Below are 115,343 nucleotides of genomic sequence, written 5' to 3' on the forward strand. Positions count from 1 at the left end.
GATTTTCTAACCCTGATCAACCGGGAGATGAACGGGGGAAAGCCTGAAAAAGAGGTGTTGCCGGAATCAAAAGAACGGATATCCCAATATCTTGCCTTTCTGGAAGATGACGATATCAGCCGGTATGTAAACCCGGATTTCAGCCAGGTCAATATCATGGTGAGGCACAATCTCAACTCTTCCCATGAACTGAAGATAGCCCTGAATGGACTGGAAACCCAAATCAGAAATATCCTCATCCTCAATCCCCATTTTTATTTTACAATTACCGGAGACAGCATCCTGACTCTCAAGGGGGCGGATGCCATAGCAGACGGCCAGGCCAAATCCATTTTCCTGCTTCTTTTTATCATTTTCATCATCATGTCCATTCTCTTCACCAATATCAAGGCAGGACTGCTTTCCCTGGTGCCCAATATTATCCCCGTGGTGATCAATTTCGGGATCATGGGCCTTTTTTCCATTCCCCTCAACGTGGGCACGGCCATGGTGGCCGTGATTGCCATTGGTATTGCCGTGGATGACACCCTTCATTTCATGACCCGGTATAATGATGAGATGCACCAGGTCAAAAACCAGGACCAGGCCATAAGGATCTGCCTGACTTCGGAATTCAGGGTTGTGGCCGCCACATCAGTATCCCTGAGCCTGGGCTTTGCCGTCCTTGGATTTTCCCAGTTCATTCCCATTGTTCAGTTCGGCATCTTATCTGCCGTAGTCATTTTAGTGGCCTTTCTCTGCGATATCCTGGTCACACCGGTTCTGCTGTCCACCACCCGGCTGCTGACCATGTGGGATATCCTCAGCTTGAAGCTGAAAAAAGAGGTGATTGAACAGAGTGAGTTTTTCAGGGATCTCAAACTCTGGCAGATCAAAAAGATCGTTCTGCTGGCCAGGATGAGCCAGCAAAAAGAGGGGGAAAACATTTATATCGAAAATGAACAGGCCAGTGAAACAAATCCGAGAAGCATGTACCTGCTGCTCGAAGGCAATGTAAGCCGGTATCATATTCAGTCGGATACAGGCAAAGAAGTGCCTGTGGGGTTTTATGCCCCCGGAGATATTTTCGGGTATATCTCACCCTTGAACAATACCCCGAGATCAGCCAATACAAAAGCACTCACCGATATTAAATATGTTGAAATCAACCAGGAAAGCTTAGACCGCCTGAGAACCATGTATCCCCACATCTGGGGCAAGGTCTACCGTAACCTTGCCCGGATCTTAGGCGATCAGCTCGTGGTATGGCAGGGCGTTTTTTCTGAAAGAGGAGGGTTATAATGAAATTCATCAATGGTTTAGCAATCTGTGCGCTCGTATTCATCGGCCTTTTAGCACCGGCCTGGGGGGCGGATGACCTGCTCAAGGAATTGGACAGCCTCATGGCTCCCGGGCCTGACAAAGCAGAACAAGTCCACCCCCCGCTTTTAGACCAGGTATTTGATCACATGGATCTTGGATTGTCATTCACATACAAAGGGTACCTGGATTCCAACCCCGGGTACGATGATCATGAGGGCGAGGCCATGCTCAAGTTCAACACATGGACCGGAAAAGAGGCGTTTTCATTCCATGTGGAGGGCTGGGCCGAGTACGGAACCTTAGATGACACCTGGGCCGGGGTGACCCCGGTTCTGCCGGACAACAACAGGGAGAGAAAAATTCTTGAAATCAGCCAGCTATACGGGCTGGTGGATATCAAAGATTTTGGACTGACCCTGGGAAAAAAAATCCTCCCGGAAAATACAAATGCCATTGTGCCGGTCTCCCAGGTCTACCACCCCCTGGATCTGAATGATCCGGCAGACTACAGGACCCTGGGCGTCTGGCAGGTTACCCTGGACAAAGCCCTGGGAGATCATACCGAAATCAGGGGAATGTTCAGAATTCTGTGTCACGGTTTCGGTTCCCGGATCTGCCTCAGCGCCAGCGGAAGTAAAAGTCAGGTCCGAGAATGGGCCTTCAATCAGCCACGTCGGAGGAGTTGACTTTTGCTGGAGTGGAGTTCCTGGAACCATCTTTTCCATCTGTAAATAAATCCCTATCAAATTCCCAGCTCTTTATCCAGCCGGCCTTCAAAGAAAATTGCCAACTGGGAAATTGTCAGTGACCAATTTTGAATCGGTATTGTCCATTTTTTACTGGCGTTCTGGATCCCCATGTAAAGCAGCTTTAACAGGCTGTCCTGGTTCGGGAATGATCCCTTTGTTTTGGTCAGTTTTCGAAACTGTCGATGCACAGCCTCAATGGTATTTGTGGTGTATATTATCCGTCGAATCTCTTCTGGATATTTAAAGAAATGACTGAGGCGTTCCCAGTTGTTCCGCCAGGATTTTATCACAATCGGGTATTTGTCATTCCATTTATTTTCCAAGATATCCAGTTCTTCTTCGGCCAGATCCTTATTGACCGCTTTATAAACACGTTTTAGATCTGCCATAAATTCCTTTTTATTTTTGGAACCAACGTATTTCAATGAATTTCGGATCTGGTGGACTACGCAGAGTTGAACTTCTGTGTCCGGGAATATGGTCTCAATGGCCTCGGGAAAACCTTTTAGACCATCAACACAGGCAATCAGGATATCTTTTACCCCTCGGTTTGAAAGGTCTGTTAACACCTGCAGCCAGAAGTTCGCACCCTCATTCTCGGATATGTACAGCCCAAGAACCTCTTTGCGGCCCTCGATATTCACCCCAAGAATTGTGTAAACGGCCTTGCTGCCGACCTTTCCGTTTTCTCGTACTTTATAATGTATGGCATCAAGCCATACGATTGGGTACACATTTTCCAACGGCCTGGCCTGCCATTCTTTGACGGTATGGATGATTTTATCGGTAATGGTGCTCAGAGTGGCATTTGAAATCTCAAGTCCATAGATTTCCTGTAAATGGGAAGCCATATCATTATAACTCATGCCCAGGCCGTAAAGGGCTATTATCTTTCTTTCAATTTCATCGCTGAGCGTTGTCTGATGTTTTTTGACGATCTGTGGAGAGAAGGTTCCGGCCCTGTCACGCGGGGTTTTTAGCTCAAATTTACCATCCAGGGATTTAATGGTCTTTTTGCTTTTTCCATTACGGCGGTTGGCAGAAACTTCCTGCCCGAGATGGGACTCCAACTCTCCTTCAAGAGCAGCTTCAGCAAGATTTTTGATTAATGATGTAAGGACGCCGCCCTTACCTGTGAAGGGTTTACCTTCCTGGATGCCTTTAAGGGCTTTTTGAAAATCAAATTCGGTGTTTTCTTCGGTCATGTCAGTTCTCCTTATTTAGCTGAGTATATCAGCTTTCATTCAACTGACACAGAATTTTGAACGCCCTCGAAATCAGGGCCTCTGTTTTCCCGGGATTCCAGGATCCCAAGATTCCCTCTGCCACCTCCAGGTGGATGGATAAAAACCTGGACGAAAACCGCTGGTATGCCGATGCCCTGGACGTGGACGACCTGGATGATATCACGGCTTTTATCCTCTACTATTTCGGAGACATCATCGAAAACAGCCCATGGCTGAAGGATCTTCTCACCGACCCTGCCGTGACCGCGGTCACGGAAAACGACCGGCCAAACAACGGATTGGATGAGATGGGATATTCCGGCCTGATTAAATCGGCCTGGGGAGATCTGGACCTGTTCAGCTCAATTTATTACGGTCCCAATCCCTATCCTTTGATTTATGTGGAAGACCGGGGGTCTGTGGTGGCTTTGATCAAAAGAAATCCCAATGTATCACGGTTTGCCGGAGGCGGAACCTATACCTGGCAAAACATGGAATTCCACGGTGAAATCCTGTACAACCTGGCCTCGGATCATACGGATGACGACTATATCTCCTATGTGGGCGGGGCAACCCTCACAGATGACTGGACCGCCCTGATGCTCAATATTGACCAGGTCCATTGGCGCCTGGACTGGGCAGGGGAAATCATTACCAGCCACCAGGACGCCCAGGGGTATTATTTCAGCTCGGATGGGATCCGTCCCTTTACCGGGGACCTGCTGCTCCAGCTTTTATTACAGATTAATCCGGACCTAAGCCTGTATTACCACATGGACCTCGACTTTAACCACAATGCCCAATACCACAGATTAGGAGGCACCAAACGCCTGATCCCCGGCATGACCCTGGATGTAAAGGCTGAATTTTTTGACGGTGACGACACAAGCTTCATTGGATTGTGGCGGGACAACGACCGGGTCTCCTGCAACCTGACCTACCACTTTTGATCAAAGCCCTTTTGTTTTGGCAAATCATTGGGAAGGGGCTTTGTTTGGGAAAGTTCAGATTATTCATGACTCTTGACAAGGCATTTCATACCTGGAATAGTCTGATTTTAAACGAGCCAAACAAATACATGCAATCCGATGAAACGCAGATGTGTCTGCTGCGGATCCACCAGCGGCAGGATCCCGGAATACAGGCGGGGCAGGGCCATGCGCGTCACCGGCAAAACCCTGTTCCCCTGATGGACCGCTTTAGAACTTACCAGGCCCCAGAGGTCAACAGATAAATTGACAAAAACAATATCTGAAAAGGGAGAGGGCAATGAGAGCTAAAAAATGGGCAATGGTTTTATGGATTCTTTTTTCAACCCTGGGTATTGTTTATGCCGGCTCCCCGGTATGGGAGGTTTCCAACGGCACCACCCGCCTTTTTATAGGCGGCACCATCCATGTGCTCGGTCAAAACGATTATCCCCTTCCCCCAGCCTTTGACAGGGCATATAAAAACTCCCAGACCCTGGTTTTTGAAACCGATATTGCCCAGACCCAAGACCCTGAATTTGCCAAGACTCTGATGGGCCAGATGGTCTATACGGACAATAAAAACCTAAAAACCCTGCTGACCCCCAAAACCTTTGACGACCTTGCCCGGTTTGCAGGAGAACGCGGCATCCCCATGGAGGTGCTCACCCCCTTTAAGCCCGGTATGGTCATGGTTTTTCTGACCCTGGCTGAAATAGAACGCTTAGGCGTGGCCGGCATTGGGGTGGATGAATTTTATTTTAAAAAGGCAACGGCAGATCAACGGCAGATGAAATTTCTTGAACCGCCCATGGATCAAATCCAGTTTTTAGCGAAAATCGGTGAAGGAAAAGAAAACCAGATGATTGCCTATATCCTTGAAGATATCGGCAAACTGCCCGACCTGCTGCCCATCATGAAAAAGGCCTGGAGATCAGGAAACAATGAGCTGATGTACCAACAGACCCTGGCCCCCCTGAAAAAGGAATACCCCGACCTCTACCAGACCATCATGGTCAAACGGAACCGGGCCTGGCTGCCTGTGATTCAAAAGATGATGACCACTCCCGAGGTGGAATTTATCCTGGTGGGGACTGCCCATTTGGCAGGAGACCAGGGACTAATATCCCTGCTGGAAAAAAAGGGATACAAGGCAATCAATCAATAGGCATAGAGGGTCCAGACCGCAGTGTACTACCCTTAGCATTTCCACGCCGTAAAAAAGCCCCAAGAGAATCTGACGCCACCCCGCATATTTCACGAAGGGTGACAATTTGTATTCTTGAAACTGGTTTGACAAGCAATCACAACCGGCCGTATTTAAAGGAATTAGCATCTTTGTTCCCTCAAATTATCATAAAATATTCGGGCTAAAACAAGATTCAAAAGCCAAGGCATTTTTTTATAAAAAATTTTTTTATAAAAAATTTAGATTATTTATGGTATTTAACCTGCCTTGGCAAAATAAATTGAATTGTTATGGAGCATATAAATGGACACATTAAAAAAAAAATATGGATTCTGGACAGCCACGGCCATGGTTGTGGGCATTGTCATCGGTTCAGGCGTCTTTTTCAAGGCAGATGACGTACTGACCGCTTCGGGCGGAAATCTCCCCATTGCCTTGCTGGCATGGCTCATTGGCGGTGCCATCATGATTATCACCTCTTATGTATTTGCAAAAATTGCCACCAAAATAGAACGGGTAAACGGGGTGGTCGATTATTTTGAAGAAGCCTACGGCAAAAACGGGGGGTACATGGTTGCCTGGTTCTTGACCTTTGTATACTATCCCACCCTATGTGCTGTGCTGGCATGGGTCTCAGCCAACTACACCCTGGCCTTAACAGGTGCACAATCGGGCATTTGGGTCATTGCCGTGATCTATCTGACCCTGTTTTTCCTGCTCAATATCCTCTCCCCTGTACTGGCCGGAAAATGGCAGGTATCAACCACACTTATAAAACTGATTCCCCTGGCCATGGTGGCGGTTGTCGGACTTTTTTCAGGGCTTTCCACAGGACTGACCATGGAAAATTTCACCACAGCCGCACGCCAAGTGGCAGATACGGGCGGAGGCCTTGCCGTGGCCACCTTGTCCACGGTATTTGCCTACGAAGGCTGGGTGATTGCCACCTCCATCAATGCAGAGCTTCGGGATGCAAAAAAGACCCTACCCAAGGCCCTTGTCATGGGGGCTTTTATTGTTGTTCTGGTCTATATGCTCTACTACCTCGGCATTTCAGGGGTGCTCACCAACGATCAGGTCCTGGCCGCCGGCGACAATGCCCCGGTTGAGGTATTGTCCATCATCTTTGGACGGCTGGGCAGTACGATTTTGACCCTCTTTGTTGTGATTTCCTGCCTGGGCACCTTGAACGGACTGACCATGGGCTCTGTCCGGGGCATGTATTCAATTGCCGCCCGAAAAATGGGACCGGCCTACGCCCTGTTTAATAAAACCAATGCCAAAACAAACAGCACTGTTAATTCCGCCCTTGTGGGATACGTTCTCTCACTGGGCTGGATGCTCGTATGGTACGGCAATTTCAACGACTGGTGGGGCGGATTCATGGACATCTCAGAACTGCCCATTGCATTTTTGTACATGATCTATCTTGCCTTGTACGTGTGGGTGATGAAATCCTTTAAGAATGAAGGGGTATTAGCCAGATTTATTGCCCCCGGCCTTGCCGCAACCGGCTCCTTGTACATCATCTGGGGGGCAATTCAAAAAGACATGATCATCCCCTTTGTGATTTTGGTATTCATCATTCTGGCCGCAGGGTTTATGTTGAAAAAAAACAAAAACACCATCTAAACATCCAACCCAATCAACCTTTAAAACAAGGGATTTCAGATTCAGACTTCTGAGATCCCTTGTTCTTCGAATCAAACAACCTTGTAAAATTACATTACCCCAGACATTTTCACAGAAAAATATCAGATCTAAGGATAAACAAAGGGAAGACAGGTTGGTATTTAATGTCACTCCTTGTTTTTGACAGACAGCAGGTGGACCACATTGCGGTTACACCCGATTTAAATAAACCCAGACGATGCATCACCTGAAGATCAGGCTTTGTAGCGGCGGGTTAAAAATTCAGCGTAAGTTATCTTATCATTGTCTGAAAAAATCCTGTTGATCATATCAAAATAGCGTCACGTCACCCACCCAAAGCACACAGCAGCTAATAGCGTTCTCCTAATTTTTTTGGCCAGAACCAAAAATCAAAAATTTATGTATATTGTTTTCTTTGCATTATTTTGGGAAACATTTAACAGGCAGGGTCATCGCATGTAACTTTTATTAAGATTCGTCCTTACCCGGCTGGAATAGGTGAGGGGGATTCCGTTAAATCTTAAGCGGTCGTCCTGACCGCTTAAGAAGCGGAAATGATCGGACCTATGCCGTCCTGGCGGGCCGCTCATTTACGCCACTCCACCCCCTTCACCCTATCCCAGCCTGGCTCTCCTGGCTTGCTATAGTATATGAGCATCGAACAAAATTTTCCTAGACATCGCTGCACAGATACGATATATATGGCAATAAACACAAGGAGTTGCCAATGAACGAAAAAAAATCTCTTGAAACTTTTTTTGACAATATTCAGGACCCCAGACACCACAATAAGCTTCATAATTTAATTGATGTCGTCATCATCGCAATTTGTGCGGTAGTTGCTGGCGCAGACACTTATGAGCAAATTGAAAACTTTGGCAAAAAGAGAAAAAGGTGGTTGTCAAAATTTCTAAGCCTTCCCCATGGGATACCCTCCCATGACACCTTTGGCAGAATTTTTGAAAGGATGAACCCGAATGAATTTCAGAGCAGTTTTATGCACTGGGTTCAGTCGGTTGCAAAGATGACCAAAGGTCAAGTCATTGCAATCGACGGCAAAACTCTAAGGCGTTCACACGATACCTCCAATGATAAGAAAGCCATTCATATGATCAGTGCGTGGGCTTCGTCTAATAAAATGGTTTTAGGGCAATTAAAAACCGAAGAAAAATCAAATGAAATTACAAGGGCGTTCAGATACGCAGATACTTTAATTTATGTCTTTTTCCGATGTGTTCTTAATGAAAATAGTTTTTTCCCGATTCTATAAATTTCGTATATGTGTTTATTATCATGGCCTAATGCGAAATGGTCTTTCTTAAAACCTTTTAAACCCAAGTAATTTTTGCTTATCCGAATTTCTTCAAAAGCTTCATGGGTTGAGATCTCTTTATCGTGTTTATGCCTTTCAACTTGCGGAAGATCGAATAACTTTTTTCGATAAATATCAAATTCGAAAAAATTCATATCAAAAAGGAGGTTATGGGCCGACTTAAAACCGAGAAAAGACAAATCAATTAATAAATTCATTATATCTGGAAGATTTTCCAAGAATAGTTTTGTTGTTCTCATAAAAAATGGAGATTGTAAAAATTACAGATCTCAGCAGAGTTTTAGTTTTAGGATCTAAGCTTTTTGTTTTAAGCTGCTGGCCAAGGTCGATTACATAAAATAGAGAATCGTTACCTTTTTTATATAATTCGATCGCTTTTTCTTCCGCTCTTATCCTATCCTCCCGAACATTCATTCCGTTGAGAATTTTTTTAAATTCGTTTTGCATTCTGACACCAAATCAGTAGTGTCCGGTTAGGTTGTTGCATATAAAAAGCATCTAAAATCATTGAAAAAACAGTCTGTTTTGTGTTGACAAATGTGCGTAAAAATTTTTGTGCGCCTTGAAAATTTAACTCAAGGAACTCAAATGACGCACATCTCAGTCCCTAAAAAACAACTACGGTCCCTGAACTTTGACAATTTCAGGTGCCCTCTGATAAAGTCACTTTCAAAAGCACCGGAATTACAATCTCGAGGAGACCGCCCTTTAAAAATGACATTCGAAGACCAGATAAATGCTTTGGTTTATTTCCATCTTCAGGAGCACAAGTCTGCCCGACATTTAATTCAGGATCTCAAGGAGAATGTTTTTGCTAAAGAAAATATTGCGCCAGACGGTGGTATCAGCCGTAGTAGTTTCTGTGAAGCCATCAATCACAGGGGACTCGAACAACTGCAATTTATCTTTGAGGATCTTTATAAACAGGCTCTTGAGTGTCATCCGGGTGAACACGCCGAGTTAGGAGAGTTGGTTTCCATTGACGGTAGTCTCATAAATGCAGTCCTTTCAATGCACTGGGCGAACTACAGAAAGGAAGTAAAAAAGCCAAAGTACATTGCGGATTTGACATTAATCACGGAATCCCAAACAAAATCTTTTTGACTGAAGGCAACGGCGCTGAACGCACTTTTGTTCCCAAAATACTTTCCAAGGGGCAAACAGGTGTTATGGATCGTGGATATCAATCCCATAAAGAATTTGACCTGCTTCAGGAGCAAGGCAAACATTTTGTCTGCCGTATAAAAACCAGGACAACAAGAACAATTATGGTTCTGTTGCAAAAAATATTTCCAGGACAAAGAGATCGTTCAGGCGTAAAATTTACGCAGCATAAGAAAACAGATTTTCGACGAATTCTTTCTGCTTTAAAATTTCTCCCTTCCTGATATTTTTAACTTGTCCTTTTCTGATCATGTTCATAATTTCATAGCCTTTTAGCGTCCGCCAGGCAGAATGAAATGTCTTGAACCCCATACCAGCTCTGACAAGCTTTTTGATAAACCGGTGGTCTTGCTCAATAATATTGTTCAGATATTTATTCTGTCTTAGGATACAGTCCTTATTCAGAAGCTTTTTTTCTTTCAAAGCCTTTACTGCCGGAGGATATGCAGGATTTCCGTCAACACTCAGAACCCGAGGTCTGGAGCTATTGGAAGCTCGCAGCATCTTTTTAAAAAATCGTTTGGCAGATTCCATATTACGTCTGCTGCGAAGAAGAAAATCGATGGTATTTCCACGGGAATCGACCGCTCGGTAAAGATACTTCATTTTCCCCCGCACCTTGATATATGTTTCATCAATACGGTAAGAATCATTTGATTGCCGCAGATACTTCCTGCTTCGCTTTTCCATTTCAGGAGCATAGCGCTGAACCCATCGGTAAATGGTACTGTGATCCACAGACAAGCCCCGTTCTTGCATCATCTCTTCCAGATTCCTGTAACTCAGTTGATATCTCAGATACCAGCGAACATTCAACAGGATGATTTCTTTTTCATAATGACGCCACTTGAAAGGGTTTTCATTTTTCATACTATCTCTCTGCAAATAAATTAGTGCCAAAATGGACTTGTATCAGACATTAATAATTTTTTGCAACAGAACCACAATTATTGATAACCACGAGACCCCTTCCGACAGCTACATTTTTTATGATGCACTGGTTAAACTTGGTACTCCGAATCAAAACCAGACGAAAAGGCCTGTTCGGGTTGTTGGCTATAAAATTGCTGGCGTCAAATACTATGTGGCAACTGACAGGCATGATTTAACAGCGGAACAAATAGCAACAATTTATAAACTCCGGTGGACCATTGAGGATTTTTTCAAATGGTGGAAAGAACATCTGAAGGTATATCATCTCATTGCCCGCAGTGAATACGGCCTTATGGTTCAGATTCTTGGCGGCCTTATCACTTACCTGTTACTGGCAATCCATTGCCAAAAACAGTTTAATGAAAAGGTCACGATCAAAAGAGTTCGGCAGCTGCGAACCGCCATTCTAAATGACCTGTTTGGCTGCGAGGAGCAGGGCTCTCATAGTTCAAACAGGGACAATATTGTCAAAGATCAAAAAATTATTGAGCAAGCAAAAACCTAACCGGACATCACTGACACCAAATAGATGTTGTTTACAATTAATGAATATTATATGCGTTTCTTGTAAAAAGTCATATAGTTATTTATTATGAGGGCCGAAGTTTTCAAGTAAGTAATAATTAATGCCCGTTTGCAGAATCTATCCATTGGAATTTTAATATGTTGCAAAAGCTAAAACGTTTACTTTCTATCTTTTTAATAATGTTTTTTACGTTTAATATTTTACCAGATGCCAATGCTCAAGTAAATGATGTCAATGGTCACGGAATTGTGAATGATTTGGGCATAACTTTAAAAGAGTCATTAAAAGCTGAAGAAAAAAATATCATCAGTTATAAGGATCGCATTGAAAGAGGGGAACGTGAAAAAATTTATCTTGCTGCTGCAATAAATGGTTATCAGCTCCAATTGTCAACCGGAGTGGACATTTCTACTCTTCAAAAAACTCGATCTGAAATTAAATCCTCTTTATTAGAAGTCCAAAAAATGATGGGTGAAGTTTCCCCTGCAAGTGAGACGTTAACGCTTGAAAAGAAAAATCTTGAGCAGCAAAAGCAACTTGTTGATAAACAAATTTCAGAACTATCGAAACTCATAGGACAAAACAAAGATACGACTGCTATTGAGTTTGAAAAAACAGCAAGACAGTTGGCAAAAGTTCTAAATCTAAAGGCAACTTATATTTCAAAGCTGGATGACATTTATCAGAAAAGGCTAAAAAATTTATCGGAGATACAGCAAGCATTCTCAACTTTAGAGGCCCAGTACACCTCAGCCATAGAACAGCGGAAGACAAAAAATCTATTTGAAAGAAAAAAGGAAGGTTTCCGATTTGACGTTTTTAAAGTTTTTCAAGAGGATATTATTAATTTAATCGGAAAAATTAAAATGGTCACGACTCCTGTATTCTGGACAAAATGGGGCCAAAAGTTGTGGCAAAGTGCTGGATTTATGTCGATCTCGTTTCTACTAATTTTGATAGGAGCCCTGTTTGCACTGCTAAGAACAAAGATATCCTTATCCAATGTTCAAAATCTTGATTATGTAAAACGGTTAGGAGATTGGCATAAATTAACTGCAAGTCTATTAACCCAATCCATTATACCTGGTGGTATTGCGCTGACTGTATTTATTTTCAGTCGATTGAACATCATGTATTTTGTGGCACCAACACTTCAGATGGTCACGCTTCTCATTATTACTTTTCTTGCCATCAGCTGGATAAAGCAGGCATTCGGTGGTTTTGTTGCCGATAGCATGGGAATAGAAAATGCTAATTCATATGTAAAGTTGAGTCGGATCTTATCAATCTTTATCCTTACTTATGCTCCTATACATTTCAGTCTCGGATCAGACTCCAACCTTCTTGTCATTTTTCGTATAGTAGGTGCTATATTTGTTTTGATTTGGACTATATTAAAGTGGAAGACTCTTAAACTTAAAGATTTCCCAAAAGAGAGAGAAACTGGGGATAAAAGCCATTTTTTAATTGGCTTAGGAAGTAAATACTTGCTGATAACAATAAGTGGTGCAGCCATTATCTTTGATATGATTGGATATGGATCTTTATCAGTGCATTGGCTTTCTTCTTGGGCGATAACTATATTGATCATTCTTTGGTGGGTTCTTTTTTTCAATCTTATTAAAGAATGGGATCAATACTATAAGACAAAAAGTGATATTGAAAGAAATGAATTCCTATATGACGATTATCCCGTTCAATGGTTAATGATTCGAGCAGGGCAATTTGTTTGGTTAATTTCTTTGATAGTGGTTATTTTGTTGCTCTGGGGAAATCAACAAAACGTATTAGGAAAATTTTATAATCTCTTGGCGCACCCATTTCAGATCGGTAATATGAATTTCAGTCTTTTGGGATTCATTTCTTCTGTTTTGGTTATTTTAATTACCTATGCAATAACCCGAATGTGGAAATGGGTTTTTCAAGCCAAATTCCTGAGCCGTAGTGGCATGACAATTGGACTACAGGATTCCATTACAACGATTACAATTTATGTTATCTGGTTATTTGGTATTCTGGTATCATTGCACGTGTTTGGTCTGAATACAGCCTCTCTTGCTGTCGCTTTTGGAGCCCTGGGCATAGGGCTTGGCTTTGGACTTGGGAATATTTTTAACAATTTTATTTCAGGGATCATCCTTCTTTTCGAAAGACCCATTCAAGTTGGCGACAGTATAGAGATGAATGGTATCTGGGCTGAGGTAAAAAAAATAAATGTTAGATCCACTGTTGTCCAGACATATGATAATGCGTCGTTGATTATTCCGAATGCAGATCTGATAAGTAATCAAGTGACAAATTGGAGTTTCAAGGATAAACGGATACGCCGTAATATAAGTGTAGGTGTTGCATATGGTTCTGACATAGAGCTTGTAAGGGAGACGCTTCTCGAAATTTCTAAAAATACAAAAAAAGTATTACGTAATCCAAAACCGGACGTGGTTTTCAGGGACTTTGGTGATAGTGCGTTAATCTTTCAGCTGCGTGTTTGGACAGATATAGACCATATGCTCATAGTGGAAACAGATATTAGATTTAAAATTGATAAACTGTTTAAAGAACGCAAAATTGAAATTTCTTTTCCACAAAGAGATATTCACATTCGTTCAATTGAAGGATTATCAAAAAAAGATGCCAGCGAAATTAGTAACTCTGAAGGCTCAATAGTAGAGAATGAAGAATGAAATCAATAAAATTTAAATAGATTTATTATAACAAAGTTAAAGTGGGAAGGAGCCCAAAATGGGTGAGTCAAATTCATACATAATTTTGATTGAAAAGTTTATCGAACACGATGCTGTATCTGCATCAAACATAATTGAAAGCCTTAAAGAAGATGAAGCTATCGAGGTGTTTGAAGAACTTAACCCGGCAACATCGGCAAAGATAATAAGGAATTTACAGGTCACCTATGCGGCCAGCTTGATTGAAAAGATGAGTGATGAAGTGCTCTCTAAAACGCTTTCCTTAATAGAACCGCAGCTATTGACATCAATTTTGATGTTTCTTGCTCCTGGCTCGAGGGCGTTCAAAATTCTGTGTCAGTTGAATGAAAGCTGATATACTCAGCTAAATAAGGAGAACTGACATGACCGAAGAAAACACCGAATTTGATTTTCAAAAAGCCCTTAAAGGCATCCAGGAAGGTAAACCCTTCACAGGTAAGGGCGGCGTCCTTACATCATTAATCAAAAATCTTGCTGAAGCTGCTCTTGAAGGAGAGTTGGAGTCCCATCTCGGGCAGGAAGTTTCTGCCAACCGCCGTAATGGAAAAAGCAAAAAGACCATTAAATCCCTGGATGGTAAATTTGAGCTGGAAACCCCGCGTGACAGGGCCGGAACCTTCTCTCCACAGATCGTCAAAAAACATCAGACAACGCTCAGCGATGAAATTGAAAGAAAGATAATAGCCCTTTACGGCCTGGGCATGAGTTATAATGATATGGCTTCCCATTTACAGGAAATCTATGGACTTGAGATTTCAAATGCCACTCTGAGCACCATTACCGATAAAATCATCCATACCGTCAAAGAATGGCAGGCCAGGCCGTTGGAAAATGTGTACCCAATCATATGGCTTGATGCCATACATTATAAAGTACGAGAAAACGGAAAGGTCGGCAGCAAAGCCGTTTACACAATTCTTGGGGTGAATATCGAGGGCCGCAAAGAGGTTCTTGGGCTGTACATATCCGAGAATGAGGGTGCGAACTTCTGGCTGCAGGTGTTAACAGACCTTTCAAACCGAGGGGTAAAAGATATCCTGATTGCCTGTGTTGATGGTCTAAAAGGTTTTCCCGAGGCCATTGAGACCATATTCCCGGACACAGAAGTTCAACTCTGCGTAGTCCACCAGATCCGAAATTCATTGAAATACGTTGGTTCCAAAAATAAAAAGGAATTTATGGCAGATCTAAAACGTGTTTATAAAGCGGTCAATAAGGATCTGGCCGAAGAAGAACTGGATATCTTGGAAAATAAATGGAATGACAAATACCCGATTGTGATAAAATCCTGGCGGAACAACTGGGAACGCCTCAGTCATTTCTTTAAATATCCAGAAGAGATTCGACGGATAATATACACCACAAATACCATTGAGGCTGTGCATCGACAGTTTCGAAAACTGACCAAAACAAAGGGATATTCCCGAACCAGGACAGCCTGTTAAAGCTGCTTTACATGGGGATCCAGAACGCCAGTAAAAAATGGACAATGCCGATTCAAAATTGGTCACTGACAATTTCCCAGTTGGCAATTTTCTTTGAAGGCCGGCTGGACAGGGTCATCGCATGTAACTTTTATTAAGATTCATCCTTACCCGGCTGGAATAGGTGAGGGGGATTCCGTTAAATCTTAAGCGGTCGTCCTGACCGCTTCTTTAAATATCCAGAAGAGATTCGACGGATAATATACACCACAAATACCATTGAGGCTGTGCATCGACAGTTTCGAAAACTGACCAAAACAAAGGGATCATTCCCGAACCAGGACAGCCTGTTAAAACTGCTTTACATGGGGATCCAGAACGCCAGTAAAAAATGGACAATGCCGATTCAAAATTGGTCACTGACAATTTCCCAGTTGGCAATTTTCTTTGAAGGCCGGCTGGATAAAGAGCTGGGAATTTGATAGGGATTTATTTACAGATGGAAAAGATGGTTCCAGGAACTCCGCTCCAGCAAAAGTCAACTCCTCCGACGTGGCTGATTGAAGGCCCATTCTCGGACCTGACTTTTACTTCCGCTGGCGCTGAGGCAGATCCGGGAACCGAAACCGTGACACAGAATTCTGAACATTCCCGTCCTAAGCGAAAACTTAAGCTTTAAAATAAAGGAGATGAAAAATGGATATCAAAAAATTGGCGCCATGGAACTGGTTTAAAAAAGAAAACGAGCAAAGTAGACATACCGTTCCAGTAAAATACAGCAACAAATCCAGTAACAGATATTCCCCTGAATCATTCGGAGGTCTGCACAATGAAATGGACCGGCTTTTTGATGATTTTTTCAACGGATTTGCTTTGTCACCTTTCAGATCCCGTTCATCCATGCGTGAAGGGATAAGCGGCGATTTGCTGAAACCCAGTCTTGATCTTGGTTCGACGGAAAAAGAATATATAGTTTCCATTGAAATTCCGGGTGTAAGCAAAAAAGATGTAAGCATCGAACTTGTTCATGATTCCTTGATTATCCGAGGAGAAAAGAAACAACAAAAAGAAGAAAAAAGCAAAAATTTTTACCGGCTTGAAAGGTCTTACGGGTCCTTTCAGCGTACCTTATCATTACCGGAAGATGTCAATAGAGAAAATATCAAAGCTGATTTTAAAAACGGCGTACTGAATATCACTATTCCAAGGGTGGCTATTCCGGAGAACAAGGTGAAACAGATCGAAATTAAACGTGTTTAACATGTTGATATTTAGCATAAAAAGTAGTTTTAGATGGTTGCGGCTATTACCGGAATAAAATTTTCATAAGAAAATAATAAGCCCCTATTGACATGAAAAAAATCGGAATTAAATTAGGCAAAAATACATGATTTTGTGGGAGCAAAGGTCTTGCAGATAGGATAGAAGACACCTTGAAACTTTCATGAGAATGTCGATTCTAATATCCCAAACGGTTCCCGCAACAACTTAAAACAACCCATTGTAAGGAGGAAGAATTATGTTTACAAGAATTAGTGATATCGACAGATTGTTCGGGACCATGAATCTTCTTCAAAGGAAGTTGGACAATCTTTACGGGGACTACGAAAGACCATCTGGTTATAGATGGGAATTAGAATCAGCCGCTCCCAGGACAAATCTGTATGAACACGGTGACAATTTTGAAATCAGAGCCGAAGTTCCCGGGCTTGAAAAGGATGACTTGAATGTAAAGATCCAGGGGAACTATCTTGAAATCAGCGGTGAAAGGGGATCAGATGCGCCTGAGGGGTATAAAACCCATAAAACTGAAAGAGGGACCGGATCTTTTTCCAGAAGTTTTACCCTGCCTGCAGATGTTGACTCAACAAAAGTTGAAGCCACGCTTAAAAACGGGGTGCTTTACCTTACACTTCCCAAGCATGAGGCAGCAAAACCCAAGAAAATAAGTATCAGTTAAACTTCAAGATAAATTCCTGAAAAGGAGGTTAACATGGATAAGAAACAAGAAATTGCAAAACAAGAAGAAAAAAATGTCGAGAAAACACGTGAAATGTATGAAGCAACCCCAGCGGTAGACATTTATGAAAATGAGGATGAAATCCTCCTCCACGCTGACATGCCTGGAGTGGTCAAAGAAGATATTTCAGTTGATATTGATAACGGCACATTATCAATATCAGGTGTCAGAACGCTTAAGACTGAAGGTTCTGCAACATATGAAGAGTTCTCAAATGTAGAATATGTCAGAAGCTTCTCAGTTCCCCAGACCATTGATGTTGAAAAAGTTGAGGCTGAGTTGAAAGATGGTGTGTTAAGACTGCACCTGCCTAAATCTGAAGCGGCCAAGCCCCGACAGATAGAGATTAAAACAGCATAAAATATATCAAACTTACCCGGAGAATCGTATCTCTCCTTAGAAACTGTAACATCAACCCGAGGATGGGAAGCTTTATCCGGGTGGCTTTCCATCCTTAAACATATAAATGAACAAAAGGTTGATAACAATGAAAATTTTAACACTGAGATCGCAAATGAATATCATGTTGAAATTGACGCTGTTGACGGGAATGTTCAGAATTCTGTGTCACGGTTTCGGTTCCCGGATCTGCCTCAGCGCCAGCGGAAGTAAAAGTCAAGTCCGAGAATGGGCCTTCAATCAGCCACGTCGGAGGAGTTGATTTTTGCTGGAGTGGAGTTCCTGGAACCATCTTTTCCATCTGTAAATAAATCCCTATCAAATTCCCAGCTCTTTATCCAGCCGGCCTTCAAAGAAAATTGCCAACTGGGAAATTGTCAGTGACCAATTTTGAATCGGCATTGTCCATTTTTTACTGGCGTTCTGGATCCCCGTGTAAAGCAGCTTTAACAGGCTGTCCTGGTTCGGGAATGATCCCTCTGTTTTGGTCAGTTTTCGAAACTGTCGATGCACAGCCTCAATGGTATTTGTGGTGTATATTATCCGTCGAATCTCTTCTGGATATTTAAAGAAATGACTGAGGCGTTCCCAGTTGTTCCGCCAGGATTTTATCACAATCGGGTATTTGTCATTCCATTTATTTTCCAAGATATCCAGTTCTTCTTCGGCCAGATCCTTATTGACCGCTTTATAAACACGTTTTAGATCTGCCATAAATTCCTTTTTATTTTTGGAACCAACGTATTTCAATGAATTTCGGATCTGGTGGACTACGCAGAGTTGAACTTCTGTGTCCGGGAATATGGTCTCAATGGCCTCGGGAAAACCTTTTAGACCATCAACACAGGCAATCAGGATATCTTTTACCCCTCGGTTTGAAAGGTCTGTTAACACCTGCAGCCAGAAGTTCGCACCCTCATTCTCGGATATGTACAGCCCAAGAACCTCTTTGCGGCCCTCGATATTCACCCCAAGAATTGTGTAAACGGCTTTGCTGCCGACCTTTCCGTTTTCTCGTACTTTATAATGTATGGCATCAAGCCATACGATTGGGTACACATTTTCCAACGGCCTGGCCTGCCATTCTTTGACGGTATGGATGATTTTATCGGTAATGGTGCTCAGAGTGGCATTTGAAATCTCAAGTCCATAGATTTCCTGTAAATGGGAAGCCATATCATTATAACTCATGCCCAGGCCGTAAAGGGCTATTATCTTTCTTTCAATTTCATCGCTGAGCGTTGTCTGATGTTTTTTGACGATCTGTGGAGAGAAGGTTCCGGCCCTGTCACGCGGGGTTTCCAGCTCAAATTTACCATCCAGGGATTTAATGGTCTTTTTGCTTTTTCCATTACGGCGGTTGGCAGAAACTTCCTGCCCGAGATGGGACTCCAACTCTCCTTCAAGAGCAGCTTCAGCAAGATTTTTGATTAATGATGTAAGGACGCCGCCCTTACCTGTGAAGGGTTTACCTTCCTGGATGCCTTTAAGGGCTTTTTGAAAATCAAATTCGGTGTTTTCTTCGGTCATGTCAGTTCTCCTTATTTAGCTGAGTATATCAGCTTTCATTCAACTGACACAGAATTTTGAACGCCCTCGTTTGTTGATCCAGGCTGCTTCTGGTAAAGCTGGTGGCCGAGGGATTTTCCCCTTAAAGCGTATTGGGTTTTTAATAAACGCCTCTTTCAAAGTTCTACAGCGAGACCCATAAATCTCTTTAGCAATGCCATAATGAAACTGTTCCGGGGTTACCAGGCCAATACCAGAATGGTAATGCTCTTTGTTGTAATATCTAAAAAAATCCTGGCAAAAGGTTCTTGCATCCTCAATCGAACCAAAATGATTTGGAAATTTTGGACAATATTTCAATGTTTTAAATTGAGCTTCAGAGTAAGGGTTATCATTGCTGACGTGCGGTCTGCTGTGGGTTTTGGTTACCCCTAAATCGACAAGAAGCTGGGCAACCCCTTTGGATTTCATACTGGCTCCCCGATCTGCATGAAGTCCAAGCTGACCGGGTAATATATTTTGGTTTTCACAGGACTTCTCAATAAGCCTTTTGGCCAATGCTGTTTGTTCCCTATGGGCGACCATCCAGCCGACAACATACCTGCTGAAAATATCCATGATTACATACAGATAGAAATAAGTCCATTTTGTGACGCTTTTCAACTTGGTAATATCCCAGGACCAGACCTGATTCGGTCCGGTTGCCAGCAATTCAGGTTTTTTATATTTCGGGCGATTTACCTGCCGTCTTCGTTCCGGCACAGAACCATGTTCTTTGTGAAGAAGCCGATACATCGTTCTGATGGAGCAATAGTATTTTCCTTTATCAAGAAGAGAGGCATAGACCTGGTATGGGGCCTGGTCTCGATACGTGTCCGAGTGAAGAATATCCAAAACCGTTTGTTGTTCATCAGGATTCAAAGAAAGAGGAGAGCTGCCCCGCTTTGATTTCACCTGTTTTTTCGGAGAATAAAACCTATAAAAAGATGAGCGAGGGACACCGAAAGCCTCACATGAAGGCTTTTTCCCAAGATCGTGACTTAACGTTAGGGCGGCATTCATCAGTCGTCTCCTTTGAGGTCGTCCAGATTTTGTTGGATTCCCAGGATCTGAGAAATTTTTTTTTGGGCTTCAATGATGAGTTCCGCCTGTTTTAACTTATGCTCTAATTTAGATTTTTCTTTTTGAAGTCTGGCGACCTCTGTTGCCAATGGGTTCTTCTCTTTGGATTTCCTCCCTCGCTTTCGAGGTGCCATGGCGTTGAGAAGTCCTTTATTCCGGGCTTTGCGCCAATCGGCTAAATTTGAAGAATAGAGGCCCTCTCTTCGAAGTATCCTACCTATTCCTCCGGATTCATTGCAGTTTTCAACCTCTTGGAGAATACGCAGTTTATAAGAAGCAGTGAAATTACGCCGGGGCTTTTTCTCAGGAACTTCAGGATCAGGGATTGAATCCTGTCCCCCCAAGGAGGCACCAATTCCAGTCGCCCTATGGGCTCCTTCCATTGGTGCCTCCTTGGGGGCTGCCTGTTTTTCGGACTCTGGTAGTGGGTTCATTTTTATCGGTTTCATATAAGTATTGCCTTACCCGCCCTACACTAATTTATCAAGGGGTAAGTGTCTCACTTATATTGTCACAGAGGGTATAGGGCTTCAATGTACGCCTTTTGTAGTTGGAAATGTCACAAAAATGGGTTGAAAATTAGTAAATTTTTGGAATCAAATCAGGTGACACATATGTCTATGATTGAGGGCTTTTTCTTAAACTTCCTCGACCACAATATATAGGGGCGGCTCCTTCCTGTTGAAAAGGAAAGAATATACCGGATAAAGTTGATACTCAGAATCAACAAAATTGCAGATTAACAACCGCCCCAAGAAACATGGGGGTCGGTTCACCTTCTGTCAGAACAGCTCTGTAAACAGAACCAAACCCCTTAAGCAAACCTGGGTATCCAGGCCGGTGAAGGGGCAAAAGGCCGGAGCGGTGTGAGGGGTGCTGACTGCCATGGACGGCAAAGGAAGCACCCCGCCCGCTTTCCATCCAATCACGACGATTGGATGGAATTTAGCAAACGGCCTTTGCCCCTTTGCCAGCCGGGTGATTGCACAGAACGCCTTGAAAAGGCATTAAAGGGCGCAGGTCTTTTCCCGAAGCCATTCATTGACCTCAGGCGTCAGTTGTGGAGAAAGTTTTTCATACACCCTCTGGTGGTAGGCATTAACCCAGCAAATTTCAGCATCGGTCAGCAGATCCTTGTCCATCAAATCCCGTTCAAAATGACAGAGGGTCAGATTTTCAAACCTTAAAAACCGGCCAAACTGATTTTTTTCATCCTCAGCCACCAGAACCATATTTTCAAGGCGGATACCATACTCCCCTTCCCTGTAAAGGCCGGGTTCATTGGTCAACAGCATGCCCGGCTTTAAGGCCTCATCCACGGGATGGGGGCTGATCCGGGCAGGGCCCTCATGGACACAGAGGAAAAAGCCGACCCCATGTCCTGTGCCATGGCCGAAATCCATGCCCTGCGCCCAGAGAAACTGCCGGGCCAGGGTATCAATCTGATACCCCCTGGTGCCCGAGGGAAACCGGCTGGTGGCCACGGCAATATGCCCCTTCAGGACCAGGGTATAATCCTGAATTTCCTGGGGTTTGGCCTGGCCCAGGTGCAGGGTTCTTGTGATGTCGGTGGTGCCGGTGAGATAATTGCCCCCGGAATCACTTAAAAACATGGCATCCTTGGTCAGCCGTGAATCTGTCTTGGGGGTGGCTGAATAATGACACATGGCTGAATGATCTTTAAACGCCATGATGGAATCAAAGGAGACATTGACAAAATCTTCCTGTTCTTTTCGAAACCCCAACAATTTTTGGGCCCCTGAAATTTCAGTGACCACCTCATCGGTATTCTCCAGCCAGTGCAGAAAATTAACCACAGCCCTGCCGTCCTTGACTGCCGTATCCCTGATATGACCGATTTCCACCCTGTTTTTGATGCATTTGAGCCCTGTGGCAGGATTGGGTTTTTCAATGATTTTGCACAGAGGGTTGATTGCGCTAAAAAGGGAGTCGTTCACCGTTTCCGGATTGAGCAGCACCCTGTCTGCCTTGTCCAGATCTGTAAGGCTCTGACCAATGGATTCATAGGGTGATACAAGGATGTTATCCGATTTAAGGGCGTTAAGGCTCTCTGAATCCAGCTTGGCCGGGTTGATAAAAAGCTGGACCCGGCCCTCTGCGATCAGGGCAAAGGCCAGGTTCACCGGATTGGTATGGACATCCGCCCCCCTCAGGTTAAAGGTCCAGGCAATATCATCTAAGGCCGTCATCAAATGAACATTGGCCCCGTGGTCTGTTATGTTTTCTATAATCAGCTCCAGTTTTTCTTTTCTGGATTGACCGGCATAGGCGGAATCAAGAACAAAGGCCCGGGTAGACGGCATGGGCGGACGGTCTGTCCACAGAGGAGAAATCATATCCAGAGTCGTATCCAGACCCATATCTTTTTCCTCAAACCTTGCCTTGAGCTTTCTGGCCTGGGCGGCTGAAACCATCTGCCCGTCCAGGGCAATGCAGTCACCGGGTGACAGGGTCTGGGCCAACCATTCGTCAAACTCAGGCACGCCCGGATCTCCTTGCTTAAACAGTTCAAACGCATCCATCTGGGCCCGGGCCTGGATCCAATAACGAAAATCCGTCCAAAGCAGGGCATGATCCCGGGTGACCACGGCCGTGCCTGCAGAGCCTGTAAATCCCGTGATCCAGTGCCTGGCCTGCCAATGACTTGCCATATATTCACTCTGGTGGGGATCAGCAGAGGGAATGATCACGGCGGCCATCCCCTCGGCCTCCATTTTTTTTCGCAGAGCAGCAAGGGTTAAACTTGTATTCAATTTTTATCCTTTCTTTATTTAATCACAAATCGGTTGATCATATTATCGAGTTTCCCAGTCTGTTCTTCCATGTCCCCGGTGTCAGAATTAATACGGGTACTGTTTTCAGACATCTTTGCGCTGGCCTGATTCACCGTATCCATATCTTTTGCAATCTCGGTGGTCATGCTGTCAAACTGGGAGATACTGGCGTTGACATCAGATATGCCGACCGCCACAGTGGCGGTATTGTCTGCAATCTCCTTGGTGGTGGCAGACTGTTCTTCTATGGCAGAAGCAATATCATTGACCACCTCATTCATACTGCCAAAGGTTTTTGAAATACTTTTCATCTCTTCCACAGTCATTGCAGAAGAACTCATTATATTTTCAATTTTCAGTTTAATATCCTGGGTGGCCTCTGCGGTCTGGGTGACAAGATCCTTGATCTCTCCGGCAACAACGGCAAATCCTTTTCCGGCTTCCCCTGCCCTTGCTGCCTCAATGGTGGCGTTGAGGGCCAATAGATTGGTCTGCTCGGAAATATCGGTGATGGATTCGGTAAAGGTATTGATTTCCCTGGCATTCAGTCCCAGCTGGGTGACTTTCTCCCCTGCCTAACCGATCTTTTCCCCGGTTTCAACGCTCATGACCCTTGCGGTTTCGGCATTCTTGGCAATTTCGTTTATGGTGGCGGTCATCTCTTCGGTGGATGATGCCACAATATCCAAATTATCAGAGGCCTGTCCCACAACCTGTGAAATGGATGAAATCTCAGAACTCATCTCGTTTGTGGACTGGGTAACCGAATGGGTAATCTCCGCCAGTTTGCCCGAGTTATCTGAAATATCGGCCGCCTCTTTCCTTGTCACCTGGACAGATTGGGACAGGGCCTGGGAACTTGAAGAAATATCACAAATCATTGTCTGCAATTTTTCAATAAAGAGGTTGAACCATTGGGAAAGCTCTCCGATTTCATCTTTTGACCTGATTTCAATCCGCTTGGTCAAATCCCCCTCTCCCTGGGCCACATCTTTGAGCGAGGCGGTTACATTGAGAAGGGATTTCACCATGGAGCCTGAAAAAAACAGGGCCACGGGAATGATCAGAACCATACAGCACAAGTAAACAACCACCAGGGTATAGACCACTTGAAAGGCATTGTCCATGGCTGTCTTGCTGGAGGTTAAAACGCTAAACGCCCCGGCCAGTTTTGTCTCTTCATATATCGGCAGCAGGCCCTGAAAATAGGTATTTTCCCCATTTTCAACGATTCCGGTCAGGACCGGCTGATCTTTTAAATTCCAGTCACGCCCCCCGGTCCGGGGCAGGTCTTGTTCTGAAATTTTGACATACCCGGGCAAATCCCCAAAGGAAAGGGTGTCTCCTGAAAAGATATTGACATGAAGCCCGGTAAGTTCGGCCATCTGAGAGACAAAACCGCTGTCCAGTTGTTTGGACAAAAGCACCGATCCCACCCGCTTGGGTTCCATTTTATCGGTTTGTTTATTGTAGTCATCCACCATCACCGGCACGTAAATGGACAAGGCCAGCCCTCCGTCCATCTGCCTTAGACTGGCCGAGGCAGACAGGGCTGTGGCCCCGGCCTGGTTGACGGGAGTCAACAGGCCCTCCAGGCTGGATTGGGTTTCCCACTGACTTTTTTTCAAATCTGCATCATCGGTTACCCGGGTATATTTAAACGCCTTTTGAGGGTTAACATAATAATATCCGGCCAACCTTTTTTTATCTGCCTGCTGCTCGGAAAAGACCAGAAGCTCTCCTGCGGCATCGTAAATGGCCATGGTGCTGATATTGTTCACCGTTGCCGTGGCAAACAAGGCATTGGCCAAATCCACAAACCCGGACTCTGTCATGCTCAAATCATAATCGGTTTTATACTCTCCAATAAATTTGACATTTTCACTCACCTTGAACAAAGAATCCATCTGCACGGTTTTCCGGATCAGGTCATCCTGGATCTCAAAAATTTTTGACTTTAAATTATTGGCACCGACCAAAAGGTTTGCATTTGTGGCATCCACATTCTGGTTATAGGATACATAGGCAATCACCAGAGAAGAAACAACCATGACCATACAAACCACCAGCAACATCACACTCAGAATTTTCTGCTTTAATTTCAAACCCAACATTTTCATGGCCCCCGTTTTTTAAGGTTTATGGCGCAATAAAAATCCGTACACTTTTTAATAAGGATTCTCAATCTTTTTCATCCCCCCTGATCCGCCTGCAAGAAACGGAACATTTCCATATTTAAACAAATATGGAATCAGCCTTGCCTGAAACAGCGGTTACAGGCAAAACCCCTTATTTTTAAGGCACAAAGCCTTTTTTTCCTTCAGGGCTCACGCATGTAAATATTGTAAAGTGCCTATAGTTTGGGAATGTTCAGAATTCTGTGTCACGGTTTCGGTTCCCGGATCTGCCTCAGCGCCAGCGGAAGTAAAAGTCAGGTCCGAGAATGGGCCTTCAATCAGCCACGTCGGAGGAGTTGACTTTTGCTGGAGTGGAGTTCCTGGAACCATCTTTTCCATCTGTAAATAAATCCCTATAAAATTCCCAGCTCTTTATCCAGCCGGCCTTCAAAGAAAATTGCCAACTGGGAAATTGTCAGTGACCAATTTTGAATCGGCATTGTCCATTTTTTACTGGCGTTCTGGATCCCCATGTAAAGCAGCTTTAACAGGCTGTCCTGGTTCGGGAATGATCCCTTTGTTTTGGTCAGTTTTCGAAACTGTCGATGCACAGCCTCAATGGTATTTGTGGTGTATATTATCCGTCGAATCTCTTCTGGATATTTAAAGAAATGACTGAGGCGTTCCCAGTTGTTCCGCCAGGATTTTATCACAATCGGGTATTTGTCATTCCATTTATTTTCCAAGATATCCAGTTCTTCTTCGGCCAGATCCTTATTGACCGCTTTATAAACACGTTTTAGATCTGCCATAAATTCCTTTTTATTTTTGGAACCAACGTATTTCAATGAATTTCGGATCTGGTGGACTACGCAGAGTTGAACTTCTGTGTCCGGGAATATGGTCTCAATGGCCTCGGGAAAACCTTTCAGACCATCAACACAGGCAATCAGGATATCTTTTACCCCTCGGTTTGAAAGGTCTGTTAACACCTGCAGCCAGAAGTTCGCACCCTCATTCTCGGATATGTACAGCCCAAGAACCTCTTTGCGGCCCTCGATATTCACCCCAAGAATTGTGTAAACGGCTTTGCTGCCGACCTTTCCGTTTTCTCGTACTTTATAATGTATGGCATCAAGCCATACGATTGGGTACACATTTTCCAACGGCCTGGCCTGCCATTCTTTGACGGTATGGATGATTTTATCGGTAATGGTGCTCAGAGTGGCATTTGAAATCTCAAGTCCATAGATTTCCTGTAAATGGGAAGCCATATCATTATAACTCATGCCCAGGCCGTAAAGGGCTATTATCTTTCTTTCAATTTCATCGCTGAGCGTTGTCTGATGTTTTTTGACGATCTGTGGAGAGAAGGTTCCGGCCCTGTCACGCGGGGTTTCCAGCTCAAATTTACCATCCAGGGATTTAATGGTCTTTTTGCTTTTTCCATTACGGCGGTTGGCAGAAACTTCCTGCCCGAGATGGGACTCCAACTCTCCTTCAAGAGCAGCTTCAGCAAGATTTTTGATTAATGATGTAAGGACGCCGCCCTTACCTGTGAAGGGTTTACCTTCCTGGATGCCTTTAAGGGCTTTTTGAAAATCAAATTCGATGTTTTCTTCGGTCATGTCAGTTCTCCTTATTTAGCTGAGTATATCAGCTTTCATTCAACTGACACAGAATTTTGAACGCCCTCGTCGATTTTCCTTGGCCCATTCCCTGGCAGCGTGCATGGCGCAGAAAATACTCTCTGTCCCGCCGACTGTCATATTTGCCCGTCCCTCATCTTTGCCGTTCAAAATTCCCACGGCCATCTCCAGCACCTCTTTTTACATCTGTGCCATGCCCTGTTCATGGGAACCTAAAAATGCATTGCCATGAAAATAGAGATTAAAAGCGTTCTTGCATACCTCGTGGATCTTTTCGTCTCCCTTATGAATACCATGTAATAATCGGTTCTTCATCTCCGGGTGGTCACTTTTTTTAAACGCTTTCAAACTTGTTTTGATTTCTTCCCATTCAATGCCTTTAACAGGTAATCTTTTCATCGGTTCCATAATGCTGCGTCTCCTTATTTGTTTTGTTTCAACCACTCTTGGGCCTGTTCCTTGCTCTCCCATGCATTGATCCAATTGAGGGCAAGCGCTTCTTCCTTGGGAGCAAAAATTTTGGTATCGGTGGGATCGTCTTTGGGAATTATTTTTTGCACAAGTATTTTTAACGCATTGCTTATAAGAACAATTGCATTGGCTGTGAGGTGACTTGTGTCCATCTTTTTGACTTCCCTGTCGAAAATGCCGAAGGCACCCAGCATTTGAAACCCTTGGCGCCCGATGAAGCAGCTTTTTTTAACTTCCGGCTTCTCCATGGCGGATTTGAATGTCTGTGCCGCTTCCAGGGCGGATTCTTTATTCAGTTTGCCGAACTCCATATACAGGATGTCATCTTCGATCCGGCTGGTGTACCCAATCAGCTTTTCTGTCTTTCCCATTTAATACCTCCTTATTTGTGTTTTTTTATGGTTTAAATGCACAAACTGTTTATCAGCTCACGATTAAGCTTTTTGTCTTTGCATTGAGGCTGGTGTAATGGGTCCACATACGGTCATGATGTTTTTACTCACCTTGCCTCCTTTTTTTTTATTCCTGATCAGACTCCTGTCAGCATTTATTGTGCCAATACAAAAAAGTCATTAAAAACAAACTATTACAAACTTTCAGTTCACTTAAAATATTTTTCTGTTGGATTTCAAAGAAAAACAATGATATTTAGAAGATCTGTAATTTTCTTTGAAATCCAACAGAAATAATACGACAGTGACATGTGATTGATATATAACAATCTGAATTATAAATAAATTTCCAAAAGAAACTGTGATGATAATAAATCCGAATAGTCAGTTCTATCAAAAAGCAATTGACAACATCTGCGGAGGCATCGGTCTGGATAAGGCGCTGCATCGGTCTCTTCTTTTTCTCAGAGACTATATGCCGGTGGATCAGATAAGCCTCCACCATCACGATCATGAATTGGGAATTATCGAAGATATTGCCATTGCCCGGTTGGACGAGGCCAAGTTATTGAATAGAACGACTGTTATGCCAAAGGCATTCAGGCAGTTTTTTTGGGACCTGACTGAATGGGTAAATGAGATGAAGGATGATTCTGTATTCACAATGCGGTTTGATAACACCAGGGAAGGAATTTTCGGTGTTGATATAGGGCCTTTTGGGCAGGGAATTGCTGATAAGGAGGATTCTGGTGCGATTATTGATCTGGTTTTAGAAGGAGAGGTATTGGGATTTCTGCTGGTTATCAATAAGTCCGGCAAAAAAATAACCGACGAACATCTCAATATTTTGAACTCGTTGAATGAATTGTTAGCTGTTACTTTCAGCAATAATTCACGACTCCGAGGGCTAAAAAAAAAACAAAAATCAAACCCATCGCAACTGGCGGAGCAGTCCTGCAAATGACATAAATTATGCCTTGCTTGGCATTATTGGTGCGGACAACGGATTAAAGCCGGTCATGGAAAAAGCAGCAATGGTGGCAGGATTATCATCAACGGTTCTGCTGTCAGGTGAAACCGGTACGGGCAAGGAAGTGATTGCCAATGCCATCATGGTCATGTCAAATAGAAAAAATGGGCCATTTATCAAGATTAACTGTGCAGCAATCCCACATTCACTAATGGAAGCAGAACTTTTTGGTCATGAAAGAGGTGCCTTTACTGGTGCCATTGCCTTGAAAAAAGGCTTCTTCAAGCGCGCTCAGGGAGGAACCGTTTTTTTGGATGAAATAGGTGAACTGACGACAAATGCACAAACCAGACTGCTCAGGGTGCTACAAGAAAAGGAGATTGAACGAATTGGCGGCAAAAGCACGATTCCGCTGGACATCAGAATCATTGCTGCCACGCACAGAGATATAGAACAAATGGTAAAAGAGGGCAGATTTCGACAAGACCTGTTTTTTCGTATCAAAGTATTTCCAATTGACATCCCCCCTTTAAGACACAGAAAAAACGATATCCTTCTTCTTATTAAACATTTTATCAAAAAAAAATCCATTGATATGAAACTGGAATTCACTCCCGATATTGCACCTGGTGCTGCTGAACGATTATTGGAGTATGATTGGCCCGGCAATGTCCGTGAATTGGAAAATCTAATTGAACGATCATTGATCCTGAGCCAGGGAGAACCATTAACATTCAATGAATTTCAGACAAACAATCGAAGAGAAGGCCAGCGCACCAAAAATTCTGACAAAATGGACGTGTATGATCTTAATGAAGTAATCTCCAGACATATTAAAAAAGTACTTGTAAAATGCAACGGCCGAATCGAAGGAACCCATGGCGCTGCTCGTTTGCTCAATGTCAAACCACCAACACTGCGTTCCCGGATGAAAAAACTGGGCATCCCGTTTGGTAAAAAGGCCGGGATGCATTCTCAATAATAATTTTCCTTCCCAAAAGTTAAAAAACTTGCAAAAACGCACTCTGCCATTGTGTCCAGGCTTCTGACGCAGCTCAAATCTTTCAGGATCTTGGAAGATGAAATCCAGGCCACCCGGATGCAGTTTGGTAAACGCAGCCTTCTCACTTAAATGCAAGGCACAGCCCTCGGGCCAGTAACCTGATCCCCTCATCACAGGGGAAGATAGACCCTGACACCCTTGGGCAGATCTGAAAAATCATTGATCATGTCCCCGGACAAAAGCCCTGGCCCTGGCAGATAATAGATAATGGTTTTCTGCTTATACTTTTGGCCTGCAATCTTGTAGGCGGTCTTTTCAGGCGTGATGGTAAAAGGCCCCTTATATCCGACCACCAGGCGGGTGCCGGCCGGCAGGTCATCCCAGTCTTTGATGCGGGATCCGGGCAGGATCCGCCCTGAGGGCAGAAAATATATGGTGGAATTTTTCCTGTAATCCTGTCCGGCATGGGACCAGGCCGTCATACTTCCTGAAATAGTTTTAATGGGGTGAACGGCCGCAACCTGTATTGTTTTTGTTTCCTGGTTGAGCAGCACCTTTGTCCCGGCCGGAAGATGGCTCCAGCCGATGACTGCCCCGACCCGGTCTCCGGGCAGGGTCCTGCCGCCAGGCAGGATATAGGCGGTATCCGTTGAATTATAATCCCCCCCGGCAATGGACCAGGCTGAATTCTCCTTTGAAATAACATTCATATCCAAAGATCTTTTGACCCGTGCAACCGCCCTTGGAACCGGCTGGGAAAGAGGATAAAATACCGATGCGAGCAGAGGATCCGGTTTCAGACGGCCCGCCCTGACATCCGGATCATAGGACCAGGTGGGGCCCAGACCTGAGCTGGCCCTGTCAAAGTTTTTAGCACACCGCTTTCGCCCCCTGTGATTTTTGCTGAACCAGGGATTGGGACGGCCGTAGGCGATCTGACTGTGGGTGAGTACCGCCCTGTCCCTCAGGGTGTATACCTGCTGTAAAATTTTTATCAACATCCCCACAGACCGGTACTGGGCTTTTGAAATGGGGGCAGAATGATACCCCACAAGTTCAATGCCGACGGCAACACTGCTGATATCGGTCACCCCGTTCCACATGGAAAGCCCTGCATGGTCTGCCCGGTAACGGTGGTCCAGAACCCTGTATGCGTTTCCGTTTCTGGCAATCACGTAATTGGCATGTCCCCCTGGGGTGGATCGCCCGCGTTTAAGGTATTTTCCTTTGGAGACCACTCTCAAGGTGGCTGAAAGGCCAAGTTCCGAAGTGTGGACAATGATCAGCCCGGTATGCCTGCGCACCTTTTTTTTAAACCTTGGATTAATCTGATGACGGTAATCAATGATTTTGGCCTGAAATTGTTTCAGGTCCGACCGGGTATAAGACCAGGAGAGGTCTGCAAAGAAAAGGACAAGTGCCAGTCCCAGAAAAGCCCATTTCACAGTAGGGTAAGCCCTCACCCCTGTTATACCCGGTTGATTATCCATGGAAGGGGAGTATACCAGCCCTCGATCCGTTATGGAAGAAAAAGAAACCGTAAAACGCCCCCCTCCAGGGGCAGTCCAAAAAGAGGATCTTTGAACTGCCCTTGGACACCGGGTCTAAATTTTAAACCGGTTGACCATTTCATCCAGCCGGGCAGCCAGTTTTGATAACTCTTCAGCAGAGATTTGAACCTGGCCGGACCGGTCAGCCATTTCCGTTGCCGCCTGGTTGACCTCGGTGATATCCTTGGTGATTTCATGGGCCACAACAGAACTTTCATTCACGTTCTGGTTCACCTCTTCAATGCCTGTGGAGGTCTGGGTAATATTCTCGGCGATCTCACCTGTGGCAGAGGACTGTTCTTCCACGGCCGTTGCAATGGCCCCCACAATATCGTTGACCTCCATGATCACACTGGAGATATCTCCCATACCGGCAAGGGAGACTTTGGAACTCTCCTGGATATGGTCGATTTTGGTTTTGATATCCATGGAGGCATCAGAAGTCTGGCCGGCCAGATCCTTAATTTCATTGGCCACAACCGCAAATCCCTTGCCTGCTTCCCCGGCCCGGGCCGCCTCAATGGTGGCATTGAGGGAAAGTAGATTCACCTGCTCTGAAATATCGGTAATGGTCTCCACCACCTGGCCGATGGACTGGGCAACAGATCCGAGCTCGTTCATCTTGCCGGTGGATTCCTCCACCTTGTCCACGGCATTGGTGGCAATGGCCCGGGCCTGTTCCGCACTCCTGGCAATCTCATCAATGGTGGCATTCATCTCTTCTGCAGCACTGGCCACGGTATTCACATTGGTGGAAGACTGCTCCATGGCGGCTGAGACAGAGTTCATATTAGTGGTCATCTCTTCGGCAGCCGCCGCCACGGTCCCGGCTTTATCAGAGGTCTGGGAGGCCCCAGTGGACATTTCGTCGGAAATGGCCGCAAGCTCGGTAGAGAATGACGAAAGGGTCTCCACACCCTGGGAAATATCTGAAATCATGGTCTGAAGTTTATCAATAAAGGTATTAAAGGCCTCTGACAAAATCCCGACTTCATCTTTGCCCCCCACCTCAAGGCGCTTGGTCAGATCTCCTTCGCCTTCTGAAATATCCTTTAAGCCCTCGACCGCCCGGTTAATGGGTCGGACAATGGCAAGGGAGGAGAGAAAAATCAATATCCCGACCACCACGAGCACAATGACCCCCACAATGATACAATAAATTTTAATCTTTTTAACCGGGGCCATGAATTCGTCCAGGTTCTGAGTAACGGCGATACTCCAGTCTGTCATGGGGACATTAGCGAACCCGGCAAGTTTCTCAGTGCCCTTGAACACGTATCGGGCATCCCCGGTTTCCCCGGCCAGCATCCGGCGGGTAATCTCTTCCATACCTTTAAGGGTTTTAAGCTCCAATTTAAAAATAAACTCTTTTTTTGGATGGGCAATAAAAACACCCTCCTTATTCACAATAAATGGATACCCGGTATTTCCGATCTTAATTGAAGTGAGTTTCTCTGACAGGGAGCTGAGTTTGAATACGGCGCCGAACACCCCTGCGAAATCACCTTTCGTCGTTTTCACAGGAATGGATAGTACAATTACGGGAAGACCGCTGGCTTTGGATTTAATGGGTTTTCCCACAATGGCCCTGCCTTCTCTACCAGCCTGAAAATAATCCCGGTCTGCAACATTCACCTTTTTCACCCGAAGAGTACCTCCGGTGCTGTCGCTGATTGTGTTTCCATTTTTGTCAGTCAGAATAAACAAATCATATTCCGATCCAATCTTGTTATGAACTTTCTTAAGAAAATTATCCAGGCGGTTTATGGACTCCATGGCGCCCTCTAAACCGTTTTGGGCCACCTGGTCAGCGGTCTCTGCCACAATGGGATTCAAAGCCATTTCATGGGCGAACTTCATCTCTTCGGATAAAAACAGCTCTGTTGTCATGGCAAGGTCCTGGGAAATCCTGGCCGCGGCATCACTTCCTGCCCTCACCAGGGCCTTGGATGCGGTATTCACTGAGATCACCCCCACGATGAGCATTGGAATAAAAACAGCAACAAGTCCGCCGACAATAAGTTTTACGCTGATCTTGATATCATTGATCTTTTTCACGTTCATCCCCCCCCAAAAAAGTTCTCTGTATTGACCCTGCTGGCAGCAGGCAGCTGCAACAGCACCCTAATGCCCATGGATATCCTGCCAAAGTCATCCTGGTTCCTTGAACCGGATCACCCCAAGCGGTATTTTCGCGCATACATATTTTTCTATACGTGGATTATTTATAATTGCTTAAATATATTAGATGAAAATCCAACATAAATCAACGGCGTAAGCAAAATCACGAATTAATTCATCCTTAAAGAAACAAAAACCGAGAACTATCAAACGCCAGACAGCATAATGTTCTCCATACACTGCAAGAAAAAAATATCAGAGACAAAAACCATATACCATTTATGCGGCGATAAAAAATCGTCCATCAGCTCTGCTATAAAAACATGGATCAAAGAATCATCCGGGCCAGGTCTCTGGCCTTTTCAAAGCCGGGCTCAATCAGTTCTTCCAAATCCTCTTTTTTCAACCCGTACTGGCTCTCCCCGGCTGCGATCATCTCATCCACACCGGAGTTGGATTCATCCTCCCTTAAAATCGCCACCAGCCGGACCGGTCCCAGAGCCTGGTAGGCGGAAACCTCTTCGCCATGATGTCCCCGGATGGCTGCGGCGATATTTTCAGGCAGTCCCCACTCCGAACAGATCCAGGCTGCCACCTCTGCATGGTCCCATGCCAGGTGTTCCCTTTCAATGGCGGCCAGATCTCCGCCTTCCATATGCCATTTTTCAAAAATCGGGGCATAATCCTCGCTTCTGTGGCAGGCCAAAAACGGCAATGCCATGTCCTGGAGAAAGGCGGCGGTAAAGCATTCAGACTCCTTTGCCGGACAGAGCAGCCGGGCCAGGTCACTTGCCAGGATCGCCCGCTTGGCAGAGGCGAGCCAAAATTCCGAAGGATCATGCCATTGACAGGATTTTTTGGGCATTCCTTTGACCACGCCCACCCCCAAGACTAAAGATTCCAGCTGGGAAATTCCCACAAGGGCAATGGCCTGGGTCAGGTTTTCAATTCTTTTGGTCGGAGAAAAGGCTGCTGAATTGGCAATTCTCAACAATTTAACCGAGATTCCAGGATCCAGGGCCAGGACTTCTGCAATTGAGGCGGCAGAGGAATAAGGACTCCGTATTTTTTGAAGAATCTGCATGACTACAGCAGGAAAGGACGGCAGTTCGTACCCTTTGAGAATTTTTTTTAATTTTGCCTTTGGATTTGTCTTTACTTTAAAAAACGAAAACATAAATCATACCCTTATTCGGCACGGCGTGCCATTTTATTTCCCAAAATACTCAACAACCCCCCAAGCCCCATATACCCGGTTACCGCCTGCAAAGAGACAACCACCTGGGCTGCCAAAGAGATGGGAACCGCATCCCCGTAGCCCAACGTGGTCAAGGTGACAAAACTAAAATAAATGGGCGAAAACCAGGTTTCATAAAGACCATAGTCTATGGCCAGCTGAGTATAGATGGTGCCATAGGCCAAAGTGGCAATAAACAGCCAGACAAACCAGCGCAGAAGGCTCCTGCCGCAGTCCGAGGTAAACCACCAGATCCAGTAAATCATTTTATAAAACCGACCCTGACTCTGGAACTCAAACAAATAATTCTCATCTGAAATATGACGCCGGACCAGATATGCCCCCCTTAGATCCATGTCCCGCACATCAGCCCCCACCCAGTCTGCTGTTTTAAAGTTTTTTATCCCTAAAAGCCGACACCGCTGAAGATCGGCCAGGCCGAACCGGGTATGGGCCACATTGGAGTGCTTTAAATCTGCATCGCAAAGCGCGGCCCTTGTGAATACGGCATGGGAAAGATCTGCCTCAGACAGCCTGGCCCCTGTCAGGTCTGCCGCTCTTAGATCAGCGCCCTGCAGGGAGGAGCGGCTTAAAACCGCTTCACTGAGATCTGAATTAATCAGACTGGCAAAGGAAAGGTTGGCCCCGCCAAAGCCGCAGTTTTTGGCATCACATTCGTTGAGCCGGGTTCGGCCCAGGTCTGCACCGATAAATTCGCACTCGTTGAGCACCGCCTTTTCAAGGCTGGCCTCCCGAAGAAGGGCATAGCTTAAATTCGCCCGGGTCAGATCCACCCGGTTCATGGAGGCAAAACAAAGATCATACCCGGAAAGATCAAGCCCGGAAAGGTCCTGGCTGTTAAGATTGATTCCCCTCAAGTCAAATCCTGCCGGCCGGGCTGGATTTCCGGGGGTGCAGCTTGTCTTCAGGGTGTGGAGGGCTTCTGCCTGACGGGTTCCCGGAAAGTCCAAAGCCTTTTCCAGCCACCTTTGTTCCAGTGCGTTTACATCGGTATCTGGCGTCTGGATCTCCTGTTTTTTCATCCTGATCCCTTTTGAGTTCAACATTTGATATGACTGGCTTGCCTTTAATTGCTTATACACCAAAGTACAGCATAAGTTAAGCCCTATGCAATATAAAGCAAAGAGTTTTTTCTTGACCCCGGCATCCAGGATATCTATCTTATCCATCACTTAATCAAATAATAAAAAGGAGGTTATCATGGGATTCACCATTGATCATTTTAATATCAACGTGCTGGATCTGGACAAAAGCCTGGCCTTTTACGAAACCGCCCTGGATCTGACCGAGCATGGCCGTAAACAAGCTGAAGACGGCAGTTTTATCATTGTTTACCTTAAAGATAAAAATTCTGAAACCCGACTGGAGCTGACCTGGCTCAAGGCCCAGAAAAAACCCTATGACCTTGGGGATGAAGAGTTTCATATTGCATTTAAAACAGATGATTTTAAAAAAGCCCATGCCCATCACAAAAAAATGGACTGTATCTGTTATGAAAACAAGAAAATGGGCATTTACTTTATCAACGACCCGGACGGATACTGGCTCGAGGTAATCCCGTCAAGATGAGGTCCAAACGGCCGTTTTCCGTGCTCTTTGAATTTTATCTGATGATCATGGGCGCCACCTTCATGGCCATGCTGGTCATCCTGGTCATGAAGGTGTCCATCCCGTTTGAATTTACCCAGGACAGAATCGGCGAACTGAGCAATCCCGGCTGGTGGGGCATCATCCTGGCAAGATTCCTGATTCTGAGCATGGCGACCGTTTTTTCAAGCCTTCCGGCCATTCTCCTTGTCGGCAAGCTCTTGAAGCCGGTAACCCAGGTCATGGCGATGGGTCCCCAGAACGCCCCGGACATTCTTAAAAAAAAGGCAAGGCAGCGCCTCATCAACATGCCGTTTATCTTTGTCCCGGTCAACATCGGCTTATGGGTCATTATTCCCATGTGCATTTTTATTGTTTTCTACAAAATGGATCTCATGGACTGGAGCACGGCCCTGACCTTTTCACTCAGGGCCACCATGGTAGGATTTATTTCCTCTGCCATAATATTTTTCAGCCTGGAAGCCTATCTGAGACGCACCCTGATCCCCTTGTTTTTCCCCCAAGGCAGGCTGGCCGATGTCAGTCACACCAGACGAATCTCCATTGACCGGAGAATTCGCGCCTTTTACCGGATGGGAAGCCTCATCCCCCTGACCCATATTGTTTTAACCCTTTTTGTCCTTTTTTTACAGGTGGACGACAACCCCATGTCCACCCGGGAGTATGCAAAATCCGTTTTTATATTTTCCCTGGTGGTCTTTGGTGTTTTCTGGGTTGGATCAGGTCTTCTGACCCGTCTTATCAGCCAATCCATTGCCGCCCCGGTCAATGAAATGGTCACGGCGGTCAAGGCCGTTAGAATTGGGGACTACAACACCCGGGTAGAGGTGGTTTCCAACGATGAAATCGGCATTCTTGGAGATGCGTTTAACCAGGCCATCCAGGGGCTTAAAGACAGAGAGCGGATCAGGGATGCCTTTGGACGATACGTGGACCCAAAGGTCAGGGACGAAATTTTATCGGGCAGCATCCCTTTGGACGGAGAGTATAAAGAGGTCACCATTTTATTTGCCGATCTCAGAGATTTCACTCCCTTTACCGCCACCCATGATCCCAAAAAGGTGGTCAAAATGCTCAACGCCTATTTCAAGGCCATGGGAGCAGCTGTAAAAGAAAACAAAGGACTGATTCTCCAATTTCTAGGGGATGAAATCTATGCGGTGTTCGGCGCCCCTGTCACCGATGAGAACCATCCGTCCAACGCCATTAAAGCCGCCTTTGACATGGAAAAAAGACTTGAGGACCTTAACCGTGACTTCACAGCCAACGGCCTGCCCAAACTCTCCCACGGCATCGGCATCCATACGGGAACGGTCCTGGCCGCAAACATCGGCAGTCCGGACCGTCTCTCATACCTTTTGGTGGGAGATGCAGTCAACCTGGCACCAAGGCTTCAGGCCATGACCCGGGATATTCATGCCCGGATCATTGTTTCAAAAGAGACCATGTCCTTTCTGCCCCGGGGCTTTGACATGGGCTTACTGGCCCCCTATCCCCACCCTGTTCATCTCAAAGGAGTTGACCAGGATCTCAACATCTACCATACCCGGGCCTAGTATGGCAGTTGGCAAACCTGATTCGCCAACCCGCCTTAAAATTTGCGGCTAAAACAGGGGGGTTCTGCGCTGGGCAAAATGATACAGCCTGGATCCGGCCTCGTAAAACAGCCCCCGAAGCGTCCTGAAATTCACCGCTTTCATGGGGGATACGGGCAAGGGAATGTCAGCGAGGATCCCGTCGGTCATATATTGGGCCAGAAGCTTGCCAAATACCGACCCCGGTCCGATGCCCCTGCCGTTATAGCAGGTGACCATGGCCATGTCTTTGTCCATGACGTGGAACCTGGGGATATGGTTGGAGGTCATGGCAATCCTGCCGTACCATCCAAATTCAAAATCAATCTGGCCCACCTGGGGAAAGACCTTGGCAATGGTCCGTTTGGCCCAGGCCTGGTTCAGGTCCCAGGCAAATCCCTCCACATTGCCCACACTGCCCACAACAAGGCGGCCGGATTCATCCAGGCGGAATGAAGAAAGAATCAAATTGGTGTCCCAGGCCCCGTTTTTTCCGGGCAGCACGGTTTTCAAGACAGATGGGTCAAGGGGGGGGGTAGCAAATTGAAAATAGTTAAACGGAACAATATTATCCACCTGATTCTGGAACACCTTTTCAGGGTAGCCCTGGACCGCGACAATGACTTTTTGGGCCCGCACCTGTCCCTGGGGGGTCACCAGGATATAGCCTTGTTCATTTTTATCAAGTTCAATGACGGGGGAATTTTCATATAGATCCGCCCCTTCCTTTTGGGCCGCAGAGGCAAGGCCGAATGCATAGGCCAGGGGCTGAACCGTGCCGGCCCGTTTGTCTAGAAGGGCGCCTCGAAAGGCTTTGCTTCCCAGTTTTTCAGCTGCTTCATCCTTTTCAAGAAGCCGGACATCTGCCCCCCGTTCCTGCCATTGTCTTTCCCGGCTCTGGAGGGCACGGTATCCGGCACCGGAGTCTGCACAATGCAAGGTGCCGTACCGCCAGGGTTCACAGGGGATATCATACTCTTCAATCAAACCATATACCAGATCAGGAGAATCCCCCAGCACCTGGATAAGGGTTTCGCCATGGGCTTTTCCCACAATGGAAATCACATCTTCAGGCATGAGCCAAAGCCCAGCATTGACAAGGCCCACATTTCTTCCCGCACCGCCGAATCCCACTGAATTGGCCTCGAGCAGTACACAGGAATGACCTTTTTTTGCCAGGTGAAGGGCGGCCGACAATCCAGTATACCCGCCTCCGATGATCGCAATTTCAGTGTTTTTTTCTCCAAAAAGCGCTTTCAATTGGGGATTTTTCTTGGCCGTGGCCGCCCACAATCCATGACTGATATCAGAATATGCCATCTTCTCCTCCCTTATCTTCTTTTAAAAAAAAGAGTTATATAGATGTTTTATTGGTATACCAAAAGAATCTCAGTGTCAACCCATCTATATTCACCCTGATCCACCATCAAAATACCATCTTCTTCGTTGCCTGGGTTTGCTCCTCCCTGCGGAGCATGACTTATACACCTCACTCGTCGCTCGCTTGGCGCCGCAATATGGTACCGCCTGGTGGCCAGGAAAGTTCAGAACATCCCCATATTTAGACAAATATGAAATTAGGCGGTGGATTTGGGATTCAACTTTAAAAAATCGGTTTGATCACCTATGAAGGGTTGAACAAGGTATGGATTTAAAAGGCAAAAAAAGGCTGATTTCAAAAATCATCTGTCAATTGGCCCATACTTTTCATTGACATTTTTCAACACTCGGGATAAAAGTCACTGACGGTGACAAAACATTTCACCCTTATATTTGGAAAATTACAGATGTCACAAAAAAAAGAAGAGACCAAGGCAAAACTTGTGAAGGCCGTTGGAAAGGTTCTGGCTTTAGACGGATTCAAGGGGCTGGGGATTAATAAAGTGGCCCGCAGGGCAGGCGTGGACAAAGTTTTGGTCTACCGTTATTTTAACGGACTTCCCGGCCTTGTGTCAGCCTATAGCCAAACCGTTGATTTCTGGCCGGATGTCGATGAACTCATGGGGCCTGACCCAGACAGAGTCAGGGCCATGCCCCCGGACCGTCAGGTGGCCCATTTTTTCAAAGCCTATGCCGCAGCCTTGAAAAAGCGACCACTGACTCAAGATATCCTTGCCTGGGAATTGCTTGGAAAAAATGAATTGTCCCGGCAATTGGAACAGATCCGCATCAAAACCAGCCTGGAATTTTTTGAACAACTGGAAACCCTGCCTGATGACGACCAATTGTCGGCCATTCTGGTCCTTATGAACGGGGCAATCAATCATTTGATCATCAAATCAAGAATCCACCCGGTTGTCGGGGGAATTGATCTGGATACCCGGCAAGGCCGGGCTGCCATAGACCAGGGGATTGACCTCCTGCTCAAAGGCATTTTTTCCAGGTAAATTTTTTTAACTATAAAGTCACCATCAGTGACAAAAAAAGGCAAGCCGTCCATTGAAAAAACAAAAAACAGCAGTTGACTTTCTCATGGCAGGTCATTCCTGCTCACAGGCCATGGTAATGGCCTATTTTGAAAACCATCAATTACCCCGGGACCTAGCATCCCGAATGGCCTCAGGATTTGCCGGCGGCATGGCCCAGGGAAAAACCTGCGGTGCGGTCATTGGGGCCATCATGGTTGCCGGGCTTAAGTTCGGCCCCAAATCCGCCAAAGACACCTATGAAAAAGACCATTGCTTCCAGATCACCCAGGAATTTTGTCTTCGGTTTAAACGATTGCGGACCACTGTTGAATGTCATGAAATTTTACGGATGAACCAGATTGACCCCCAGGATACTGAAAGCATGAAACAATTAAGGGAGAAAGGATTGTGCAGGGAGATTGTCCAAGATGCCCAGCAGATTCTGGACCAATTATTCAAAGAAGAGGAATGATCCTTAAAATTGAGATGGCCATTGGCGGGGGCACCGCCTTGCAATAAAATTTTCTTTGTATTATTTAAATATACCAGTAGCTATCCACAACAATGGGACATAATATGAACAAAGAAATTTACGACACCCTCAGAGACCGGATCATCCACCTAGACTATAAACCAGGCCAGATTTTAAAGGAACAGACCCTGGCCCAGGAATTCGGGGTCAGTCGTACCCCGTTGCGCACAGTGCTTTTCCACCTTGAATGGGAGCATCTGGTCAAAATCCTGCCCCGGACAGGGATTTTGATCATGGCTTTGGAACTTGGCACCATCACAGATGTATTCCAGGCCCGGCTGGAACTCGAAGCGGTCATCGGCACCATGGCCGCCCAGAACCTAACCCAAGAAGATATGGATAAATTCTGCAGCCTTGAATCCGGCTGCCATGCACTCAAAGACAATAAAGACCCAAAAGCCCTGGGAAAAATAGACTGGGAAAACAAAGAGATCTTCCACAGGGCTGCAGGCAACCCCTTTCTCATTGAGACCTCTGAAAGGCTCTACTCCTTAACCTTCCGGCTCTGGTATTTTAACATGCTTAAAATGGACCCCAAAGCATGGAACCGGGAAGTCACTGCGGTCCAGGAGGACCTGGTGATCCTCGGCAATCTGCTCAAGACCGGATCCCCCCAGGAGGCAGGCCAGGCCAGGAAAGATCAATTGCTCAAGCATCTTAAACGAATCAGGTCCTCATTTCTCGGGCTGTCAGGCCTTTGATGCCCCTATTTTTTCTGCTCCATGGCCGCCTGAACAAAGGCAAGGGTCGCCTTTACATCCTTGTTTAAAAGGGTGCTGGCCATGATTTCCTGCCAGTTTTCCCTTTCCAGGGTCTGGGCGATCCTGGCTGCGGTCTGGGATTTAAGTTGTTTTTTAATCTGGATAAAGGGCTGATTCGGGGTATCAATCCACAGGGAAATCACCTCTTTTGCCCTGGCAATGAGCTGATCTTCTTCCACAATCTCGTCCACCATCTTCATTTCAAGGGCCTGGTCCACCCCGATCATTTCCCCATTGTACATGACATCCCGGTATCGCCTGTCCGAATCCAGGCCGAACCTGACCACGGCAGACTGGGCAATGGAAAGGGACAGCCCGATTTTGATCTCGCTCATGCCCAGTCTTATCTTGGGATGATTTTTCACAATCCTGTAATCCGAAGCCATGGCAAGGATCAGTCCCATGGCAGCCGAATGCCCGTTCATGGCACAGACCACAGGCTTTTTACAGGTAAAATAATCCACTAAGATTTTTTCTTCTTCTTCAAAAAAGGAGATAACCTGTTCATCTGTCTCAAATCCCACAAACATGGGCAGACTGAAACCGCTTGAAAAAAAACGGCCTTGACCGATAAGGATAATGCCCTTGAGTTCATCTTGTTCATTGACCTCATCCACGATCTCTTTAAGCGCCCTCAAGGTTTCTATATCTACGGCGTTGGATACCTTGTCTGACAGCTGGGCAATGACAATATTATCCTGAATTTCTTTTTTCAACATGGATCTTCCTTTCTGTTCATTTTAAAAGGTTTCATCGTCATATGGTTTTTACCCTAGATAAAAGGCCTGGGCAAGAAAGATTTGGATTTAAAAAGCAAATACAAATAAACAAGGACTTGCCCCTTTCCCGCCATGGGGCCCGCTCCCCTTTTTTTGAGTATAACCCGTTAATATACTCTCAAAAAAACGCCTTGACAAAAAAGAAAGGCTTGTCCTATAGTGTTGTCGGGCGCCTGGCCGACTAAACGCTTTTTTCATTCATATTGTTTTAATATAAGGGAGGATCATGGACGCAATTACAGAAATCAAACCCGGGAAAAAATATTTCCAGCGAATTTACCTGGGAATCATGCTCTGGTTCGTGGGCCGGGCCGTACAGGCAGCCGGCCGGGTGGACTCGGCCGTAAAAGATGAATTTACGGCCATGCCCGAAGGGTATACCTTCTGTTTGGGCGCATTTCCCAACGGTCCTTATATGATTGTGGGAAAAGATAAAACCCACAGGGCCAAATACCTGGGTTCAAACAAGGATAAACACAATATTCATTTGGAAATGGGGCTTAAAAGCATGGGGAACTTGTTTACCCTGTTCACCTTTCAGGAGAGTACGCCCACAGCCAATGCCAGGGACAGGCTCTTTGTATCGGGAGATGTGCCCCAGGCCTGCGCTGCGGTTCGAATCCTGGATATTGTCCAGGTCTATCTTCTGCCCAAACCCATTGCCAAACTGGCCATCAAGCGCTACCCCAGATGGTCGTTGAAGCGCCACACCATTGACAGGGCCCTTGTTTTGATCAGAACCGTCACAGGACTCTAAACCATAAAGGATATCTTTTATGAGCCATTTTTCTTTTTTGTGCCGGACCAAAACGAGTTTCGGCAAAAATGCCCTGGAGCACCTGCCCTTTGACCTGGCTGCCATGGGAAGCTCAAAACCCATGGTGATTCAAGACAAAGCCAGCCATTTGGCAGGATTAACCAAGCCTGTGATCCGGGCCTTCAAAGAATCAGGCATGACCATTGGTATCAGTCCTCCCATACCTGAAACCCGAGAGGGGGATGCCAATTTTATAAAATCCATGTACACCCATTATACTGAAAAAGGGTATGATGCCCTCATTGCCCTTGGCAGGCAAACGGCTGGGGATGCGGCAAAGGCATTGAACATTGCCGTATCTTTAGGACCGGAGAGCCTCAAGAAAAAAAATATCTCTCAGCGCCTCAATCCCCTGATATATCTTCCAATCGGCGCGGCATCAGGCGCGGCAACCGCCGGAATGGCCCGGTTCAACAACCAGACCTTTATGTCTGATTTTCTGGCCCCGGACCAGGCGGTGATTGATCCCTCACTTTTCATACCCGATGAGGTGGACACTCTGATTGATGTCTCTCTGACCTGCCTGGCGACGGGCGCAGAAGTGCTCGGGCTTTCCCGAAGCCTGCCGGCCAGGGCCTATGCATCGGCCATCATCCGACTTGGGATTGCCCCTTTGGAGTCCATCATCCAATCCAACAAGGATCACCAGAGCCAGCCCCAAAAGATAAAACTTGCCTGGCAAAAAGACCTGGTCCAGGCCGGGGTTATGGCCGGATATCTCATGTCCGAACCGCTGATCAGCAATATCCTGGGCCAAACCATTTCCGACCAGACCCGGATCAGCCAGGGCCAGGCCATGTGCATTGTCCTGCCCCCGCTTCTGGAAGCCCTGGGAACTGAGGATATGGAAGGACTTTTATTGGCCCTCAAGGGCCAGGAGAGTTTCAGTACCGTACCGTTGCCTCTGTATGCCCAAACCAGCGTTCAAGCCATCCGTTCCCTGGTCAACTCCCTGTACGGGGTATCCCGGGGCAGACGGCCTCGAACCCTGGAAGAGGCGGGCTGGAATAAGACTGCCATAGTTTCTTTGGGAGAAAAACTGGTGGATTCAGGAACCCTCAAAGGGATTGACCCCAACACCCTTGAGACGATTTTAACCTGCGCCTGTGACGGCCGGCCTGTGATCCAAGGGTAAAGGAGATATTATGTATACACCTGACTATTATGAATTCTGCTGCCGGGTTAATATGGTTGCAGGCACAAAGGCCTTGGAAAAAATCCCCGGCCTGCTTTCAGATATGGGAGCCCAATCCCCCATGATCATCACGGACAAAGGGGTGATGGCAGCAGGGCTTGTGGATGTGGTTCTCTCGTCCATAAACGGCCAATTAGATATTAAGGCAATTGAAGATGACGTCCCGCCTGATTCAGACTTACACCTGGTGGGCCACCTGGCCGGGGTCTACCGGGAAAAAGGCTGCGATGCCATCATTGCCGTGGGCGGCGGATCGGTCATGGATACGGCCAAGGGCGTTAATATCCTGATCTCCGAAAACAGCGACAACCTCATGGAATTTACCGGGGCCGGGGCTTTAAAACGGCCCTTAAAGCCCTTGATTGCCGTTCCCACCACAGCCGGGACAGGATCTGAAGTCACCCTGGTGGCCGTGATTGCCGATCCTGATGAAAACAGAAAAATGCTATTTACCTCCTATTTTCTGCTGCCCGATGCAGCGGTCATCGATCCGAGGATGACCCTGACCCTCCCCGCCCATATTACTGCGGCAACGGCCATGGATGCCATGGCCCACGCAGTTGAATCCAGGGTAATGCTCTCCAAAAACCCTCTTTCAGATGCCCATGCCCATGAAGCCATCTGCCTGATCAGCCGCCATTTGCCAAAGGTTCTTGAGAATCCTTCGGATCTGGAGGGCCGCCTGGCCCTTGCCACGGCTGCCACCATGGCAGGGATTGCCTTTTCCAATTCAATGGTGGGCATGGTCCATGCCATTGGCCACTCCGTGGGATCTGTCTGCCATGTACCCCACGGCACCTGCATGGCCATCCTTTTGCCCTACGGACTGGAGTACAACCTTCACCGGGTAGGTGACAGGATCGCAGATCTGCTCTTGCCCCTGGCAGGGCCAACGATCTATGTGGCCACCCCTGAAGCACAGCGGGCGCAGGCCGTGATCGACTGGATCCGTCAATTTAATTTAAACTTGCACAACACCACCCAAAACCGCCATGCCATCTGTTTTAAAGACATTCTCAACCCGGATGGAATTCCCATGGTGCCCAGGGACAAACTGCCCGAAATCGCCAGAACCGCTTTGGGCGACGGGGCGGGTTTTTACAATCCTGAAGAGATGGACTTTCAAGATTGCCTCATGGTGACCCAGGCGGCCTGGGAAGGAATTCCACTGGATAAAACCCAGATTAAAAAAGGGTAAAAATACGGATATAAACTTCAAACCAAGGAGAATCCAAAATGAGCGCTAAAGGATATATGGGAAAAATCATGATGGTGGATTTGACCCAGGGAATCGTTGAGATTGAAACAATTTCACCCAAGGTATATGAATCCTTTTTATCGGGAATGGGGCTTGCCGCCCATATCCTCTTTCACAGGATACCGGCCGGGGCAGATCCCATGGGGCCGGAGAATATCATTGGATTTGTCTCAGGACTGCTCACCGGGACAGGATCCCTTTTTACGGGACGGTGGATGGTCACGGCCCTCTCTCCTTTAACCCAGGGATGGGGAGAGGCCAACTGCGGGGGATCTTTTTCACCGGCCATCAAACGCTGCGGCGTGGACGGCATCTTTTTCAAGGGCACAAGCCCAACCCCTGTCTACCTTTATGTGGACGACAAAGGCGCCCGGCTTAAACCGGCCCAGGAGGTATGGGGAAAAGACGCCGTTGAGACCGAAGAACTGCTCAAAGCGGCCCACAAAAATGCAAAGGTGGCCTGTATCGGCCAGGCCGGAGAAAAATTATCTCTGATCTCAGGGGTCTCCACGGACAAGGGACGGATGGCGGCCCGCTCAGGCCTGGGCGCTGTCATGGGGGCCAAAAATCTCAAGGCCCTTGTCCTTGCAGGAAAAAAACGAATTCCAGTTCACAACAGAGAAGAAATCAAACGCTTAAGCCAGATCTGCGGCAAATGGGTAAAATTCCAGCCCCCCTTTGTGCCGGGCTGGCTCACCGGGCCCATTGGGACCCTGCTCAGAATCCTTCCCTTTGTGGCCACCCAGGACGGGATGCTCTATAAAATTTTATTACGCAAATGGGGCACGGTCTCCATGAACCAGATGTCCGTTGAAATGGGAGATTCTCCCATTAAAAACTGGAAGGGCAGCAATTCAGACTGGGGATTTTTCAAATCTTTTTCTTCCAACCCGGATGCCTATGTCAAAGCGGAGACTGAAAAATTTCACTGTTACTCCTGCCCCCTGGGATGCGGAGGCATCTGTAAAACCAAGGGCAAATTTAGCGAAACCCATAAACCAGAATATGAAACCGTTCTCTCGTTTGGCGGGTTTGTCATGAACAAGGACACAGATGCCATTTTCTATATTAACGAACTGCTCAACCGGGCCGGCATGGACACCATATCCGCCGGCCATGCCGTGGCATTTGCCATGGAATGCTATGAAAAGGGGATCATCACCCTTGCTGACACCGGAGGCCAGGCATTGGATTGGGGAGACCCTGCTGCGGTTAAGTTTTTAACGGAAAAAATGGTAACAAGAGAAGGAATTGGAGACATCTTGGCTGACGGGGTAAAATTGGCAGCCAAACGCCTGGGCAAGGAGGCCCAAGAGATGGCCATTCATTGCGGAGGCCAGGAGCCGGCCATGCATGATTCAAGAAATGACCCGGGATTTGCCCTTCACTATAGTGTTGAACCGGCACCGGGCCGCCATACCAACGGGGCCGGCCTCTACTATGAAATGTACCAGCTGTGGAAAAAGGTAAAAGGGGTGCCCAAAATGGGGCCGGGATATTTAAAATCCAGTAAGTACAAGAAAAACCTCAATCATGCCCGGGTGGGCAAGGCAAACTCAGAGTATCTCAACGTGATGAACGGTGCAGGCGCCTGTTTGTTCGGCGGTTTTCTCGGGGCCAAACGGATCCGGATATTTGACTGGCTCAATGCCGCTGCCGGCTGGAATTTCACCCCGGAAGAGTATATGGAAAAAGGGGGCAATATCCAGGTGATCAAACAGGCATTCAACGTCAAGCACGGCATTGAGCCTAAGGCCAACAGGGCCCCGGACCGGATTCTGGGACTTCCGCCCCAGGTCAAAGGGGCCAACAAGGGCAGGACCGTGGATGTGGAGACCATGATGGCAGATTATTGGGAACTTTTCGGATGGGACCGGGAAACCGGGAAACCCGGCAAAGAGATCGTCGACAAAATATTATCCATTGCCTGAACACAAAAAAGGAGAATACCCCATGGCTTATACGATTTCAGATGCCTGCATCGGGTGCAGGGCCTGCGCTCTTATCTGTCCTGCAACTGCCATATCAGGAGAAAAAAAACAATTACATTTCATTGACGGCCAGGCCTGTATTGAATGCGGGGCCTGCGGCAGGGTCTGCCCGTCAGGCGCCGTAACCGACGAGTTCGGACTGGTCCTGGAACGCATCCCCAAAAAAGAGTGGGAACGGCCCTATTTTGACCTGTCCGCCTGCCTTTCCTGCACTGTCTGCCTGGACACCTGTCCCACCGGTGCATTGACCCAGGAAAGACAAAAGGTGGGCTCCACCCATCTGTTTCCCTGTCTTGAAAATGAAAAATTATGTATTGCCTGCGGGTTCTGCGTCCAGGACTGCCCAGTGGATGCGGTCACCATGGGCGCAAGGCAGTCTGCCCCTCCCAAAGAACCTGTAAAGGCAGGGTAAATGGCAAAAACAGCAAAAGGCACAGGCAAGAACAACCGCCAGAAAATCCTGGACACGGCCATGGCCATGATCGGGAAAAAAGGGATAGACAACACCAGTCTGGCCCAGATATCCAAGGCTTCAGGGCTGAGCAAGGGCACGCTTTACTATTATTATGCCAGCAAAAATGACCTCATATTCGACATTGCCGACATCCATATGGAGCGGATCACAGCCACCTTGTTCCATATGATTGATACAACATCCCAGGTGACCTGGGAAAAACTGCTCACCGCCTTTTTCACCACCCTTTTAACCTCTGAGACCAGAAGCAGGCTTCATCTCTATCTGGTCAGGGAGGCGGTGTCAGGCAATGAAGAGCTCAAACTCATATTTCAGTCCACCTATGCGCAATGGTTTTCCATGGTGGATGATGCCTACGATAAAATGGCCGGACCCAAAATAGATGTGGCGGCCAAGGCAAAACTCCTGGTGGCTGTGGTGGACGGATTTATTCTACAAACCCTTCTCGGGGCGGACAAGACCCAAATCAAGGATATTGTCCGCCTCATGCTCAAGGTGATCGTGGAATAGACGAATATATCAAAACCAGAAGGTCAGAAACTGACAATTTGAAAAAACCGGATCTTAATATTTTTAAACCGGACAAAAAAATTTTACAGCGGAGCAACAGGTGATGATAAAAAAGGAGGTTAGTCCGCTTTTTCAGGGGATGTCATCCCGTAAACCAGGATGTCCACCCTTTTTTTGATATAGTAAATCAGGGTAATACGGTCCAACACAATCTCCGGATTTGAAATGTCAACCGAGGGCGAGAACTCTCCTGGTTTGATATAGGCCTCAATGTCAAACTCATAGGGTATACCCAGTTCAGAATAGGCAATCATCCGTTTAATATGAATGGGGCCGTTTTGAACACCAAATTTTAAGGCTGAATAGGCGGTTGCGCTGCCGGCCAGGCCAATCTCTATCTGGTTGCCCTTTTCCCGCAATTTTTCCGCCCCGAGTCTCTCCCATTCCCGGGCCTGGCAAACGACTGACGACAATAAAACGATGACGGCAACGGCCATGAGTTTCAAGCCAACGCTCTTGATCATAATCCCCCCTTTTGAACGATTGATCCTTTATCTCAAATTTTGAGTGTCCGGCCTTTAAGTTATCCAAGGTTAAGGTTAAATCTGGCACACCCCCATACCTTTGTAAAGAAAAATCAAACCAATCTCTTTCCAGGGCTGTTAGTGGGTCAACAGGACTTCATCGGTCTGAAAATCCTGTTTTTTAATCTCGGTGAACATCTGGATTAATTTTTCCTTGGTCAGCGCTTTTTTCTCATCCCCTTTGACATCAATGATGATCTGACCGCTGTCCATCATGATCAACCGATTGCCGAATTCAATGGCATGGCCCATGTTATGGGTGATCATGAGGCTGGTCAGATTCCCCTCTTCAATGAACCGGGTGGTCTGGTCCATAACCATGGCCGCATTTCTCGGATCCAGGGCAGCGGTATGCTCGTCAAGAAGCAGAATATCAGGCCCGGACAGCACGGTCATCAAAAGGGTTAAGGCCTGACGCTGGCCCCCTGAAAGGGAAGAGACATTTTCCTTCATCCTGGCCTCAAGCCCCATGTTCAACACTTTTACCTTCGCCTGGAACCTGTTTCTCATGGCCCGGGTCAGGCTGATTCGCGGCCATTTAAACCCTTTTTTAGAGGTAATCATCATATTATCCTCCAGGGTCATGTTGGAGGCGGTTCCTGCCAGGGGGTCCTGAAAAATACGGCCGATGAGCCGCGCCCTTTTGTATTCAGGCAGGGATGTGACATCCCTGTCTTTGATCTTAATCTCTCCTGAGCTTGGGAGCATGGCACCTGAAATCAGGTTGAACAGGGTGGTTTTCCCGGCCCCGTTACTGCCGATGATGGTGAGAAAATCTCCGGGCTCAACCCTGAGGTTCAAATCCTGTATCACGGTTTTTTCGCCAGGAGCCCCCGGGTTAAAGGTCTTTGATATATTGGATAGACAGATCATGACCTCTCCTTTGCCTTTAGCCGTTTAAAATTTGCAAGGCCCAGAGAAACGAGAATCAAAAGGCCTGTGATAAGCTTGAGATCATTGGGGGTCATGTTGATATAATACCCGTAATACCGGCCCAAATACATAATGGCCTTGAACAGGATCGCCCCGAGGATCACCCTCAGGGTCAGAATACTGATGCGGTTGGACTTGAGCAAAAATTCTCCCAGCATCACAGAGGCAAGCCCTGACACCACAATGCCCTGGCCCAGGTTTACATCTGCAAATCCCTGGTATTGTGCGGCAAAGGCGCCGGACAGGGCCACCAGACCGTTGGAAATCCCCACCCCGACGAGCTTGAGGGTGGCTGGATTTACCCCCTGGACCCGGACCATCTGCTCGTTATCGCCCAAGGCCCCGAACACCAGTCCCATGTCTGTGGTAAAAAAGATATCCAAAATAAATTTCAAGGCAAAGACCACCAGGACAAAAAAGATCAGGGTGGCATATTCCGGTGCCATGATCCCAAAGCTCACCTTGTGAACCCAGGTCAGCAGGGTATCCACCCGGAGCAACGGCAAATTGGCCCGGTTGGACAAAATCCTGATATTCACCGAATAGAGCATGGTCATGGTTAAAATACCGGCCAAAAGATGGGGAACCTTGAACTTATTGTGGATGGCGGCCGTGACAAAACCGGCCAAAACCCCGCCGCCAAAAGCATAGACAAGACCTGCAACCGGGCTAATCCCCGAATGAAGGCAGGCGGCCATGATCACCGCGCCCATGGGAAAGGACCCGTCAACGGTCAGGTCAGGAAAATCAAGAACCCTGAACGTAAAAAACACGCCCAGGGCCATGATCGAATAGATCAGTCCTTCTACAAAAATACCTTCAATCATTTAATGCAACTTTTTTATATTGGAAAACCCCGGTGGTTCAGGGCAATTCCTTGATTTATTTTGATACCAATTTTCCGTTTTTGATCACTTTATTGGCCGTGGCAATAATATCTTCAGGAAAAACAAGCCCGAGCCTGGCAGCCACATCCAAGTTGATGAGCAGATCCACGTCAGAGGGCTCGGTCATGTATATCGTTGGGATATCAACCGGTTTGGCCCCGTTGAGAATATCTGCGGCAAGCCTGCCGGTGACCTTTCCCATCTTGTAGTAGTCAAATCCCCAGGCCGCAAGGACATCGTTGGTTTCAGCAGAAGAGGGATCCGCAGACATGACCGGAATTTTATGCTTCATGGCAACGGCAGTCACCGCTGCAAGGGCGGAGAAAATCGTATTATCATTGCTCAAATAGATCCCGTCTACCCTGGGGGCAATGGTCTGGACCGCCTGTTTGACTTCCGAAGAATTGGTCACCGTGGTTTCAATAAATTCAATACCCATCTCTTTGCAGACCCGTTTGGCAATCACAGCCAGGGCAACGGCATTGGCCTCACCGGAACAATAGACATGACCCAGGGTTTTTAAGGGTTTAATCGTGTTGAGCAGCTGAATCTGCTCTTTGACCGGGGTCATGTCTGAGGTGCCGGTCACCCCCTTTTCCCCTTTTTCAACCGATCCCACAAGGCCTGCCCCCTCAGGATCAGTCACCGCACAAAATAAAACGGGCCTGTCCTTGATGGTATTGACCAGGGCCTGGGCGGTGGGAGTGGCAATGCCCACGGCAATGTCTACTTTTTCTGCCTTGAATTTCTTGGCAATGGAAGCGGCAGTGGACATTTCCCCGTTGGCATTCTGAAGATCAAACCGGGCATTGGGAAAATCTTCTTTGATCCCGTCCTGCACCCCTTTTTCCAGGGCATCAAGGGCCGGATGGGCCACAATCTTGGAAATCCCGACAAAGACTTTTTTTTCAGCCTGAACTCCGGCCATAAACATCCAGGTCACCATAAGGGCTGCCATGGTAAAATAAGATATTTTTTTCATTTAAAAATGATCCTCCAAAGAGCACTAAACATTATTTTGGCCGACCTGGGTGGGGGTGTTTTTCCTGCCCTTTTCAGCCCCTTTTACTTTGGCTACCCATTGTATACCGCCCCTTAAAAATTGCAAGGCATAAATTCAATGGGCGGCCTTTCAAAAAGGGTTGAAAATTATTCGGTTTTTTGGGTATACAGATGAACATCCTGCTGGGGATAGGGAATGTTAATACCCTGTTGATCAAAGACCATTTTAATCTTTTCGGTCAGGTCAAAATAGACATTCCAATAGTCAGCGGTTTTAACCCAGGGCCTGACAACAAAATTCACGCTGGAATCGCCAAGCTCGGATACGGCAATATTGGTCTTTGGTTCTTTTAACACTCTTTCTTCTTCACAAACGATCTGGTGAAGAATCTCTTTGGCCTTTTTAATATCGTCATCATACCCGATCCCGATGACCAGATCCACCCGTCTTGTATCATTGGCCGTGACATTGGTGATCACATTGGTGGTGATACTTGCATTGGGGACAATCACCTGTTTATTGTCCACGGTATTCAAGGTGGTGGTAAAAAGAGCAATGGAGACCACATTACCTGACACGCCCGCGATATCCACAAAATCCCCCACCCGATAGGGACGAAATAAAATAAGCATGACCCCGGAGGCAAAATTGGAAAGGGAATCTTTTAAGGCCAGACCCACGGCAAGTCCTGCCGCACCCACAATGGTTAAAAAGGAGGTGGTGTTAATGCCCAGCTGTCCTGCTGCGGCAATGACCACAACCACCAAAAGGGTGTAATAGAGGATGCTTTCTAAAAATTTAACCAGGGTGATATCCACCCGGTTCTTTTCAAGCAGGGTGGTCGCAAGCCGGGTAATTTTCCTGGACAGCCATTTCCCGATAAAAAAGATGAGCAGGGCAGCCACAATTTTCACAGAATAGGTGGTGACCCAATAGCTAACCAGTTCAACCATCTGGTTTATGTCCAAATTCTTAAAAAAATCCATGTTCTCTCCTTGGTTTATTCAATGATATGTTATCCGGCCAACGCCCTTGAACGATTCTGAAAAAAAGGGGGTGGGCCATTGATCTGCTGTATATAAAGGGTTGTGTTCTGGGCACTCGTTTTTGATAATCAGCACAGTATTTAGGCATTCTGCCCTTGCATTCCCCTTTTATGGGTTGCTTTTTTCCCTGGTCAGCAGCCAGACAAAGGGCGCCGTTAGAATCCATCACATAAAAGGAGAAAAAATCCATGGGTCGGGCTGCCGGTTTAACCCAGACCATATTATTATCAAGAATCGGGGTGCAAACAATAAAAATGCATCCGGTCTTCCTTGGAATTACGATAATCAGGGATTTGGTAAAAATACGCGTTGGCACAGGAATTGTCAACAACAGGCTTTTCCCCTGCTCCACCATACAGCACCATCATATTGTTTGTCACCTTGATGGCGGACCGCTGGAGCAGGGCCAGGTTCAGGAAAAATATATTGCTATGACTCTTAGGTCTTTTAGAGACTAACTCATCCGATAGGTATAAGACATCATGATCTGGTTCCTATCTTCCATGTTCAAGGCAGCCTCAAGTCCGAGGCAGTCCAGGCTGACATTGATGGCCTCTTTGGTCATGCGGATGCCCATGGGGTTTTTTTGAGTCATAATTTTGGCCAGGTCAACAGCCTGGGACATCATATTTTCCTTTTCCACCACCAGGGATGCAAACCCCAGATCAAGGGCGGTATCGGCATCCATCCAATTGCCGGTGAGCAGGTATTCGTAGGCCCGTCCCGCCCCGATGAGCCGGGGCAGAAAATAGGATGAGGCCATGTCCGCCCCCCCCAGGCCGATATTGATATAGGCCGCAGAAAACCGGGCATCCTGGGCCAGTATCCGGATATCCGAGGCCATGGCCAGGGAAAATCCAATACCGGCGGCTGCCCCGTGGACACAGGCAATAATGGGCTGGGGTATCTGGCGCATGCCCAAAAACAGCCGGCTCATGCGGACCTGTGCATTATAGGCCTGGACAGGACTCATCTTAAAAATTTCAGGGGCATATGTTTTGGTATCCAGGCCTGCACAGAATCCTTTGGCATCTCCGCCGGAAAGGATAATCACCCGGGTATCCTCATCATAACGCCGTTCCTGAAGAAAGGTCTCAAAGGCCTTTACCATGGAATGATCAAAGGCATTATAGGTAGAGGCGCGGTTCAGGGTGAGCACACCAATATGGTCCTGGACAATGAATTCAAACGGCGGGGTATCAGAAGATTGGGTCATGATTTTATCCTTTATATTAATCTGTAAAACAATGGTCTTTCATCTCAAAGGTCATCTGGCAGCTCTTTTTCAAGGCGGCTTCCAGGCCCTTAATCTTGGGCAACTCATAGGTGAAAAAATACTGGGCCGTCACATATTTACCCTCAAGAAAGGTTTTTTCCTTTTTCTTGGGACTGCCCTGAAAAAACGCCTGGGATGCGGCTGTGGCCATGGTCAGCCACTGCCATCCAATGACCATGATCCCGAACATTTCCAGAAAAAGGCTGGCATCGGCCAAAAATGCATCAGCCATCTCCTGTTTGAGCAGCTCAAGGCAGCGGCCGTTTTCCATGACAAGTTTCCGGGGCGCATTCCCATTTTCCCGGTTTTAAAAAGGCCTGTCTTTTAGAGCAAAAAGAATGATATCCTCTGTTACGCTAAAATGAACATAAATGGATTGTGCTAATGAAGAAAGCTGAAGATTGTAATACTGTTGATGAAGTCCTTGCATGCCTCAAAGAACTGGAAGAAGATCCAAATCGCTTGGTTCGTAACGCTAACGAATTAGAACAAATGGAGCAGGAAATCCTTGAGTATACAAATCGGATAAGCGCCTTTTTTTTAAAAAAAAGATCCAGGCCTCAGTAGATTCCTCTGAACAGGTCGACCAAGAAAAAGAATTGATGTCCAATTGGCCGGGACGGATGAAAAGCGAAGGGCTTGAGACCGTTTGGATTCAGCTTTGTACAGATAGTTCGGTTGATATTCATGTTCGATACTATCGAAGGTCCTGTGACCGCCGAAAAGGAAAAAGATATAAAGGTGCATACGCTGGCTTAATCCTTCTTGGAATCCATGATCGCTGCTCGCCTGCTTTGGCTTCTATGGTGAGTTCTTGGTCAGCCTTATTAAGTTCTTTTGAAGAAGTCCGTCAAGTGCTTTGTGACCGTGGGATGACGTTGGGTATAAAGGTCATCCGTAAACTGACCTATCGGTACGCAGAGCGGGCTCGAGCCGAACAACAAGCGGGCCGAATCCCATTAAATGATAGAGATTTACTTGAAGGGCGGCGAGTCGTTATCAGCACTGATGGTGGCCGCACTCGGCTCAGAGAGAAGAAAAGGGGACCAAAAACCCAAAAGGATAGAACCCGATTTCGTGGGGCATGGCGAGAACCCAAGCTTTTGATCATTTATGTAGTGGACGCCCATGGAAAACAAGAAAAAAGCTTTTCACCATTTATTGATGGCTGTTTCAATGGACCGGATGGTGTATTCCACTTGTTAAAGGGTTATTTGAACTCCCTTCATATTCAGAACTCAGACAAAATACTGTTTGTTGCAGATGGGGCACATTGGATTTGGAATCGAATCCCCGGACTGCTAAAAGCATTGGGTTTGGCTCCTGAGCGTGTGTATGAACTTCTCGATTTCTACCATGCAGTTGAGCATCTGGGTACAGTAGCAGGCTTAAGGAAGACCTGGTCATCCAAGGAACGCAAACGCTGGGTATCGAAGCAGCGAGGTCTTCTGCTGAAGGGAAAGGCGATTGAGGTGGTACAGGCCGTCCAGAAGCTTTGTAGAGGCAGAAACAGTAAGGCTATCAAGACGGAACGGGATTATTTTGTGCGCAATGAACTGAGGCTTAATTTCTCAACTGTAAAAGCGTTGAACTTACCTATTGGCAGCGGTGCTATTGAAAGTTCGATTCGGAGAGTCGTGAATTTACGTCTTAAAGGTCCATGCATCTTTTGGTATCGGGAGAATGCAGAAAAAATGATTATGCTGCGATCATTTTATAAAGCAGGGCGTTGGAACTGCCTGAAGCAGATGGCAAACATGCACAATCCAGTGCCAGCGGTATAACCGGGAAAATGGGAATGCGCCCAGTTTCCGGCCCAGCAGATCCATGGCCTGGATGCCGGTGGTGCCTTCATGGATAGGGTGGATGCGCATATCCCGAAAATGCTGCTCCACGGGAAAATCATCGCAATACCCGTATCCCCCGAAACACTGGATGGCGGCAGAGGTGGAAAAGACACCCATTTCAGAAGGATAGGTTTTGGCCACCGGGGTGAGCAGCTCCAAGAGCAGGTGGCAGTCCTTTTGTTCAGGGTCTTTTGAATAAATATCCTCGTACATCCCGCAGTGGAGAATCAGGGCCAGGGATCCTTCGGTAACGGCCCGCTGGAAGAGCAGCATCCGCCTCACGTCCGAATGCTGGATAATGGGCACGGGATCCGAATCCTTAGCAGCTGTGACCGCTCTTCCCTGGCATCGGGTTCGGGCATATTCCAGGGCAGAATTATAGGCGGCCGTGGCAATGGCTGTGGCCCCCATTCCCACCTCAAGCCTTGCGTTGTTCATCATCTGGAACATATAGGAAAGCCCCTTGTGGGGGTCTCCCACCAGATACCCGAGGCAGTCGTCTTTTTCTCCAAATTTCAAACCCGTGATGGGGGCCCCTCGGTAGCCCAACTTATGAAAGACCTGGGTTACAATCACATCGTTGAACACAGTATCACCCGCTTCTTCCCGGAACTTGGGCACGGCAAAAAGAGAAATCCCCCGCACCCCTGGTTTGGCACCGTCAATCCGGGCCAGCATGAGATGAACCACATTGTCCGCCCCGTCATGATCCCCGGCTGAAATAAAGATTTTCTCCCCCACAATTTTATAGATCCCCTCTTTAAAAGGGGTAGCTGTGGCCGCCAGGTCCCCCAGGGACGTCCCGGCTTCAGGCTCGGTCAGGGCCATGGTGCCCTGGACTTGACCTGCCAGCATTTTGGGCAGAAATTTTTTCTTCAGCGCTTCATCTCCGAAACTTAAAATCAGCTTGGCCGCCCCAATGGTCAGTCCGGCATAGACCGAGGCTGAATAATTGGCCGTGGCAAAGATAAAATTGATACAATGAAGCAATGAGGCCGGCATATCCTCCCCGTCCCATTGTTCGGGAAAGGTGGCGGATATCCACCCGTCCTGACCTAAAAGTGCCAACATGGGCCGGACCCCGGCATGGACCTTTACCCGGCCATTTTCCAGACACGGGGGATTTTTATCCATCTCTTCAAACATGGGGTGCATGACCTTAACACCGATATCCAGGGCGGCCTTGAACACCATATCCATGGTTTTCGGGGTATGGCCGTTTAAAATATCTCCTTCTCTAAATCTGCTTTGGCGGGAACCCAAGGTAAACTTGAGGTTCTGCATGCTCATAAACTTATCAGTCATAGATTTTTCCCTGTATTAAGACTATTTAATTCCCTTTAAAAATTCAGGATCCATAAATTCCGGGTGGGGATAGGTATAAAATCCTTTTTTAGTTTTAATCCCAAGCTCCCCTCTGTCCACATAGGATTTAAGAAAGGCTGCATTGCGCTGCCCCTGGGGATCTTTTTTCTTTTTGGCCCAATAATCTGTCACCTGATAGACCGTGCCAAGGCCGATGGAGTCCATAATTCCAAAGGGACCCACCAGGGTTCTCATGATGCCCATCCAGGCCCGGTCAATATCCCTTACATCCGCCACCTGCCTTGCGGCCAGGGTCAGGGCAGATCCCATCCATTCGGAAAGCATGGTATTGAACACATACCCGTGCTGCTCTTTTTTCAATTCAATGGGGAATTGATCAATGGCCGTACAAAAATCTCTCACCGCCCCAAGGGTTTCAGAAGAGGTGCCCGGATGGGGCATGATATCCACCACATTGGTGGTCTGAAGGTCATGGAAATGCAGTGCGCAGAACCTATCCGGCCGTCCTGTGGCCTCAGAGATCATCGAGGGCACAAGGGTGGAGGTGTTGGTGGTGAAAATGGTGTGCTCAGGGCAGATGGGGTTAAATAAAGAAAAGACCTCCTGTTTGATCCTGGGGTCTTCGGGCACGGATTCATTGATGAAATCCGCATTTTTTCCTGCAGTTTCAGGATCAGATGTAAAATGAATCCGTGCCAGACCCTGCTTAGCCTGGTCCGGGGTGATCCTGTTTGCCCGGACAAGCCGTTGGGCAAGGTCGGGCATCCGTTTTTGAGCAGATTCAAGGGCAGATTCAAAGGGGTCAAAAATAGAGACATCAAATCCGGATGCCGCAGATTGAAGGCCGATCTGTACCCCCATGGTTCCCCCGCCCAGAATCACCACCTTTTGAAACTTTGGATTACGGCGTTGAGACATGAGATATTTCTCCTTTAAATTAGCATGCCCCCGTCAGAAATGATACATGCACCGGTGGTATAGGAAGCCGCATCAGAGACCAGGTAAAGAACGGTTCCGGCCATTTCCGAAGGCTGGGCATATCGGCCCATGGGAATCTGGGCCAGGGCATGCTGGCAGATTTCTTCAGACCCGATAATGGCCGAGGCAAATTTGGTATCTGTCAGTCCCGGCAATAGCGCATTCACCCGAATCCCCTTGGGGGCAAGTTCCCGGGCCAAGGTCTTGGTCATGTTGACAAGGGCAGCCTTGGTGGCGGAATACACCCCCTGGAAAAGACCGGGACGCACCGCATTGATTGAAGATACATTCACAATGGCGCCCCCGTTTTCCATGAGGGGAACCGCATACTTGACCATAAAAAAGGGGCCTTTGATATTCACGTCCAGGGTTTTGTCCCAAAAGCCCTCATCGGCCGTGATCATCTCTCCAAAATGGGGGTTGGTGGCAGCATTGTTCACCAGGATATCCAACCGGCCGTATTTTTCCATGATACTCTCGTAAAGTGCCTTGATCTGGTCTGGGTAGCCGGTATGACAGGCCATGGCCTCGGCCTTATGGCCGGCGTCCAGAATCTCCCGGGCTGCAGTCTCAAGATTTTCCGGCCGTCGGCTCACCAGGATGCAGCGGGCCCCGCACTCGGCCATTTTTTTGGCAACGGCCAGGCCGATACCCCGGCTAGCCCCTGTAATCACGGCAACTTTTGAACTTAAATCAAATTCTTTCATCCTGAATCTCCTTATTTTGTATGATTTTGTCTTAAATCCTTGAATTTTCAACAATGGACAGGGCTTTTTTTTCCAGGGCGTGAACCCCGAAAATAAGCATGGCAAACCGCTTGTTCCGGGTCAGACCGTTAAAATACCGATGGTAAATCTGCTGGGCAATCACTGCCAGGCGAAAAAGACCGAAACAATAATAATAGTCAAATTGGCTCACGTCCCGCCCGGTCTTTTGGCTGTAGCGCTCAATGATCTGCTGACGGGTCAGGGCGCCGGGGATGTGGGTGGGCATGGTCCGCATCATCTGCATCTCCTGGGGATCATCCTGCTCCACCCAATAGGCAAGACTATTGCCAAGATCCATGAGCGGATCCCCGTAAGTGGCCATTTCCCAGTCTAATATCCCCGTAATTTCCCGGGGCTGGTCCGGATCGAGCACCAGGTTATCCAATTTATAATCATTGTGAACCATGACAGGAGAGTCTGTATCTTCGGGCATATGCCGGGCCAGCCAGGCCATGAGAAATTCGCAGTCCGGGGCATCTTGGGTCACAGCTTTTTGGTACCGACGGCTCCACCCCTCAACCTGGCGTTTGACATAGCCGGCAGGTTTACCAATGGATAAAAGACCTGTGGCCGCCATGTCTATGGAATGAATTTCCACCAGAGTGTCGATAAAATTTTCGCAGAGGATTCCGGCCCCTTGGGGTGAAAAACAAAGGCCCGGGGGCAGGTCCTTTCTCAGGATAATACCTGATAATTTTTCCATGACAAAAAAAGGCGCGCCGATCAGGGAAACATCATCGCAATAGGCCAGGGGTCTGGGGCATCGGGGAAAGACCGGGAAAAGAGCTGAAAGCAGGTTGAATTCCCGGGCCATATCATGGCCCTTGTCCACCTTGGCCCCGATGGGAGGTCGTCGGAGCACCATTTCCCGATTCCCTGCCCGGATCATATAGGTGAGATTGGAAAACCCGCTGGGAAACTGGGAAATTTCCATTTTTCGGGAATGTTCAGAATTCTGTGTCACGGTTTCGGTTCCCGGATCTGCCTCAGCGCCAGCGGAAGTAAAAGTCAGGTCCGAGAATGGGCCTTCAATCAGCCACGTCGGAGGAGTTGATTTTTGCTGGAGTGGAGTTCCTGGAACCATCTTTTCCATCTGTAAATAAATCCCTATCAAATTCCCAGCTCTTTATCCAGCCGGCCTTCAAAGAAAATTGCCAACTGGGAAATTGTCAGTGACCAATTTTGAATCGGCATTGTCCATTTTTTACTGGCGTTCTGGATCCCCATGTAAAGCAGCTTTAACAGGCTGTCCTGGTTCGGGAATGATCCCTTTGTTTTGGTCAGTTTTCGAAACTGTCGATGCACAGCCTCAATGGTATTTGTGGTGTATATTATCCGTCGAATCTCTTCTGGATATTTAAAGAAATGACTGAGGCGTTCCCAGTTGTTCCGCCAGGATTTTATCACAATCGGGTATTTGTCATTCCATTTATTTTCCAAGATATCCAGTTCTTCTTCGGCCAGATCCTTATTGACCGCTTTATAAACACGTTTTAGATCTGCCATAAATTCCTTTTTATTTTTGGAACCAACGTATTTCAATGAATTTCGGATCTGGTGGACTACGCAGAGTTGAACTTCTGTGTCCGGGAATATGGTCTCAATGGCCTCGGGAAAACCTTTCAGACCATCAACACAGGCAATCAGGATATCTTTTACCCCTCGGTTTGAAAGGTCTGTTAACACCTGCAGCCAGAAGTTCGCACCCTCATTCTCGGATATGTACAGCCCAAGAACCTCTTTGCGGCCCTCGATATTCACCCCAAGAATTGTGTAAACGGCTTTGCTGCCGACCTTTCCGTTTTCTCGTACTTTATAATGTATGGCATCAAGCCATACGATTGGGTACACATTTTCCAACGGCCTGGCCTGCCATTCTTTGACGGTATGGATGATTTTATCGGTAATGGTGCTCAGAGTGGCATTTGAAATCTCAAGTCCATAGATTTCCTGTAAATGGGAAGCCATATCATTATAACTCATGCCCAGGCCGTAAAGGGCTATTATCTTTCTTTCAATTTCATCGCTGAGCGTTGTCTGATGTTTTTTGACGATCTGTGGAGAGAAGGTTCCGGCCCTGTCACGCGGGGTTTTTAGCTCAAATTTATCATCCAGGGATTTAATGGTCTTTTTGCTTTTTCCATTACGGCGGTTGGCAGAAACTTCCTGCCCGAGATGGGACTCCAACTCTCCTTCAAGAGCAGCTTCAGCAAGATTTTTGATTAATGATGTAAGGACGCCGCCCTTACCTGTGAAGGGTTTACCTTCCTGGATGCCTTTAAGGGCTTTTTGAAAATCAAATTCGGTGTTTTCTTCGGTCATGTCAGTTCTCCTTATTTAGCTGAGTATATCAGCTTTCATTCAACTGACACAGAATTTTGAACGCCCTCATTTTTTCCGGCAGATCCAGTATCTTTGACCTTAAAAATTCAGATACAACCTCAACCTCAATCTCCTCACCCGGCCTGACCCGGGCAGCCTTGTCAATTTCTGCCATTGATCTTGTCCTCTTTAGTGTTATGAAACAAACCCAATGCCCGAAAATACCGATCCTGTCTATTTTAGAACTTGTCCGGGCACCCGCCCAGGGATATCCGCTTGTACACGGCAAAACCCTTCCACCATTTATACACAGCAAAATCCTTCCACCATGGCCAGTACATGGTCGGCAAACTGGTCCACCGTAATCTTCTGGCGGGTATATTTCCACCGTTTTAAATACCATTCCTGCTGAAGGGCCTTGATCATGGAGGCGGTCAACTCATGGTTTCCCGGCTTGAATACCCCTTTGGCCTCACCAAGTTCCAGAATATCGGAAAGCATTTTCTGGGTATGCTCTTCCATGGCCTTGACTGCCTCAACCCCTGCCGGCTTAAGATTCCGGGCCTCCATAAAGGTGAAATAAAACCAGGGCCGAAACAATTCAGATAAAAAAATATGGGCTTTTACAGCGGCCCGCAGCTTTTCCAAAGGGTCATCCTCTTTCAGGGCAAAGGGTGCCAAAGCCTCTTTAACCATGGTCCGGCCCTGGTTCTGGATAATGGCCAGCAATTGGTCTTTTCCCGGGAAATAGGCATAAAGCGCCCCTAAACTCATCTTGGTTTTAAGGCTTAAATCCCTCATGCTCATGGCCTGGAACCCCTTGGTATAGGCGATGCTGAAAACGGCTGAAAATATTTTATCCAGGTTGGCCACGGCGGTTTTTTCCGTTTTAATGCGCATGGCATCCTGGTTGGCTAAAAAGACCTGCCTGGAAATATCCAGGCCCCGGGCCGCATATATTTTTTTAAATTCTGAATAATCCATTGGCAAAGTCTCAGGCATAGGATTTGAGTATTCGTTTGGCAAGGGAGGTTTTATGAACCTCGTCTGCCCCGTCATAAATTCTTGCCGCCCGCTCATGGCGATAGAACCAGGCCAGGATGGTATCATCTGTCATGCCTAAGCCCCCGTGAACCTGGAGGGCCCGGTCCACAATCCGGCCCATGGTGTTGGCCACAACAAATTTAATCATGGAAATAGAGTCCCGGGCCGCAGACGCCCCCACATGGTCAATCTGCCAGGCGGAATTAAGGGTCAAAAGCCTGGCCGCTTCCAGCTCTGCCGCAGATTCGGCAATCCAGTTCTGGATGGTCTGGCGGGTGGCCAGGGTCTTGCCCGAAGGGGAAATCACCCGGGTGTTGGCCCTTTGGCACATGAGATCAAAGGAGCGCTTACAGATCCCAAGCCACCGCATGCAATGGTGAATCCGTCCAGGTCCCAGCCGGTCCTGGGCCATGACAAAGCCCTGGCCTTCTTTGCCCAAAAGATGGGCCTGAGGCACCCTGCAGGATTCAAACAAAATTTCACCGTGGCTGAAATAATCATCTCCCTCATGGCCCATGACCAGAATATTTCTTACCAGGTTAAAGCCTTGGGTCTTGGCGGGCACAATAATCATGCTGGCCTTGAGATAGGTGTGGGCCTCGGGATTTGTGACGGCCATGACAATGGCAAAGTCGGCCCCGTCCGCTACCGTGGTATACCATTTATGACCATCGATAATATAGTCTGAGCCCTCTTTTCGGGCCGTGGTCTCAAGCATCACCGGGTTTGAACCCGGCATATCCACCTCGGTCATGGCAAAACAAGACCGGATGTCGCCCTGGACCAGGGGATTGAGCCAGCGTTTTTTTTGTTCATCATTGCCGTGGGCATGGAGGATTTCCACATTCCCGGCATCCGGGGCCTGGCACCAGAGCACATAATGCCCCAAAGGAGACCTGCCCAGGGCTTCTGATACCAGCCCGTGCTCCACAAGGGAAAGTCCCATGCCTCCGCATTCTAAAGGAAAATTCGGGGCCCAGAGCTCCATTTTCTTCACCATGGCCTGTTTTTCCCGAAGTTTGGGAAGCATCTCTTTGAAATCCTTGACCATGAACTCGGGCTCTAAGGGGATCAGCTCCTGGTCCACAAACTCATTGATCATGGCGACAATGGTCTGAATCCGGTCTGATATTTGAAAATCCATAGTAAATCTCCTTTCCTTAACGGGTGATGACTCATACTAATCCGGCCTTGCTAAAGAAGTCAAGAAAAATAACGAACGAATGTTCGTTATTTTTTATCTAAAAAACAGCGGATAAATTCAATAAGATCCGCCTGGATAAAAAGGTCGGAATGCCTGGATATGGGGGCGTCTGGATTCTTATTAATACTCACCACCCATTTGGACTGGGACATACCGGCCAAATGCTGGGAAGATCCTGAAATCCCGCAGGCAATATAAAGATCCGGTGCCACGCAGGTCCCGGTAATGCCCACCTGAAACGGATAATCCATCCATCCCTTGTCCACCAGAGGGCGGGAAGCCCCCACAGATGCGCCGGGCAACGCCTTTGCAAATTCAAAAATTTGGGCCAGATTCTCTTGTTCCCCAACACCCTGACCTGCCCCCAAAACGATCCGGGCCGATTTAAGGACCGGGCTTCCGGCTTTGGGCCGGGTCACGGATTTTCTTTTCACGGTTTGAGACAGGCAGGTCAGGGGCGACCACTGGACAAAAAAATTTATTTTTTCGGGACAGGGCTTCTTTTCCCGGTGTTTCCAATGGGCCCTCTCTTGCCAAAGCATCCTGGGGGTCTAAGTTGCCCTGTATGTTTAATGTACGCGATTTGGCTGCCATAGCACCGGGCACCAGAGTCAAAACACCCAAAGCGGCGTTGCAGGGACGAACCTTCTGGATCCTGCCGTTGTCCATGACCGGCCGGAAAAAAAAGAGCCCTGCCGGGTCCGCCCCCACCCCAGTTGCCCCTGAAATTGCGCTTGCATTCAGGCGGGCGGCAAGCCCCGGGGCCACCTCCCGTCCCATGGTGGTATGGGCAAAGAGTATCCAGCAAGGACGAATCTGGTCTGCAATATGGGCCAGTCCCTGTTTCAAAGACTCAGGCGTTACCCGGTCCGGAAAAGACAGGGCAATGGTCTTTATCCCGGTCTGTTCGGCCAGTTTCTCAGCCGCGGTCAAAGGCAAGTGAGCCGGAACCAGGATCTGAATTTCAGGCAGAACCTCCTTTGAATCCGCAGGCTCTTGCAGCAAGTCCTGGATCTGTTCTGCCCAGGCCAATACCTCCTGTATCACAGGCCGGATCTCTGCCTTTTGATCCCGGGATTCAACAAGATCTGCCACCACTAAAATGGGCTTCATAAAAGTGCCCTTTTCCTTAAAAAAGAATGAAAGGCCCTGACCTGGTCCTCAAGACTGCCCATGATCCTTTTCCCCTCCCGTGTGCTTTCAGGCAGGGCCAGGCCTGAAAACCGCTCTTTGGGAATGGGATCTTCAAAATCCTGCCCATTTAACCGGGTCACCTTTTTTTCCTTTGCCTTCAGCATTTGGGAAAGCTTTGGATACCCCGGGGTGTATCCCCCGGCCTGGATGGTCACAAGGGCGGGCAACCGGATTTCAAGGGTTTCTCTTACCCCGCCCTCCCATTCTTTCACCGCTGAAATGTTTTCTTCCATAAAAGAGAGCTTGACCACGGCAGTGGCCAGAGAAAAATTTAGATATTCTGCCAGCATGGGCCCGGTATGCCCGGCCATGAGATCCTGGGAGATCACCCCGGTGAGAACAAGATCGTATGACCGTTTTTTTCCCAGGCTTAAAACAGCAGAGGCGATCTGTTGAGCCCGGACAGATGCCGGGACACATCCCCCTGATCTTTCATCCTCCTGGGTCAAAAAATGAAATCCCTGGTCCGCGCCCAGGCCAAAGGCCCGTCTTACCCCCTCTTCCCAGGCAACGGGCCCTGCAGTGATCACATCCACCCAGGCGTCGGCATGGCCGGACTTGACAGCCTCTTGCCTGAGCATCAGTCCGGCCTCAAGGGCAAGGGCTTCAAAGGGGCCGATCATTTGTCCTGAGGCACCCGGTTTTATGCAGACCAATATTTTCATGGATTAACCATATCCTTGAAAACACAAAGAATCAAGAAAAATTACGAACGAACGTTCATTTTTATTTTATCTAAACAGGGTCGGTTATAAAAGAAGGGTTCCAGCACGTTCTTCCGGGGTCCAAAAGCCTGAGCCCCAGTTTTTCCCGCCTTATACCGGCCATGGACTTTCCCATCCGGCTTGCGGCGGCAAGGTCTAAAATTAAATATTTGCAAGGCAGATCAAGATCAATACCCGACCCGTTGAGGATCTGGTCCAGCACCTTGAGATACTCCCCGGTCATCTGCCTAAAGTATAGGACCAGACTTTCCAATTTTGCCTCATTCTTATCTGCGGCAAGGGCAATTTGGTCGGACAGACAAACCGCAGCCGCGACCATGGTTTCCAGCCGGCCTAAACCGTCCAGAAATTGAGGCGCAATTTTAGACACACCCTTCATCTTTTGAATGACCTGGGAGAGGACAAATCCCATGGCCCCGGTCACAGGTCCTGTCATGACCGCATCTTCAATTTTCCTAAACAACAGCACCATATCAGAAAACGCCCGGCCCTCTTTGCCCAAAAGGGTCTCTTGTTCCAGACCACAGTTGTTCATGAGAATTTTGCCATGGGGACTGGGGTTGAAAAAGTCGAGGGTCATGGCCGGACAAACCACCAGGCCCGGGGTCTCTTGGGGCGCCAAAAAAGCTGAGAACGCCTTTTTCCCCTGAAACCAGGTAATCCAGGTTTTGTTTGGCGGCCTTTGCCATCATGTACTTGGGATGGGCGCCTGCCGAAGGCTCGGACACGGCAAAGGCAAGGGTGGCCTTTCCTTTGCAGATCCTTTCCCAGAGAGCCCTTCTTTGGGCAGACAAAAGATATGGGGCCAGAAGATATTGGGCCGTGAGATGATGAATCATCCAGGAGAGGGCCATGCCAAAATTCCCGCCTGAAAAGACAAATGTTCTGCCGGCTTTTACAATGGCCTGGCAGGGGGAAATAGGGCCATGGAAAAGCGTTTCAGGGTTTAACAGCCCCTGGCGCCCCAACAAATCCCAAAGAAGAGAAGGAAAATTCTTGTCATTGCCGAGTTCAGGGGAGATCAAAATATGATTTTGACCGAACCCGGCTATTTTTTCAAAAAATTCTCCTTGATGACCAGAAAGATTTGCCTCCATTTTTCCTCCATGAATCAAAGCACCAGATCCTGAATAAACTCAATGAGCTGGTTTAAATTCCCGCAGGCCCGGGCTTCGTTGCAGTGAAGGGAGTACCGTTTCATCTCCGAATCTCCGGTTCCCCAGAACCGCTCCTGCTCGGGATTAAGCCAGACCACCCTGCGGCATCTCTCCCTCAGGGCTTCCAGCACAGGCTCCCTGGGATTAAAATAGTTGGACCGGCCGTCTCCCATGATGATCAAGGTGGTTTTCTTGTCCAGATCGCTGAGGTGCTCATCCCTAAATGTCTGGAAAACCAGGCCGTAATCCGTCTTGGCATTATAGTTGAGCCGGGTATCCTTTAAAATCTTTTCAACGGCCCGATTGGCGTCATGGGCCAGGAACAGCCCGGTCACATCAAGGGGCTGATCAATGAATATATATGATTTTACCCGGGCAAAACACTCTTGAAGGGAATAAAGGATGTTGAGCATGAACCTGGCCGTGGACCAGACCGATCCGGAGACATCGCAGAGGGTGACGATCTTCCCCTTTCTCAGGGGACGGTCCTTTCTCACAATTTCAACGGGCACGCCCAGATATTTGCTGGATTTCTGAATGGTTTTTTTGACATCCACCATCCCTTTTTTGGCCGCGGCAAACCTGAGGCTGGAAATCTCTTCAAGCTTTCTTACCCATTGGTCAATCACCTCCTGAACCCTTTCCCTTTCTTGATGGGTAAGATTTGAAAACGGGATTTGCCCAAGGCTTGGATACCGTTTATCCCCGGCGCCCGGCCTTTTGAACCCGGCATTGTCCGGGCTTGAATCTTGGTTTAAAAAAACCAGGGCCTTTTCCAGGTGCCGACCTGCCAGGGCTTCAAGGCCCTGGGTGTCCACATCGGCATCAAGGCTGCATAGAAACTGGACCATCCGCTGTTTCATCTGGTTGATGGAGAGCATGATTTCAAGCCTGCCGGTCAGCTGGCCCAGATTGAACTTTACAGCCTGGCTGGCTTTAATTTCCTGGTCATGGATCTTTCTTACGGCTTCTATAAAGGCCTGGGGACGGCCTCGCATAAAATCCATCAAGGCCTGTTCCAAATCGGTTTGTCCGGATTGCCCTGCCTCTTCCATCTTTTGAATATAATCTGCCAAATCAAAAGAAAGGTCCTTGGAAGATGCGGGATCCTCCTGGCCGGGGTCCCCGCCTGGACATTCCGGGGCAGGTCCTTGGGTTACCTGTCCCTTGTTCATCCCGTGGAAAAAAAGCTGGTACAATCGGTCAAACTCGGATTGTTCCCTCCGGCTTTTTGCAAAGTTGGCCTTGAGAATGGTGTGAAATATTCTTTCATCACATGACCCTGCAAGATCAAGCTGGTCAAGACAGTCCAGGACCTCGGCCGTGGAAATCCGCATGCCGTCGACCCTGCAGCAGGAGACAAATTCAAGGACAAGGGTGTCCAAACCTTAAGCCTTTACCAGATCCCGGATTTGTGACCTGACCACCGTGTAATCGCTCTTGTGTTTGCACAGGGTATTTAAGGTGAGATCCAGAATCTCAGGGGTCAGACTCTGTTTTTTGAGAATCATCAAGGATTTTGCCCAGTCAATGGTTTCTGAAATACAGGGTTTTTTCTTAAGATCCAGTTCCCGGATGGCGGCCACGGTTTCCACCACCTGGTTTAAAAGCCGCTCTCCGATTTTGGGCAGTTTTTTGGCCACAATCTCTTTTTCGGTTTCCATGTCTGGATAATCAATATAAATATGGATGCATCTTCTTTTCAGGGCATCGCTCATATCCCTGTAATTGTTGGAGGTCAGAAAAACAAAGGGCTGGGTCCTGGCCTGGATGGTGCCGATTTCAGGGATGGTGACCTGGAAATCTGAAAGCAATTCCAAAAGAAAGGCTTCAAACTCGGGATCGGATTTGTCAATTTCATCCACCAGCAACACCACCGGGGTTTTTGAAGAAATGGCTGCCAGCAGAGGCCGGGTCTGGATAAACCGGTCTGAAAAAAAGGCATCCTCGTGTCGGGCAATCTCGTCAACGGCCCGGGCCAGGCTTGAAGAGGCAGAAACCACCTCATTTATCTTTTCCTTGAGCATCTGGGTGTAGAGCAATTGCTTGGCATAGGCCCATTCATAGAGCGCCTTGGATTCATCCAGCCCTTCATAACATTGGAGCCGTATCATCTCCCGGTCCAGGCAAAGCCCAACGCTTTTGGCCAGCTCTGTTTTTCCCACGCCGGCAGGACCCTCCACCAGCACGGTTTTTTTTGCTTCCTGGGCCAGATAAATAATGGTGGCAATCTCCCTGGACGGAATATACCCCGAAGCCTCCAGCCGCCTATGAACATCCGACACACCCTTGAACATCATTTTTTATTCCCTTCGCCTGTTTACCATTCTAAAACGCATTAGATACCAATTATGGGAATAAAGGGCAAGAATATGATTTTTTGTATGGGGTTAAACAATAAATATGCCCAATCCCCATAATCTTCATTACAATTTTCAGGCCCGGCCGATGGTGGTCATTGTCTGGTAATCGGTCTGGCTCATGGACTGGAGCATATTGATCAAATTAGAGATCAGATCACCGACTTTTTGTCTCATTTTATCGGCCAGCTCCTTGTTGGCCTGGGCCACCTGGGACTCTCCGTCAAGCTCTGCAATGTGGGCATCGATATGTCCTGTGGCCAGACCGGCAACGGCGTTGACCCCGCCTGAAAAACCGCCTGCAATGGTGTTGTAGGCACCAGACTGACCGCCGTAAGCCTGGGCCAGGCTGCTGTTCCCCGCCTTTGCCGCATTAAGGCCCTTGGCCCCGGCACCCATGCCCTTGGCCCCGCCATAGATCTGTATACCGGCAGAAATAGCGCCTGCGGCAAAACTCACCCATGCCTTGGTGCGGAGATCGCCTGCCTTTTCCTTGGCAATCTCCATAATCTCATACCTTTGCTTGCACCCTTCCAAAAGCTGATTGGCCGACTCTTCCCCGGCCATCTCAATCATCAAGAGATATAGCATGGCAAGCATTTTTTTTACGGAGACCTCAGACGTATTTTCATCGGAAAGAACAAAACTGACCGGGTCCGTAAGAATCTCTTTGATATTCTCACCGGTCAGGCCGGTATCTGTTGTAAAATCATCCCAGGCGGCTTTCATCGCTGAAATCTCACTGGCGTCCGAGGTTACCCCGTGGTCGGTATTGATGGTATTGACCGCCGCTTCCATGATCTCTTTCATGGATGCGTCCGGATTTGCCTTTATTGCATCATCAATGGCTTTCCCCACCTCTTCCCGGCTGACACCTTCGGGCACGGCATCCATGATGGAATCCATAACCTTGTCCAATGCCTGATCATCACTGCGAGTTCCCGTGGTTTCTGTATAAAACTGGATATTGCCCAAATTAACGCCCATATCACTCATAATCTATATCTCCTGATTTATGCTTTATTCAAATTTAAAGAGGCATTTAACTCTAAAGACTCAAGGGTGAGGTCCATGGAATCGGCAACATTTCCCCTCATGGCATCAAATATGATGCTCAACACCCTGGCGGCCAGTTCTTCGACCATTTCCTGGGCATCCCCCATCTTATCGATCAGGGCCTGAAGTTCAAGCAGGGCGGCCTGGGCCAGGGCCAGGTCAAGGTTAATGCCGGCACTGGCACCGCTGATGATCCCGTTGGCAATCGAGCATCCCGAAGTCACCATGTTCATGCCGCTTGTGAGCGCGCCAGCCGTGCCTGTGAGCCCGGACAGAGCCGAAGTCGTGCCAAATGAACAGATGGCAGCGGTCGCGGCCAGGGCAAGGTTGATTCCAATACTTGTATACATGCCCACTTTTTCTTCATCCACATCACCGCCGTAGGCATTGATCAGCTTGGCAACGCCTTTTCCCACCTCGGCAAAAAGATCAAGTTCCTCCCCGCATTGCTTGGCAATGGATGAGACCACCATGTTGGCAGCCATGACCGTCAGGGCGGTTGCGGCCACACAAAGGGCAATGCCGGCCGCCGTGCCCACGCCGGATGCAATGGCGACCGCAGCAACGGTCCAGGCTACAGCCGCACCAACACAGGCGGCAATGGTGCCGGCCCAGTTTTTAATGGTGTCAAACATTTTTGCAAACCCGGATTTATTGAGCACCTTGACCCGCTCATCCACCCAGTTCTCATACTCGTCTGTTTGAAGGTCCTTGTTTATCTTTGTATTTTTACTGGTTTCTTCTGCCACGGCATCTTCCAGCTCTCCTTGAAGGGTATGCCACAAGAGCATGAGAAATTCGCGGCTGTCGCCTTCAGGCCCGTTAGGCCCGTATTCTGTGATCACTTTGGCAAGATCGGCAGGTGAAAGCTTGACCGTGTCGGAAAATTCTTCCCATTCAGTGATGATCTTATTGGTTTCTTCAGCCGTTATTTCAGCGCTGAACACCTGGGCAATATGGCTGACAAATTTGCGCGGATCAATTAAATCCATTTTTTTTTCCGGATTTTCCGCCAAAAATGCCGTAATGGCCTGCTCTATGTCCAGTTCAGTCTGATCCGGAAACATATGTTTTAACTCGTTAACAACATCTGAATATTCAGATTGAAACTGCATATATTGTTCTACACTACCTGTACTTCCGGCTCCGCCGACACCTTCAGCCATGGTTCTTTTCTCCTTTAATGATATGCGTTCAGGAATTCAACAGCTCAAGCATCTTTTTTGATCTTTCAACATAGGCCATCTGGTGGATATCCATTTCTTTTGTTCTTAAATTGAATTCAACCGCCATTTCAAACATAAAAATGGCCCGGCCCTTATCCCCCATACCGAAAAAACACTTGCCCATCCTGTAATAAAGCTGGGGCGAGGCCTTTTTTGCTGCGGCAAGTTTATAGATGGAAATGGCCTGGATAAATTTTTCCTGGGCTTCAAACGTTGCCCCAAGCCCTGTCTGAAAACACTCATCTTTGATATCAAAAATAAAAAGGGAGGTAAAAAGGTCCTCTGCCTCTTGATAATTTTCAAGGGAAAAGGCATCAAAGGCTTTTTTGTAAACAGGGCCAAGGGTATTTTTATCCATATTAAAAAGCTCAGGCAGCAAGGGCGCGGCATCCAAATATGCCCGTGCATCCTGTTTTACAAAATCCCACTCTTCTAAAAGTTCTTCTTTGCTGGTACCTTGGTCTTTCAATTGTATCTATCCTTATTTTGTATGTGAAAAAATCATACCTGCTGTTTCATTTTTTGTTGCGGACACCCCAAAAAAACCGGGCAGCCCGTGGCAGGCGACCAAAACACTCCGGTCCAAAAGACCTGGTAAAACAGGTCAGAGAGTTTCAGGACAAGGCTTTTAAAATATTTTTTGCCTTTTGAATATACTTTCTCTTTTCACTCGAACATCTCTTTTCATCACAATCTTGGGCCAGCTGAAACATTTTTACAGCCTCCTGCTTTTTTCCCATATTCATCAGACAATGGCCCGCCCGAAAAGGAGCAACAGGGTCCTGGAAATTGGCCATCATCACTGCCACATAGGCGGTGGCGGCCAGGGCAAAATCTTTTTTCCCTTCAAGGGCACCTGCCAGGCCCAAAAGGGCCCTCATGTCCTTATTGTTGACCACAAGAATCGCCTGGAACAGTAGGGCGGCCTTTTTATAATCCTCAAGGCTCAGGGCATTTTGAGCCTTTACAAATGTGTCCTCGATTTCTTCTTTGGAAATCTTTGTGACCTGGGCAATGGTTTTTCGCCCGTATAAAATGTCGTCCACATACTGGGCCGCATTTTTAAACTCTTTGAGCATCTCTTTTTCTGTAAATTCCGGCATTGATGTATTCATTTATCCTCCTGCTTGTTTTCCCAGGGTTCCTAACAGATCTGTCAAATTACTCACGGCATTGGCAGCCATGAACTCGGCTTCCCCGGAATCCTTGACCGCCATATCCATGTCTGTGGATATGGCCTGAAGTTCGGTTGAAAGTATGTCTTTTTTCTGGCTGATGGCATCGATACAGGTTTGGGCCTGGTCCTCCCCGACCTCGTACTTTTTGTCCTTTTTTTCTACAATATCGCTGAACCTTTTGCCCGTACCCGTTAAAACCTTATCCATCCCGTCCCTGAACGCTTTATCTGCTGTTGGCGGGCTGTCACCCTTACCGTCTGCTGCGGCAGCCTCTGATTTTAAAACATGGGCAGCTTCGGAAAGCTCGAGGGTATCTTTATATTCTTTGTGTTTATCCTTATACCTAACAAGGGTATCTGCCATTGTCTGGGACTGCTGGCCGGCAAAAAAGGATGCCACCACGGCAAAGGCTTCCAAAGGCGAATTTGTCGAGGGCGTTCAAAATTCTGTGTCAGTTAAATGAAAGCTGATATACTCAGCTAAATAAGGAGAACTGACATGACCGAAGAAAACACCGAATTTGATTTTCAAAAAGCCCTTAAAGGCATCCAGGAAGGTAAACCCTTCACAGGTAAGGGCGGCGTCCTTACATCATTAATCAAAAATCTTGCTGAAGCTGCTCTTGAAGGAGAGTTGGAGTCCCATCTCGGGCAGGAAGTTTCTGCCAACCGCCGTAATGGAAAAAGCAAAAAGACCATTAAATCCCTGGATAGTAAATTTGAGCTGGAAACCCCGCGTGACAGGGCCGGAACCTTCTCTCCACAGATCGTCAAAAAACATCAGACAACGCTCAGCGATGAAATTGAAAGAAAGATAATAGCCCTTTACGGCCTGGGCATGAGTTATAATGATATGGCTTCCCATTTACAGGAAATCTATGGACTTGAGATTTCAAATGCCACTCTGAGCACCATTACCGATAAAATCATCCATACCGTCAAAGAATGGCAGGCCAGGCCGTTGGAAAATGTGTACCCAATCGTATGGCTTGATGCCATACATTATAAAGTACGAGAAAACGGAAAGGTCGGCAGCAAAGCCGTTTACACAATTCTTGGGGTGAATATCGAGGGCCGCAAAGAGGTTCTTGGGCTGTACATATCCGAGAATGAGGGTGCGAACTTCTGGCTGCAGGTGTTAACAGACCTTTCAAACCGAGGGGTAAAAGATATCCTGATTGCCTGTGTTGATGGTCTAAAAGGTTTTCCCGAGGCCATTGAGACCATATTCCCGGACACAGAAGTTCAACTCTGCGTAGTCCACCAGATCCGAAATTCATTGAAATACGTTGGTTCCAAAAATAAAAAGGAATTTATGGCAGATCTAAAACGTGTTTATAAAGCGGTCAATAAGGATCTGGCCGAAGAAGAACTGGATATCTTGGAAAATAAATGGAATGACAAATACCCGATTGTGATAAAATCCTGGCGGAACAACTGGGAACGCCTCAGTCATTTCTTTAAATATCCAGAAGAGATTCGACGGATAATATACACCACAAATACCATTGAGGCTGTGCATCGACAGTTTCGAAAACTGACCAAAACAAAGGGATCATTCCCGAACCAGGACAGCCTGTTAAAGCTGCTTTACATGGGGATCCAGAACGCCAGTAAAAAATGGACAATGCCGATTCAAAATTGGTCACTGACAATTTCCCAGTTGGCAATTTTCTTTGAAGGCCGGCTGGATAAAGAGCTGGGAATTTGATAGGGATTTATTTACAGATGGAAAAGATGGTTCCAGGAACTCCACTCCAGCAAAAGTCAACTCCTCCGACGTGGCTGATTGAAGGCCCATTCTCGGACCTGACTTTTACTTCCGCTGGCGCTGAGGCAGATCCGAGAACCGAAACCGTGACACAGAATTCTGAACATTCCCAATTTGTCAGGTTACCCACTTTTTTTGCGGTCCAACTTTCTTCCCCGACATTTCCAAGCTTGCCCTCTTTATGGGCCGTAACCAATACGCCTGTCACTCCAATAGGGTCAGTCATGAGATAATTTCCTATAGGTCTATTCGTAAACGTTTCTTTTTGGCCAATGAAGGCTGCTCTTGTTTTTCAGGGGCCTGGTTTTGCTGCTTTGGCAAAAAAGGTTCAAGGAATTTTAAGGTCTTGGGCAGAGGGTTTGTCCCCTTCTTGCTCACCTGGGTTATGAACATTTCAACACCCTCTTTGTTCAAATCTCCTTTTTGAATCTGTTTTTCAAGGTCAGCAGGAGAGAGACCCAATTGATCAAGGTTGCGTTTATGCTGATCTTGTATTGCCTCAGCCCGTTTGGAAAATTGTTCCAGCCTTTTATCAAGCCCCAGTTGTTCTTTTTTTATTTTTTCAACTTCAACTCTGGCCTTGTTGATGATCTCCATCACCCTTACGGTCATTGCCATGGCATTATTTCCCTATGAATTTGTGTAAAACTCGGTGCAGACCTTGACATATTCCTATGACCGTAATCCATTAATCTGTCCGGTCACCTGTATCCTGTCAGACAACGAAAGGTCCTGTTTCTGCCCTGTTCAAAAAATCTACAACCGCTGTTACTATCTCATAAAATATGGGCGTCCGCAAACTGCGGCCGTCAAATTATTGCCTCTGCCTCTCTTTTTTAAACAAAGGCGGTTCATTCGTTTTAAAGATCTGCCCCGCCGCTGACCCGGTCCCGTCCCTTTGCCTTGGAAAGGTAAAGGGCCTGATCCGCCACTTTCATCACCCCTTCAAGTGAATCTGCGTGAACTGGAAACGCCACCACCCCTAAAGAGGCGGTCAAAGGACCGAGATTATAGCCTTTCCATACAAGCTCAAGGCCTTTAATTTTCTCTCTCAACTGCTCTGCCCGCGCAAGATAATTTGTGTATTCCCCAGTGCCCAGCAGAATAAAAAATTCCCCCCCCCAAAAACCTGCAGACAACATCCTCAGACCTGACCTCGGCCTTGAGCAGGGCCGCAACCCTTTTCAGGACTTCATCCCCGGCGTCATGGCCAAACCGGTCATTGATCCGTTTAAAATAATCAAGATCCACCATAATCATGCCCAGACTGGCTTTGGACCGTTTTGCCTTTTTAATTTCACGGGCCAGCACATCCCCCATATACCGCCGGTTGTACAGGCTGGTCAAAGGATCCATGATGGTCAACTCACGCAGTTTTCTTTTGAGCCGAATATTGGATATGGCCATGGAAAGATATTCGGTTGTGATAAAGGCAAGCCCCTTGCACCTTGACGACAAGGCGTCTTGTTGAGTTCCGTGCAGGCAAAACAGGCCGAAGGCGTCTTTGGCCTGGCGAAAAGGGGTACACAAGCCTCCGCAGCCGCAATCAATACAAGCCTTTTTTTGAGACTCAAACACATCCACAGCCGTTCCCTCCAAGAGCGCGGAACAATCTTTTACAGGAAAATCATTTCCAGCATCCTCTTTTTCGGGCCAGGCAAATACGGAAACAAGCTGGCCGGAGCGTTCATCGTTGAGAAACACCCGTCCTTGGGTACGGGGAAAGAGCCGGGGCAGGTACCAGTAAATCACCTCAATAATTTCACCTTCCCCTTCACAACTCTGGAGCAGCATGGCCAGTCCGGATAATAGTGTCAGCTTATCTGAATCTTGATTTAGGCTCACTTTAGTCCCTCGTATTTAAAGGTTATAAAACCAAACGCAGCACATTGTTGTTATCCTCTCTTAAATAGATCACATCTGCGGAAAGCTGTTTGACAAAAAAGATGCCCAGACCGCCGGGGTCCCGTTCATCCAAAGGTGCATCCACATCCGGGTCAGCCATCTCAAGGGGGTTAAATTTTTTTCCATTGTCACGGATTTCAATTTCAAAACCATTTTTTTTATCTTCAACGCCCACGCGTAATAAATCCGTTTTCCAGGTCTGAAAAGGCGTAATTAACTATATTGATAACCACCTCTTCTAAAATCAATTCAATTTGGCCCGACTTTTCCGGGGTTTGAAACGCCATGGGCAGGGCGCTTGAAACATAGGTCTGAATTTTTCGAATCGCCTCAAGCTCGGGCAAAAAAGTTTTTTGTTTCATTTGATTTTCATTCTTCGTAAAAATTTGCGGTTGCCCGTCCAAAGGCTTCATATATGGCGGGCAATTCCATGTTTCTGGCCTTTAAAAAGGCTTTGCGTATGGCAACAATGTACTGGCTGTTGCTCTGGATGGGTATGGTCCCGGCACGTATATCCTGTTCCAGGATTGTCTGGGCCATTTTGGCGGCAACCTCTCCCTGCTCAAAAGGTGAAACCCCAATGGAAATCATGGCACCATCTTCCACGTTAAATGCATTGATCCCGATGACCGGGGGCAGAGCATTTTTTTCAGTCCAGGCCATCACGGCTTTGGGATCTGCATAGTTGGGATTATCCTCTGAAACGGGAAGCCTTCGGTAATTGACCACAATAAAATAATCCACCCGGGAGCCGTTCCCCTTAACAATCTCTTTCCAGTCTTCAAAATGATCCGCCATCACCGATCCTTTATAATGGATCGGGTCCCAATCATATTGGTCAATAACCGACCGCCCTTTTTGAAGGGAAGAAGAGGTATCCAGGATATAAAGCAAAGAAGGGTCGGCCTTGGGATGAGTCTTTTTGCTTTCAAAGGCAAGAATGGTCTCTTTTACCGCATTGAGCTGCTTGCGTTCAAAAATCCCGGTTACATTTTCAGCCCCCTCATATCCGTAAGGCTCGATGGATCCGTTGACTCCGGCAAAAACAATATCCATCTCCGGATCATTTACAAAATATTTGCCGGCCAGGGATTGGGCAAAATCATCCACTGCAATCAGCACCCGGGGCCGGATCCTGCGAACGGCTTTTCTTGCGATGATGCCGGTCCGCTCCAGCCATTCTTTGCCCACATGCTTTTTGGTGGACATATAGTGCCAAGTCACAGAATATCCGTTCCATTTGTCTATGATCCTTTTCAGCCCCGCATCCACATCCCGGGTCCAGGCATAACCGGGTTCATAACTCTGGAGAACCAGCACCCGGGGTTTTGATAAATTATACACCACAGCGGTTGCCAGGATACCGGCCAAAAAGACAACACACAAAAGGGAAGATACTTTTTTTTTCATCACAGCACTCCTGTCTGACGCCAGAACGGTATGGACAAAAGAATGGCCCCGATTTTTACCAGAACCAGTATCCCGTGAAAAATCATCACCTTTGTTTCAGAATAGGGGACATGCTCCCGGGTCAGATTCCTAAAGTAAAGGATATAAGGAGACTGGTATCCGAAAAAAGCCGTTTCAGAGATCAGTAAAATAAGGTTCATCAGAAAATCGCGTACCTGGACTGAGAAACATCACTGGGAAGGCAATAACACAGTAAGGATTTTTATGCTTGAAATGATGGTGTGAACATGATCATGTTCTAATTTTTTTGTGTTATTCGCACAAAATCGGAGAATGAATTAATGTCCACAAGCTTCATATACCATGCCTTTGGCCTTCGTGACTACTTTTATAAAACAACACGTTTCATCGGTGGAATAATCACTTTTGAACTCATACCAAAACCAGAGGCGGTAAAATGCCCGGAATGTAATTCCAGGTCCGTCACCAGGAAAGGGATTGTGACAAGAGATCTCAGAACAATACCGGTAGGTTCAAAACCCGTGATTCTCAGGACGGCTATCCAGAGAATTTGGTGTTCGTTCTGTCAATTTGTCCGGCAAATCAAACTATCCTTTGCCCAGGAGGGGAAAAGCTATACCCGGGCTTTTGAACGGTATGTCTTGGAGTTGTCTCAGTTCATGACAATCAAAGATATTGCCATCCATTTAAGGATCAGCTGGGATACGATAAAGCAGATCCAGAAAGAAGACCTGCTGAGGCGTTATCGAAATATCCCCCTTGAGAAAGTCCGGCAGATTGCCATAGATGAAATTTCCATAGGGAAAGGGCATAAATACTTGACCATCGTGATGGATCTGGAATCCGGTAGAATTCTGCACGTGGGAGAAGGAAAAGGTGGTGAAGCTTTGAAATCTTTTTGGACAAAAGTGAAAATATCGAAAGCAAAAATCAAAGCCGTCAGCATCGATATGTCCCCGGCATACTTGAGTGCTGTTATTGAAAATCTTTCTGGTTCAGCAATTGTCTTTGACAGATTTCATGTTGTTAAATTGTTCAATGAGAAACTGTCGGATTTCAGGCGAAAGCTCTACAACCTTCTTGCCAATACCGGGCAACAAAAACTTCTGAAGGGAGTCCGGTGGCTTTTGTTAAAAAATCCCGAAAACCTCAGTGATGACAAGAAGGAGGCCCAACGGTTAGAAGAAGCATTGAAAATAAATCAGCCGCTATTGGTAGTCTACTACATGAAAGAGGAACTCAGGCAAATATGGAATCAAAAGAAAAAAGAAACAGCTGAAAAGATAGTCAGCAATTGGATCAATCTGGCCAATATTTCCAAAATTCCAATGTTGATGAAATTTGCCAAGACCTTGGCTGTGCACAGGCAAAGAATCCTTTCATACTATGATTACAGGATATCTACAGGTCCTTTAGAAGGGACAAATAACAAGATAAAAACCATGAAACGGAAAGCTTATGGATACAGGGATTCGGAGTTTTTCAGGTTGAAACTTTTGGACCTTCACAATAAAAGGTACGCATTAATCGGATGAACCTCAAATTCTTTATGGGATTGATATCCACGATCCATAACACCTGTTTGCCCCTTGGAAAGTATTTTGGGAACAAAAGTGCGTTCAGCGCCGTTGCCTTCAGTCAAAAAGATTTTGTTTGGGATTCCGTGATTAATGTCAAATCCGCAATGTACTTTGGCTTTTTTACTTCCTTTTCTGTAGTTCGCCCAGTGCATTGAAAGGACTGCATTTATGAGACTACCGTCAATGGAAACCAACTCTCCTAACTCGGCGTGTTCACCCGGATGACACTCAAGAGCCTGTTTATAAAGATCCTCAAAGATAAATTGCAGTTGTTCGAGTCCCCTGTGATTGATGGCTTCACAGAAACTACTACGGCTGATACCACCGTCTGGCGCAATATTTTCTTTAGCAAAAACATTCTCCTTGAGATCCTGAATTAAATGTCGGGCAGACTTGTGCTCCTGAAGATGGAAATAAACCAAAGCATTTATCTGGTCTTCGAATGTCATTTTTAAAGGGCGGTCTCCTCGAGATTGTAATTCCGGTGCTTTTGAAAGTGACTTTATCAGAGGGCACCTGAAATTGTCAAAGTTCAGGGACCGTAGTTGTTTTTTAGGGACTGAGATGTGCGTCATTTGAGCTCCTTGAGTTAAATTTTCAAGGCGCACAAAAATTTTTACGCACATTTGTCAACACAAAACCGACTGTTTTTTCAATGATTTTAGATGCTTTTTATATGCAACAACCTAACCGGACACTACTGAGTTTCTGTCCTTTTTTTCCTTTAAAAAGCGCTCCAGGGCCATCACCCTTTTTTCAGAGGTATCGCCTGCCCTGGCCTGTTTGACCAAATTCATATAATAGTTGGATTCTTCTATTATTCGGGGCAGGTCCACATCCTTGCGCCGGCCTGAAACTATAGTCTGGAGCTCATTTTCAGTTCCTGCGGTGGCATCATTGCCAAAAAAAGGAAGAGAACGGATAAAACGGTCCTGGGATTTAGTATCAATGCCCATCCGGGCCATGATCTGATCAAAGTCAAATTTAAAAAAGACCTGGTTCTTATCTTTTAACCTATCCTCTTTTAATGCGTGAATCATTACAAGCTCCCCTAGTTTGTTTGGCCATACACTTTGGATATAAATCCATATATGCCGAACAATTATTGGACTGGTGTTATGGAGATGCTAAATTTGGATGTGAAACAACCGGGGGAAACAACAAAATGGCGATAAAGACACACCCGGGGCAGGCCTGCCCCGGGTGAAAAAACACCCCAAAATTGGGGCCCCATTAGGGCAGAGGCGTTTCCGTATATGCGATACCGGCCGCATCAGAGCCATAAAGGGTTAACGGCTTGTCCGCCCGGACATCCTCAACCCAGTCAGGATTCAGGAGCATGGATTTGCCGGACAACACAAGGTCAGCATGGGCAAAGGCAGCCTCTGCACTTTTCCGGTCATAGACCTTTCCGCAGATGAGAATGGGAAGCGTTGTGGCCTCCCGGGTAAGCTGAGCCATGGTCTTATCTGTACCAAAGGCCTTGTCACGGAAGTCATAGCAGGACACGGAAATGGCATCCACGGGCTCGTTGGAAAACAAGGAGATCATCTCCTGCCACTCCTCCTTGTCCTGGAAGAGCGAAACATCCATATCTGCAATTCCCCAGTTGGAAACCCTGACAAAAAGCATCTTTTCCATTGGGATCTCAGGCCGGACCGCCTGAATCACCTCATGGATAAACCGGAATCTGTTTTCCATGGATCCGCCATAAGCATCCGTCCGCTGGTTGGTGTAGGCTGAGAGGAACTGGCTGAGCAGATATCCGTGGGCGCAGTGAATTTCAATCCCGTCAAACCCCGCCTCAACAACCCCCCTGGCCGTTTCCACAAACCCGGCAATAACATGGTCCATATCAAACCGGGTCATCTCTTGGGGAATATCATAGGGCTTTTGGGTCATGGGATTATCCTGGGAAGGCGTAACAGGGCTGGGTGCAACCACTCGGTTTGCCGGGTTAACCCCTTCATAGGCCATGCGGCCGCAATGAAAAACCTGACAGATGGAAATCGCCCCTTGGCTGCGGATCTCATCTGTCACCTTTTTCCAGGCATCCACCTGCTCCTGATTCAATATTCTGGCCTGGCCGGGATAGCCCTGGGCACTCTCATAATCCGTGACAATGGCCTCGGTATACACCAGGCCTGAATTATTTTTTGCCCGGGTCACAAGAAAATCTAAAACATCCTGGCGGGGGATGCTGTTCAGTGACGCAGACATCCGCGTCATGGGGGCCACCCCAAGACGATTTTTAAAGGTAAACTCGTTTATGGTAAAAGGGGTAAAAAGGGATGAGGTCATGGTATTCTCCTTTTTGAATTTGCTAGTAATCGATTTTTTTTCGCAACGCCTTTTGCTTGCTGTGCCTGGCCTTGGCGTCCAGCCGCTTTTGCTTTGAAGATCTTGTGGGGCGGGTGGGTTTTCTTTTCCTTGGCTCGCGCACAGCCTGCCTAATCATGGAAATCAGGCGCTCTAGGGCATCAATTTTATTTTTTTCCAGAGTCCTGAAGGTCTGGGCCTTGATAACAATCACCCCCTCCCTTGTGATGCGCTGGTCATTTAGGGCCAACAATTTATCCTTGTACACCTGGGGCAGGTCTGAACTCAGGATATCAAATCGTAAATGAACGGCAGAGGAGACCTTGTTTACATTCTGCCCCCCGGGCCCCTGGGCACGGATGGCTTGAATCTTGACATTGGACTCAGAAATGGACACCTGATTGGAAATTTTGAGCACTGCACGACTCCTGTAAATGAATTTGAAATTTTGCTTAAAACAATTCAGACCTGCAACCTAAAGACTAAGTCCGGTTCAAGACCATGTCAATGTGGGGAATATTGTCTTCAAGATAAGGAGGGGACACGGCCTGGAATCCATGGGATTCATAAAAGTGAGTCAGGTAGACCTGGGCACTGATCTCAATTTTCTTTTCGGGCCAGATGCCTTTGGCAACGTCAATGGCCTTGTCCACAATCGAGTGGGCAAGGCCATGGTTTCGAAATTCTTTATGAACGGCCACCCGGCCGAGACTGGCCCCGGCATAGGAGACCCCGGGGGCCAGGATCCTCAGATAGGCGGACATGGTATGGTCCTGTGCATACTGCCAGAGATGAATGGTCTGTTCATGGTCATCTTTGCCGTCTAATTCCGGGTAGGGACATTTTTGTTCTACCACAAAAATATCGGTTCTCAGACGCAAAAGCGCGTATAGCTCGTTGATGCTCAACTGGTCAAACCGTTTAATCTGCCAGGTATCAGCCATGGTGTTTCCTTAATCTTGTCTCAATTTTTTTAAAAAAAGAGCCAGAGTTACAGAGCCCGGATCAAAAGGCACCGGGATCAATGTCACACACATGAAAATACATGAACCCCAAAAAGATTAAAAGCCTTGTTTTTATTCCTTTTCCATCCTGGGTGAATTTTGACCTACAAATTGATTTTAGAACAAAATTTTCAGGTCACCAATAAGGCTGTGGCTGCCGCTGTCTTCCAAAAATCGGCCCTGGTAGGTCAGGGAAAGGGCAAGGCTGGAAGTGGTGACAGAGGTGACAGAGGCGTCCACTACCAGGGCATCCCGGTCGGGTGCGTTCAAAAAACTTGTATAGACCAGTCCGGGCATGCCGGCAATGGTGGTGCTGACCTGGCGTGAGGGGGTGAGCAGTTCATGTTCCCAGCACAGGGATAGGCTTTGGATGATGCTGCCGAACCCGGTGGCCCAGGATCTGTCCACCTGGACCCCTAGACCGGTTTTCAAAGAATTATCATCCCAAGCTGCCACCCCGAGATTTGCCCCTGATGCCCCGGTTTCAGTATAGGCATCCTGATGCAGACGGTTATACTCAAGGCTGAGTATGGGGGTCAGGCCCAGCTTACCCAGATCAAAGGTATACCCCCCCCTGGTTTTGGCCGACAGGGTGTATCCCTTTGGGTTGGACTTTGCCCATCGGCTGAGAAAGGGGATTGATCGGTTCACCTCATATGCACTGGATGCGCCGGCCAAAATGGTATCCAGATACCAGTGTTTGTCAAAGAAACTGCCGTAAACCCCCAGGCTGTAAGTTGTGATATCAGCGTTGCTCTGGCCTCTATCCCTGTAGAGCACACTGGAATCAGCCACCCCGATGCTCAGGCCCCCGAGAAAATTATTGTCTAAAACAGCCTGGGGAAAAACACGGTCCATGACCATGGCAAGGGCAGCAGTGGTGGTGTCATATCCCATATGGCCCTCCTGGCTGTCCATATGACTTTTCTGCCCCAATGCCTGAAAATGCAACCCCTGATGACTGTCCTGGGACGGATCAAAGAGGATGCCGGCCAACTCCCCGGCAGACGCCATCAGGGGCCAGGTTTCAGGATCGTTCGGGTCCATTCTTTTTTTCCGGGCCAGAACCCGAACCCCCTGTCTGAGCCGAGCCATCCGTGCGGTGACGGTTGAAAAGAAAAGCCTGGACATGTCCATGGTCACGGCTGACATGCCTGAGAGGGCCTGGGGGCCCATCTGATTCAGACCGTCCTCAAAGGTGGCCAAGGAGGTTGAGGAATCCAGCATGGCCACGACATGGGCCATATCACTGTCGCTGCTGAGTGTCCGGGTGTCAAGCGTTTTGGCCAGAAGCCTGGCATTGGCGGTCTTCAAGGGAATGTCTCTGTAGTTTTTTTTGGTGGCTGTAATATTGTTTCCCTGGGCGGCAATGTCCAAAACCAGGGCATCTGTCGTCAGAACCCCGAGATTGTTCAGCTCTTGACTTGTCACCACGGTAACGGTTTTGCCGGGGGGAATATATGTTTTGGGCGTGATGTTGATTGTTCCCCGGTTAACCAGTGTATTGCTGACAACCATATTCGGCTGATCAATTTCATGGATGCCAAGACTCAGAGAGGCGCCGGGGCTGATGGAAAGATTTGTCCCGACCGGATTAATGCCGATGAAATGGCGGGTGCCTGAACTCAAATCAAGGTGCCCGGCATTGACAGACAAAAGATTTTTCACAGCGACATTGCCCGATTCCCATGTACCGGAACCGGTCTTGGTCATGGATGTGACATTGTTCACATGGCCGTAATGCCGGCCGCTTCCTTCCAGGGTAAGGCGATTAACACCGTCACCAAGGTCAATATGCCCTGTGATTGATGCCCCGTCCCCCAGGACCACCTTGTCATCAGCCCCTCCCTGGGTATCCCAATAGGGGTGATTGCCCATGAGCCAGGAGATCATGTCCGCCTCGCCAGAGGCAATGGCATAGGCCTGGTCATTTCCGGAGGTATCTTGGGCAACAAGGGTGCCAATGACCTTTATATCCATCCCGTTTTTGGCTCCAACCGCCACGGCCGGACCGTGGGCACTGGCCGTGACCACACCTGAAATTTGCCCGAAAGGGCTTAAATTCCCCACAAGCTGGCCTGAAGAATAGATTCCCACGGCAAAGGGGCCTTTGGCCTCAGCTGAAAACCGGCCGGAAAGGGAGTCAAATCTCATATCGTTGTTTGAATGCAGGGCATAAGCAAAGTAATCTCCGGTTTTGGCCTGAATACTGCCCGAAATCCTATTGAGCGACAGATCATTGCCTGAATATATGCCAAAGGCAAAACTGTCACGGGCATTCACCACCATTGAGCCGCTGTAATCATCAAGGAGAAGATCCCCGCTTGTACATTGAATGCCATAGGCCCTTGCGCCTTCAGAAACCACATGGATATTTGAAAAAAGCCTGCCTAAATTTAAATAGGCCTCTGATTTGATGGCAGATACATTGCCACTGCCTGAAATTTCAAGGGATTGGGCAGAACTTGCGGGCATCCACCCGGGCCCGGAAAAATTGATGAGATGGATGTTGGTCCCCCCCGTGTATGACAGGGTAATCCCTTCATAATTTTCAAATTCGGACCTCCTGTTGACATCGGGCAGATTTGACTGAAGGAGAATGGTGCCTGAAAGGTCTGAATCATAAACAATGTTGCCGCCAAAGGCGGCATCGAAAATCGCAGATCTTAAGGAGCCAGGGCCTGTGTCGTTTAAATTATACACCCTTTTTGCAGGATCCCTGGCATCCACGGTAGAAACCCAAAGGGCCTGTATGAGTAGACCCAGCAAGAGAACAGCCATGCCACGGGTCAAGGGGACAAAAAACCGGAAAGTTTGATATAAATGCAAGGGGGCTGTGGCGTTAGACCGCCCGCCTTGGTTCTGAATTGTGGGTTTCAAAAATTACCCCCTTACAATTAAAGGTATTGGGATCATCAAATTCAGCCGCCGTAAAAAACGGACGAACAAGCCAAAAGGGTAATTCCGTGCACGAAACGGTGAAAAAAATAGGATAAAAAAAAAGGAAATTCAATCAGATAATTGTTCTGATTTCAGGACTTTTGTTCAAAAAATACGGATACAAAAAGACTAAATGCCGCTATGAATCCAGATTCATGTCAGAAAAATCATGGGCAAACAGGATTGGGCTGAATCAGGACGAGATGCCATTGGAAATATTTACTGGGGTTGGCCCTGCCCGGACGGATTTAACTTATTGAATATTGACAGCGTATTTGATATTAGAGTGGCAATTATTAGGATTAATTGAATGTAAAATTAAAAGGAGAACAAAATTCATGAACAAGCGCTTGAAACCTATTTTTCTTCTGGCAGTCCTGAGCCTTGGCCTCTGCCTTACAGCTTCGGCTGCCTGGGCCCAGGGAAACACCCCTGAATCTGCGGTCAAAGGGTTTGCAAAAGCCTATTATATGCTGGACGCTTCAATGGCAGACTTCTTAAGTGTTGATGCCCGGGTCAATGAAAATGATGTAGACATGGTCGGGCTTTACCTGAGAGTAAAAGAGCAAAATGCAAAAAACCGGGGATATCAGATGAGTTATCTTAAAATGCATCCCATTCTCATGAAAACCCAGGTTTTGGAAATAACAGAGGACAAGGCTGTTGTCAAACTCCAGACCACGGCCCTTCGCAGTATCAATCCCCTTTACAGGATCGTTGGGTATATTTTCGGCCTGATCCAGGAACACGAATTTGAAACCACCTACACCCTTGTCAAAGAAGAAGGGGCTTGGAAACTCGGACCTGGCGCCTTCAATGTCATGATCTGATATAAAAGATTTTTGACCATAAAGCGAGGTTAATCCGCCTGGCATCCTCCCAGGCGGATTAATCAGCAACAACCCTTTGCATCCAGTTCCGGACATGGGTTTGAAATAGCTCAGGCGCCTCCATATGGAGCAGATGGCCGGCACGGTCCAATACCACAAATTCCCCATTGGAAAACCTGGGATAGATTTTCCAGACATCCTCATATCCCACAGTCACATCATACCGGCCCGTGAGGACCAGGACCGGTCCGTCATATACGGGCAGCCTTGGATCGTCCACGTTTCTGGAAAACCCCGAGTCCCTGATCCTTTTCATCAGACCCGGGTCAGCAAGGGACAAGGCAGGATGAATATGGCTCAGGTAATTATCCCACACATCAGGGGTCTGAATGGTGACAAATTGATCCATGAGGCTGAACTGCTCATCTGTAAGCCCGTCCACGAATTCTTGATCCCTTTCACAGCATTTAAACCGTGGCAAATGCCGGGCATGCCGTGATAAATTGATCACAGGACACAAAAGCATCATGCCCTTTACCCGCCGGGGCATTTCAGCCACCACTCCCCTGGCCAGATACCCCCCATAGGAATATCCTGCCAGGACAAAGGGCTGATCAGGCCCGATCATCTCGTCAATAAATTGAAGCACGATTTCCAGCATATCATCCGAGCTGAGTATTTGAGGATGGGTCTGGGATTGCCCCATGCCGGGCAGGTCAAAATAAATCCGTTGAATCCCGGACAGACCATTTAAAACAGACTCCATCCCCGACTTGATGGATCGATGATCCACCCCGGACCCGTGGAGGCAGAACAAGGGCAGGCCCCGGCCCAAGGATTCATGAAAAATGGAAATCCCGCAGATCTGGGCAAACATTGGAAATCAAATCTCTTGTATGGCGCAGCAAAGGGGTCCCATGTTCCCTTTTCCCGGGTGGCTCGCCAGGGCCTTTTTCTTTTTAAACCAATGATAAGGGATCTGGCATGGGAGAGGAAAAAGAGCGGGGGCCTGGGTTAAAATAAAATCGAGCATGGGATCCTCCTTTAAATCTTCAATTGCATCCCATTTCTTATATATGCTAATCCCCTTCAAGACAAGCCCTATACCGGTTTGCCTGATCCACCATACTAAACCATCTTTTGGGTTGCCTTGGTTTGCTCCTCACTGCGGAGTATGACTTATACACCTCATTTGTCGCTCGCTTGCCGCCGTAAGAAGGTACCCTGCTGAAGGCCAGAAAAGCATGGAACATTCCCATATTTAAACAAATAAAAATTAGACGGTGAATTGGGGCGGTTTGTACAGGCGCTGAAAGCCGGTATTTATATTCAGCATAAATCAAGGACTTGGAAAAGAACGACACACATTGGGTCAAATGCCTTTTTTTTGCCTTGGCCTGCCCTGTTTTAACATGCGCTGGGTCCCGTAAAAAATCAGGGCCAGACCCACACTGCAATTTAAAATCTGCACCGCCACATGGGGTATTTCTGATTTTAAAAAAGACAAAATCATCATGGTCAAAGAGAGAAAGATAAAAGTGGATGCCCCGGTACCCAGGCCGAATATCACCAATTGCTTTTGTTTATATCTTTTTTCAATGGCCTTTGCCGAAAAAATGCTGCCCCAGAAAACAATGGTTAAAGGACTTGATATGGTCAAGGCAAAACAGCTGGTAAAGCTATTGACCAGGGTCCACTCCATGAGCGGTTTCGGCCCGCTGAAAACCATAAATCCCTTGTAAAAAATCAAAATCCCAAATAAAATTAAAACAATGGCGCCGGTCATGCCAACCCATATTTTCACCTTTTCCGACTGAAAAAACGGGCCAATCCCGATCAATGACAACACAATAAAAATATAATCAGCCAGAGTAACAGCGAAAATGGCAGACAGACTATTCATATAGTTGCTGTCCATTGTGATTCCAAGAATATAAAAAAATACCGGCCCCAGGGCCAGCTGAAGTAAAAGTCCTGTCAGCATTCCGTCTATCAGCGGTTTCATTTCACACCTCATGATCAATCTGTTTAACCTAAGTTCTTTGCACGGGAGCTCAGGGGAAACGCCCATGATCAGATTACATAAACATCAGACCCAGGTGAATACGATTCACCTTTTATTTGAATCAAATCCCATTAAAAAAACAAAGAAATTTTAAAAGAGACTTTAAATTTTAAGGGACCATGCCCAAATCAGACGAGCAGCCACCTGATTTTTCGAACCGCTAAAAAAAGACCGCCCAACCAGACCCGTCCTCTTTTCGAAGAGTATAGTTGGACTTAGTTGGTATTGGTTATTTTTGATCTGAATTTTTTACAATTACAAATTAATATTGACAAATAATTACCCTGTAGATAGAAAACTACCAGTGTTTCTTGGATAATGAAGGATGTTGTTTCTCAATAACAAACCCCATCTCCTTGGCAAACATTATCCAGCCGCCTGCCCGTTCCGACCCTGACGGGCAGGCGGCAACCTTTTTTTAAATCAGCCGTCCTTTTTTCACCCTGACAATCCCGTCCACAATGACCCATGAAACATCCGAGGATTTGGCTGCATAGACAAGCGTTGAATACGGATCATGCATGGGCACCATATGGGGCTTTGACCTGTCCACAATAATGATATCTGCCAGTTTTCCCGGCCGGATAGAGCCGGTCCTATCCCCCAGACCAATAGCGTCTGCCCCCTTTATGGTGGCCATTGCAAGGCAGGTCCGGGCATCCATGACACAAGGATCCATGCAGGCCACTTTGTGGAGCTTGGCAGCCGTATCCATCTCGGAAAACAAATCATGGTCATTATTGGATGCACACCCGTCGGTTCCCAGCCCGACCACAATGCCGGCATCCAGCATTTTGGGCACCGGTGCAATGCCCGATGCCAGCTTCATATTAGACTCCGGACAATGGATGACCTTGGATTTTCTTTTTTGGATAATCTTTAAATCTGCCTCATCTACCCAGACCGAATGGACCAGCAGGGTTTTTTCATCCAGGATACCGATATTGTCCAAATAGGAAATAACAGAATGCCCATGGCCTTGGGGTATGGATTCATTTTGAGTTTCAGCCGCATGAATCTGAAACAGTACATCGGCCTCTTGTGCTGCACTCTTGGCCGCCTGGAGTGTGGCTTTGGAACAGGTGTAGGGAGAATGGCAAAAAATAGACGGCAGGATGCAGGGATACCGTCCTTTGACCTCTTCCACATACGCCTTTGCATGGGCAATATTCTTTTTGGGATCCTTGATGCCCGGGGCAGGAAAATCAATCACTCCCTGGCCGGCCACCGCCCGGATGCCGATCTTTGCCATGGCCTTTGCCACATGGGTTTCAAAAAAGTACCCGTCGCAACAGGTGGTAATGCCGGCCAACAGCATCTCCTGACAGGAATGAGCCGTCCACTTTGCCGCAGACTCAGGGTTGACCTGCCTGGCCTCGGCCGGAAAGATATGCTCGTTAAGCCATTCATCCAGGGGCAGATCATCTGCCAGCCCCCTGAACATGGACATGGGTGCGTGGGTGTGCCCGTTCACCAGTCCCGGCATAATGATCCCGCCCCGGGCATCAATCCGAAGGCTCGCACTGGCGTCATCCACAGATTGCAGGTCACCGCAGGCGGCAATCGTATTGCCCTGGATACGCACGGCCCCGTTTTTGACCACAGGCAGACCCTCTTCCATGGTCAGCATCATCCCGTTAAAAATCAATATATCATCATCCATAACTGCCTTCCGTAATTAAGAGATAAAAGTCCTTAATCTTTCTGTCATAATTTTAAACCATTGGAAACTGCTTTTTCCCCTGGCAGGTCAAATTTGCATGGACACCGTATAAATCACTGTGATAAATTGACTCCCATTTAAAATTTAAAACCCATTCAGGAGACCCCTCATATGACAAAAAAACTGGACATCCTCATTATCGGTGCCGGCTCCGGCGGCATGGCAGCGGGAATTCTGGCCAAAAAAGCAGGCCTGTCCTGCCTGATTTTGGAAAAAGGCTCTACCCCCATGCAGGGGATCATTGATACCTATCCCAAGGGGAAAAAAGTCTATCCCACCATCCCGAAACGGTACACAGCACCCTTTGCCGTGGATGAAATCAACCCCCCGGACGCCAGGGTTCCGGTGGAAGCCTATATTGACCAGGCCAGGGATGCGGCAAAAGACTCAGGCCTTGACATCCGGTATAATGAAGAATTTAAAACCATTGAAGGCGATTATCCTGAGTACCAGGTCAAAACCGGTTCGGCCACCTATCTCACCTCAAATATTATCCTGGGATTCGGGAGCAATATCCCCAATGACTTAGGGATTTACGGGGAGGCCAAAACCGTGGCCCGGAATATTGAAAACGGGGAAGATTATATCGGCATCAATGTATTGGTCATTGGCGGGGGAAATGCCGCGGCCGACGTGGTGGCATCCCTGTCCAAAATCAAGCGGGAGGCTGACGACCACACATCAGTCTATTGGGCCCATATCAAGGAAACCTTTGAAATCAACAAGGATACGACCCGGGACCTGGGTGAAGAGATGCTCTTGGGAGGGCATATCAAGATTCTCCAGCGGGCAGTGCCCAAGATCGGGGAGGTGGATGCCGACGGCATTGACCGGCTCTATATTCACCAGACGTCCGGGGCGGCCATGGACCGGGATCTCTATCTATACCAGGGCATGAATTTTCCCATGAAAAATGTCATTGCCTGTATCGGCCACCACGGCCCGTCCGCAATTTTTGACCATTTAAATCTTCAGCAGATCACCTGCACAGGCGCCATCTGCAAAATCGCCAAACAAGGAGAGCGTCTGCTCATGCTCTCCCACACCCTGGAGACCAGCCGCAAAGGTATCTTTGCCATTGGCGGGGCCATCAACCCTTCCTATATGGAAATCGACCCCCAGGGCCTCATCAAGGAAAAACGCCATTCCAACCTGATTTATACGGCAGTTCTGGATGCAAAAACAGCCTTGGACCATTTATCCGCCCTTTGACCCTTTTTTAAAAACGCCCTTGACAATCAAAGACGGCTACCTTAACATATGAACAACTGTTCAAATGAAGAGGTGACATATGGATCTGTGCACAATTAAATGCATCAATGAAAAAGAGGTCAACAAGACGGCTGAAAATCTGCCCTGTAAAGAGGACATTATTGATATGGCAGCCATTTTCAAGGCACTGGGAGATCCGTCCCGGTTGAAAATTCTTCTTTGCCTCAGGCACCAGGAACATTGTGTCTGCGATATTTCAGCAATCTGCGGTCAGACAGAATCCGCCGTATCCCACCAGCTGAGAATTTTAAGATCTTTAAAAATTGTTAAAAACAGAAGAGAGGGAAAAATTGTATACTACTCGCTTGATGACGACCATGTCAGTTCATTGTTAGAGACCAGCCTGGCACACGTGAGGCATTAGATACCATTTATAGAATTTAAGGATAATCATGACCATTATACATGAAATATTAAAAGAATCCTGGTTTCTTTACCTGGATGTTGCCGTTTACATGCTGTTTGGTTTTTTGGTGGCCGGCATTCTCTATGTCTTTTTCAAGGCTGATAAAATCAAACATTACCTGGGCACGGGGAAAATCAAACCGGTATTTTTATCTGCCATTTTCGGCATCCCCATTCCCCTGTGCTCCTGCGGGGTCGTGCCGGTTGCCATGGGCCTGAAAAAACAGGGCGCCAATTCCGGGGCAGCCCTCTCGTTTATGATTGCCACCCCTGAATCCGGGGTGGACTCCATTGCCGTCTCCTATGCCATGCTTGATCCGATCATGACCGTCGTCCGGCCGGTGGCAGGGTTTATAACCGCCGTGAGTACGGGTATTGTCCAAAATTTTTTAGGCAAAGAAACCGTGAAACCCTCGATTTCGCCCCAGCCTGGCAGCACCTGAGGCTGCCACACCACCTGCGGTGCAGGTGACAAGGAAGACAGATTTAACGCGCCCTTGGGCCGACGGCTGATCATCGGCCTGAAATATGCCTATGGTGAATTGCTCACAGACATTGCAAAACCCTTTATGATCGGCATCCTTATCGCCGGAGCCATCACCTTTTTCTTTCCCGAAGACTTGACCCTCTGGGCCAATGACCATCCATTTGTTTCCATGCTGATGATGCTGGCAGCAGGTATCCCCATGTATGTCTGCGCCACCTCCTCCACCCCCATTGCAGCCGCACTGATTCTCAAGGGACTCAATCCCGGTGCTGCCCTGGTTTTTCTCCTGGCAGGCCCGGCCACCAATGCCGCGACAATGAACATTATTAAAAACCTGTTTAACACCCGGGCACTTATTATCTATCTATCAATGATTGCGGTCTGCTCTTTGGCCATGGGAATGATGATCGACTGGATATACACCCTCATGAACATAAATCCCCAGGCAATTGTGGGACAGGCCTCAGAGCTTGTGCCCTATTCTGTCCAAATTTCCGCAGCCATGATCCTGGCAGGGCTCATTTTGTACAACCGCTTTGCAGGCAAGGGACAGGGCCATGAACACGAGCATGGACCAGGGCAATGCACGGGCTCCGGGCATGCCCATTAGAGACAAGACCCTTCAGCCCGTATGTTCCACGAATCGATTTTGCTTTAGCTGCAAGGTGCCAGACCGTGAAGCCCTAGTGAGTCTACTGCGAGCGGTCTGCAACAACCCAGATGAGGTAAAATCGGTTCGCCCGAAGGGTGACTACCCTTGGAATTGACTGGACAAGCAATTATAACTTGCTGTATTTAAACAAATTAATATCCGGCTGCCTCAAATTATCAATTTCTGACCCTCAGGTTAGGAAATATTCGGGTTAGGATTCCACAAGCCTGTGACTGTCCTGAAAGGTCAAATCCAAACCGTAAATTTTTTTCAAATCGCTTATCCGGGCCAGATTTTCTTGGTTAAACGGGGCCCTGCCCTCAAATGCGTGGAGAACAATGCCTTCCAAAAGATCTCCCAGGGTCATATCATGGTATTCTGCCAGCCCCTTGAGGACCTTGATCAGCCGTTTTTCCATTCTCACTCCGGTCTGGACCCGCTGGATCTTCCTTGGCCCTGGGGTTACGCTCCTTCTTGTCATTTGTTTTCCTTTTTAAATAAAATTAAAAATGTCAGGCCCAGTCCTGCCAAAATCAAGCCGGACAGGGAAAAAAGCTTTTGAAAATCGCTTTTGTCCAGCAACAGGCCAAAAAATATCATGGCCGCCGGAATAGAGCCGTTTCCGATGGTGGCGGCCAGGGCAAACACCCGGCCTGCATATTCATTTTTTGTCAGGGCCTGGATCAATGTTTTAAAAGAGACTGCCGCCCGGATCATGGCGCAGCCCCAGAAAAAAAAACAAAGGATAAATCCAATTTTTTGAACGCTGCCAGACCCGGGCAAAAAAAACGTAACCGCCTGAAGACACCCCATGGCCATGACCGAAGAAAACAGAGCGGTCTTTTTTGTTCCCCCAAGAGAACTCCGGCTTAACAAAAGAGACATGACCAGGGCTGCCTGGAAAAAGCCAAGGGTTTTTGGGCCATTGTCTAAAAAATGATCTGCAATCACCGGCATGAACACCTCAATGGCCCCCACAAAAAAATGGATCACCATGACCATAAATAAAATCACCACCAAGGATGGGCTGCCCAGTAAATAGAGATACCCGGCTTTGATATCGGACCCCAGGCTGTTTTTTGTCCCCGGGTTCCGGCCCGGGTAAATTTTAATAAAGGATTCAAACCCGGCGGAAATCAAAAAAGACATCCCGTTGAGAAAAAATATCCACTCATACCCGAGACCGGCCACGGCCATTCCACCCAAAGCAGCCCCTCCGATCAGGGCCGCACTGTTGGCGGCCTGGTGCATGGCATTGGCCCGGGCGAGACTATCCTTCCCCACAATCTGGGGAATCATGGCAGGGATACTGGGATCAAAAAAAGCCGCAGATGCGGATAAAATCACCTGAAGCCCTATGATCAGGCCCAAATTCATCTCATTGGCCATGAAGAGCCAGACAAATCCCATGAGTACGAGTCCCCGGACCAAATCCGTTCCCACGATAATTTTTTTTCTTGAATATCGGTCAACAAACGATCCTGAAAAAAAACCAAGCACAAGAGACGGGACCAGGGATGCAGCCAGGACCATCCCCATTTTTCCCGATGATCCCGTGGTTTCAAGCACCCAGAATGCCAGGGCGATCATATGGAATTTATCCCCCACCTGGGATGCCATCTGCCCGGCCAGCAATAATTTAAAATTCTTATTCATAGGTATTCTCATTTTCATGTAAAGGCTGAATGCGCAACCTTGACACCACGGTACCAAAACACCTTCAATCTGTAAACAAACAAACGCCCCCAAAGCCCATCCCCTCATTTTATATTTACCTTAATATGGTTGTGTTCCGTGATTTTATCGCCGGCAGCAAGGGACCATGTTGCCGCGCCAAGCAAGCGACAAATGAGGTGGAGAAGTCATACTCCCCAGTGAGGAGCAAACCGAGGCAGCCAAAAAGATGGTTCTGTATGGTGGATGAGGATCAGCAGGGTCATCGCATGTAACTTTTATTAAGATTCGTCCTTACCCGGCTGGAATAGGTGAGGGGGATTCCGTTAAATCTTAAGCGGTCGTCCTGACCGCTTAAGAAGCGGAAATGATCGGACCTATGCCGTCCTGGCGGGCCGCTCATTTACGCCACTCCACCCCCTTCACCCTATCCCAGTCTGGCTCTCCTGGCTTGCTATAGTATATGAGCATCGAACAAAATTTTCCTAGACATCGCTGCACAGATACGATATATATGGCAATAAACACAAGGAGTTGCCAATGAACGAAAAAAAATCTCTTGAAACTTTTTTTGACAATATTCAGGACCCCAGACACCACAATAAGCTTCATAATTTAATTAATGTCGTCATCATCGCAATTTGTGCGGTAGTTGCTGGCGCAGACACTTATGAGCAAATTGAAAACTTTGGCAAAAAGAGAAAAAGGTGGTTGTCAAAATTTCTAAGCCTTCCCCATGGGATACCCTCCCATGACACACTTTGGCAGAATTTTTGAAAGGATGAACCCGAATGAATTTCAGAGCAGTTTTATGCACTGGGTTCAGTCGGTTGCAAAGATGACCAAAGGTCAAGTCATTGCAATCGACGGCAAAACTCTAAGGCGTTCACACGATACCTCCAATGATAAGAAAGCCATTCATATGATCAGTGCGTGGGCTTCGTCTAATAAAGTGGTTTTAGGGCAATTAAAAACCGAAGAAAAATCAAATGAAATTACGGCCATTCCAAATCTTTTAAAACTTTTAGATATCTCGGGCTGCATTATAACCATTGATGCCATGGGCACTCAAAAGAAAATCGCTGAAACCAGAATAAACAAAGGGTGTGACTATGTCCTTGCCCTGAAAGAAAATCATGGTTCATCAGAAAATCGCGTACCTGGACTGAGAAACATCACTGGGAAGGCAATAACACAGTAAGGATTTTTATGCTTGAAATGATGGTGTGAACATGATCATGTTCTAATTTTTTTGTGTTATTCGCACAAAATCGGAGAATGAATTAATGTCCACAAGCTTCATATACCATGCCTTTGGCCTTCGTGACTACTTTTATAAAACAACGCGTTTCATCGGTGGAATAATCACTTTTGAACTCATACCAAAACCGGAGGCGGTAAAATGCCCGGAATGTAATTCCAGGTCCGTCACCAGGAAAGGGATTGTGACAAGAGATCTCAGAACAATACCGGTAGGTTCAAAACCCGTGATTCTCAGGACGGCTATCCAGAGAATTTGGTGTTCGTTCTGTCAATTTGTCCGGCAAATCAAACTATCCTTTGCCCAGGAGGGGAAAAGCTATACCCGGGCTTTTGAACGGTATGTCTTGAGTTGTCTCAGTTCATGACAATCAAAGATATTGCCATCCATTTAAGGATCAGCTGGGATACGATAAAGCAGATCCAGAAAGAAGACCTGCTGAGGCGTTATCGAAATATCCCCCTTGAGAAAGTCCGGCAGATTGCCATAGATGAAATTTCCATAGGGAAAGGGCATAAATACTTGACCATCGTGATGGATCTGGAATCCGGTAGAATTCTGCACGTGGGAGAAGGAAAAGGTGGTGAAGCTTTGAAACCTTTTTGGACAAAAGTGAAAATATCGAAAGCAAAAATCAAAGCCGTCAGCATCGATATGTCCCCGGCATACTTGAGTGCTGTTATTGAAAATCTTTCTGGTTCAGCAATTGTCTTTGACAGATTTCATGTTGTTAAATTGTTCAATGAGAAACTGTCGGATTTCAGGCGAAAGCTCTACAACCTTCTTGCCAATACCGGGCAACAAAAACTTCTGAAGGGAGTCCGGTGGCTTTTGTTAAAAAATCCCGAAAACCTCAGTGATGACAAGAAGGAGGCCCAACGGTTAGAAGAAGCATTGAAAATAAATCAGCCGCTATTGGTAGTCTACTACATGAAAGAGGAACTCAGGCAAATATGGAATCAAAAGAAAAAAGAAACAGCTGAAAAGATAGTCAGCAATTGGATCAATCTGGCCAATATTTCCAAAATTCCAATGTTGATGAAATTTGCCAAGACCTTGGCTGTGCACAGGCAAAGAATCCTTTCATACTATGATTACAGGATATCTACAGGTCCTTTAGAAGGGACAAATAACAAGATAAAAACCATGAAACGGAAAGCTTATGGATACAGGGATTCGGAGTTTTTCAGGTTGAAACTTTTGGACCTTCACAATAAAAGGTACGCATTAATCGGATGAACCAAAATCATAAAACCTTGCATGATGAAGCGGTACTTTTTTTCAATAAAATGGAAGAAATGAAAAATCAGGGGTACCAGTTTAATGAACAGACCAGTGTTGACGGAGGGCACGGTCGAGTCGAAACGCGCAGGGCTGTGATAACCTCTGATATTGATTGGTTTGAAGATAAAAAAAGTTGGAAAGGTTTGAAAAATATTGGAATGATTGAATCCACCCGGGAAATGGACGGCCAGATCAGTCATGAAAAGCGATATTATATATCGAGCCTGGATAGCGACCCCAATATTTTTGGTAATGCTGTCAGGAGGCATTGGGGAATTGAAAATTCAGTGCATTGGGTATTGGATATTGCGTTCCGTGAAGACGAAAGCAGAGTCAGAAAGGGGAACTCTCCTGAGAATTTTGCAGCGATTCGGCACATTGCATTAAATTTATTACGGAACAATAAGACATTTAAAGGGAGTGTAAAAACCAAAAGGTTGAATGCTGCTATGGATATCAAATATCTGGAGGAAGTTATGTTTGGATGATACTTGAACCAATCAAAACTATAGGCACTTTACAATATTTACATGCGTGAGCCCTGTGAGGATCAGGCTTGTGCTTTACCCGGATTATAGTTTCATGTATAGTAAAATTAAGCCTTGGATCAGAATCCATTGAAAGAGGAGAACGACAATGATAAAGGCATCAGATATCATGGAAACCAATATTATCTGCATCAACCCGGAAACAGAAATTTCCCGGGCCGTGGAGGTGCTTCTCAACAACCATATTAACGGTGCACCCGTGGTGGACGCCCAGGAAGACCTTGTGGGCATCCTCTGCCAGAGCGATTTGATTTTCCAGCAAAAAGAACTGCCCATTCCTCCGATTTTTACCATCCTGGACGGGATTATCCCTTTGAGTTCCTCAAAAAAACTCCAAGAAAGTTTCCAAAAAATGTCTGCCGCCTACGTGGCAGATGCCATGGTGACCCAGGTGACCACAGTGGCGCCTGACACCCCGGTCTCAGAAATTGCCAGTCTCATGGTGGAAAAGCATTTTCACACCATCCCTGTGGTGGAAGAAAAAAAACTGGTGGGCATTATCGGCAAGGAAGATGTCCTGAAAACCCTGATCAGTGAGGCAGGCAAAGGGAATGCGCCCTAGCAAAGGTGCACAGGTATTTTCCATCCCCAATATTCAAAGGTATATTGCCTTTAAAGTATTGTTCAATTCAAGATTTTATTACCCGGTATTCACCATTTTATTCCTGGATTTCGGGCTCAGTGTGGCCCAGTTTTCCCTGCTCAATGCCGTATGGGCCGCCACCATTGTCCTGGCGGAGGTCCCGTCCGGCGCCCTGGCAGATACCATCGGCAGAAAACATCTCCTGATTTTCGCCACCATGACCATGGTGGTGGAAGTGGGTCTGATCGCCTTTCTGCCTTTGGGAAATTCAAGTCTTATCTTTTGGGTTTTCCTGGTCAACCGGGTCCTGTCCGACCTGGCAGAGGCGGCCGCCTCCGGGGCAGATGAGGCCCTGGCCTATGATGCTCTCATACAGCAGGGCAATCCAGATGACTGGGCCAAGGTACTGGAAGTGTTTGCCAGATTCCAGTCCATTGGATTTATCATTGCCATGACCTGCGGGGCAGCCATCTATGATCCCGAATTAATGACATCCATTGTCAATTTTTTGGGCGTTCCCATTTCCCTTACCCAGGAAACCACCATGCGCTTTCCCCTATACGCCACCCTGCTGCTGGCCTTGGGTGCCTGTGCCGCCACCAGCGGCATGGAAGAGCTGCACCCCCGCAAGGGATCCCAAAACCGCCCCACGCTTAAACGAGCCTTTGCCCTGACCTTCAAAGCAGGCGCCTGGATTCTCTCTTCTGGTTTTGTGTTCAAGGTGATCCTTTTCGGTATGTTGTTTGACAGCATCGTCCGTATGGTCGTCACCCTGTCCAGTCAATATTACAGAATGATCCTTTTGCCCGAATCCCTGTTCGGTATCATTGGATCCTTGGTGGCCATGCTCGGGTTCATCATCCCAAAACTGGCAGGGAAACTGGTTCGCACCCACCCCCCTGACAAAGGGTTGTGGCTCACAACAGGTCTGACCATCACCGGCTTAACCGCCATGACGTTTTTCTGGCCATGGGTGGGGATGATACCGGCCCTGGTCACCTACGGGGCCATGTATTTCAATGGATTTTTCGTCTGTTATTATATCAACCAGAACACCCCCCTCGGACCAGCGGGCCACGGTGCTCAACTTCAAGGGCCTGTCCTATAATCTGGCCTATGGATTACTGGGAACCTTTTATGCACTGGTGCTCAGACACCAGAAGCAGGGCTTGGAAACAGGGATCAATACCGCCCTGGACAACCAGATATTCAAAGAGACTTTCATACTTTTTCCCTCCCTGTTTCTGGCCGGATTTATCAGCCTCATGGTGATCTGCAAATTTTATGGTAAATCCTAGGACAAAAAAATCCAACGGCAACCCGCATATTTCACGAATCTATTTTGCTTTAGCTGCAAGACGCTAGGGCGTAAAGCCGTAGCGACTTTACTGCGAACGGTCTGCAACGCCGCAGATGAAGTAAAGTAGATTCGCCCGAAGGGTGACAATTTGTACCTTTGAAATTCGTTTGGCAAGCAATTATAACTTGCTGTATTTAAAATATTAAGATCCAGCTTCCTCAAATTGTCAGTTTCTGGCCCCCAGGTTATGAAATATTCGGGCTAAAATCTGTCAAACAGGGTTTCAATCCGGGGAATGGGCCCGGTTTTAATGAACAGTTCATGAAAAATACCGGCCAGGCAGACTTTATTGCCCACCCGGGCCCTGGAAACACTGAATTCAAATTCTTTGAGTTTGACATAAAAATCATTAAACACCCCGGAATCGGTCTCAAGCCAGACCGCACATCCATCCTCAAGGCCAAACTCATGGACCCCATGGCTGACCATGAGATAAAAGCAGGCGGCTGACAAATATTTTGACCCAGCCTCCAGGTATAGCTGGGGATAAAATTTTGACACGTAAACGCCCCGGGTTCGGGTATCCCAGGACAGGATCAGGTTAAGGGACACCTGCCGGGATGTTTCTTTGGCATCCAAAACATATTCAATACAGGAATCATCCCTTTGATAGGCCAGGGAAAACCGCTTTTCAAACAAAGGAATCTGGGTGGACAAAAATTCGGCATTAACCGTCAAACCATGGTCTCCTCTTGTAAGGGCCGGCAGTTGTCTGGAAAAAAATGCCAGAAAATTGTCTGAGCTTACACTCTGATCAGGTGCTCCTATGGCACCAATGGCTTCCCTATAACAAATGGGATACTAAATGGCAATGGAGAGCAAATCCGTTTTTCATTTTTTTTTAAAAGAGTTGAAAAACACCCAATGATATCATACCTATTGGATATCCTTGTCTTCCATATATGAATGTTCCTCTTCCAGCGATTTTGACTGTAAAATCCATCTGCTCTCCAGGTAGCAGAGCCCAAAGACCCAAAAAGTATTTTAGGCAAGGTAAAACAATTGCCGGACGACCGGTTGTCAGCCATTCACATCCAATTAAAAAGGAGGAGATATGAATTTTCAGACCAGAACCTACGGACAAAAAATTTTATGTATTTCAGCAGTCTTACTCTTATTTGCAGCCCCCTCCCATGCCTTGTTTGGGGGCAAGGTAAAAAGCTATTCTGCACAACAGGTTATGATTGAACCCGGCGGCAATATGGTCAGTTCAAGCCAATTTTACGTCACACCGAATGCCATCCGAATCGACGGTATGCCCGGAGGGGGGGGACTGGCCTCACGGGCAACGACATCACCATGCTCATACTGGTCAAACAACAAAAACAATATATTTATAATCATAAAACCCACCTGGTCTTTGTCTCTTCTGCAGAGGAAGAGAGCATGGCTCCCGGGTACAAGGCCTTGGATAATGTTAAATCAGAAAAGGTGATTGGCAAGGAAAAGGTATCCGGCTCCCCCTGCGTTAAAAAAGAAGTGGTCACAAGCTACAATATCATGGGACAGACCATAAAAAACAAAGTAATTGTCTGGGAGAACAGCCAGTTTGAATTTCCCTTGCGGACCATGGGCCAGGACGGGGAAATTCAGGAAATGAGACAGATTAAAGAGGGCAAGCCTGCGGCAAAATTGTTCAGGCCCATGCCGGGATATAAACGGGTCAATGACATGATGGCGGTCATGGGCATGGATATTCATGCCATGCAAAAAGAAGATCCAGACAGTGAAAAAAATCCGCCAGAAGATACAGGCCATAAAAAAGTGGACATCCAGGCCTATCAGGCCCAGTTAGAACAGCAGATCGCAATGATGGAACAGCAGACCGGTGAAAAGATGAATCCTGAAGACAAGGCGCATTTCATGGCCATGATGGGCCAGGTCATGACCCAGGCAGATCAGTCACAACCGGGTACGGGTGCGTCCCGGGACCTGTGGAAGATCATCCCCAGGCACGGCAGCGACCAGGTCGGGTATGAAATGAAAATCGGCACCACCCTTGACGTGATCCTCGGCACCCAGTCCACATTGAGGCAAATCTTTGATTTTTACGGAACCCATCTCCAGTCAAAAGGCTGGGAAGATGGGGGAACCTATATCCAAAACGGCCACGGCACCATAACCATGAGAAAGGGAAACCAGCATATCCGTTTTACCTGGGCAGACAGACCTGTTGACATTCAGGGGGATTACGCCCTCTACTATAATGTTCACTACATGGCTGAATAGGCAGGCTAAAAAAAAACCGGACCGTCAGGGGAGCTGATTAACCCCGTCACTCGGTCCGGTTTCCAGAAGTGATCCTGACGAATTCAACCTCAGGGTCTCAAAATTTTGATCATCCCCTGATGATTCTCGGGGTGATAAGATGATGCTGGGGGCAGATGGATTTGGGGTTTTGGTAGGCTGCCCCGGCAAAGGCCTTAAGATAATGACGCAGCCCGTCCATTTTCACAACCTCATCCACAAAGCCCTGTTTGGCGCAAAAGGTCGGTCTTGAATTATCTCTATACTCCTGGGCCATCTCGTTCATCTTTTCAATTATCGGTTCCAGGGGCCGGCCGGCATCTTTCTCCTTTACCAGACGACGGGAATAGGACGCTGCAGCAGCGGTTTCCCCGTGCATGACTGCGATTTCCGTTGTGGCAAGGCCCAGGGTAAATGCATTGTGGCGGTTGGCCGTGGGTCCGCCCATGACATAATGGGCGGCTGCGGTTCCCTTTCTCAAGGTCACCAGCATCATGGGGACATCGGTCTGCTGGATGGAGTAAATCAAAGACTGGCCAATACCGAGCAGTTCAGCCTTTTCAGCAATATCCCCCACATCGATACCCGAGGTATCCTGGAACCAGATCACAGGGATCCTGTCCCGTCCGCAAAGGGTAACAAATTCATTCATCTTGATCAGGCCCTGGCGATAAAGCTTTCCGCCGATCCCGGGGTAATCGGCATATTCAGGATAATTTTCTCCCAGCCACCCCTGGTTGTTACCGATACAGCCCACCAGAAACCCGTCCACTTTGCACAGCCCGGTATAGACTTCAGGGCCGTAGTCAGGCCTGAACTCCATGTGCTCGCTGTTGTCCACCAGCCGGGCCAAGACCTCTTTAAAATCGTAAATCTGCTTGAGATTGTGGGGAATCAGCCGGGTCAGTTCCTGGGTGGCAAACCGGGGTTCTTTGGCCTCGGCCACCCTGAAAAACTTGGGATGGTAGGCCGGCATATCCTTCATATACTCCTTAAGCCCGTCTAAAACGCCCTGCTCTTCTTCATAAACATAGCGGAAAAAACCCGTATGATCATAGTGAACATCAACCGATCCCGGGGGCTTGGCCTTGTATTCCTTGGCTGAGGAAATGAGTTGTTCCGCCCCTTCTAAGTCAAAGGCCCCCTTGGGTGACATACCGGAAAGAATGCCTCCGCCTCCCACAGCAATATTACAATTTTTATGGGCAAACAGAATGGTGGGGCTGATGCCCTGGTATCCGCCGCCGGCAGGATTTGTCCCGTAGATCCCCGCCAGAATGGGAATCCCCATCTGTTCAAGTTCTGCATGGCGGTAGAAGGCCGTGCCCGACCCCCTGCGGTTGGCATAAAATTTTTCCTGTTCAGGCAGTTTGACCCCTGAACAATTGACCAGCCAGACCAGAGGGATGTTCAGCCGCTTGGACAAATCGGTTGCCCGAAGAATATTTTCAGGCTGGCCCGGCAGCCAGGCGCCTGCCATGACCTTGTTGTCAAATCCGATCACCACCGCCCACCGGCCTGAAATTTTTGCCAGACCGTCAATGACGTTGGTGGTGCCCTCCACGTTGTCTTCCGGGTTAAACAGGGTATGCAGAGGATGCCAGGTGCCCGGATCAATCAGGTAGCCCAGGCGCTGCCATACGGTCATGACACCTCTGGCATTTATCTTTTCAGTAGGCATGCCGGCATTTTGAACCTTTTCCACCCTGGCGGCAATATCATCCTCAACCTCTTTAATCTGGACAATATTCTCCTCTGAACTGATGATCTGGCCCTGGTTCAAAGCCTTGCCAAAGGGGGCCATTTCTTCAAAATAATTTCGCATGGGAACTCCCGGTATTTATATCATTATTCTGCCATTTACCCTTGTCTTTCTTTTTTGAATCCCACTATGAAATAAGGGGTCTGGTTTGTCAAGATATTTTTAATCAAATATCTGATTAGATTTAGCTTGACTCCGGTCATAAATTACGTTAGCTCTAAGCCTATAATGAAACATTGTTTTAGACGATAAAACAAGCCAGGCCGACACCCAAGTACTAAATCAATTCGATTCAGCCTCGGGGACAGGGTGCCCCAATAATACCCAGGCTTAAAAAATGAGGGAGATTTCATTAAAACCACCTGCGGCAAAAGGGTTAAACAGTTCAGTACAGACTAAAAAAAACATTGGGGAGTAATTAAACCCATGACCGCCCCAAAAAAATTCAATGCCATTGAAAAGGCCCTGGAAATTCTGCTCAAATTTGAGGGAAACAAGCCCTGCTGGGGTACCAGGGAATTGTCAAAAGAGTCAGGCTTCAGCCCTGCCACGGTGCAGCGGATACTAAAGGTGCTCAAATCCTATGAGTTTATCCGCCAGGATCCCAAAACCCGGCAATACCGTATCGGGAATATCTTTTACCCATTTGTGGAAACCTTGAACGCGTCAAATAATCTGGCCTTTACCGGTCATGGTTTTATGGAGACCATGACCAGGCAGACAGGAGAGACCGCTCATCTTACCGTTATTGAAAAAAACCTGGGGGTCTGTATTGATGCCATTGAATCCCATAAAATGCCCATGGACAACCACTCCCCTCTCTATGCCGGCGCCTCTGGAAAATGTTTGCTGGCATTTTCCCCCAAACCCTTTCAAGAGGCGTATTTTAAAACCGTACAAATGACCCGTTTGACCCCAAACACCATTTTAGATCATGGCAGGCTCATCAAAGAAATTGAACAGATAAAATCCCGGGGGTATGCCCTGAGCCTTGGAGAACGGACCCTGGGCCTGGGGGCATTAAGCGCGCCGGTCTTTGGCTATAAGGGAGACCTTCTGGCCAGCCTCAGCCTGGCGATCCCTGAGCCACGATTTAGGTGCAAGTCACATTTGGCCGCCTGTATCAAATGCCTGATCCAGGAAGCAAGGGCATTCTCCAAGGCCATGGGTGAAAAATAAACATCCAACAAACCTGAAAATAAACAACGGAGGAACAATGGATTTTAAACTCAGCACCGAGCTTACAATGCTCCAAAAAGAAGTCAGAAAATTTGTAAAAAAACAGATCGAGCCCTATGCTGACGAATGGGATGAAAAACATTACCTGCCCATCAAGGAAGTCATGCGGCCCTTGGGGGAACTGGGGTATTTCGGGACGGTCATTCCGGAAGAGTACGGTGGGGAAGACATGGGATTTCTGGCAGCCATGATCGTCACAGAAGAACTGGCCAAGGCCTCTTCATCCCTGAGGGTTCAGGTCAATATGCAGGTACTGGGCTGTGCCTATACCATCTATAAATACGGCAATGAGGCCGTGAGGAAAAAATATGTGGAAAAACTGTGCACAGCAGAATATATCGGCGGGTTTGGCATCACCGAATCAGATGCCGGCTCCGATGTCATGGCCATGGCCTCCACGGCAGAAGATAAAGGGGACCACTGGCTGATCAACGGATCCAAAACCTGGATCTCCAATGCCAATGTTGCTGACGCCCTTCTCTTTTATGCCTATACCGATAAAGATGCCGGTTCAAAAGGGTTGTCTGCCTTTGTAATCGAACCTAAAAACTTTAAAGGGATCAAAACCTCGTCTCTGGATAAGCTGGGCTCCCATTCTTCTCCCACAGGCGAACTTTTCCTGGACAACGTCAAAGTGCCCAAGGAAAACCTCCTGGGCAACCCCGGGGACGGGGCTAAAATCGTATTTTCATCCCTGAACCAGACAAGGCTTTCCGCGGCTGCCGGCGGGGTCGGCTTGGCCCAGGCCTGCCTGGATGCAGCCGTCAAATACTGCAACGAGCGCAAGCAGTTCGGCAAAAAAATCGGCGAGTTTCAGATGAACCAGGACATGATTGCCCAGATGGCCACTGAAATTGAAGCGGCAAGACTGTTGGTGTACAAAGCAGCCTGGGCCAAGGATCAGGGCCAGCTCAACAACGGCCTGGACGTGGCCATGGCCAAATATTTTGTGGGTGAGGTCGCCACCAAGGCATCCAATTTTGCCATGAGAATACTGGGTGCCTACGGATATTCCACAGAATACCCCGTGGCCCGGTATTACAGAGATGCCCCCACCTATTCCATGGTGGAAGGATCTGCCAACATCTGTAAATGGATCATTGCCCTGGATCAGCTCGGGATCAGAAAGGCCAACCGATAATTTATTGTTTAAGCCGGTGCTTAAAAAACTTAGCCCTCATATGTCACGAATCGATTTTGCTTTAGCTGCAAGGCGTCAGGCCGTGAAGCCGTAGAGACTCTACTGCGAACGGTCTGCAACGACGCAGACAAGGTGAAATCGGTTCGCCTGAAGGGCGAGGTTTTGCATAATGGAAAACGACTTTAAAAAAACGACACAACCAATTGTAATAATATGACTTTTTGGCAAAATATTTAAAATATTTATGAAATATTCGGGTTAGGTGCCGGTTTTAACCTGCTATGAAAAGGAGAGACCATGGACCCCAAAGAGATTGCAAAAAAAACAGGCAAAACTGCAAAACTCTATTTTTCAACGGTAAAAGAAGAGGATAAACCCTATTATCTCTGGCAGGAATTTGACCCGGGCCTGGCAAAGGACATGTCCTTGTATATCACAGGCCAAATGTATGCCAGAGAAAAAATCCCGCACACCACAAGGCAGCTCATTACAGTTGCCGCGCTCACGGTTCTGTCAAAGCCCGAAGAACTCAAGCTTCACATCCATGCCGCATTGAACGTGGGCTGCTCCCAGGAGGAGATTGCCGAAGTTATTTTCCAGACCAGCATCTACGGCGGGGTGCCTGCGGCCAATACCGCCCTGTCGGCCCTGAAATCGGTATTGGCAGAGCGTAAACCCGAGGAATCAACTGCGGAGAAATAAAACCTCTGAATTATTGCTGCTTTCCTAAAATGGTATTCCATATCCCGTCAGGGCAGCGGCGTTCAACAATCTGAACCGGCAGGTCCTTTAAAACTGAAACGACCTTCCGGGTTTCAGAGTTCAACAGCCCGGACAGGATAAACCAAGGTTTTTCCAAAAATCCGGGATGGGCAATAATGTGCTGCATCACATCATAGTGAATATTGGCCACCAACAGGTCACAGGGGATGGAAATCATATCCTCTCCCCGGGCCTGAAATGCCAGAATCCGATCTTCAAACCGGTTCAATCCTATATTTTTTTTACAGGTTTCCACGGCCAGCCTGTTAAAATCACAGGCCAGGACCTGACCGCACCCTAAGGCGGCAGCCCCCAGCGCAAGAAGGCCCGTGCCCGTGCCGATATCCACCATCCGCCCTATGACCCCCTTTGAAAAAAACCTGTGGATCAGGGTCAGACAATCTTCTGTGGTCTGGTGCCGGCCGGTGCCAAAGACCACGCCCGGGTCCAGAAGAATTTCTGTTGACCCCGTGCCCATATCCGACCTGGCCATCCGTTCCCAAGGCGGGGCAATACACAGGGACTCGACCTGATAGGGTTCGATGCGGTCCCCATGCCATTGTTCACAACTCATCTCATAATGCTCCACCAGACAGGCCCCGGGATTACGGGCCTCAAGATCTACAATGACCTCATCTGCGGGTTGGGAAAAAAACAAAAAGGCCGTGCCGTCCTCTTCCCAGGTGCCAAGGTAGGCAGAATGGGCTTCCACCCGGGTTGTGAGTTCAGGAATGACATCAAAATTATAAATATGGAGGTGCTCGTATGGGTTTTTCATTTTTCTCCGCTGGAAATGGAACCTGCTTCAATGGCGGCAGGCAGATATACACTAAAAAGACTGCCTTTGCCCGGCTCACTTTCTGCCGTGGTAAAACCGCCATGATTCTCGACAATGCCGAACACCGAGGCCAGCCCCATGCCGGACCCTTTCCCAATCTCCTTGGTGGTATAAAAAGGATCAAAAATTCTGGGCAAATGCTCAGGATTAATTCCAGGACCAGTATCTTGAACCGAAAACATCACAAACTGCCCACTCACCTGTTCGTCCAAAGAGATCTGAAATCGCTCAAGTTTCAGGTTGCGGGTCTTCACCCGGATGGTTCCGGACCCGGGCATGGCATCTGCGGCATTCAGTAAAAGATTCATTGCCACCTGTTCCATCTGGGAGCGGTCTGCATGGATCGTCCACAGATCCCGGCAATAATCGGTTTTAAGGGTTAACTCTTTTCGGCTGCTGGATAACATACTCAGATTACCCATGACAATCTCATTGAGAGTCAATGGGCCGGGGGCATATTTTCCGCTCCGTGCAAACCCTAAAAGCTGCTGAACCGATTGGGAACCGATTTCCACCAATTGACGGATCTTTTCGGCTTTTTCAATAGTGGAATGACCGGGTTGGGCCTGTTTTTGAATCAATGCAGCATACCCTGAAATGGCCATAAATAAATTGTTAAACTCATGGGCCACGCCGCCGGCCAGGGTCCCGATGGCTTCAAGCTTCTGAACTGTCAGCATCCTTGACTCGATCTCTTTTCTCTCCTGGATTTGACGGCTGAGCTGGGCATTGGAGCTGTTGAGTTCAAGGGTGCGCTCTGCCACCATCTGCTCCAGGTTATTTCTATGACGATCCAATTGATCCCATGCCAGAGAAAACTGATCTCTGATATGTGCAAAGGCCTGCTTGAGCTGCCTGACATCACTGGTTTCACCGGGCTTGTCCTCCAAAGAGACAGCAAACAGGCTTTCCTTGAACCCAAGGCCTTCCCGGGTCAAATCCAGTCCGGACATATGCTGGAGAAAGGTTTCAACCGGGACCATATGCCTGCGGATCACCAGATAAATCATGCCAAGGATGGCAAAAAGGACCACCAGTCCCGTACCCAGCATTCCGCCCAAGAGAATTAAAAGATGCCGATTCATCTCGTTCCGGGAAAACCCGGCCCGGAACTGCCCCATGTGCTTTCCAAGATAAACAATATCATAAACCGCTTCAAAGATAAGGGCACCCGCATCTTGCCTTTTCTTCTCCTGCACCGGCTTGCCCCCGATCCCGGGGCTGTCTCTGGACAAAAAGATCCGGCATTTGCCCAGGGATTCTTTCCCCCGAATTGACAATTCTTTAAAATAAAGGGGATGGCCAGGATCAATGATCCGGGTCAGGTTCAATTCATCCTGACCCACAAGGGTGCTGTCATCAGAGGCCAGCACCTTGCCCCGGGTATTGGTGACGGCAAAATAAATCATGGCCGGATCTGCTTTTTGGGCATTGGAGAGGGTCATCATCAGATACCGCCAATTTTTGCCGTAGATGAGGTGGCCCAGCCGTTTTGTCATGGCATCTGCTTTAAAAAAAATCTGATCCAGTTCATTGGTTTGGTACCGCTTCTTTTCGCTGTAAATCACCAGGCCGGTAATTGAGGAGACCGTAAGGATAACAATAAGAAAGACAGAGACCAGCAATTTTGTTTGTAGGGTCTTGGGAGAAAACATATCTTAATTAACAACTATCTTTTCAAGAAAAAAAAGGGCGCCGGATTCAGGCACCAGCCCGTAGAGCGCCGGATAGGCTTCAACGGGGAAAACAACAGAAAAAGGGCCGCCCAGAGCAGGGTGAAGCCTTTGATTGTCACAGCTGACCAGAACAAACATAGGATAATCCAAGGCATCCGGCCCCAGGGTTACACTCGGCCCTGCAAAAGGCAACAATTGAACAGACTGAATTTTGTTGTTCAAACTATAGTCTGATAAAAAATAGGACAACGGGACGGCCTTGATAATTTCAGGCGAGGACAGGCCCTTAAATTCATTCCGGCATCCCTGGGCAATGGAAAGCATGGACCGATCCAATATGACCGCCTGTGACAAAAGCGCATCCCATTGAAATTTTTGTATTTCTTTGCCAAAAATCAGGGTAATCTCGGCCTGACGGACCGGGCCTGCAACCAGAGCCTTTACATACCAGGTATAACAGGAGGTGTGGATCCCGGCATCTTCTTTGAACATAATTTTCAGAGGCCCGCCGTTTAATTCTGAAATGGGCTTTCCTGCCATTTCCCAGACTAAAAACCCTTTGTCCAGAAATTCTCCGGGCAGATATCCCACATATTGGTCAGCGCCGATAATGGTCACGCCAAAATCCTTATCTTGCCCTGCCAATTTTATGATCTTGGAAATCCGGACACCGGTATACTCTGTGATACCCTCATCTGCAAAGTTAGGATCCCTTGTTCTAAACTTTTCTGCAAAGGGGGACAGATCCTCCAAACCCACCCATTCAAACCCGGGCCATGCCGATTCACTCCCCATCACCTTGACTCCGGGATCTGCCCAGGCACCCCCCAAAAGAGGAATATAGAGGGATAAAAACAGAAGAATACCCCGGACTGCATGTCTGATTTTTATCCTGGTCATACTCCTGCCTTAAAAAATTAAATTTGACATTCTAAAATTTATGCAAAATAATCTTTTTTTAAATAAAATTCAAGAAAGACTCAGTGATGTCCGGTTAGGTTTTTGCTTGCTCAATAATTTTTTGATCTTTGACAATATTGTCCCTGTTTGAACTATGAGAGCCCTGCTCCTCGCAGCCAAACAGGTCATTTAGAATGGCGGTTCGCAGCTGCCGAACTCTTTTGATCGTGACCTTTTCATTAAACTGTTTTTGGCAATGGATTGCCAGTAACAGGTAAGTGATAAGGCCGCCAAGAATCTGAACCATAAGGCCGTATTCACTGCGGGCAATGAGATGATATACCTTCAGATGTTCTTTCCACCATTTGAAAAAATCCTCAATGGTCCACCGGAGTTTATAAATTGTTGCTATTTGTTCCGCTGTTAAATCATGCCTGTCAGTTGCCACATAGTATTTGACGCCAGCAATTTTATAGCCAACAACCCGAACAGGCCTTTTCGTCTGGTTTTGATTCGGAGTACCAAGTTTAACCAGTGCATCATAAAAAATGTAGCTGTCGGAAGGGGTCTCGTGGTTATCAATAATTGTTCTTGTTGTCCTGGTTTTTATACGGCAGACAAAATGTTTGCCTTGCTCCTGAAGCAGGTCAAATTCTTTATGGGATTGATATCCACGATCCATAACACCTGTTTGCCCCTTGGAAAGTATTTTGGGAACAAAAGTGCGTTCAGCGCCGTTGCCTTCAGTCAAAAAGATTTTGTTTGGGATTCCGTGATTAATGTCAAATCCGCAATGTACTTTGGCTTTTTTACTTCCTTTTCTGTAGTTCGCCCAGTGCATTGAAAGGACTGCATTTATGAGACTACCGTCAATGGAAACCAACTCTCCTAACTCGGCGTGTTCACCCGGATGACACTCAAGAGCCTGTTTATAAAGATCCTCAAAGATAAATTGCAGTTGTTCGAGTCCCCTGTGATTGATGGCTTCACAGAAACTACTACGGCTGATACCACCGTCTGGCGCAATATTTTCTTTAGCAAAAACATTCTCCTTGAGATCCTGAATTAAATGTCGGGCAGACTTGTGCTCCTGAAGATGGAAATAAACCAAAGCATTTATCTGGTCTTCGAATGTCATTTTTAAAGGGCGGTCTCCTCGAGATTGTAATTCCGGTGCTTTTGAAAGTGACTTTATCAGAGGGCACCTGAAATTGTCAAAGTTCAGGGACCGTAGTTGTTTTTTAGGGACTGAGATGTGCGTCATTTGAGCTCCTTGAGTTAAATTTTCAAGGCGCACAAAAATTTTTACGCACATTTGTCAACACAAAACAGACTGTTTTTTCAATGATTTTAGATGCTTTTTATATGCAACAACCTAACCGGACACTACTGAGAAAGACTTAACCCCATGAAATTCAGAAAAATGACCGCCCAGTTTGATACGGACAACATCCCTTTGGCAGAAGAAATGATCTGCCATGTATTTTTTTTCTTTAATCTCAAAGGGGTGGTCTGCCATATTCCCATACCTGAACCGGATGAAGGATTCGGAACCCAAACCCTGGAATTGCCGAAAGAAAATGCCATCGTCGGTTATCTGCCGGACATGGATGCCTCGGACCTGATTATGGATAAAATTCAAAAAAAACTGGATGATCTTGCGAGCTTCGACATCCAGGTCAACACCCGCATTAAAATTGTTGATGAGCAGGACTGGGCCGATGCCTGGAAATCCTATTTCAACGTTACAAGGATCACGGATCGGATTGTGGTAAAACCCGAATGGAAAGACCATACCCCGGCCCCGGGAGAAGTTGTCATCCACATTGATCCTGGCATGGCATTTGGCACCGGCACCCACCCCACAACCGCCATGTGCCTTGAAATGCTGGACAATCACCTTGAACCGGGACAAAAGGTCCTGGACGTCGGTTGCGGGTCCGGCATTCTCATGATTGCCGCGGCAAAACTGGGGGCAGGAAGGTTAACAGGTATTGACACCGATCCTCTGGCCGTGGACATCACCCGGAAAAACCTTGAAAAAAATCAGATTGAACCTAGTGTTTTTACCCTGGCCGCCACCACCCTGGACCAGATCCTGGTCCAGGCCTACGACCTTGTCGTGGCAAATATTATTGCCCAGGTCATTGTAGACATCCTTGAAGAGATAGAAAAAAGAATGACCGTCAACGGCATTGCGGTTCTTTCGGGCATTATCCAGGAACGCCGGCCGGACATTCTTAGGGCATTAGAGGCCTGCAACCTGTGCATTGTCAGAGAGCAAAACCAGGAAGAATGGGTTGCCATGGTGGTCTGCCGGAAAAAAGATTAAAACATCCCCCTAAATTTAAAGAAACATATTATGGGATGGATTCTTGATTCATTCTACCATATATGATTAAATCAATATTTGTTTTATCAAATAATGAGTCGGAGGCATCGGCATGGCCAGTAACCAAAAAAAGATCAGCCTGAAAATAAAATTTTCTTCTGTGGTACTTATTTTTATCCTTATTTCATTGCTCATCAGTGCCGTTGGATTGTGGAAGCTGTCAGGCATAAGAGGACAAATCACCAAAATCGTTAACATTTCCGCTGAAAAAATCATTTTAGCCACCAGCATCGAAAAAGACCTGCTCCTCATCTCAGGATCTGAAAAAAACATGCTCATCTCAGAGGATGAAACTGAGATGAAAACCTATGCCGGCCTCATTGCAGCCGCTGAAAAACGGATCCAGGACAAAAGCAAAAAACTATCTGCCATTGCCCTTTCAGACGAAAAAGAAAAATTAAAACGATTTGAAACCGCCTTTTCCCAGTTCATGTTGGTTCACAGAACCATATACGGCCTGACCATGGCCAACACCAATTTTAAAGCCGCACAAATGGCTGCCAATGAGGCGGGTCCCTTGATCACCTCCCTGGGAGATCAGGTTGAAATCGTTTTAAAGGGGTATGAAGAAGAATTTTTGGAAGCCACCCAGCTGTTTGATTCCATGCTCTTGGCCGAGGTGGGTGAATTAATGAAACGGTCGGCTCGTCTTTTAACGGCCATCCGTGAACTTGAGAACACGGAACAGGCCATTATCCTGTCCAGAGACAATGCCAAAACCCAAACCCTGATACAAAAAATAAATAAACTAAAAGACCCTGTGTCCAAGGAATTTGAAACCCTGGGATCACAAATCAATGAGAAATACCAAAAAGAATTTCTGGCTGCCCAAGATCTGTTCAACCAATTTGCGGCAGTCAGTGAAAAAATAACGGCACTGGCCGCCCAGGACTCCAACTCAAAGGCATTTGAACTCTCCAGAACCCAGGGGAAAAACGCCCTGGATCAAACATCAGAGATCATGACGGACCTGGTCAATGCCAGCCAGACAGGCCTGGGCAAAGACCGGGACCTGGCAGATCACAGTTTCAACCAGGCCCGTATCCTTCTTATCGTGATTGCCGTGTGCGGTATACTTGCCGGTGCAATTCTGGCCTTTATCATCATTCGCCAAATTTTATCCGTACTCAATAAAAGTTTTGCCTTTGCCCAGAACCTGTCCCAGGGAGATTTTTCCTCAAGGCTTGACATTACCAGGGATGACGAACTCGGCGACCTGGTCAATTACCTTAACCAAATCGCCCAAAATGTGGGAGAGCTGATCAAAAACCTGAGCTCGGGTATCACCCTTCTTTCAGGGGCGTCATCCGACCTTGCCGAGGTGTCGGAAACCATGTCCCAGAACGCCCGTAATGCGTCGGACAAATCCACCCATGTGGCCGGTGCGGCCGGCGATATGAACAATGCCATGGCCTCCGTTGCCATGGGCATGGAAGAAACCTCCCAGAACATGAGCACGGTGGCGGCAGCCGCAGAAGAGATGACCGCCACCATCGAAGAGGTCTCGAAAAACACGGCAACCTCAAGGGAAACCACTGACAAGGCCGTGGCCCAGACACAGACGGCCAATGAAAAAGTCAATCACCTGGCCCAAGCCACAGAAGCCATCGGCAAGGTGACCCAGACCATCACTGAGATTTCAGAGCAAACCAACCTTCTGGCCCTGAACGCCACCATTGAAGCTGCCAGGGCAGGAGAGGCAGGCAAAGGCTTTGCCGTGGTGGCAACCGAAATCAAGGAACTGGCCACCCAGACCTCGGCCGCCACAGAAGAGATCAAGCAGGAAATCAAGCAAATCCAGACCGAAACCGCCCAGACCGTGGATATCATCACCCATGTGGCAGGAATCGTGGACAATGTCAATGATCTGTCCTCCACCATTGCTGCGGCCATTGAAGAGCAGTCCGCAACCACCCGGGAAATTTCAGTCAACATCAACACCGCGTCCCAGGCAGGCCAGGATATCACCTCAAGTATTAGTGAAACATCGGATGTGGCCAGCCAAGTGGCCAGTGATGTGTCAGGCATCAGTGATATGTCAGACCAAATCGTTATAAACAGTGAAAAAATAAACGAAAATGCCGGCAAACTTGCCGAAATTGCAACCAACCTCAAAGAGACAGCGGCCCGCTTTAAAATTTAAGGAAAGGATGTTTTGCCTCACCTCAACATTGAGACTGAAACAAATACACTGACCCTGTCCTTTTCAGGACACCTGGACGGCCCCGGGGTTGCATCCCTTTGGAAAAAGGCCTTAGATGTTTTAAAAAAAACAAATTCCCAGAAAATCAAATTCAACCTGGAAGCTGTTGACTATCTGGACATGGCCGGCGCCACTTTTATCTCCCATTTAAATCAATTGGGCGCCACCATGAACAAGGGCGTTTTAATCCTGGGTTTAAAAACAGAATTTTCCCCCCTGCTTAAAATGGCAGCCCAGTCATACAAGGTCCAAACACCTGAGAAAGGACCTGTTTCAAAGCTTTCCCGGACCGGGGAAAAATTAGCCGCTGTCCTGGCAGACGTTAAAATATTTATCACCTTTATCGGTGAAATCACCTGGGCCCTGGTTACAAGCCTTAAAAACCCTTCCAGCATCCGCTGGGCAGAGACCTGGATGGTGGCAGAACGTTCGGGCGTGGATGCACTGCCCATTGTGGCCCTGATTTCTTTTATCCTAGGACTTGTCATGGCCTTTCAGGC

General features: G+C 47.4%; 112 protein-coding genes and 7 pseudogenes (2 of these 119 only partly in view). 51 read left to right on the forward strand and 68 right to left on the reverse strand.

Features of this window, described 5'->3' with window-relative positions; translation table 11 throughout:
* On the forward strand, positions 1-1,281 hold the 3' end of the coding sequence (locus tag HUN05_23100; GenBank protein ID WDP87661.1) for an MMPL family transporter. 1,455 nt of this gene lie to the left of the window's left edge; 1,281 of the gene's 2,736 nt are visible here — the last part of the coding sequence; its start codon lies beyond the left edge, outside the window; its stop codon occupies positions 1,279-1,281.
* Positions 1,281-1,988, forward strand: a complete 708-nt coding sequence (locus HUN05_23105; GenBank protein ID WDP87662.1) for a hypothetical protein — start codon at positions 1,281-1,283, stop codon at positions 1,986-1,988. The genes HUN05_23100 and HUN05_23105 overlap by 1 nt, the downstream gene beginning before the upstream one ends.
* Before the next feature lie 56 nt (positions 1,989-2,044).
* Here HUN05_23105 and HUN05_23110 read toward each other — a convergent pair whose 3' ends face one another.
* Positions 2,045-3,256 (reverse strand): IS256 family transposase, encoded by a 1,212-nt coding sequence (locus HUN05_23110; GenBank protein WDP87663.1) that lies wholly within the window; start codon positions 3,254-3,256, stop codon positions 2,045-2,047.
* Positions 3,257-3,312: 56 nt separating this feature from the next.
* Between HUN05_23110 and HUN05_23115 the strand changes: the two genes are divergently transcribed.
* The 4 genes from HUN05_23115 (at position 3,313) to HUN05_23130 (ending at position 8,357) form a co-directional block, all read left to right on the forward strand.
* Positions 3,313-4,227, forward strand: a complete 915-nt coding sequence (locus tag HUN05_23115; protein WDP87664.1) for a hypothetical protein — start codon at positions 3,313-3,315, stop codon at positions 4,225-4,227.
* 319 nt (positions 4,228-4,546) lie between these two features.
* Entirely contained in the window at positions 4,547-5,413 is an 867-nt protein-coding gene (locus HUN05_23120; GenBank protein WDP87665.1) for a TraB/GumN family protein, read from the forward strand.
* A 324-nt stretch (positions 5,414-5,737) separates the two neighbouring features.
* Positions 5,738-7,066 carry an amino acid permease gene (locus HUN05_23125; protein ID WDP87666.1) on the forward strand — a complete coding sequence of 443 codons (1,329 nt, stop codon included), beginning with the start codon at positions 5,738-5,740 and terminating at the stop codon, positions 7,064-7,066.
* Between the two features lie 748 nt (positions 7,067-7,814).
* Positions 7,815-8,357, forward strand: coding sequence for an ISAs1 family transposase (locus tag HUN05_23130; GenBank protein WDP87667.1), 543 nt, complete (start codon positions 7,815-7,817; stop codon positions 8,355-8,357).
* A gap of 243 nt (positions 8,358-8,600) precedes the next feature.
* Here the strand turns inward: HUN05_23130 and HUN05_23135 are convergent, their stop codons facing one another.
* Positions 8,601-8,867 (reverse strand): hypothetical protein, encoded by a 267-nt coding sequence (locus HUN05_23135; protein WDP87668.1) that lies wholly within the window; start codon positions 8,865-8,867, stop codon positions 8,601-8,603.
* A gap of 141 nt (positions 8,868-9,008) precedes the next feature.
* Here HUN05_23135 and HUN05_23140 point away from each other — a divergent pair.
* Positions 9,009-9,691: pseudogene (locus HUN05_23140) on the forward strand (transposase).
* A 52-nt stretch (positions 9,692-9,743) separates the two neighbouring features.
* Here the strand turns inward: HUN05_23140 and HUN05_23145 are convergent.
* Positions 9,744-10,454, reverse strand: a complete 711-nt coding sequence (locus HUN05_23145) for an IS6 family transposase (GenBank protein ID WDP87669.1) — start codon at positions 10,452-10,454, stop codon at positions 9,744-9,746.
* 103 nt (positions 10,455-10,557) lie between these two features.
* On the opposite strand from HUN05_23145, the pseudogene HUN05_23150 reads away from it, so the two are divergent.
* The 8 genes and pseudogenes from HUN05_23150 to HUN05_23185 all read left to right on the forward strand — a co-directional run bounded on the left by HUN05_23150 (position 10,558) and on the right by HUN05_23185 (position 17,573).
* Positions 10,558-11,022: pseudogene (locus HUN05_23150) on the forward strand (transposase).
* A 1,970-nt stretch (positions 11,023-12,992) separates the two neighbouring features.
* The gene (locus HUN05_23155) at positions 12,993-13,727 is read left to right on the forward strand and encodes a mechanosensitive ion channel (protein ID WDP88203.1); all 735 of its coding nucleotides are present in this window, start codon (positions 12,993-12,995) and stop codon (positions 13,725-13,727) included.
* Positions 13,728-13,785: 58 nt separating this feature from the next.
* A complete protein-coding gene (locus HUN05_23160) occupies positions 13,786-14,103 on the forward strand; it encodes a hypothetical protein (protein ID WDP87670.1) in 318 nt (105 codons plus the stop codon).
* Between the two features lie 28 nt (positions 14,104-14,131).
* A pseudogene (locus tag HUN05_23165) lies at positions 14,132-15,351 on the forward strand (IS256 family transposase).
* 69 nt (positions 15,352-15,420) lie between these two features.
* A pseudogene (locus tag HUN05_23170) lies at positions 15,421-15,675 on the forward strand (transposase).
* Between the two features lie 214 nt (positions 15,676-15,889).
* Entirely contained in the window at positions 15,890-16,453 is a 564-nt protein-coding gene (locus tag HUN05_23175) for an Hsp20/alpha crystallin family protein (protein WDP87671.1), read from the forward strand.
* A gap of 259 nt (positions 16,454-16,712) precedes the next feature.
* Positions 16,713-17,153, forward strand: a complete 441-nt coding sequence (locus tag HUN05_23180; protein WDP87672.1) for an Hsp20/alpha crystallin family protein — start codon at positions 16,713-16,715, stop codon at positions 17,151-17,153.
* Positions 17,154-17,186: 33 nt separating this feature from the next.
* Positions 17,187-17,573 carry an Hsp20/alpha crystallin family protein gene (locus tag HUN05_23185; GenBank protein ID WDP87673.1) on the forward strand — a complete coding sequence of 129 codons (387 nt, stop codon included), beginning with the start codon at positions 17,187-17,189 and terminating at the stop codon, positions 17,571-17,573.
* 357 nt (positions 17,574-17,930) lie between these two features.
* On the opposite strand, the gene HUN05_23190 is transcribed toward HUN05_23185, so the two are convergent.
* The 9 genes from HUN05_23190 to HUN05_23230 form a co-directional block, all read right to left on the reverse strand.
* A complete protein-coding gene (locus tag HUN05_23190; GenBank protein WDP87674.1) occupies positions 17,931-19,142 on the reverse strand; it encodes an IS256 family transposase in 1,212 nt (403 codons plus the stop codon).
* A gap of 39 nt (positions 19,143-19,181) precedes the next feature.
* A protein-coding gene (locus HUN05_23195; protein ID WDP88204.1) for an IS3 family transposase occupies positions 19,182-20,626 on the reverse strand; the annotation gives its coding sequence in 2 pieces (ribosomal slippage) (positions 19,182-20,239 and positions 20,239-20,626; 1,446 coding nt in all).
* A gap of 624 nt (positions 20,627-21,250) precedes the next feature.
* Positions 21,251-23,017 (reverse strand): aminopeptidase P family protein, encoded by a 1,767-nt coding sequence (locus HUN05_23200; GenBank protein ID WDP87675.1) that lies wholly within the window; start codon positions 23,015-23,017, stop codon positions 21,251-21,253.
* A gap of 14 nt (positions 23,018-23,031) precedes the next feature.
* On the reverse strand, positions 23,032-23,592 hold the full coding sequence (locus HUN05_23205; GenBank protein ID WDP88205.1) for a hypothetical protein: 561 nt from the start codon (positions 23,590-23,592) through the stop codon (positions 23,032-23,034).
* Between the two features lie 21 nt (positions 23,593-23,613).
* Entirely contained in the window at positions 23,614-25,158 is a 1,545-nt protein-coding gene (locus HUN05_23210) for a methyl-accepting chemotaxis protein (protein ID WDP87676.1), read from the reverse strand.
* Positions 25,159-25,568: 410 nt separating this feature from the next.
* Positions 25,569-26,783 carry an IS256 family transposase gene (locus HUN05_23215; protein ID WDP87677.1) on the reverse strand — a complete coding sequence of 405 codons (1,215 nt, stop codon included), beginning with the start codon at positions 26,781-26,783 and terminating at the stop codon, positions 25,569-25,571.
* 39 nt (positions 26,784-26,822) lie between these two features.
* Complete coding sequence (locus tag HUN05_23220) at positions 26,823-26,963, reverse strand: hypothetical protein (protein WDP87678.1); 141 nt, start codon at positions 26,961-26,963, stop codon at positions 26,823-26,825.
* Between the two features lie 21 nt (positions 26,964-26,984).
* Complete coding sequence (locus HUN05_23225) at positions 26,985-27,212, reverse strand: hypothetical protein (GenBank protein WDP87679.1); 228 nt, start codon at positions 27,210-27,212, stop codon at positions 26,985-26,987.
* Positions 27,213-27,226: 14 nt separating this feature from the next.
* Positions 27,227-27,646, reverse strand: coding sequence for a hypothetical protein (locus HUN05_23230; GenBank protein WDP87680.1), 420 nt, complete (start codon positions 27,644-27,646; stop codon positions 27,227-27,229).
* Between the two features lie 385 nt (positions 27,647-28,031).
* Here HUN05_23230 and HUN05_23235 point away from each other — a divergent pair, with 385 nt between their 5' ends.
* Positions 28,032-28,631, forward strand: a complete 600-nt coding sequence (locus tag HUN05_23235; GenBank protein WDP87681.1) for a hypothetical protein — start codon at positions 28,032-28,034, stop codon at positions 28,629-28,631.
* 55 nt (positions 28,632-28,686) lie between these two features.
* Positions 28,687-29,619 carry a sigma 54-interacting transcriptional regulator gene (locus HUN05_23240; GenBank protein WDP87682.1) on the forward strand — a complete coding sequence of 311 codons (933 nt, stop codon included), beginning with the start codon at positions 28,687-28,689 and terminating at the stop codon, positions 29,617-29,619.
* Positions 29,620-29,810: 191 nt separating this feature from the next.
* Here the strand turns inward: HUN05_23240 and HUN05_23245 are convergent, their stop codons facing one another.
* The 4 genes from HUN05_23245 to HUN05_23260 all read right to left on the reverse strand — a co-directional run bounded on the left by HUN05_23245 (position 29,811) and on the right by HUN05_23260 (position 35,615).
* Positions 29,811-31,130, reverse strand: a complete 1,320-nt coding sequence (locus HUN05_23245) for an N-acetylmuramoyl-L-alanine amidase (GenBank protein ID WDP87683.1) — start codon at positions 31,128-31,130, stop codon at positions 29,811-29,813.
* Between the two features lie 114 nt (positions 31,131-31,244).
* The gene (locus HUN05_23250) at positions 31,245-33,254 is read right to left on the reverse strand and encodes a methyl-accepting chemotaxis protein (GenBank protein ID WDP87684.1); all 2,010 of its coding nucleotides are present in this window, start codon (positions 33,252-33,254) and stop codon (positions 31,245-31,247) included.
* 385 nt (positions 33,255-33,639) lie between these two features.
* Complete coding sequence (locus HUN05_23255; GenBank protein ID WDP87685.1) at positions 33,640-34,488, reverse strand: HDOD domain-containing protein; 849 nt, start codon at positions 34,486-34,488, stop codon at positions 33,640-33,642.
* Between the two features lie 11 nt (positions 34,489-34,499).
* On the reverse strand, positions 34,500-35,615 hold the full coding sequence (locus HUN05_23260) for a pentapeptide repeat-containing protein (protein ID WDP87686.1): 1,116 nt from the start codon (positions 35,613-35,615) through the stop codon (positions 34,500-34,502).
* A 154-nt stretch (positions 35,616-35,769) separates the two neighbouring features.
* On the opposite strand from HUN05_23260, the gene HUN05_23265 reads away from it, so the two are divergent.
* Positions 35,770-36,138, forward strand: coding sequence for a VOC family protein (locus tag HUN05_23265; GenBank protein ID WDP87687.1), 369 nt, complete (start codon positions 35,770-35,772; stop codon positions 36,136-36,138).
* Positions 36,135-37,733, forward strand: coding sequence for an adenylate/guanylate cyclase domain-containing protein (locus HUN05_23270; protein WDP87688.1), 1,599 nt, complete (start codon positions 36,135-36,137; stop codon positions 37,731-37,733). Before HUN05_23265 ends, HUN05_23270 begins: the two co-directional genes overlap by 4 nt.
* Positions 37,734-37,781: 48 nt before the next feature.
* Here the strand turns inward: HUN05_23270 and HUN05_23275 are convergent, their stop codons facing one another.
* Complete coding sequence (locus HUN05_23275) at positions 37,782-39,071, reverse strand: FAD-binding oxidoreductase (protein WDP87689.1); 1,290 nt, start codon at positions 39,069-39,071, stop codon at positions 37,782-37,784.
* A gap of 467 nt (positions 39,072-39,538) precedes the next feature.
* Between HUN05_23275 and HUN05_23280 the strand changes: the two genes are divergently transcribed.
* From HUN05_23280 to HUN05_23290, 3 genes are all read left to right on the forward strand, one after another.
* The gene (locus HUN05_23280) at positions 39,539-40,138 is read left to right on the forward strand and encodes a TetR/AcrR family transcriptional regulator (protein ID WDP87690.1); all 600 of its coding nucleotides are present in this window, start codon (positions 39,539-39,541) and stop codon (positions 40,136-40,138) included.
* 52 nt (positions 40,139-40,190) lie between these two features.
* Positions 40,191-40,631 (forward strand): C_GCAxxG_C_C family protein, encoded by a 441-nt coding sequence (locus HUN05_23285; protein WDP87691.1) that lies wholly within the window; start codon positions 40,191-40,193, stop codon positions 40,629-40,631.
* 104 nt (positions 40,632-40,735) lie between these two features.
* Positions 40,736-41,392 (forward strand): GntR family transcriptional regulator, encoded by a 657-nt coding sequence (locus HUN05_23290; protein ID WDP87692.1) that lies wholly within the window; start codon positions 40,736-40,738, stop codon positions 41,390-41,392.
* A 5-nt stretch (positions 41,393-41,397) separates the two neighbouring features.
* Here the strand turns inward: HUN05_23290 and HUN05_23295 are convergent, their stop codons facing one another.
* Complete coding sequence (locus tag HUN05_23295; protein ID WDP87693.1) at positions 41,398-42,171, reverse strand: enoyl-CoA hydratase/isomerase family protein; 774 nt, start codon at positions 42,169-42,171, stop codon at positions 41,398-41,400.
* A gap of 286 nt (positions 42,172-42,457) precedes the next feature.
* Between HUN05_23295 and HUN05_23300 the strand changes: the two genes are divergently transcribed.
* The 6 genes from HUN05_23300 to HUN05_23325 are packed head-to-tail and all read left to right on the forward strand — an operon-like array spanning position 42,458 to position 48,477.
* Positions 42,458-42,988: a hypothetical protein gene (locus tag HUN05_23300; protein WDP87694.1), complete on the forward strand. Its 531-nt coding sequence runs from the start codon at positions 42,458-42,460 to the stop codon at positions 42,986-42,988.
* Between the two features lie 19 nt (positions 42,989-43,007).
* Positions 43,008-44,183, forward strand: a complete 1,176-nt coding sequence (locus tag HUN05_23305) for an iron-containing alcohol dehydrogenase (protein ID WDP87695.1) — start codon at positions 43,008-43,010, stop codon at positions 44,181-44,183.
* A 10-nt stretch (positions 44,184-44,193) separates the two neighbouring features.
* Complete coding sequence (locus tag HUN05_23310; protein ID WDP87696.1) at positions 44,194-45,441, forward strand: iron-containing alcohol dehydrogenase; 1,248 nt, start codon at positions 44,194-44,196, stop codon at positions 45,439-45,441.
* A gap of 38 nt (positions 45,442-45,479) precedes the next feature.
* The gene (locus HUN05_23315) at positions 45,480-47,432 is read left to right on the forward strand and encodes an aldehyde ferredoxin oxidoreductase family protein (GenBank protein WDP87697.1); all 1,953 of its coding nucleotides are present in this window, start codon (positions 45,480-45,482) and stop codon (positions 47,430-47,432) included.
* A gap of 22 nt (positions 47,433-47,454) precedes the next feature.
* The gene (locus tag HUN05_23320) at positions 47,455-47,904 is read left to right on the forward strand and encodes a 4Fe-4S binding protein (protein ID WDP88206.1); all 450 of its coding nucleotides are present in this window, start codon (positions 47,455-47,457) and stop codon (positions 47,902-47,904) included.
* The gene (locus HUN05_23325) at positions 47,905-48,477 is read left to right on the forward strand and encodes a TetR/AcrR family transcriptional regulator (protein WDP87698.1); all 573 of its coding nucleotides are present in this window, start codon (positions 47,905-47,907) and stop codon (positions 48,475-48,477) included. It begins immediately after the preceding gene.
* Positions 48,478-48,596: 119 nt separating this feature from the next.
* Here HUN05_23325 and HUN05_23330 read toward each other — a convergent pair whose 3' ends face one another.
* From HUN05_23330 to HUN05_23350, 5 genes are all read right to left on the reverse strand, one after another.
* Complete coding sequence (locus tag HUN05_23330) at positions 48,597-49,001, reverse strand: hypothetical protein (GenBank protein ID WDP87699.1); 405 nt, start codon at positions 48,999-49,001, stop codon at positions 48,597-48,599.
* A 138-nt stretch (positions 49,002-49,139) separates the two neighbouring features.
* On the reverse strand, positions 49,140-49,934 hold the full coding sequence (locus tag HUN05_23335) for an ATP-binding cassette domain-containing protein (protein WDP87700.1): 795 nt from the start codon (positions 49,932-49,934) through the stop codon (positions 49,140-49,142).
* Positions 49,931-50,821, reverse strand: a complete 891-nt coding sequence (locus HUN05_23340) for an ABC transporter permease (GenBank protein ID WDP87701.1) — start codon at positions 50,819-50,821, stop codon at positions 49,931-49,933. Before HUN05_23340 ends, HUN05_23335 begins: the two co-directional genes overlap by 4 nt.
* 55 nt (positions 50,822-50,876) lie before the next feature.
* The gene (locus HUN05_23345; protein ID WDP87702.1) at positions 50,877-51,863 is read right to left on the reverse strand and encodes an ABC transporter substrate-binding protein; all 987 of its coding nucleotides are present in this window, start codon (positions 51,861-51,863) and stop codon (positions 50,877-50,879) included.
* 167 nt (positions 51,864-52,030) lie between these two features.
* Positions 52,031-52,870 (reverse strand): mechanosensitive ion channel, encoded by an 840-nt coding sequence (locus tag HUN05_23350; protein ID WDP87703.1) that lies wholly within the window; start codon positions 52,868-52,870, stop codon positions 52,031-52,033.
* Between the two features lie 248 nt (positions 52,871-53,118).
* Here HUN05_23350 and HUN05_23355 point away from each other — a divergent pair, with 248 nt between their 5' ends.
* Positions 53,119-53,388: a hypothetical protein gene (locus HUN05_23355; protein WDP87704.1), complete on the forward strand. Its 270-nt coding sequence runs from the start codon at positions 53,119-53,121 to the stop codon at positions 53,386-53,388.
* Here HUN05_23355 and HUN05_23360 read toward each other — a convergent pair.
* A complete protein-coding gene (locus tag HUN05_23360) occupies positions 53,385-54,146 on the reverse strand; it encodes an enoyl-CoA hydratase/isomerase family protein (GenBank protein ID WDP87705.1) in 762 nt (253 codons plus the stop codon). The genes HUN05_23355 and HUN05_23360 overlap by 4 nt on opposite strands.
* Before the next feature lie 16 nt (positions 54,147-54,162).
* A complete protein-coding gene (locus tag HUN05_23365) occupies positions 54,163-54,477 on the reverse strand; it encodes an acyl-CoA dehydrogenase C-terminal domain-containing protein (protein WDP87706.1) in 315 nt (104 codons plus the stop codon).
* 113 nt (positions 54,478-54,590) lie between these two features.
* Here HUN05_23365 and HUN05_23370 point away from each other — a divergent pair, with 113 nt between their 5' ends.
* Both HUN05_23370 and HUN05_23375 read left to right on the forward strand, forming a co-directional pair.
* Positions 54,591-54,773 (forward strand): hypothetical protein, encoded by a 183-nt coding sequence (locus HUN05_23370; protein ID WDP87707.1) that lies wholly within the window; start codon positions 54,591-54,593, stop codon positions 54,771-54,773.
* A gap of 56 nt (positions 54,774-54,829) precedes the next feature.
* Positions 54,830-55,990 carry a hypothetical protein gene (locus HUN05_23375; protein ID WDP87708.1) on the forward strand — a complete coding sequence of 387 codons (1,161 nt, stop codon included), beginning with the start codon at positions 54,830-54,832 and terminating at the stop codon, positions 55,988-55,990.
* Here the strand turns inward: HUN05_23375 and HUN05_23380 are convergent.
* The 19 genes from HUN05_23380 to HUN05_23470 all read right to left on the reverse strand — a co-directional run bounded on the left by HUN05_23380 (position 55,916) and on the right by HUN05_23470 (position 72,992).
* Positions 55,916-57,358 (reverse strand): acyl-CoA dehydrogenase family protein, encoded by a 1,443-nt coding sequence (locus tag HUN05_23380; protein WDP87709.1) that lies wholly within the window; start codon positions 57,356-57,358, stop codon positions 55,916-55,918. The two genes, HUN05_23375 and HUN05_23380, sit on opposite strands and share 75 nt — an antisense overlap.
* Positions 57,359-57,379: 21 nt before the next feature.
* The gene (locus tag HUN05_23385; GenBank protein ID WDP87710.1) at positions 57,380-58,297 is read right to left on the reverse strand and encodes a 3-hydroxyacyl-CoA dehydrogenase; all 918 of its coding nucleotides are present in this window, start codon (positions 58,295-58,297) and stop codon (positions 57,380-57,382) included.
* A 14-nt stretch (positions 58,298-58,311) separates the two neighbouring features.
* A complete protein-coding gene (locus HUN05_23390) occupies positions 58,312-59,064 on the reverse strand; it encodes an SDR family oxidoreductase (protein ID WDP87711.1) in 753 nt (250 codons plus the stop codon).
* A 31-nt stretch (positions 59,065-59,095) separates the two neighbouring features.
* Positions 59,096-60,088, reverse strand: a complete 993-nt coding sequence (locus tag HUN05_23395) for a phosphotransferase family protein (GenBank protein ID WDP87712.1) — start codon at positions 60,086-60,088, stop codon at positions 59,096-59,098.
* A 146-nt stretch (positions 60,089-60,234) separates the two neighbouring features.
* Positions 60,235-61,446: an IS256 family transposase gene (locus HUN05_23400; GenBank protein ID WDP87713.1), complete on the reverse strand. Its 1,212-nt coding sequence runs from the start codon at positions 61,444-61,446 to the stop codon at positions 60,235-60,237.
* 28 nt (positions 61,447-61,474) lie between these two features.
* Positions 61,475-61,621: a hypothetical protein gene (locus HUN05_23405; protein WDP87714.1), complete on the reverse strand. Its 147-nt coding sequence runs from the start codon at positions 61,619-61,621 to the stop codon at positions 61,475-61,477.
* Between the two features lie 128 nt (positions 61,622-61,749).
* Positions 61,750-62,430 (reverse strand): TetR/AcrR family transcriptional regulator, encoded by a 681-nt coding sequence (locus HUN05_23410; GenBank protein WDP87715.1) that lies wholly within the window; start codon positions 62,428-62,430, stop codon positions 61,750-61,752.
* Between the two features lie 10 nt (positions 62,431-62,440).
* Positions 62,441-63,634 (reverse strand): acyl-CoA dehydrogenase family protein, encoded by a 1,194-nt coding sequence (locus tag HUN05_23415; protein WDP87716.1) that lies wholly within the window; start codon positions 63,632-63,634, stop codon positions 62,441-62,443.
* An 86-nt stretch (positions 63,635-63,720) separates the two neighbouring features.
* Entirely contained in the window at positions 63,721-64,113 is a 393-nt protein-coding gene (locus HUN05_23420) for an electron transfer flavoprotein subunit alpha/FixB family protein (GenBank protein WDP87717.1), read from the reverse strand.
* Positions 64,079-64,807, reverse strand: coding sequence for a hypothetical protein (locus HUN05_23425; GenBank protein WDP87718.1), 729 nt, complete (start codon positions 64,805-64,807; stop codon positions 64,079-64,081). Before HUN05_23425 ends, HUN05_23420 begins: the two co-directional genes overlap by 35 nt.
* Positions 64,804-65,553, reverse strand: a complete 750-nt coding sequence (locus tag HUN05_23430; protein WDP87719.1) for a hypothetical protein — start codon at positions 65,551-65,553, stop codon at positions 64,804-64,806. The genes HUN05_23425 and HUN05_23430 overlap by 4 nt, the downstream gene beginning before the upstream one ends.
* A gap of 70 nt (positions 65,554-65,623) precedes the next feature.
* Positions 65,624-66,193 (reverse strand): hypothetical protein, encoded by a 570-nt coding sequence (locus HUN05_23435; protein WDP87720.1) that lies wholly within the window; start codon positions 66,191-66,193, stop codon positions 65,624-65,626.
* A gap of 531 nt (positions 66,194-66,724) precedes the next feature.
* Positions 66,725-68,155: a VWA domain-containing protein gene (locus tag HUN05_23440; protein WDP87721.1), complete on the reverse strand. Its 1,431-nt coding sequence runs from the start codon at positions 68,153-68,155 to the stop codon at positions 66,725-66,727.
* A gap of 3 nt (positions 68,156-68,158) precedes the next feature.
* Positions 68,159-69,070, reverse strand: coding sequence for a MoxR family ATPase (locus tag HUN05_23445; GenBank protein ID WDP87722.1), 912 nt, complete (start codon positions 69,068-69,070; stop codon positions 68,159-68,161).
* A 135-nt stretch (positions 69,071-69,205) separates the two neighbouring features.
* On the reverse strand, positions 69,206-70,126 hold the full coding sequence (locus tag HUN05_23450) for a hypothetical protein (GenBank protein ID WDP87723.1): 921 nt from the start codon (positions 70,124-70,126) through the stop codon (positions 69,206-69,208).
* Between the two features lie 17 nt (positions 70,127-70,143).
* On the reverse strand, positions 70,144-71,352 hold the full coding sequence (locus HUN05_23455; protein ID WDP87724.1) for a hypothetical protein: 1,209 nt from the start codon (positions 71,350-71,352) through the stop codon (positions 70,144-70,146).
* 28 nt (positions 71,353-71,380) lie between these two features.
* On the reverse strand, positions 71,381-71,881 hold the full coding sequence (locus tag HUN05_23460; GenBank protein ID WDP87725.1) for a hypothetical protein: 501 nt from the start codon (positions 71,879-71,881) through the stop codon (positions 71,381-71,383).
* 145 nt (positions 71,882-72,026) lie between these two features.
* Positions 72,027-72,527, reverse strand: coding sequence for a hypothetical protein (locus HUN05_23465; GenBank protein ID WDP87726.1), 501 nt, complete (start codon positions 72,525-72,527; stop codon positions 72,027-72,029).
* Entirely contained in the window at positions 72,528-72,992 is a 465-nt protein-coding gene (locus HUN05_23470) for a hypothetical protein (protein WDP87727.1), read from the reverse strand.
* Between the two features lie 96 nt (positions 72,993-73,088).
* Between HUN05_23470 and HUN05_23475 the strand changes: the two genes are divergently transcribed.
* The gene (locus HUN05_23475) at positions 73,089-74,300 is read left to right on the forward strand and encodes an IS256 family transposase (GenBank protein ID WDP87728.1); all 1,212 of its coding nucleotides are present in this window, start codon (positions 73,089-73,091) and stop codon (positions 74,298-74,300) included.
* 297 nt (positions 74,301-74,597) lie between these two features.
* Here HUN05_23475 and HUN05_23480 read toward each other — a convergent pair whose 3' ends face one another.
* The 7 genes from HUN05_23480 to HUN05_23510 form a co-directional block, all read right to left on the reverse strand.
* Positions 74,598-74,972, reverse strand: a complete 375-nt coding sequence (locus tag HUN05_23480; protein WDP87729.1) for a hypothetical protein — start codon at positions 74,970-74,972, stop codon at positions 74,598-74,600.
* A 248-nt stretch (positions 74,973-75,220) separates the two neighbouring features.
* The gene (locus tag HUN05_23485; GenBank protein ID WDP87730.1) at positions 75,221-75,502 is read right to left on the reverse strand and encodes a diguanylate cyclase; all 282 of its coding nucleotides are present in this window, start codon (positions 75,500-75,502) and stop codon (positions 75,221-75,223) included.
* Positions 75,399-76,154, reverse strand: coding sequence for a GGDEF domain-containing protein (locus HUN05_23490; GenBank protein WDP87731.1), 756 nt, complete (start codon positions 76,152-76,154; stop codon positions 75,399-75,401). The genes HUN05_23485 and HUN05_23490 overlap by 104 nt, the downstream gene beginning before the upstream one ends.
* Before the next feature lie 73 nt (positions 76,155-76,227).
* Entirely contained in the window at positions 76,228-76,440 is a 213-nt protein-coding gene (locus HUN05_23495; protein ID WDP87732.1) for an ATP-binding protein, read from the reverse strand.
* Complete coding sequence (locus HUN05_23500) at positions 76,430-76,627, reverse strand: hypothetical protein (protein WDP87733.1); 198 nt, start codon at positions 76,625-76,627, stop codon at positions 76,430-76,432. Before HUN05_23500 ends, HUN05_23495 begins: the two co-directional genes overlap by 11 nt.
* 7 nt (positions 76,628-76,634) lie before the next feature.
* On the reverse strand, positions 76,635-77,675 hold the full coding sequence (locus HUN05_23505; protein WDP87734.1) for a hypothetical protein: 1,041 nt from the start codon (positions 77,673-77,675) through the stop codon (positions 76,635-76,637).
* A complete protein-coding gene (locus HUN05_23510; GenBank protein WDP87735.1) occupies positions 77,675-77,875 on the reverse strand; it encodes a hypothetical protein in 201 nt (66 codons plus the stop codon). The genes HUN05_23505 and HUN05_23510 overlap by 1 nt, the downstream gene beginning before the upstream one ends.
* 141 nt (positions 77,876-78,016) lie before the next feature.
* Here HUN05_23510 and HUN05_23515 point away from each other — a divergent pair, with 141 nt between their 5' ends.
* On the forward strand, positions 78,017-79,231 hold the full coding sequence (locus HUN05_23515; protein WDP87736.1) for an ISL3 family transposase: 1,215 nt from the start codon (positions 78,017-78,019) through the stop codon (positions 79,229-79,231).
* On the opposite strand, the pseudogene HUN05_23520 reads toward HUN05_23515, so the two are convergent.
* The 6 genes and pseudogenes from HUN05_23520 to HUN05_23545 form a co-directional block, all read right to left on the reverse strand.
* Positions 79,231-79,851 (reverse strand): annotated as a pseudogene (locus HUN05_23520) (transposase). The gene HUN05_23515 and the pseudogene HUN05_23520 overlap by 1 nt on opposite strands.
* A 111-nt stretch (positions 79,852-79,962) precedes the next feature.
* Entirely contained in the window at positions 79,963-80,316 is a 354-nt protein-coding gene (locus tag HUN05_23525; protein ID WDP87737.1) for a hypothetical protein, read from the reverse strand.
* 193 nt (positions 80,317-80,509) lie between these two features.
* The gene (locus tag HUN05_23530) at positions 80,510-81,577 is read right to left on the reverse strand and encodes an NADH:flavin oxidoreductase (GenBank protein ID WDP87738.1); all 1,068 of its coding nucleotides are present in this window, start codon (positions 81,575-81,577) and stop codon (positions 80,510-80,512) included.
* Between the two features lie 22 nt (positions 81,578-81,599).
* A complete protein-coding gene (gene arfB / locus HUN05_23535; protein ID WDP87739.1) occupies positions 81,600-82,013 on the reverse strand; it encodes an aminoacyl-tRNA hydrolase in 414 nt (137 codons plus the stop codon).
* A 64-nt stretch (positions 82,014-82,077) separates the two neighbouring features.
* Positions 82,078-82,539: a GNAT family N-acetyltransferase gene (locus HUN05_23540; GenBank protein WDP87740.1), complete on the reverse strand. Its 462-nt coding sequence runs from the start codon at positions 82,537-82,539 to the stop codon at positions 82,078-82,080.
* Positions 82,540-82,716: 177 nt separating this feature from the next.
* The gene (locus HUN05_23545; GenBank protein ID WDP87741.1) at positions 82,717-85,380 is read right to left on the reverse strand and encodes an autotransporter domain-containing protein; all 2,664 of its coding nucleotides are present in this window, start codon (positions 85,378-85,380) and stop codon (positions 82,717-82,719) included.
* Positions 85,381-85,877: 497 nt separating this feature from the next.
* Here HUN05_23545 and HUN05_23550 point away from each other — a divergent pair, with 497 nt between their 5' ends.
* A complete protein-coding gene (locus tag HUN05_23550) occupies positions 85,878-86,369 on the forward strand; it encodes a hypothetical protein (protein WDP87742.1) in 492 nt (163 codons plus the stop codon).
* A gap of 58 nt (positions 86,370-86,427) precedes the next feature.
* Here HUN05_23550 and HUN05_23555 read toward each other — a convergent pair whose 3' ends face one another.
* The 3 genes from HUN05_23555 to HUN05_23565 form a co-directional block, all read right to left on the reverse strand.
* Positions 86,428-87,246 (reverse strand): alpha/beta hydrolase, encoded by an 819-nt coding sequence (locus tag HUN05_23555; protein WDP87743.1) that lies wholly within the window; start codon positions 87,244-87,246, stop codon positions 86,428-86,430.
* A 495-nt stretch (positions 87,247-87,741) separates the two neighbouring features.
* On the reverse strand, positions 87,742-88,374 hold the full coding sequence (locus HUN05_23560; GenBank protein WDP87744.1) for a LysE family transporter: 633 nt from the start codon (positions 88,372-88,374) through the stop codon (positions 87,742-87,744).
* A gap of 478 nt (positions 88,375-88,852) precedes the next feature.
* Complete coding sequence (locus tag HUN05_23565; protein ID WDP87745.1) at positions 88,853-90,097, reverse strand: amidohydrolase; 1,245 nt, start codon at positions 90,095-90,097, stop codon at positions 88,853-88,855.
* A 171-nt stretch (positions 90,098-90,268) separates the two neighbouring features.
* Between HUN05_23565 and HUN05_23570 the strand changes: the two genes are divergently transcribed.
* The 4 genes from HUN05_23570 (at position 90,269) to HUN05_23585 (ending at position 92,931) form a co-directional block, all read left to right on the forward strand.
* A complete protein-coding gene (locus HUN05_23570) occupies positions 90,269-91,369 on the forward strand; it encodes an NAD(P)-binding domain-containing protein (protein ID WDP87746.1) in 1,101 nt (366 codons plus the stop codon).
* Positions 91,370-91,448: 79 nt separating this feature from the next.
* The gene (locus HUN05_23575) at positions 91,449-91,793 is read left to right on the forward strand and encodes a helix-turn-helix transcriptional regulator (GenBank protein WDP87747.1); all 345 of its coding nucleotides are present in this window, start codon (positions 91,449-91,451) and stop codon (positions 91,791-91,793) included.
* A gap of 28 nt (positions 91,794-91,821) precedes the next feature.
* On the forward strand, positions 91,822-92,277 hold the full coding sequence (locus HUN05_23580; protein WDP87748.1) for a permease: 456 nt from the start codon (positions 91,822-91,824) through the stop codon (positions 92,275-92,277).
* A gap of 54 nt (positions 92,278-92,331) precedes the next feature.
* Positions 92,332-92,931 (forward strand): permease, encoded by a 600-nt coding sequence (locus tag HUN05_23585; GenBank protein WDP87749.1) that lies wholly within the window; start codon positions 92,332-92,334, stop codon positions 92,929-92,931.
* Positions 92,932-93,184: 253 nt separating this feature from the next.
* On the opposite strand, the gene HUN05_23590 is transcribed toward HUN05_23585, so the two are convergent.
* Positions 93,185-93,454 (reverse strand): hypothetical protein, encoded by a 270-nt coding sequence (locus HUN05_23590; protein WDP87750.1) that lies wholly within the window; start codon positions 93,452-93,454, stop codon positions 93,185-93,187.
* The gene (locus tag HUN05_23595; GenBank protein WDP87751.1) at positions 93,451-94,629 is read right to left on the reverse strand and encodes an MFS transporter; all 1,179 of its coding nucleotides are present in this window, start codon (positions 94,627-94,629) and stop codon (positions 93,451-93,453) included. The genes HUN05_23590 and HUN05_23595 overlap by 4 nt, the downstream gene beginning before the upstream one ends.
* Positions 94,630-95,187: 558 nt before the next feature.
* Here HUN05_23595 and HUN05_23600 point away from each other — a divergent pair.
* The 6 genes and pseudogenes from HUN05_23600 (at position 95,188) to HUN05_23625 (ending at position 99,621) form a co-directional block, all read left to right on the forward strand.
* Positions 95,188-95,424, forward strand: coding sequence for a transposase family protein (locus tag HUN05_23600; protein WDP87752.1), 237 nt, complete (start codon positions 95,188-95,190; stop codon positions 95,422-95,424).
* Positions 95,399-95,848: an ISAs1 family transposase gene (locus HUN05_23605; GenBank protein ID WDP87753.1), complete on the forward strand. Its 450-nt coding sequence runs from the start codon at positions 95,399-95,401 to the stop codon at positions 95,846-95,848. The genes HUN05_23600 and HUN05_23605 overlap by 26 nt, the downstream gene beginning before the upstream one ends.
* An 85-nt stretch (positions 95,849-95,933) precedes the next feature.
* Positions 95,934-97,147 (forward strand): annotated as a pseudogene (locus HUN05_23610) (ISL3 family transposase).
* On the forward strand, positions 97,144-97,680 hold the full coding sequence (locus HUN05_23615; protein WDP87754.1) for an ISAs1 family transposase: 537 nt from the start codon (positions 97,144-97,146) through the stop codon (positions 97,678-97,680). Before HUN05_23610 ends, HUN05_23615 begins: the two are co-directional and overlap by 4 nt.
* Positions 97,681-97,828: 148 nt before the next feature.
* On the forward strand, positions 97,829-98,302 hold the full coding sequence (locus tag HUN05_23620; protein ID WDP87755.1) for a CBS domain-containing protein: 474 nt from the start codon (positions 97,829-97,831) through the stop codon (positions 98,300-98,302).
* A pseudogene (locus HUN05_23625) lies at positions 98,292-99,621 on the forward strand (MFS transporter). Before HUN05_23620 ends, HUN05_23625 begins: the two are co-directional and overlap by 11 nt.
* A gap of 263 nt (positions 99,622-99,884) precedes the next feature.
* Here HUN05_23625 and HUN05_23630 read toward each other — a convergent pair.
* On the reverse strand, positions 99,885-100,361 hold the full coding sequence (locus HUN05_23630; GenBank protein ID WDP87756.1) for a hypothetical protein: 477 nt from the start codon (positions 100,359-100,361) through the stop codon (positions 99,885-99,887).
* A 621-nt stretch (positions 100,362-100,982) separates the two neighbouring features.
* On the opposite strand from HUN05_23630, the gene HUN05_23635 reads away from it, so the two are divergent.
* On the forward strand, positions 100,983-101,912 hold the full coding sequence (locus HUN05_23635) for a hypothetical protein (GenBank protein ID WDP87757.1): 930 nt from the start codon (positions 100,983-100,985) through the stop codon (positions 101,910-101,912).
* Positions 101,913-102,021: 109 nt separating this feature from the next.
* Here the strand turns inward: HUN05_23635 and HUN05_23640 are convergent, their stop codons facing one another.
* Positions 102,022-103,755, reverse strand: coding sequence for a glutaconyl-CoA decarboxylase subunit alpha (locus HUN05_23640; protein ID WDP87758.1), 1,734 nt, complete (start codon positions 103,753-103,755; stop codon positions 102,022-102,024).
* A gap of 363 nt (positions 103,756-104,118) precedes the next feature.
* On the opposite strand from HUN05_23640, the gene HUN05_23645 reads away from it, so the two are divergent.
* The 3 genes from HUN05_23645 to HUN05_23655 all read left to right on the forward strand — a co-directional run bounded on the left by HUN05_23645 (position 104,119) and on the right by HUN05_23655 (position 106,774).
* Positions 104,119-104,871 carry an IclR family transcriptional regulator gene (locus HUN05_23645; protein ID WDP87759.1) on the forward strand — a complete coding sequence of 251 codons (753 nt, stop codon included), beginning with the start codon at positions 104,119-104,121 and terminating at the stop codon, positions 104,869-104,871.
* A gap of 37 nt (positions 104,872-104,908) precedes the next feature.
* A complete protein-coding gene (locus HUN05_23650) occupies positions 104,909-106,072 on the forward strand; it encodes an acyl-CoA dehydrogenase family protein (GenBank protein WDP87760.1) in 1,164 nt (387 codons plus the stop codon).
* 297 nt (positions 106,073-106,369) lie between these two features.
* Entirely contained in the window at positions 106,370-106,774 is a 405-nt protein-coding gene (locus HUN05_23655; GenBank protein ID WDP87761.1) for a carboxymuconolactone decarboxylase family protein, read from the forward strand.
* A gap of 10 nt (positions 106,775-106,784) precedes the next feature.
* Here HUN05_23655 and HUN05_23660 read toward each other — a convergent pair whose 3' ends face one another.
* From HUN05_23660 to HUN05_23675, 4 genes are all read right to left on the reverse strand, one after another.
* A complete protein-coding gene (locus tag HUN05_23660; protein ID WDP87762.1) occupies positions 106,785-107,612 on the reverse strand; it encodes a 50S ribosomal protein L11 methyltransferase in 828 nt (275 codons plus the stop codon).
* Positions 107,609-109,171, reverse strand: a complete 1,563-nt coding sequence (locus HUN05_23665) for a hypothetical protein (GenBank protein ID WDP87763.1) — start codon at positions 109,169-109,171, stop codon at positions 107,609-107,611. Before HUN05_23665 ends, HUN05_23660 begins: the two co-directional genes overlap by 4 nt.
* 159 nt (positions 109,172-109,330) lie before the next feature.
* Positions 109,331-110,248 carry a molybdopterin-dependent oxidoreductase gene (locus HUN05_23670; GenBank protein ID WDP87764.1) on the reverse strand — a complete coding sequence of 306 codons (918 nt, stop codon included), beginning with the start codon at positions 110,246-110,248 and terminating at the stop codon, positions 109,331-109,333.
* Positions 110,249-110,342: 94 nt separating this feature from the next.
* On the reverse strand, positions 110,343-111,512 hold the full coding sequence (locus HUN05_23675) for an IS4 family transposase (protein ID WDP88207.1): 1,170 nt from the start codon (positions 111,510-111,512) through the stop codon (positions 110,343-110,345).
* 144 nt (positions 111,513-111,656) lie between these two features.
* Here HUN05_23675 and prmA point away from each other — a divergent pair, with 144 nt between their 5' ends.
* From prmA to HUN05_23690, 3 genes are all read left to right on the forward strand, one after another.
* Complete coding sequence (gene prmA, locus HUN05_23680) at positions 111,657-112,580, forward strand: 50S ribosomal protein L11 methyltransferase (protein ID WDP87765.1); 924 nt, start codon at positions 111,657-111,659, stop codon at positions 112,578-112,580.
* A 112-nt stretch (positions 112,581-112,692) separates the two neighbouring features.
* Positions 112,693-114,783 (forward strand): methyl-accepting chemotaxis protein, encoded by a 2,091-nt coding sequence (locus HUN05_23685; GenBank protein WDP87766.1) that lies wholly within the window; start codon positions 112,693-112,695, stop codon positions 114,781-114,783.
* A 12-nt stretch (positions 114,784-114,795) separates the two neighbouring features.
* Positions 114,796-115,343 carry the start of an ABC transporter permease gene (locus tag HUN05_23690; GenBank protein WDP87767.1) on the forward strand. The gene runs 562 nt beyond the window's last position, so only the first 548 of its 1,110 coding nucleotides appear in the window; its start codon is at positions 114,796-114,798; the stop codon falls past the right edge of the window.

It is taken from the genome of Desulfobacter sp., assembly GCA_028768545.1.
GTDB lineage: Bacteria > Desulfobacterota > Desulfobacteria > Desulfobacterales > Desulfobacteraceae > Desulfobacter.

Excerpts from the sequence above, each read along its gene's own strand:
- HUN05_23105 (WDP87662.1), top strand. The coding sequence starts at position 1,281 with ATGAAATTCATCAATGGTTTAGCAATCTGTGCGCTCGTATTCATCGGC.
- HUN05_23110 (WDP87663.1), bottom strand. The coding sequence starts at position 3,256 with ATGACCGAAGAAAACACCGAATTTGATTTTCAAAAAGCCCTTAAAGGC.
- HUN05_23120 (WDP87665.1), top strand. The coding sequence starts at position 4,547 with ATGAGAGCTAAAAAATGGGCAATGGTTTTATGGATTCTTTTTTCAACC.
- HUN05_23125 (WDP87666.1), top strand. The coding sequence starts at position 5,738 with ATGGACACATTAAAAAAAAAATATGGATTCTGGACAGCCACGGCCATG.
- HUN05_23130 (WDP87667.1), top strand. The coding sequence starts at position 7,815 with ATGAACGAAAAAAAATCTCTTGAAACTTTTTTTGACAATATTCAGGAC.
- HUN05_23135 (WDP87668.1), bottom strand. The coding sequence starts at position 8,867 with ATGCAAAACGAATTTAAAAAAATTCTCAACGGAATGAATGTTCGGGAG.
- HUN05_23145 (WDP87669.1), bottom strand. The coding sequence starts at position 10,454 with ATGAAAAATGAAAACCCTTTCAAGTGGCGTCATTATGAAAAAGAAATC.
- HUN05_23155 (WDP88203.1), top strand. The coding sequence starts at position 12,993 with ATGACAATTGGACTACAGGATTCCATTACAACGATTACAATTTATGTT.
- HUN05_23160 (WDP87670.1), top strand. The coding sequence starts at position 13,786 with ATGGGTGAGTCAAATTCATACATAATTTTGATTGAAAAGTTTATCGAA.
- HUN05_23175 (WDP87671.1), top strand. The coding sequence starts at position 15,890 with ATGGATATCAAAAAATTGGCGCCATGGAACTGGTTTAAAAAAGAAAAC.
- HUN05_23180 (WDP87672.1), top strand. The coding sequence starts at position 16,713 with ATGTTTACAAGAATTAGTGATATCGACAGATTGTTCGGGACCATGAAT.
- HUN05_23185 (WDP87673.1), top strand. The coding sequence starts at position 17,187 with ATGGATAAGAAACAAGAAATTGCAAAACAAGAAGAAAAAAATGTCGAG.
- HUN05_23190 (WDP87674.1), bottom strand. The coding sequence starts at position 19,142 with ATGACCGAAGAAAACACCGAATTTGATTTTCAAAAAGCCCTTAAAGGC.
- HUN05_23210 (WDP87676.1), bottom strand. The coding sequence starts at position 25,158 with ATGAAAATGTTGGGTTTGAAATTAAAGCAGAAAATTCTGAGTGTGATG.
- HUN05_23215 (WDP87677.1), bottom strand. The coding sequence starts at position 26,783 with ATGACCGAAGAAAACATCGAATTTGATTTTCAAAAAGCCCTTAAAGGC.
- HUN05_23225 (WDP87679.1), bottom strand. The coding sequence starts at position 27,212 with ATGGAACCGATGAAAAGATTACCTGTTAAAGGCATTGAATGGGAAGAA.
- HUN05_23230 (WDP87680.1), bottom strand. The coding sequence starts at position 27,646 with ATGGGAAAGACAGAAAAGCTGATTGGGTACACCAGCCGGATCGAAGAT.
- HUN05_23235 (WDP87681.1), top strand. The coding sequence starts at position 28,032 with ATGATAATAAATCCGAATAGTCAGTTCTATCAAAAAGCAATTGACAAC.
- HUN05_23240 (WDP87682.1), top strand. The coding sequence starts at position 28,687 with ATGGAAAAAGCAGCAATGGTGGCAGGATTATCATCAACGGTTCTGCTG.
- HUN05_23245 (WDP87683.1), bottom strand. The coding sequence starts at position 31,130 with ATGGATAATCAACCGGGTATAACAGGGGTGAGGGCTTACCCTACTGTG.
- HUN05_23250 (WDP87684.1), bottom strand. The coding sequence starts at position 33,254 with ATGAACGTGAAAAAGATCAATGATATCAAGATCAGCGTAAAACTTATT.
- HUN05_23255 (WDP87685.1), bottom strand. The coding sequence starts at position 34,488 with ATGTTTTCGTTTTTTAAAGTAAAGACAAATCCAAAGGCAAAATTAAAA.
- HUN05_23260 (WDP87686.1), bottom strand. The coding sequence starts at position 35,615 with ATGTTGAACTCAAAAGGGATCAGGATGAAAAAACAGGAGATCCAGACG.
- HUN05_23265 (WDP87687.1), top strand. The coding sequence starts at position 35,770 with ATGGGATTCACCATTGATCATTTTAATATCAACGTGCTGGATCTGGAC.
- HUN05_23270 (WDP87688.1), top strand. The coding sequence starts at position 36,135 with ATGAGGTCCAAACGGCCGTTTTCCGTGCTCTTTGAATTTTATCTGATG.
- HUN05_23275 (WDP87689.1), bottom strand. The coding sequence starts at position 39,071 with ATGGCATATTCTGATATCAGTCATGGATTGTGGGCGGCCACGGCCAAG.
- HUN05_23280 (WDP87690.1), top strand. The coding sequence starts at position 39,539 with ATGTCACAAAAAAAAGAAGAGACCAAGGCAAAACTTGTGAAGGCCGTT.
- HUN05_23290 (WDP87692.1), top strand. The coding sequence starts at position 40,736 with ATGAACAAAGAAATTTACGACACCCTCAGAGACCGGATCATCCACCTA.
- HUN05_23295 (WDP87693.1), bottom strand. The coding sequence starts at position 42,171 with ATGTTGAAAAAAGAAATTCAGGATAATATTGTCATTGCCCAGCTGTCA.
- HUN05_23300 (WDP87694.1), top strand. The coding sequence starts at position 42,458 with ATGGACGCAATTACAGAAATCAAACCCGGGAAAAAATATTTCCAGCGA.
- HUN05_23305 (WDP87695.1), top strand. The coding sequence starts at position 43,008 with ATGAGCCATTTTTCTTTTTTGTGCCGGACCAAAACGAGTTTCGGCAAA.
- HUN05_23310 (WDP87696.1), top strand. The coding sequence starts at position 44,194 with ATGTATACACCTGACTATTATGAATTCTGCTGCCGGGTTAATATGGTT.
- HUN05_23315 (WDP87697.1), top strand. The coding sequence starts at position 45,480 with ATGAGCGCTAAAGGATATATGGGAAAAATCATGATGGTGGATTTGACC.
- HUN05_23320 (WDP88206.1), top strand. The coding sequence starts at position 47,455 with ATGGCTTATACGATTTCAGATGCCTGCATCGGGTGCAGGGCCTGCGCT.
- HUN05_23325 (WDP87698.1), top strand. The coding sequence starts at position 47,905 with ATGGCAAAAACAGCAAAAGGCACAGGCAAGAACAACCGCCAGAAAATC.
- HUN05_23330 (WDP87699.1), bottom strand. The coding sequence starts at position 49,001 with ATGATCAAGAGCGTTGGCTTGAAACTCATGGCCGTTGCCGTCATCGTT.
- HUN05_23335 (WDP87700.1), bottom strand. The coding sequence starts at position 49,934 with ATGATCTGTCTATCCAATATATCAAAGACCTTTAACCCGGGGGCTCCT.
- HUN05_23340 (WDP87701.1), bottom strand. The coding sequence starts at position 50,821 with ATGATTGAAGGTATTTTTGTAGAAGGACTGATCTATTCGATCATGGCC.
- HUN05_23345 (WDP87702.1), bottom strand. The coding sequence starts at position 51,863 with ATGAAAAAAATATCTTATTTTACCATGGCAGCCCTTATGGTGACCTGG.
- HUN05_23350 (WDP87703.1), bottom strand. The coding sequence starts at position 52,870 with ATGGATTTTTTTAAGAATTTGGACATAAACCAGATGGTTGAACTGGTT.
- HUN05_23355 (WDP87704.1), top strand. The coding sequence starts at position 53,119 with ATGGGTCGGGCTGCCGGTTTAACCCAGACCATATTATTATCAAGAATC.
- HUN05_23360 (WDP87705.1), bottom strand. The coding sequence starts at position 54,146 with ATGACCCAATCTTCTGATACCCCGCCGTTTGAATTCATTGTCCAGGAC.
- HUN05_23365 (WDP87706.1), bottom strand. The coding sequence starts at position 54,477 with ATGGAAAACGGCCGCTGCCTTGAGCTGCTCAAACAGGAGATGGCTGAT.
- HUN05_23370 (WDP87707.1), top strand. The coding sequence starts at position 54,591 with ATGAAGAAAGCTGAAGATTGTAATACTGTTGATGAAGTCCTTGCATGC.
- HUN05_23375 (WDP87708.1), top strand. The coding sequence starts at position 54,830 with ATGAAAAGCGAAGGGCTTGAGACCGTTTGGATTCAGCTTTGTACAGAT.
- HUN05_23380 (WDP87709.1), bottom strand. The coding sequence starts at position 57,358 with ATGACTGATAAGTTTATGAGCATGCAGAACCTCAAGTTTACCTTGGGT.
- HUN05_23385 (WDP87710.1), bottom strand. The coding sequence starts at position 58,297 with ATGTCTCAACGCCGTAATCCAAAGTTTCAAAAGGTGGTGATTCTGGGC.
- HUN05_23390 (WDP87711.1), bottom strand. The coding sequence starts at position 59,064 with ATGAAAGAATTTGATTTAAGTTCAAAAGTTGCCGTGATTACAGGGGCT.
- HUN05_23400 (WDP87713.1), bottom strand. The coding sequence starts at position 61,446 with ATGACCGAAGAAAACACCGAATTTGATTTTCAAAAAGCCCTTAAAGGC.
- HUN05_23405 (WDP87714.1), bottom strand. The coding sequence starts at position 61,621 with ATGGCAGAAATTGACAAGGCTGCCCGGGTCAGGCCGGGTGAGGAGATT.
- HUN05_23410 (WDP87715.1), bottom strand. The coding sequence starts at position 62,430 with ATGGATTATTCAGAATTTAAAAAAATATATGCGGCCCGGGGCCTGGAT.
- HUN05_23415 (WDP87716.1), bottom strand. The coding sequence starts at position 63,634 with ATGGATTTTCAAATATCAGACCGGATTCAGACCATTGTCGCCATGATC.
- HUN05_23425 (WDP87718.1), bottom strand. The coding sequence starts at position 64,807 with ATGAAGCCCATTTTAGTGGTGGCAGATCTTGTTGAATCCCGGGATCAA.
- HUN05_23430 (WDP87719.1), bottom strand. The coding sequence starts at position 65,553 with ATGAAAATATTGGTCTGCATAAAACCGGGTGCCTCAGGACAAATGATC.
- HUN05_23435 (WDP87720.1), bottom strand. The coding sequence starts at position 66,193 with ATGACCCTCGACTTTTTCAACCCCAGTCCCCATGGCAAAATTCTCATG.
- HUN05_23445 (WDP87722.1), bottom strand. The coding sequence starts at position 69,070 with ATGATGTTCAAGGGTGTGTCGGATGTTCATAGGCGGCTGGAGGCTTCG.
- HUN05_23450 (WDP87723.1), bottom strand. The coding sequence starts at position 70,126 with ATGAGTGATATGGGCGTTAATTTGGGCAATATCCAGTTTTATACAGAA.
- HUN05_23455 (WDP87724.1), bottom strand. The coding sequence starts at position 71,352 with ATGGCTGAAGGTGTCGGCGGAGCCGGAAGTACAGGTAGTGTAGAACAA.
- HUN05_23465 (WDP87726.1), bottom strand. The coding sequence starts at position 72,527 with ATGAATACATCAATGCCGGAATTTACAGAAAAAGAGATGCTCAAAGAG.
- HUN05_23475 (WDP87728.1), top strand. The coding sequence starts at position 73,089 with ATGACCGAAGAAAACACCGAATTTGATTTTCAAAAAGCCCTTAAAGGC.
- HUN05_23480 (WDP87729.1), bottom strand. The coding sequence starts at position 74,972 with ATGACCGTAAGGGTGATGGAGATCATCAACAAGGCCAGAGTTGAAGTT.
- HUN05_23485 (WDP87730.1), bottom strand. The coding sequence starts at position 75,502 with ATGTTGTCTGCAGGTTTTTGGGGGGGGGAATTTTTTATTCTGCTGGGC.
- HUN05_23490 (WDP87731.1), bottom strand. The coding sequence starts at position 76,154 with ATGCTGCTCCAGAGTTGTGAAGGGGAAGGTGAAATTATTGAGGTGATT.
- HUN05_23500 (WDP87733.1), bottom strand. The coding sequence starts at position 76,627 with ATGAAACAAAAAACTTTTTTGCCCGAGCTTGAGGCGATTCGAAAAATT.
- HUN05_23505 (WDP87734.1), bottom strand. The coding sequence starts at position 77,675 with ATGAAAAAAAAAGTATCTTCCCTTTTGTGTGTTGTCTTTTTGGCCGGT.
- HUN05_23510 (WDP87735.1), bottom strand. The coding sequence starts at position 77,875 with ATGAACCTTATTTTACTGATCTCTGAAACGGCTTTTTTCGGATACCAG.
- HUN05_23515 (WDP87736.1), top strand. The coding sequence starts at position 78,017 with ATGTCCACAAGCTTCATATACCATGCCTTTGGCCTTCGTGACTACTTT.
- HUN05_23525 (WDP87737.1), bottom strand. The coding sequence starts at position 80,316 with ATGATTCACGCATTAAAAGAGGATAGGTTAAAAGATAAGAACCAGGTC.
- HUN05_23530 (WDP87738.1), bottom strand. The coding sequence starts at position 81,577 with ATGACCTCATCCCTTTTTACCCCTTTTACCATAAACGAGTTTACCTTT.
- HUN05_23540 (WDP87740.1), bottom strand. The coding sequence starts at position 82,539 with ATGGCTGATACCTGGCAGATTAAACGGTTTGACCAGTTGAGCATCAAC.
- HUN05_23545 (WDP87741.1), bottom strand. The coding sequence starts at position 85,380 with ATGGCTGTTCTCTTGCTGGGTCTACTCATACAGGCCCTTTGGGTTTCT.
- HUN05_23550 (WDP87742.1), top strand. The coding sequence starts at position 85,878 with ATGAACAAGCGCTTGAAACCTATTTTTCTTCTGGCAGTCCTGAGCCTT.
- HUN05_23555 (WDP87743.1), bottom strand. The coding sequence starts at position 87,246 with ATGTTTGCCCAGATCTGCGGGATTTCCATTTTTCATGAATCCTTGGGC.
- HUN05_23560 (WDP87744.1), bottom strand. The coding sequence starts at position 88,374 with ATGAAACCGCTGATAGACGGAATGCTGACAGGACTTTTACTTCAGCTG.
- HUN05_23565 (WDP87745.1), bottom strand. The coding sequence starts at position 90,097 with ATGGATGATGATATATTGATTTTTAACGGGATGATGCTGACCATGGAA.
- HUN05_23570 (WDP87746.1), top strand. The coding sequence starts at position 90,269 with ATGACAAAAAAACTGGACATCCTCATTATCGGTGCCGGCTCCGGCGGC.
- HUN05_23575 (WDP87747.1), top strand. The coding sequence starts at position 91,449 with ATGGATCTGTGCACAATTAAATGCATCAATGAAAAAGAGGTCAACAAG.
- HUN05_23580 (WDP87748.1), top strand. The coding sequence starts at position 91,822 with ATGACCATTATACATGAAATATTAAAAGAATCCTGGTTTCTTTACCTG.
- HUN05_23590 (WDP87750.1), bottom strand. The coding sequence starts at position 93,454 with ATGACAAGAAGGAGCGTAACCCCAGGGCCAAGGAAGATCCAGCGGGTC.
- HUN05_23595 (WDP87751.1), bottom strand. The coding sequence starts at position 94,629 with ATGAATAAGAATTTTAAATTATTGCTGGCCGGGCAGATGGCATCCCAG.
- HUN05_23600 (WDP87752.1), top strand. The coding sequence starts at position 95,188 with ATGAACGAAAAAAAATCTCTTGAAACTTTTTTTGACAATATTCAGGAC.
- HUN05_23605 (WDP87753.1), top strand. The coding sequence starts at position 95,399 with ATGACACACTTTGGCAGAATTTTTGAAAGGATGAACCCGAATGAATTT.
- HUN05_23615 (WDP87754.1), top strand. The coding sequence starts at position 97,144 with ATGAACCAAAATCATAAAACCTTGCATGATGAAGCGGTACTTTTTTTC.
- HUN05_23620 (WDP87755.1), top strand. The coding sequence starts at position 97,829 with ATGATAAAGGCATCAGATATCATGGAAACCAATATTATCTGCATCAAC.
- HUN05_23635 (WDP87757.1), top strand. The coding sequence starts at position 100,983 with ATGCTCATACTGGTCAAACAACAAAAACAATATATTTATAATCATAAA.
- HUN05_23640 (WDP87758.1), bottom strand. The coding sequence starts at position 103,755 with ATGCGAAATTATTTTGAAGAAATGGCCCCCTTTGGCAAGGCTTTGAAC.
- HUN05_23645 (WDP87759.1), top strand. The coding sequence starts at position 104,119 with ATGACCGCCCCAAAAAAATTCAATGCCATTGAAAAGGCCCTGGAAATT.
- HUN05_23650 (WDP87760.1), top strand. The coding sequence starts at position 104,909 with ATGGATTTTAAACTCAGCACCGAGCTTACAATGCTCCAAAAAGAAGTC.
- HUN05_23655 (WDP87761.1), top strand. The coding sequence starts at position 106,370 with ATGGACCCCAAAGAGATTGCAAAAAAAACAGGCAAAACTGCAAAACTC.
- HUN05_23660 (WDP87762.1), bottom strand. The coding sequence starts at position 107,612 with ATGAAAAACCCATACGAGCACCTCCATATTTATAATTTTGATGTCATT.
- HUN05_23665 (WDP87763.1), bottom strand. The coding sequence starts at position 109,171 with ATGACAAAACGGCTGGGCCACCTCATCTACGGCAAAAATTGGCGGTAT.
- HUN05_23670 (WDP87764.1), bottom strand. The coding sequence starts at position 110,248 with ATGACCAGGATAAAAATCAGACATGCAGTCCGGGGTATTCTTCTGTTT.
- HUN05_23675 (WDP88207.1), bottom strand. The coding sequence starts at position 111,512 with ATGACGCACATCTCAGTCCCTAAAAAACAACTACGGTCCCTGAACTTT.
- prmA (WDP87765.1), top strand. The coding sequence starts at position 111,657 with ATGAAATTCAGAAAAATGACCGCCCAGTTTGATACGGACAACATCCCT.
- HUN05_23685 (WDP87766.1), top strand. The coding sequence starts at position 112,693 with ATGGCCAGTAACCAAAAAAAGATCAGCCTGAAAATAAAATTTTCTTCT.